General features: G+C 64.9%; 115 protein-coding genes, 5 pseudogenes and 1 riboswitch (2 of these 121 running past the window's edge). Of the genes and pseudogenes, 63 read left to right on the top strand and 57 right to left on the bottom strand.

Features of this window, described 5'->3' with window-relative positions:
* From GDA49_12410 to GDA49_12380, 7 genes are all read right to left on the bottom strand, one after another.
* On the bottom strand, nt 1–245 hold the 5' portion of the coding sequence (locus GDA49_12410) for an outer membrane lipoprotein carrier protein LolA (protein ID MBC6441182.1). Its footprint begins 370 nt before the window's first position; the window shows 245 of its 615 coding nt (coding positions 1–245); the start codon lies at nt 243–245; its stop codon lies off the left edge, out of view.
* Between the two features lie 79 nt (nt 246–324).
* Nucleotides 325–1,344: an iron ABC transporter permease gene (locus GDA49_12405; protein ID MBC6441181.1), complete on the bottom strand. Its 1,020-nt coding sequence runs from the start codon at nt 1,342–1,344 to the stop codon at nt 325–327.
* Nucleotides 1,345–1,349: 5 nt separating this feature from the next.
* The gene (locus GDA49_12400) at nt 1,350–2,297 is read right to left on the bottom strand and encodes an ABC transporter substrate-binding protein (protein ID MBC6441180.1); all 948 of its coding nucleotides are present in this window, start codon (nt 2,295–2,297) and stop codon (nt 1,350–1,352) included.
* Nucleotides 2,298–2,311: 14 nt separating this feature from the next.
* Entirely contained in the window at nt 2,312–3,133 is an 822-nt protein-coding gene (locus GDA49_12395; protein MBC6441179.1) for an ABC transporter ATP-binding protein, read from the bottom strand.
* 137 nt (nt 3,134–3,270) lie between these two features.
* A riboswitch (cobalamin riboswitch) is annotated at nt 3,271–3,499 on the bottom strand.
* 110 nt (nt 3,500–3,609) lie between these two features.
* A complete protein-coding gene (locus GDA49_12390; protein ID MBC6441178.1) occupies nt 3,610–4,239 on the bottom strand; it encodes a winged helix-turn-helix transcriptional regulator in 630 nt (209 codons plus the stop codon).
* 50 nt (nt 4,240–4,289) lie between these two features.
* Nucleotides 4,290–6,170, bottom strand: a complete 1,881-nt coding sequence (locus GDA49_12385; GenBank protein MBC6441177.1) for a polysaccharide biosynthesis protein — start codon at nt 6,168–6,170, stop codon at nt 4,290–4,292.
* Nucleotides 6,170–7,198, bottom strand: a complete 1,029-nt coding sequence (locus GDA49_12380) for a glycosyltransferase family 4 protein (GenBank protein ID MBC6441176.1) — start codon at nt 7,196–7,198, stop codon at nt 6,170–6,172. The genes GDA49_12385 and GDA49_12380 overlap by 1 nt, the downstream gene beginning before the upstream one ends.
* 151 nt (nt 7,199–7,349) lie before the next feature.
* On the opposite strand from GDA49_12380, the gene GDA49_12375 reads away from it, so the two are divergent.
* On the top strand, nt 7,350–8,648 hold the full coding sequence (locus GDA49_12375; GenBank protein MBC6441175.1) for an O-antigen ligase family protein: 1,299 nt from the start codon (nt 7,350–7,352) through the stop codon (nt 8,646–8,648).
* A complete protein-coding gene (locus GDA49_12370; protein MBC6441174.1) occupies nt 8,645–9,676 on the top strand; it encodes a KpsF/GutQ family sugar-phosphate isomerase in 1,032 nt (343 codons plus the stop codon). The genes GDA49_12375 and GDA49_12370 overlap by 4 nt, the downstream gene beginning before the upstream one ends.
* A 225-nt stretch (nt 9,677–9,901) precedes the next feature.
* Here the strand turns inward: GDA49_12370 and secB are convergent, their stop codons facing one another.
* Nucleotides 9,902–10,414: a protein-export chaperone SecB gene (gene secB, locus GDA49_12365; GenBank protein ID MBC6441173.1), complete on the bottom strand. Its 513-nt coding sequence runs from the start codon at nt 10,412–10,414 to the stop codon at nt 9,902–9,904.
* 124 nt (nt 10,415–10,538) lie between these two features.
* The gene (locus GDA49_12360; GenBank protein MBC6441172.1) at nt 10,539–11,009 is read right to left on the bottom strand and encodes an FxsA family protein; all 471 of its coding nucleotides are present in this window, start codon (nt 11,007–11,009) and stop codon (nt 10,539–10,541) included.
* A 167-nt stretch (nt 11,010–11,176) separates the two neighbouring features.
* Here GDA49_12360 and GDA49_12355 point away from each other — a divergent pair, with 167 nt between their 5' ends.
* The 11 genes from GDA49_12355 to GDA49_12305 all read left to right on the top strand — a co-directional run bounded on the left by GDA49_12355 (nt 11,177) and on the right by GDA49_12305 (nt 19,663).
* The gene (locus tag GDA49_12355; protein MBC6441171.1) at nt 11,177–11,833 is read left to right on the top strand and encodes a Tim44/TimA family putative adaptor protein; all 657 of its coding nucleotides are present in this window, start codon (nt 11,177–11,179) and stop codon (nt 11,831–11,833) included.
* Nucleotides 11,830–12,969 (top strand): MltA domain-containing protein, encoded by a 1,140-nt coding sequence (locus GDA49_12350; GenBank protein ID MBC6441170.1) that lies wholly within the window; start codon nt 11,830–11,832, stop codon nt 12,967–12,969. Before GDA49_12355 ends, GDA49_12350 begins: the two co-directional genes overlap by 4 nt.
* A 33-nt stretch (nt 12,970–13,002) precedes the next feature.
* Nucleotides 13,003–13,770 carry a (Fe-S)-binding protein gene (locus GDA49_12345; GenBank protein ID MBC6441169.1) on the top strand — a complete coding sequence of 256 codons (768 nt, stop codon included), beginning with the start codon at nt 13,003–13,005 and terminating at the stop codon, nt 13,768–13,770.
* Nucleotides 13,767–15,203: an iron-sulfur cluster-binding protein gene (locus GDA49_12340; protein ID MBC6441168.1), complete on the top strand. Its 1,437-nt coding sequence runs from the start codon at nt 13,767–13,769 to the stop codon at nt 15,201–15,203. The genes GDA49_12345 and GDA49_12340 overlap by 4 nt, the downstream gene beginning before the upstream one ends.
* Nucleotides 15,200–15,868: a lactate utilization protein gene (locus GDA49_12335; GenBank protein ID MBC6441167.1), complete on the top strand. Its 669-nt coding sequence runs from the start codon at nt 15,200–15,202 to the stop codon at nt 15,866–15,868. Before GDA49_12340 ends, GDA49_12335 begins: the two co-directional genes overlap by 4 nt.
* An 18-nt stretch (nt 15,869–15,886) precedes the next feature.
* Complete coding sequence (locus GDA49_12330) at nt 15,887–16,480, top strand: hypothetical protein (protein MBC6441166.1); 594 nt, start codon at nt 15,887–15,889, stop codon at nt 16,478–16,480.
* A gap of 81 nt (nt 16,481–16,561) precedes the next feature.
* Nucleotides 16,562–16,948, top strand: a complete 387-nt coding sequence (locus GDA49_12325) for a hypothetical protein (GenBank protein ID MBC6441165.1) — start codon at nt 16,562–16,564, stop codon at nt 16,946–16,948.
* 19 nt (nt 16,949–16,967) lie between these two features.
* The gene (locus GDA49_12320) at nt 16,968–17,309 is read left to right on the top strand and encodes a hypothetical protein (GenBank protein ID MBC6441164.1); all 342 of its coding nucleotides are present in this window, start codon (nt 16,968–16,970) and stop codon (nt 17,307–17,309) included.
* Nucleotides 17,310–17,312: 3 nt separating this feature from the next.
* Nucleotides 17,313–17,897: a Smr/MutS family protein gene (locus GDA49_12315; GenBank protein MBC6441163.1), complete on the top strand. Its 585-nt coding sequence runs from the start codon at nt 17,313–17,315 to the stop codon at nt 17,895–17,897.
* 197 nt (nt 17,898–18,094) lie between these two features.
* Nucleotides 18,095–19,048, top strand: coding sequence for an AEC family transporter (locus GDA49_12310; protein MBC6441162.1), 954 nt, complete (start codon nt 18,095–18,097; stop codon nt 19,046–19,048).
* A gap of 318 nt (nt 19,049–19,366) precedes the next feature.
* Nucleotides 19,367–19,663 carry a hypothetical protein gene (locus GDA49_12305; GenBank protein ID MBC6441161.1) on the top strand — a complete coding sequence of 99 codons (297 nt, stop codon included), beginning with the start codon at nt 19,367–19,369 and terminating at the stop codon, nt 19,661–19,663.
* A gap of 747 nt (nt 19,664–20,410) precedes the next feature.
* Here the strand turns inward: GDA49_12305 and GDA49_12300 are convergent.
* The 4 genes from GDA49_12300 to GDA49_12285 all read right to left on the bottom strand — a co-directional run bounded on the left by GDA49_12300 (nt 20,411) and on the right by GDA49_12285 (nt 23,409).
* Entirely contained in the window at nt 20,411–21,586 is a 1,176-nt protein-coding gene (locus GDA49_12300; GenBank protein ID MBC6441160.1) for an acetyl-CoA C-acetyltransferase, read from the bottom strand.
* Nucleotides 21,587–21,658: 72 nt separating this feature from the next.
* Nucleotides 21,659–22,063, bottom strand: coding sequence for a GNAT family N-acetyltransferase (locus GDA49_12295; protein ID MBC6441159.1), 405 nt, complete (start codon nt 22,061–22,063; stop codon nt 21,659–21,661).
* Nucleotides 22,056–23,210: an alpha/beta hydrolase gene (locus tag GDA49_12290; GenBank protein ID MBC6441158.1), complete on the bottom strand. Its 1,155-nt coding sequence runs from the start codon at nt 23,208–23,210 to the stop codon at nt 22,056–22,058. Before GDA49_12290 ends, GDA49_12295 begins: the two co-directional genes overlap by 8 nt.
* Nucleotides 23,137–23,409 (bottom strand): hypothetical protein, encoded by a 273-nt coding sequence (locus tag GDA49_12285; GenBank protein ID MBC6441157.1) that lies wholly within the window; start codon nt 23,407–23,409, stop codon nt 23,137–23,139. The genes GDA49_12290 and GDA49_12285 overlap by 74 nt, the downstream gene beginning before the upstream one ends.
* A gap of 141 nt (nt 23,410–23,550) precedes the next feature.
* Here GDA49_12285 and phaR point away from each other — a divergent pair, with 141 nt between their 5' ends.
* Nucleotides 23,551–24,171 (top strand): polyhydroxyalkanoate synthesis repressor PhaR, encoded by a 621-nt coding sequence (phaR, locus tag GDA49_12280; protein MBC6441156.1) that lies wholly within the window; start codon nt 23,551–23,553, stop codon nt 24,169–24,171.
* 188 nt (nt 24,172–24,359) lie between these two features.
* Here phaR and GDA49_12275 read toward each other — a convergent pair whose 3' ends face one another.
* The 6 genes and pseudogenes from GDA49_12275 to GDA49_12250 form a co-directional block, all read right to left on the bottom strand.
* The gene (locus tag GDA49_12275; GenBank protein ID MBC6441155.1) at nt 24,360–24,977 is read right to left on the bottom strand and encodes an efflux RND transporter permease subunit; all 618 of its coding nucleotides are present in this window, start codon (nt 24,975–24,977) and stop codon (nt 24,360–24,362) included.
* Complete coding sequence (locus GDA49_12270; GenBank protein ID MBC6441154.1) at nt 24,967–26,271, bottom strand: efflux RND transporter permease subunit; 1,305 nt, start codon at nt 26,269–26,271, stop codon at nt 24,967–24,969. The genes GDA49_12275 and GDA49_12270 overlap by 11 nt, the downstream gene beginning before the upstream one ends.
* A gap of 19 nt (nt 26,272–26,290) precedes the next feature.
* Nucleotides 26,291–26,581 (bottom strand): annotated as a pseudogene (locus GDA49_12265) (efflux RND transporter permease subunit).
* Nucleotides 26,500–26,868 (bottom strand): efflux RND transporter permease subunit, encoded by a 369-nt coding sequence (locus GDA49_12260; protein MBC6441153.1) that lies wholly within the window; start codon nt 26,866–26,868, stop codon nt 26,500–26,502. The pseudogene GDA49_12265 and the gene GDA49_12260 overlap by 82 nt, the downstream one beginning before the upstream one ends.
* A complete protein-coding gene (locus tag GDA49_12255) occupies nt 26,869–27,090 on the bottom strand; it encodes an efflux RND transporter permease subunit (protein ID MBC6441152.1) in 222 nt (73 codons plus the stop codon).
* A gap of 609 nt (nt 27,091–27,699) precedes the next feature.
* Nucleotides 27,700–28,797 (bottom strand): annotated as a pseudogene (locus GDA49_12250) (aminotransferase class III-fold pyridoxal phosphate-dependent enzyme).
* Between the two features lie 350 nt (nt 28,798–29,147).
* Between GDA49_12250 and GDA49_12245 the strand changes: the two are divergent.
* The 9 genes from GDA49_12245 (at nt 29,148) to GDA49_12205 (ending at nt 35,809) form a co-directional block, all read left to right on the top strand.
* Entirely contained in the window at nt 29,148–29,633 is a 486-nt protein-coding gene (locus GDA49_12245) for an invasion associated locus B family protein (GenBank protein MBC6441151.1), read from the top strand.
* Nucleotides 29,634–29,787: 154 nt separating this feature from the next.
* A complete protein-coding gene (locus GDA49_12240; protein MBC6441150.1) occupies nt 29,788–30,378 on the top strand; it encodes a sel1 repeat family protein in 591 nt (196 codons plus the stop codon).
* A 273-nt stretch (nt 30,379–30,651) separates the two neighbouring features.
* Nucleotides 30,652–30,951, top strand: coding sequence for an urea carboxylase-associated family protein (locus tag GDA49_12235; GenBank protein MBC6441149.1), 300 nt, complete (start codon nt 30,652–30,654; stop codon nt 30,949–30,951).
* A gap of 45 nt (nt 30,952–30,996) precedes the next feature.
* Nucleotides 30,997–31,248 carry a DUF1989 domain-containing protein gene (locus GDA49_12230; protein MBC6441148.1) on the top strand — a complete coding sequence of 84 codons (252 nt, stop codon included), beginning with the start codon at nt 30,997–30,999 and terminating at the stop codon, nt 31,246–31,248.
* Between the two features lie 59 nt (nt 31,249–31,307).
* Nucleotides 31,308–33,443, top strand: coding sequence for a methylmalonyl-CoA mutase (gene scpA / locus GDA49_12225; GenBank protein MBC6441147.1), 2,136 nt, complete (start codon nt 31,308–31,310; stop codon nt 33,441–33,443).
* 11 nt (nt 33,444–33,454) lie between these two features.
* Nucleotides 33,455–34,414, top strand: coding sequence for a methylmalonyl Co-A mutase-associated GTPase MeaB (gene meaB / locus GDA49_12220; protein MBC6441146.1), 960 nt, complete (start codon nt 33,455–33,457; stop codon nt 34,412–34,414).
* A complete protein-coding gene (locus GDA49_12215; protein ID MBC6441145.1) occupies nt 34,405–34,770 on the top strand; it encodes an MmcQ/YjbR family DNA-binding protein in 366 nt (121 codons plus the stop codon). Before meaB ends, GDA49_12215 begins: the two co-directional genes overlap by 10 nt.
* A gap of 92 nt (nt 34,771–34,862) precedes the next feature.
* Entirely contained in the window at nt 34,863–35,159 is a 297-nt protein-coding gene (gene rpmB / locus GDA49_12210; protein MBC6441144.1) for a 50S ribosomal protein L28, read from the top strand.
* A gap of 38 nt (nt 35,160–35,197) precedes the next feature.
* Nucleotides 35,198–35,809 (top strand): queuosine precursor transporter, encoded by a 612-nt coding sequence (locus GDA49_12205; protein MBC6441143.1) that lies wholly within the window; start codon nt 35,198–35,200, stop codon nt 35,807–35,809.
* A 15-nt stretch (nt 35,810–35,824) separates the two neighbouring features.
* Here the strand turns inward: GDA49_12205 and GDA49_12200 are convergent, their stop codons facing one another.
* Nucleotides 35,825–36,253 carry a DUF126 domain-containing protein gene (locus tag GDA49_12200; GenBank protein ID MBC6441142.1) on the bottom strand — a complete coding sequence of 143 codons (429 nt, stop codon included), beginning with the start codon at nt 36,251–36,253 and terminating at the stop codon, nt 35,825–35,827.
* 93 nt (nt 36,254–36,346) lie between these two features.
* Between GDA49_12200 and GDA49_12195 the strand changes: the two genes are divergently transcribed.
* Nucleotides 36,347–36,988 carry a hypothetical protein gene (locus GDA49_12195; protein ID MBC6441141.1) on the top strand — a complete coding sequence of 214 codons (642 nt, stop codon included), beginning with the start codon at nt 36,347–36,349 and terminating at the stop codon, nt 36,986–36,988.
* Nucleotides 36,922–37,443 carry a dienelactone hydrolase family protein gene (locus tag GDA49_12190; GenBank protein MBC6441140.1) on the top strand — a complete coding sequence of 174 codons (522 nt, stop codon included), beginning with the start codon at nt 36,922–36,924 and terminating at the stop codon, nt 37,441–37,443. The genes GDA49_12195 and GDA49_12190 overlap by 67 nt, the downstream gene beginning before the upstream one ends.
* Here GDA49_12190 and GDA49_12185 read toward each other — a convergent pair.
* Nucleotides 37,440–38,777: an FAD-dependent oxidoreductase gene (locus GDA49_12185; protein ID MBC6441139.1), complete on the bottom strand. Its 1,338-nt coding sequence runs from the start codon at nt 38,775–38,777 to the stop codon at nt 37,440–37,442. The genes GDA49_12190 and GDA49_12185 overlap by 4 nt on opposite strands.
* 78 nt (nt 38,778–38,855) lie before the next feature.
* On the opposite strand from GDA49_12185, the gene GDA49_12180 reads away from it, so the two are divergent.
* Nucleotides 38,856–39,509, top strand: a complete 654-nt coding sequence (locus tag GDA49_12180; GenBank protein MBC6441138.1) for a TetR/AcrR family transcriptional regulator C-terminal domain-containing protein — start codon at nt 38,856–38,858, stop codon at nt 39,507–39,509.
* Here the strand turns inward: GDA49_12180 and cobT are convergent.
* The 3 genes from cobT to GDA49_12165 all read right to left on the bottom strand — a co-directional run bounded on the left by cobT (nt 39,492) and on the right by GDA49_12165 (nt 43,172).
* Nucleotides 39,492–41,318, bottom strand: a complete 1,827-nt coding sequence (gene cobT, locus GDA49_12175) for a cobaltochelatase subunit CobT (GenBank protein MBC6441137.1) — start codon at nt 41,316–41,318, stop codon at nt 39,492–39,494. The two genes, GDA49_12180 and cobT, sit on opposite strands and share 18 nt — an antisense overlap.
* A gap of 87 nt (nt 41,319–41,405) precedes the next feature.
* Complete coding sequence (gene cobS / locus GDA49_12170; protein ID MBC6441136.1) at nt 41,406–42,407, bottom strand: cobaltochelatase subunit CobS; 1,002 nt, start codon at nt 42,405–42,407, stop codon at nt 41,406–41,408.
* 162 nt (nt 42,408–42,569) lie between these two features.
* Nucleotides 42,570–43,172, bottom strand: coding sequence for a J domain-containing protein (locus GDA49_12165; protein MBC6441135.1), 603 nt, complete (start codon nt 43,170–43,172; stop codon nt 42,570–42,572).
* An 85-nt stretch (nt 43,173–43,257) separates the two neighbouring features.
* On the opposite strand from GDA49_12165, the gene GDA49_12160 reads away from it, so the two are divergent.
* Nucleotides 43,258–43,527 (top strand): BolA family transcriptional regulator, encoded by a 270-nt coding sequence (locus GDA49_12160; GenBank protein MBC6441134.1) that lies wholly within the window; start codon nt 43,258–43,260, stop codon nt 43,525–43,527.
* Here the strand turns inward: GDA49_12160 and GDA49_12155 are convergent.
* From GDA49_12155 to GDA49_12145, 3 genes and pseudogenes are all read right to left on the bottom strand, one after another.
* A complete protein-coding gene (locus tag GDA49_12155; GenBank protein ID MBC6441133.1) occupies nt 43,518–44,306 on the bottom strand; it encodes an Asp/Glu racemase in 789 nt (262 codons plus the stop codon). The genes GDA49_12160 and GDA49_12155 overlap by 10 nt on opposite strands.
* A 22-nt stretch (nt 44,307–44,328) precedes the next feature.
* Complete coding sequence (locus GDA49_12150; protein MBC6441132.1) at nt 44,329–44,904, bottom strand: DUF2889 domain-containing protein; 576 nt, start codon at nt 44,902–44,904, stop codon at nt 44,329–44,331.
* 94 nt (nt 44,905–44,998) lie between these two features.
* A pseudogene (locus GDA49_12145) lies at nt 44,999–45,683 on the bottom strand (SDR family oxidoreductase).
* A 74-nt stretch (nt 45,684–45,757) separates the two neighbouring features.
* Between GDA49_12145 and GDA49_12140 the strand changes: the two are divergent.
* Nucleotides 45,758–46,297 carry a hypothetical protein gene (locus tag GDA49_12140; protein ID MBC6441131.1) on the top strand — a complete coding sequence of 180 codons (540 nt, stop codon included), beginning with the start codon at nt 45,758–45,760 and terminating at the stop codon, nt 46,295–46,297.
* A gap of 74 nt (nt 46,298–46,371) precedes the next feature.
* On the opposite strand, the gene GDA49_12135 is transcribed toward GDA49_12140, so the two are convergent.
* From GDA49_12135 to GDA49_12120, 4 genes are read right to left on the bottom strand one after another with little or no spacing between them, the layout of a single operon-like run.
* Nucleotides 46,372–47,268 carry an AEC family transporter gene (locus GDA49_12135; protein ID MBC6441130.1) on the bottom strand — a complete coding sequence of 299 codons (897 nt, stop codon included), beginning with the start codon at nt 47,266–47,268 and terminating at the stop codon, nt 46,372–46,374.
* Nucleotides 47,269–47,273: 5 nt separating this feature from the next.
* Nucleotides 47,274–48,554, bottom strand: a complete 1,281-nt coding sequence (locus tag GDA49_12130) for an HlyC/CorC family transporter (GenBank protein ID MBC6441129.1) — start codon at nt 48,552–48,554, stop codon at nt 47,274–47,276.
* A 35-nt stretch (nt 48,555–48,589) separates the two neighbouring features.
* On the bottom strand, nt 48,590–49,720 hold the full coding sequence (locus GDA49_12125; protein ID MBC6441128.1) for a 3-dehydroquinate synthase: 1,131 nt from the start codon (nt 49,718–49,720) through the stop codon (nt 48,590–48,592).
* Nucleotides 49,717–50,322 carry a shikimate kinase gene (locus GDA49_12120; protein ID MBC6441127.1) on the bottom strand — a complete coding sequence of 202 codons (606 nt, stop codon included), beginning with the start codon at nt 50,320–50,322 and terminating at the stop codon, nt 49,717–49,719. Before GDA49_12120 ends, GDA49_12125 begins: the two co-directional genes overlap by 4 nt.
* A 44-nt stretch (nt 50,323–50,366) precedes the next feature.
* Between GDA49_12120 and GDA49_12115 the strand changes: the two genes are divergently transcribed.
* The 4 genes from GDA49_12115 to GDA49_12100 all read left to right on the top strand — a co-directional run bounded on the left by GDA49_12115 (nt 50,367) and on the right by GDA49_12100 (nt 55,183).
* A complete protein-coding gene (locus GDA49_12115) occupies nt 50,367–50,507 on the top strand; it encodes a hypothetical protein (GenBank protein MBC6441126.1) in 141 nt (46 codons plus the stop codon).
* A 1,586-nt stretch (nt 50,508–52,093) separates the two neighbouring features.
* Nucleotides 52,094–53,137: a site-specific tyrosine recombinase XerD gene (locus GDA49_12110; GenBank protein ID MBC6441125.1), complete on the top strand. Its 1,044-nt coding sequence runs from the start codon at nt 52,094–52,096 to the stop codon at nt 53,135–53,137.
* 77 nt (nt 53,138–53,214) lie between these two features.
* Nucleotides 53,215–54,195 (top strand): CoA ester lyase, encoded by a 981-nt coding sequence (locus GDA49_12105; GenBank protein ID MBC6441124.1) that lies wholly within the window; start codon nt 53,215–53,217, stop codon nt 54,193–54,195.
* Nucleotides 54,196–54,226: 31 nt separating this feature from the next.
* Nucleotides 54,227–55,183, top strand: coding sequence for an acetyl-CoA carboxylase carboxyltransferase subunit alpha (locus GDA49_12100; GenBank protein MBC6441123.1), 957 nt, complete (start codon nt 54,227–54,229; stop codon nt 55,181–55,183).
* Here GDA49_12100 and secA read toward each other — a convergent pair.
* Nucleotides 55,180–57,951, bottom strand: a complete 2,772-nt coding sequence (gene secA, locus GDA49_12095) for a preprotein translocase subunit SecA (GenBank protein ID MBC6441122.1) — start codon at nt 57,949–57,951, stop codon at nt 55,180–55,182. The two genes, GDA49_12100 and secA, sit on opposite strands and share 4 nt — an antisense overlap.
* A gap of 185 nt (nt 57,952–58,136) precedes the next feature.
* On the opposite strand from secA, the gene GDA49_12090 reads away from it, so the two are divergent.
* Complete coding sequence (locus GDA49_12090; protein ID MBC6441121.1) at nt 58,137–58,952, top strand: peptidylprolyl isomerase; 816 nt, start codon at nt 58,137–58,139, stop codon at nt 58,950–58,952.
* An 11-nt stretch (nt 58,953–58,963) separates the two neighbouring features.
* The gene (argJ, locus tag GDA49_12085; GenBank protein ID MBC6441120.1) at nt 58,964–60,211 is read left to right on the top strand and encodes a bifunctional glutamate N-acetyltransferase/amino-acid acetyltransferase ArgJ; all 1,248 of its coding nucleotides are present in this window, start codon (nt 58,964–58,966) and stop codon (nt 60,209–60,211) included.
* On the opposite strand, the gene GDA49_12080 is transcribed toward argJ, so the two are convergent.
* Nucleotides 60,199–60,471, bottom strand: coding sequence for a hypothetical protein (locus GDA49_12080; GenBank protein MBC6441119.1), 273 nt, complete (start codon nt 60,469–60,471; stop codon nt 60,199–60,201). The two genes, argJ and GDA49_12080, sit on opposite strands and share 13 nt — an antisense overlap.
* A 151-nt stretch (nt 60,472–60,622) precedes the next feature.
* Here GDA49_12080 and GDA49_12075 point away from each other — a divergent pair, with 151 nt between their 5' ends.
* Together GDA49_12075 and GDA49_12070 are read left to right on the top strand one after the other, a co-directional pair.
* On the top strand, nt 60,623–61,174 hold the full coding sequence (locus GDA49_12075; protein ID MBC6441118.1) for a GNAT family N-acetyltransferase: 552 nt from the start codon (nt 60,623–60,625) through the stop codon (nt 61,172–61,174).
* Complete coding sequence (locus tag GDA49_12070; protein MBC6441117.1) at nt 61,171–61,569, top strand: (deoxy)nucleoside triphosphate pyrophosphohydrolase; 399 nt, start codon at nt 61,171–61,173, stop codon at nt 61,567–61,569. The genes GDA49_12075 and GDA49_12070 overlap by 4 nt, the downstream gene beginning before the upstream one ends.
* Nucleotides 61,570–61,628: 59 nt before the next feature.
* Here the strand turns inward: GDA49_12070 and GDA49_12065 are convergent, their stop codons facing one another.
* The 3 genes from GDA49_12065 to GDA49_12055 all read right to left on the bottom strand — a co-directional run bounded on the left by GDA49_12065 (nt 61,629) and on the right by GDA49_12055 (nt 63,120).
* Complete coding sequence (locus GDA49_12065; GenBank protein ID MBC6441116.1) at nt 61,629–61,793, bottom strand: hypothetical protein; 165 nt, start codon at nt 61,791–61,793, stop codon at nt 61,629–61,631.
* Nucleotides 61,794–61,906: 113 nt separating this feature from the next.
* Entirely contained in the window at nt 61,907–62,173 is a 267-nt protein-coding gene (locus tag GDA49_12060) for a metal-sensing transcriptional repressor (GenBank protein MBC6441115.1), read from the bottom strand.
* 65 nt (nt 62,174–62,238) lie between these two features.
* A complete protein-coding gene (locus GDA49_12055) occupies nt 62,239–63,120 on the bottom strand; it encodes a methyltransferase domain-containing protein (protein MBC6441114.1) in 882 nt (293 codons plus the stop codon).
* 76 nt (nt 63,121–63,196) lie between these two features.
* Between GDA49_12055 and GDA49_12050 the strand changes: the two genes are divergently transcribed.
* The 3 genes from GDA49_12050 (at nt 63,197) to GDA49_12040 (ending at nt 65,113) form a co-directional block, all read left to right on the top strand.
* On the top strand, nt 63,197–63,943 hold the full coding sequence (locus GDA49_12050) for a ComF family protein (protein ID MBC6441113.1): 747 nt from the start codon (nt 63,197–63,199) through the stop codon (nt 63,941–63,943).
* Nucleotides 63,944–64,004: 61 nt separating this feature from the next.
* Nucleotides 64,005–64,268, top strand: a complete 264-nt coding sequence (grxC, locus tag GDA49_12045; GenBank protein ID MBC6441112.1) for a glutaredoxin 3 — start codon at nt 64,005–64,007, stop codon at nt 64,266–64,268.
* A complete protein-coding gene (locus tag GDA49_12040; GenBank protein MBC6441111.1) occupies nt 64,265–65,113 on the top strand; it encodes a carbon-nitrogen hydrolase family protein in 849 nt (282 codons plus the stop codon). Before grxC ends, GDA49_12040 begins: the two co-directional genes overlap by 4 nt.
* 3 nt (nt 65,114–65,116) lie before the next feature.
* Here the strand turns inward: GDA49_12040 and GDA49_12035 are convergent, their stop codons facing one another.
* On the bottom strand, nt 65,117–65,659 hold the full coding sequence (locus GDA49_12035) for a methyltransferase domain-containing protein (protein ID MBC6441110.1): 543 nt from the start codon (nt 65,657–65,659) through the stop codon (nt 65,117–65,119).
* A gap of 92 nt (nt 65,660–65,751) precedes the next feature.
* On the opposite strand from GDA49_12035, the gene GDA49_12030 reads away from it, so the two are divergent.
* From GDA49_12030 to GDA49_12005, 6 genes and pseudogenes are all read left to right on the top strand, one after another.
* Nucleotides 65,752–66,225: a DUF1178 family protein gene (locus GDA49_12030; GenBank protein MBC6441109.1), complete on the top strand. Its 474-nt coding sequence runs from the start codon at nt 65,752–65,754 to the stop codon at nt 66,223–66,225.
* 133 nt (nt 66,226–66,358) lie between these two features.
* Nucleotides 66,359–66,547 (top strand): annotated as a pseudogene (locus GDA49_12025) (helix-turn-helix transcriptional regulator).
* A 173-nt stretch (nt 66,548–66,720) separates the two neighbouring features.
* Nucleotides 66,721–66,884: pseudogene (locus GDA49_12020) on the top strand (hypothetical protein).
* 103 nt (nt 66,885–66,987) lie between these two features.
* Complete coding sequence (locus tag GDA49_12015) at nt 66,988–67,701, top strand: hypothetical protein (GenBank protein MBC6441108.1); 714 nt, start codon at nt 66,988–66,990, stop codon at nt 67,699–67,701.
* Nucleotides 67,698–68,864, top strand: a complete 1,167-nt coding sequence (locus GDA49_12010) for a M48 family metalloprotease (protein ID MBC6441107.1) — start codon at nt 67,698–67,700, stop codon at nt 68,862–68,864. Before GDA49_12015 ends, GDA49_12010 begins: the two co-directional genes overlap by 4 nt.
* A 15-nt stretch (nt 68,865–68,879) precedes the next feature.
* Nucleotides 68,880–69,461: a hypothetical protein gene (locus tag GDA49_12005; GenBank protein MBC6441106.1), complete on the top strand. Its 582-nt coding sequence runs from the start codon at nt 68,880–68,882 to the stop codon at nt 69,459–69,461.
* 416 nt (nt 69,462–69,877) lie between these two features.
* On the opposite strand, the gene GDA49_12000 is transcribed toward GDA49_12005, so the two are convergent.
* The 3 genes from GDA49_12000 to GDA49_11990 form a co-directional block, all read right to left on the bottom strand.
* Complete coding sequence (locus GDA49_12000; GenBank protein ID MBC6441105.1) at nt 69,878–70,036, bottom strand: hypothetical protein; 159 nt, start codon at nt 70,034–70,036, stop codon at nt 69,878–69,880.
* Nucleotides 70,037–70,675: 639 nt separating this feature from the next.
* A complete protein-coding gene (locus GDA49_11995) occupies nt 70,676–71,824 on the bottom strand; it encodes an acetate/propionate family kinase (GenBank protein ID MBC6441104.1) in 1,149 nt (382 codons plus the stop codon).
* A gap of 6 nt (nt 71,825–71,830) precedes the next feature.
* On the bottom strand, nt 71,831–73,168 hold the full coding sequence (locus tag GDA49_11990; GenBank protein MBC6441103.1) for an aspartate aminotransferase family protein: 1,338 nt from the start codon (nt 73,166–73,168) through the stop codon (nt 71,831–71,833).
* 121 nt (nt 73,169–73,289) lie between these two features.
* On the opposite strand from GDA49_11990, the gene GDA49_11985 reads away from it, so the two are divergent.
* Nucleotides 73,290–74,774: a PLP-dependent aminotransferase family protein gene (locus tag GDA49_11985; protein ID MBC6441102.1), complete on the top strand. Its 1,485-nt coding sequence runs from the start codon at nt 73,290–73,292 to the stop codon at nt 74,772–74,774.
* 125 nt (nt 74,775–74,899) lie between these two features.
* Complete coding sequence (gene xsc / locus GDA49_11980; protein MBC6441101.1) at nt 74,900–76,678, top strand: sulfoacetaldehyde acetyltransferase; 1,779 nt, start codon at nt 74,900–74,902, stop codon at nt 76,676–76,678.
* A gap of 482 nt (nt 76,679–77,160) precedes the next feature.
* On the opposite strand, the gene GDA49_11975 is transcribed toward xsc, so the two are convergent.
* From GDA49_11975 to GDA49_11965, 3 genes are all read right to left on the bottom strand, one after another.
* The gene (locus GDA49_11975) at nt 77,161–77,313 is read right to left on the bottom strand and encodes a hypothetical protein (GenBank protein ID MBC6441100.1); all 153 of its coding nucleotides are present in this window, start codon (nt 77,311–77,313) and stop codon (nt 77,161–77,163) included.
* Between the two features lie 5 nt (nt 77,314–77,318).
* Nucleotides 77,319–78,272: an agmatinase gene (speB, locus tag GDA49_11970; GenBank protein MBC6441099.1), complete on the bottom strand. Its 954-nt coding sequence runs from the start codon at nt 78,270–78,272 to the stop codon at nt 77,319–77,321.
* A gap of 101 nt (nt 78,273–78,373) precedes the next feature.
* A complete protein-coding gene (locus GDA49_11965) occupies nt 78,374–78,622 on the bottom strand; it encodes a hypothetical protein (GenBank protein ID MBC6441098.1) in 249 nt (82 codons plus the stop codon).
* 510 nt (nt 78,623–79,132) lie between these two features.
* On the opposite strand from GDA49_11965, the gene GDA49_11960 reads away from it, so the two are divergent.
* The 9 genes from GDA49_11960 (at nt 79,133) to GDA49_11920 (ending at nt 90,575) form a co-directional block, all read left to right on the top strand.
* On the top strand, nt 79,133–80,641 hold the full coding sequence (locus tag GDA49_11960) for a UbiD family decarboxylase (protein ID MBC6441097.1): 1,509 nt from the start codon (nt 79,133–79,135) through the stop codon (nt 80,639–80,641).
* 87 nt (nt 80,642–80,728) lie between these two features.
* Nucleotides 80,729–80,938 carry a hypothetical protein gene (locus GDA49_11955; protein ID MBC6441096.1) on the top strand — a complete coding sequence of 70 codons (210 nt, stop codon included), beginning with the start codon at nt 80,729–80,731 and terminating at the stop codon, nt 80,936–80,938.
* Nucleotides 80,939–81,413: 475 nt separating this feature from the next.
* Nucleotides 81,414–83,123, top strand: coding sequence for a 2-isopropylmalate synthase (leuA, locus tag GDA49_11950; GenBank protein ID MBC6441095.1), 1,710 nt, complete (start codon nt 81,414–81,416; stop codon nt 83,121–83,123).
* A gap of 334 nt (nt 83,124–83,457) precedes the next feature.
* Nucleotides 83,458–84,801: a TldD/PmbA family protein gene (locus tag GDA49_11945; protein MBC6441094.1), complete on the top strand. Its 1,344-nt coding sequence runs from the start codon at nt 83,458–83,460 to the stop codon at nt 84,799–84,801.
* Nucleotides 84,798–85,589, top strand: coding sequence for a 3'(2'),5'-bisphosphate nucleotidase CysQ (locus tag GDA49_11940; protein ID MBC6441093.1), 792 nt, complete (start codon nt 84,798–84,800; stop codon nt 85,587–85,589). The genes GDA49_11945 and GDA49_11940 overlap by 4 nt, the downstream gene beginning before the upstream one ends.
* Nucleotides 85,590–85,662: 73 nt before the next feature.
* Nucleotides 85,663–87,450: an ABC transporter ATP-binding protein gene (locus GDA49_11935; GenBank protein ID MBC6441092.1), complete on the top strand. Its 1,788-nt coding sequence runs from the start codon at nt 85,663–85,665 to the stop codon at nt 87,448–87,450.
* A gap of 7 nt (nt 87,451–87,457) precedes the next feature.
* Entirely contained in the window at nt 87,458–88,723 is a 1,266-nt protein-coding gene (locus GDA49_11930) for a 3-deoxy-D-manno-octulosonic acid transferase (protein ID MBC6441091.1), read from the top strand.
* Entirely contained in the window at nt 88,723–89,706 is a 984-nt protein-coding gene (locus GDA49_11925) for a tetraacyldisaccharide 4'-kinase (protein MBC6441090.1), read from the top strand. Before GDA49_11930 ends, GDA49_11925 begins: the two co-directional genes overlap by 1 nt.
* Nucleotides 89,703–90,575 (top strand): lauroyl acyltransferase, encoded by an 873-nt coding sequence (locus GDA49_11920; protein MBC6441089.1) that lies wholly within the window; start codon nt 89,703–89,705, stop codon nt 90,573–90,575. Before GDA49_11925 ends, GDA49_11920 begins: the two co-directional genes overlap by 4 nt.
* Before the next feature lie 289 nt (nt 90,576–90,864).
* Here GDA49_11920 and GDA49_11915 read toward each other — a convergent pair whose 3' ends face one another.
* The gene (locus GDA49_11915) at nt 90,865–92,355 is read right to left on the bottom strand and encodes an exodeoxyribonuclease VII large subunit (protein MBC6441088.1); all 1,491 of its coding nucleotides are present in this window, start codon (nt 92,353–92,355) and stop codon (nt 90,865–90,867) included.
* Between the two features lie 50 nt (nt 92,356–92,405).
* On the opposite strand from GDA49_11915, the gene purD reads away from it, so the two are divergent.
* Nucleotides 92,406–93,686, top strand: coding sequence for a phosphoribosylamine--glycine ligase (gene purD / locus GDA49_11910; protein MBC6441087.1), 1,281 nt, complete (start codon nt 92,406–92,408; stop codon nt 93,684–93,686).
* On the opposite strand, the gene GDA49_11905 is transcribed toward purD, so the two are convergent.
* Entirely contained in the window at nt 93,683–94,600 is a 918-nt protein-coding gene (locus GDA49_11905) for an HNH endonuclease (GenBank protein MBC6441086.1), read from the bottom strand. The two genes, purD and GDA49_11905, sit on opposite strands and share 4 nt — an antisense overlap.
* Nucleotides 94,601–94,711: 111 nt before the next feature.
* Between GDA49_11905 and GDA49_11900 the strand changes: the two genes are divergently transcribed.
* Both GDA49_11900 and GDA49_11895 read left to right on the top strand, forming a co-directional pair.
* Complete coding sequence (locus GDA49_11900) at nt 94,712–95,206, top strand: GNAT family N-acetyltransferase (GenBank protein ID MBC6441085.1); 495 nt, start codon at nt 94,712–94,714, stop codon at nt 95,204–95,206.
* Complete coding sequence (locus tag GDA49_11895) at nt 95,203–95,670, top strand: isoprenylcysteine carboxylmethyltransferase family protein (GenBank protein MBC6441084.1); 468 nt, start codon at nt 95,203–95,205, stop codon at nt 95,668–95,670. Before GDA49_11900 ends, GDA49_11895 begins: the two co-directional genes overlap by 4 nt.
* A 201-nt stretch (nt 95,671–95,871) precedes the next feature.
* Here GDA49_11895 and GDA49_11890 read toward each other — a convergent pair whose 3' ends face one another.
* Nucleotides 95,872–96,300 carry a nucleoside deaminase gene (locus GDA49_11890; protein MBC6441083.1) on the bottom strand — a complete coding sequence of 143 codons (429 nt, stop codon included), beginning with the start codon at nt 96,298–96,300 and terminating at the stop codon, nt 95,872–95,874.
* A gap of 92 nt (nt 96,301–96,392) precedes the next feature.
* Between GDA49_11890 and GDA49_11885 the strand changes: the two genes are divergently transcribed.
* Genes GDA49_11885 through rsmD form a run of 3 tightly spaced genes read left to right on the top strand, consistent with a single transcriptional unit; the run spans nt 96,393 to nt 98,399 of the window.
* Nucleotides 96,393–97,118: a gamma-glutamyl-gamma-aminobutyrate hydrolase family protein gene (locus tag GDA49_11885; GenBank protein ID MBC6441082.1), complete on the top strand. Its 726-nt coding sequence runs from the start codon at nt 96,393–96,395 to the stop codon at nt 97,116–97,118.
* Complete coding sequence (locus GDA49_11880) at nt 97,118–97,870, top strand: rRNA pseudouridine synthase (GenBank protein MBC6441081.1); 753 nt, start codon at nt 97,118–97,120, stop codon at nt 97,868–97,870. Before GDA49_11885 ends, GDA49_11880 begins: the two co-directional genes overlap by 1 nt.
* A complete protein-coding gene (rsmD, locus tag GDA49_11875) occupies nt 97,845–98,399 on the top strand; it encodes a 16S rRNA (guanine(966)-N(2))-methyltransferase RsmD (GenBank protein MBC6441080.1) in 555 nt (184 codons plus the stop codon). The genes GDA49_11880 and rsmD overlap by 26 nt, the downstream gene beginning before the upstream one ends.
* A gap of 131 nt (nt 98,400–98,530) precedes the next feature.
* On the opposite strand, the gene mutL is transcribed toward rsmD, so the two are convergent.
* The 11 genes from mutL to bmt form a co-directional block, all read right to left on the bottom strand.
* Nucleotides 98,531–100,354 carry a DNA mismatch repair endonuclease MutL gene (gene mutL / locus GDA49_11870; protein ID MBC6441079.1) on the bottom strand — a complete coding sequence of 608 codons (1,824 nt, stop codon included), beginning with the start codon at nt 100,352–100,354 and terminating at the stop codon, nt 98,531–98,533.
* Nucleotides 100,351–101,574: a glucose-6-phosphate isomerase gene (locus tag GDA49_11865; protein MBC6441078.1), complete on the bottom strand. Its 1,224-nt coding sequence runs from the start codon at nt 101,572–101,574 to the stop codon at nt 100,351–100,353. Before GDA49_11865 ends, mutL begins: the two co-directional genes overlap by 4 nt.
* 43 nt (nt 101,575–101,617) lie before the next feature.
* Nucleotides 101,618–102,949, bottom strand: coding sequence for an insulinase family protein (locus GDA49_11860; protein MBC6441077.1), 1,332 nt, complete (start codon nt 102,947–102,949; stop codon nt 101,618–101,620).
* Nucleotides 102,939–104,456 (bottom strand): insulinase family protein, encoded by a 1,518-nt coding sequence (locus GDA49_11855; GenBank protein ID MBC6441076.1) that lies wholly within the window; start codon nt 104,454–104,456, stop codon nt 102,939–102,941. The genes GDA49_11860 and GDA49_11855 overlap by 11 nt, the downstream gene beginning before the upstream one ends.
* On the bottom strand, nt 104,386–104,841 hold the full coding sequence (locus GDA49_11850) for a DUF3035 domain-containing protein (GenBank protein ID MBC6441075.1): 456 nt from the start codon (nt 104,839–104,841) through the stop codon (nt 104,386–104,388). The genes GDA49_11855 and GDA49_11850 overlap by 71 nt, the downstream gene beginning before the upstream one ends.
* 3 nt (nt 104,842–104,844) lie before the next feature.
* A complete protein-coding gene (locus GDA49_11845; GenBank protein ID MBC6441074.1) occupies nt 104,845–105,459 on the bottom strand; it encodes a DUF3035 domain-containing protein in 615 nt (204 codons plus the stop codon).
* Nucleotides 105,456–106,061: a signal peptidase II gene (gene lspA / locus GDA49_11840; protein ID MBC6441073.1), complete on the bottom strand. Its 606-nt coding sequence runs from the start codon at nt 106,059–106,061 to the stop codon at nt 105,456–105,458. The genes GDA49_11845 and lspA overlap by 4 nt, the downstream gene beginning before the upstream one ends.
* Nucleotides 105,950–108,799 carry an isoleucine--tRNA ligase gene (locus GDA49_11835; GenBank protein ID MBC6441072.1) on the bottom strand — a complete coding sequence of 950 codons (2,850 nt, stop codon included), beginning with the start codon at nt 108,797–108,799 and terminating at the stop codon, nt 105,950–105,952. Before GDA49_11835 ends, lspA begins: the two co-directional genes overlap by 112 nt.
* Nucleotides 108,800–108,943: 144 nt before the next feature.
* A complete protein-coding gene (locus GDA49_11830; GenBank protein MBC6441071.1) occupies nt 108,944–109,963 on the bottom strand; it encodes a bifunctional riboflavin kinase/FAD synthetase in 1,020 nt (339 codons plus the stop codon).
* A gap of 119 nt (nt 109,964–110,082) precedes the next feature.
* On the bottom strand, nt 110,083–110,514 hold the full coding sequence (locus GDA49_11825) for a MaoC family dehydratase (GenBank protein MBC6441070.1): 432 nt from the start codon (nt 110,512–110,514) through the stop codon (nt 110,083–110,085).
* A gap of 93 nt (nt 110,515–110,607) precedes the next feature.
* Complete coding sequence (gene bmt, locus GDA49_11820; protein MBC6441069.1) at nt 110,608–111,624, bottom strand: betaine--homocysteine S-methyltransferase; 1,017 nt, start codon at nt 111,622–111,624, stop codon at nt 110,608–110,610.
* Between the two features lie 764 nt (nt 111,625–112,388).
* Between bmt and gcvA the strand changes: the two genes are divergently transcribed.
* On the top strand, nt 112,389–112,769 hold the beginning of the coding sequence (gene gcvA / locus GDA49_11815) for a transcriptional regulator GcvA (protein ID MBC6441068.1). The gene runs 531 nt beyond the window's last position; only the first 381 of its 912 coding nucleotides appear in the window; the start codon lies at nt 112,389–112,391; its stop codon lies off the right edge, out of view.

The following is a 112,769-nucleotide window of genomic DNA, read 5'->3' as shown; positions in this document are numbered from 1 at the left end:
ACCGTCTCGGGCTCGTCATAGGCAATGCGCGCAAAGTGCGGTCGCTTCATCTGGAAGGTGCCCGAAGAGCTGGTGCCATCGGGATTGAGCTGCACGAAATGCGAATCCATCGTCGTGATGCCGTTGAGGTAGTTCTCGACCTGAGCGATCACGACCGCCCGGTCCTCGATCAGCGCATGAGCCACGACCGGCAGCAGGGCTGCGGCAGCCGACGAGAGGCCGAAGGTGCGACGGGTGAGCGTCATTCGCTCTCTCCTCGATAACGTCGAAGAACATATGGTGCCGCACTGCGGCTATGGCGACATTCTCCGCGTTTCTGCACCATCATCCCGGCTTGCGGAAGAGCAGCGCGATGACGAAGAACGCGCCGCAGGAAGCGGTGATGATGCCGACAGGGAGTTCCTGGGGGGTGAGCAGGAGGCGGCTGGCGAGATCGCTGCCGAGCAGGAGACAGGCGCCGACGAGTGCGCTGGCAGCCATCAGGATGCCGTGGCGCACGCCAACGACCGCGCGCGCCATATGGGGCACCATGAGCCCGACAAAGCCGATCACACCGGCCAGCGCGACGAAGCTGGCGGTGGCGAAGGCTGCGACCAGGAAGATCTCACGGCGCATGCGCTCGGCGTCCACGCCCAGGCTGAAGGCGGTCTCCTCGCCGGCGAGCAGGGCATCGAGCTGGCGGTGGCGCAGCATGACGAAGAGAGCGAGCACGACGAGACCGCCGAGTGCGAAGGGCAGGTTCTCCCAGCTGGCGAGACCGAGGCCGCCGAGCGACCAGAAGAGGATCGTATGAGCGGCGCGCTGGTCGCCGGCGAAGACCATGGAGTTCGTCGCCGCCGCGAAAAGGAACGAGACGGCAAGTCCTGCCAGCACCAGCTTCTCCGGCCCCTGCCCCCCGTTGCGCGAGACCAGTATCAGCACCGTGACAGCGGAAATCAGACCGCCGCAGAATGCCGCGATCGGCAGGGTCCAGACGCCGAGCTGGTTGCCGAGCGTGGTAATCACCAGCACCGCACCCGCCGCGGCACCTGAGGAGAGGCCGAAGAGAAAGGGATCGGCGAGGTCGTTGCGCGTGGCGCTTTGCAGCAGCACACCGACCATGGCGAGCCCCGCACCGACCATGATGGCAAGCAGCGTGCGCGGCAGCCGCAGGTCGACCACAATCCAGTGCACCGGCGTGGCGACGGCATCCCCGTCCGGTGCGCCGAACACCGCCTGAAGAAGTGCGGTGCCGACCTGATCGATGGTGAGGACGGTCGCACCGTACGCGATCGAGGCGGCCGACAGCACCAGAACGAGAACCGTTCCGATGCCGCCGACCAGCCATCGACCCGTTGTCGACACCGCACCTAGAAGGCGTCAGGATACATCGCGCGGGCCAGCTTCTCGATCGCTTCGACGTTGGCCGGTCCGGGTGTCAGTTCGGCATAACGCAGCGGCACGAAGCGCTCGTTGATCACCGCCCGGGTCTGACTCATGGCCGGATGCTGCTTGAGGAAGTCGAGCCGGGCCAGATAGCCGGCGTCGTCCTCGTAATCCAGCAGGATCAGGAATTCGGGATCGCGCACGGCTACGGTCTCCCACGAGGTGCGGCCCCAGCTGGTGTCCATGTCGGCCATCACGTTCACGCCGCCGGCGGCCCCGATCATGGCGTTGGGAATGGCATAGCGGCCCGAGGTGAAGGGGCGTTCCTCGCCGGAGTCGTAGAGGAACACGCGAAGGGGCTCGCGGCCCGCCGTGGCCTCGGCAATCGCGTCGATGCGGCGGCGCCAGTCGGCGACCAGCGCTTCGGCCTCATCGCTGCGGTCGAAGATCAGGCCCAGCGCGATCATGTCGTCATAGAGCAGGTCCATCGATGCCACGGGCCGGTCGTCGTCGACGTGGATGCAACTCTCGGTGAGCACAAACGTCGTCACCCCGTAGGGTTCCAACGTGTCGGGTGTCACCTCGCCACCGGGCTCCATGCCGTAGTACCAGCCGCTCATGAAGAAATCGGGTTCGGCTGCCAGCAGGTTCTCGAGCGAGGGATACTTCGGCGCGAGCTCGGGAATGTCGCCCAGCTCGTCCATGAACTCCGGGCTCACCTTGTACCAGCCCGTGAGACCGGTGACGCCGACCATGCTGGGCTGCAGGCCGAGCGCGAAGGCCATCTCGGTCATGTTGAGATCGGCAATGACCGCACGCTCGGGCGGCGCGTCGAACACCAGCTCCCGGCCGCAGTTCTCGATGGTGACCGGCTCGGCCATGGCCTGGCAGCAGGCAAACACGGCAAGACACAAACAGGCAGGCAGACGCATGGAATGAAACTCCGTCAGATCATGGAGTGCCGGGATACCGCTGAGCTTTCGGGCACCCCGCTTTCGGGACGCTCGAAGACCAGCACGTCGCGCTTGTGCGTGGGGTGCACACAACGCACGACATCAAGCCGGAAGACATCGTGGATCACGGCAGGCGCGAGCGCTCTATCGGGCGTGCCAAAGGTCACGACGCGGCTCTGGTGCATGACGGCGACCCGGTCGGCGAAGGGCGCGACGAGGGGCAGGTCGTGCAGCACCGCAACCACCGTGGCACCGCACTCCCCGACGATGTCCAGAACATCGGCACGGGCACGAGGGTCGAGATGATTTGTCGGCTCGTCGAGCAGGAGCAGGCGGGGCTCCTGCGCGAGCGCACGGGCCACCGCGGCTCGCTGACGCTCGCCGCCCGAGAGCGATCCCAACGTACGGGACCCGAAACCGGTCAAGCCAACCGCATCGATGGCATCGGCAACGGCGTCAGCGTGCGCGTGGCGACCGACCCGGCCATGGTGGGGGATCCGGCCGAGCGCGACATACTGGGCAACGGCCAGCCGATGGTCGGGCAAGTCGGTCTGGGAAAGGACCGCCACCTCGCGCGCCAGATCCACCGGGGTCATGGAAGCGGTCGGTCGGCCGTCGAGAAGGACTCGTCCCTTGCACGGCCGGTGACGTCCGCCGATCAGCCGAAGCAGGGAGGACTTGCCGGCACCGTTGGGGCCGATGATCGCCAGCCGTGCGCCCGGTTCGAGTACCAGCGTTGCTTCCAGCACCAGATTGCCGGTGTCGCGCGGGCCCCAGCTTACGTCTTCGACATCGATGCGCAGCCCGTCCGTCATCGCCGGGCCCACAGGCCCGAGACCCTGCGGACAACAGGCCCGCCATGCGCATACCGATCCTGAACAACCGAGCGACTGGACACCGAGACTCCTAACCATGGCCAACCGGCCCACGGTCAACCGGAACACCCCGTCCGGTCGGGTGATGAAAGGATGGCAGGTCTCCTGGCTCGCAGGTCGTTGCCGGAACGCCTCGCCTTCCCGGTTTCCCAGTGGCGCAGATCGACGTTCGGCTCGCCGCTCACAGTTGCGGGGCGCAGCCAGGGCTCGGGATCCCCGTCAGGGTCGATCCGTTCCCTGTTCCCTCTTCAATCCCCGGGCTCTCCAGTCCAGCCCGTGCGGGGAACCATCGCGGCGAAGCTATGAGTCATGCGCCAGAACTGTCAAGAGGCGGTCGTGTCTCGGTTTGAATTTTCGGGATTGGCGCGCTTCTTGCGAGGAGCCACGCTTTTTCGGCGCGGGCGCACGGGTGCCGATCAGGCGCGCTGGTTCCCGCCGCGCAGCAGCGAGAGCCGCAGCACATCGGGCATGGCGATCTGTCGGTCGTCGACCACCTCGCGCAGGGCGTCGAGCGCCTCGCCGCCGTTCTTCAGCACGGCCAGGACCCAGCGATCCGCCTCCGGCAGGTTTGCGGGATCGGCGGCCGGGACACCGCGCACCTCGTGGCTTTCGCCCAGAGGATTGCAGACCGCAACGACCTCGATCCCGGTCGAGAGCGCACTGAGGATACCCATCTCAAGCATCTCGTCGTCGCCGCACAGAACGATGCGCCTGACCCCGTTCTCCTCGAGATCGGCATAAAGCCGGTCGAAGCTGGAGAGGCCCCGGCGCAGGGCGCCGAAGCTGTCACGCAGATACCGGGCCGTCAGCCGGCTCTTCTCGGCGAAACCCCGGGGTGTCAGGTAGTACTTGTAGCGTCGCCGGGGGGCCTGCTGGATCTTGATCAGGCCCGTGCGCACGCAGCGTTTCATGTAGGCATTGACCATGCCGAGCGCGCCGCCGAGTTCGTCGGCCAGGTCGCGCTGGCTGATCTCGTCGTCTTCCTCGATCCGGTCCAGAATCTGGCGAATCACCTGCTCTTCGGTGGCTTCGCGCCGGGTCGACACCGTATGTCTCCTGAGCGATGCGGTGTTTGTTCACATTTCGAACGCCGGTGTCAAGAGTCCGCCGCGGCGGCATCGGGTGCGCGGCAGGTCGGCACGATAGTGCGGATCATGTCGGGCGTCGCGGCGGCATCGCCGGCGCGGGCGTGCGCGACCAGCGCGGCGAGCTGTTCGACCAGATCGGGCGACGGCGCTTCGCGCCCGCGCGCCACCCGGATGCCATCGCGCGCCGTGGGCGTCAGGGCCTCGCCGCCGTAGACCAGTTCCTCGTGCATCTTCTCGCCCGGCCGGATGCCGGTGAAGACAACCTCGATCTCCTCATCGGGCACCTTGCCGGCGAGGCGGATCATCTGGCGCGCCAGGTCCTGGATGCGCACGGGTTCGCCCATGTCGAGCACGAAGAGATCACCGGATTCGCCGCCCAGCGCGCTTGCCTGCAGCACCAGCTCGACCGCCTCGCGCACGGTCATCATGAAGCGCGTCATGTCGGGATGGGTCACGGTCAGCGGCCCGCCCTCGGCGAGCTGCTTCTGGAAGAGCGGCACGACCGATCCGGTCGAACCCAGCACGTTGCCGAAGCGCACGGCCGCGAAGCGGGTACCGTTGCCGACCGTGCCAAGCGCCTGGATGTAGAGCTCGGCCAGGCGCTTGGTCGCGCCCATCACGCCGGAGGGGTGAACCGCCTTGTCGGTCGAGATCAGCACCATGGCCTCGACACTGGCGGCGCGGCAGGCGCCGGCCAGATTCATGGTGCCGCCGACATTGGTCAGGACACATTCGTTGGGGTTTGCCTCGGCCAGCGGCACATGCTTGAGCGCGGCGGCATGGAAGACGATGTCGGGCCGTTCCTGCTCGAACGCGCGGTCGAGCCGGTTGCGATCGCGGATGTCGCGCAGCATGGCGCGCCGCGAGACACCGGGAAAACGCCGCTGCATCTCCATGTCGATCTCGTAGAGCGCGACCTCGGAGAGTTCAACGAGCGTCAGGTGGGCCGGTTCCAACGCCGCGATCTGACGCACGAGCTCACCGCCGATCGTGCCACCCGCACCCGTCACCAGGATGCGCTGGCCCGCCACCAGCGCCGAGATGGAGTCCCGGTCCACGGACGCCTGGGCGCGCCCGAGCAAGTCCTCGACCGCGACGGGACGGACATCGCCGGCACCGGCGACACCGTCGCTGAAATCGGTCAGACGGCCTATACGCGAGAGCGTCATGCCGTGGTGTTCGACCGCCTTGAGTGCCTCGCGAACCCGGTCGGGCAGGGTGTTGTCGCTGGTCAGCACGAGGCGGTGGGGCCGGGGGCCGCTGCGGCGGATCGCATCGAGCGGGCGATCGAGACCGTCGGAGCCGTCATGAACCGGAACGCTGCGGATGTGCTGGCCGGTGCGGCGGCCCGTGGGATCGATCATGCCGACCACCGCATAGGGCGCATCGCGGTCGCGGATCATCGCGCGCGCGAACTGCTCGGCCTCGTCGTCGGCACCCAGGATTGCGACCGGAATGGCCTTGGGATTGGCGCGCTCCAGGACGTGCATGAGCCCGCCGTCCTTGACGATGCGGTAGAGCATCCGTGGGCCGCCGACGAGCGCCATCAGCGTGAACCAGTTGATGACCAGCGACGAGCGGGGATAGTCCTGAACGCGCGACCACAGGAAGATCACGGCCAGGAACACGAGCACCGTCAGCGCCGAGGCGCGTGCGAGCGCAAAGACATCGGGCAGCGACGCATAACGCCAGACGCCGCGATAGACGCCCGAGCGCAGGAACACCATGCCCGCAATCAGGGCGAAGATGACCGCACCTTCGAAGAGATAACCCGACGCCTGCGTCCAGACGCTGCTGCCCAGTCGCAGGTAAAGTGCCAGGACGAACGACAGCGCCGCCATGACGACGTCATGCAACGCGGTGAGGTGCGATCGCGACATCCGCGACATCAGGAAGAACCGTCCTGCCTGCCCAGCCCGGACCGAAGGTACCACAAGAGCAGCCCCGTCAGGACCGCACCGGCACCGAGCGCCAGCCAGACGGGGACAAGGTCCACCAGTGCCAGAAGGGCAAGAGCGACCAGCCCTGCGTTCACGGCCGCGATCACGCAAGAGACCGTGTCATGACGAGCGCCCGCCTGAACCGCGGCCTGGTAGGCATGGCTGCGATGGGCGCGCCAGATCCTGTCGCCCTTCGCGGTGCGCCACAGAAGCGTCGTGGTGGCGTCGGCCCAATACGTTAGCGGCAGCAGCAGCGCCAGCCACCACAGGCCCCGGACACAGGCCGTCCAGACCAGCAGCCAGCCGAGGAGATAGCCCAGCGGCACGCTGCCGACGTCACCCAGGAAGAGCCGCGCCGGATGCCAGTTCAGCACCAGGAACCCTGCTGCGGCCCCGGCCATGACGGCTGCCAGCGGTGCACGCGACCAGTCGCCGCCAGCGCCGGCGACAACGATCACGATGGCAACGGCCAGTCCGCCCGCGATGGTGATCGTCTCGACGCCTGTGATGCCGTCGATACCGTCCATGAAGTTGAAGAGATTGATGAACCATAGCCACGCGAGGCCGACAACGATCCTGTCGGCCCAGAGCGGGAGCATACCGTCGAACAGCAGGGCGTTGTCAGGCAGCAGCAAAAGGCCTAGGACAACCGCTGCGACATGGGCCGCGAACCGGGGCATCGCAGGGAGGTTGCGCAGATCGTCGACGAAGGACAGCACCGCCAGAACGGTGGCCGCCGCAATCACCGGCCAGACCTGGCCGAAGGTGTGGGTCAGCACGGCCAGGAAGAGCCAGCTCGGGATCACCATGCCCATCAGGGCGATGCCGCCGCCACGCGGCACCGGCCGGTCGTGGCTGGAGCGTTCGTTGGGCCGGTCCATGACATTACCCGAAACCAGCAGCTCCAGAACCATGCGCGAGAGCGCCCAGGTGGCGAAGCCCGTCAGGGGTGCGGCGACCAGCGTGACCATCAGCATGGCGCGCTTATAGAGCGGAATGGGCCATGGCGGCCACAACCCGGGGATTCCCGGCACCCCATGTCCGGCCCGGCACCGTGGACTCGCCGGGGGCAGAGCGGTTCCGGTGGAGCACGATATGGGTTAAGCCACGGCAATGGCGGGAACGATGATGGCAGGAAATGGACGGAACGATACGGCGCACGGACGCCACTGGCGCGGCAACGCCGCGGTCGCGGGTGCGGTCGCCCTCGGTGTGGCGGTCCCGCTGATCGTGGCCGGGCGGGCGACCCTGGCCGTCGTCGCCGTTCTGGCCCTTGCCGGCCTTGCCTTCGCCCTGCCTCGCGCCCGGCTGATCGGCGGCATCAACGGCGCCTTCAGGACCAGCCTGGGCCGTGCGGTGTGGCTGACCCTTGCCATCTGGCTCGTCGCGGTCTTCGCGTCACCCGACATCGCGGAATCGGCAAGGATCTGGCTGCGCATGGTCGCGCTTCTGATGCTGGCCACGGTCTTCGGCGTCATTCTGCGGGAACGACCCGATCTCAACCGGCTGGTCCATCGCGCTCTGGTGGCCGGGGGCTGTGTCTGCGTGGCGCTGGGCCTCGTCGCCGTCCTGGTCACGCCCGAGCTCTTTGCCTCCCTGCGCGGCTATGGCGACGACCTCCACGTGCACAACATTGCCGCAGGGGTTCTGAAGCATTACGGCACGGCGGTGGCCTGCATGATGCCGGTGGTGCTGTGGGCCGGCTGGCGCGAAGGCGTTCCCCGGGGTGGTCCCTGGCGTCTGGCCGCGATCGTCTTCCAGGTCCTTGCGGTCGCGCTGCTCTTCACGCTCAACAATCGCTCGGGCCTCGGTGCCGGCGGCCTGGGCCTCGGCGTCATGGGCGCCTGGCTTGCCTGGCGCCAGCTCGGGCTCAAGGGGCTCCTGGCAGTCGCCTGCATACCCGCGGTGCTGATTGTCGCGGTCATGCTCGACAGCGTCCGGAACAACCAGATCGAGCCCGTGCTCGGCCTGCCGCTCTGGCTGATCGACGCCCACCGCCAGGCGATCTGGGCCTTCGCGCTGTCGCAGTTCGGTGACAACCCGCTGTTCGGCCTCGGCATCAACATGCTGCCCACCGTCGACGGCGCGACACAGATCGTTGAAGGGTCCACCGCCGAGATCCTGCCGTCCCACCCCCACAATGCCGCGATCGAGGTTCTTGTCGAGACCGGCGCTGTCGGATTCGCGGCGATGGCGGCCACGCTTGTTCTGCTGCTGGCGGGCGGGCTGCGGGCGCTCCGACGCCAGGACGCAGCCGGTGCCGCGCTGCTGGGCCTTTCGGTCGCGTTCTGGTTTGCCTCCCTTTTGAGTTATTCCTTTTGGTCGCTGTGGTGGCAGGCGACCTATGTCCTGTTGCTGCCGCCAGTGATCGCGGCATTGCCGCCCGGACTCGTATCGTCGGTCCTGCGGGAGCCGAAGACATCATGAGCGCGATGCGCAAGGAACCGCTGGCCGCCGCACGCGAGGTTCTGCGCGACGGCGCGGACTGCCTGTCACGGGCGGCAGGCGGTCTGGGCGACGATTTTCTCGCAACCGCTGCAGCCCTCGCCGAGCCCGGAAGCCGCACGGTCGTGATCGGTGTCGGCAAGTCCGGACATATCGGCACCAAGTTTGTCGCGAGCCTGGTCTCGACCGGACACCGCGCCACCTTCATGCATCCGCAGGAAGCGCTTCACGGCGATCTCGGCCAGGCCCACGACGCCACGCTTGCGGTGTTGCTGTCACACTCGGGCAGCACCGACGAACTGCGCATTCTGGCACCCACCCTGCGCGATTTCGGGGCGAAGATCGTCACGATCACCGCATTCCGCGACTGTCTTCTTGCCGGTGCGAGCGACTGGGTGATCGAGACCCTGGTCGAAGCCGAGGCCGGCCTGCACCAGCTTGCGCCGACCTCATCGTCGACCACCACGCTCTCGATCTGCGATGCGCTGATGATCGCCAGCCTCAACATCCGTGGCTTCTCGCCGGAGGAGTTCCGCCTGTTCCACCCCAGCGGACTCCTGGGGCGCAAGCTGATGAAGGTGAGCGAGGTCATGACTCCGGCCGGCCGCCTGCCCTGGCTGAAACCGACCGATTCGATCTGGACGGTGATCGAGGCGATCACCGCCGGTGCCCGCGGCTTCGCGCTTGTGTCCGATGACGAACCCGGCCATGGCGTCGCGATCGACAGGGTCGGCGCGATCTCCGAAGGCGACATCCGACGCGCGCTTGCCGATCGCGAGGGTTTCGCGGATCAGACCGCCGGTCAGATGATGACGGCCCATCCGAAGGCCATCGCCGCCGATGCCCTGATGCTCGACGCCCTGCGCCTGATGGAAGCCAATCGCTTCACCTTCCTGCTGTGCAGCGACGACGCGGGCGGTTTCGCGGGCGCGGTTCACATGCACGAAATCCTCGCGCGCGATCTCGATGTCGCGGTGCGCAGCGACCGCCTGCCCGACGGGACCGCCTGAACCCGGTGCCATGAAACGCTGGTACGTCGTCCAGACCATATCCCGGGACGAGGCCCACGTCGCGATTCTGTTGTCCCTGATGGATCGCACCGTCCGTGTCCAGGTGGGCGCGGACCGTGTCGAAGCGCTCTAGTGCGTGAATCCGCTCCGCATCCAAAGACTCGGAGCATCGTCACCCGTTCAGATTGATTCAATCTGAACAGGATAGGCTGAACGGGATAGGTCCTAGGTCGCCGGTACGGCCTCGGCGCCACCCTCGGCCGGGGTGCGCCGGGCGTGGCTGCGGTAGAGCGTGACAAAGTCGACCGGCTCGAGCATGAGCGGCGGAAAACCGCCGTCACGCACGGTATCGGCGATGATGCGGCGGGCGAACGGGAAGATGTTGCGCGGACCTTCGATCAGCAGCACCTGCGAGAGAACCGTCTCATCGGCGCCGGTGAGCGAGAAGACGCCGCGATAGTCGAGTTCGACGAGGAAGCAGGCCTCGTTCTCATGCGTCGCGTTCGCCGTGATTTTGAGCGAAACCTCGTGGAGCGTCTCGCCCAGCTTGCGCGAGTCGACGTTCAGGTTGACCTGAACCTGGGGTTTGATATCGGCGCGCGAGAAGCTCTTGGCACCCTGCGGGTTCTCGAACGACAGGTCCTGAAGGAACTGGCTGTGCAGCATCAGCTTGGGCTGGACCGCTGCGCCGGCCGCAGGTGCTGCGGGAGCCGCTGCGTCCGGGATCTCGTCGGCCATGGTGTCTACTCCACGAAGGGCGGAAATTCCGACGTTGGCTAGCATGGGAGCGGGGCGGGAACAACCGCACCCAGGGACTTGCAATGGCGTATGATCGCCATGGCGTCGGCGTCGCCGATCGGGTTCACGCGCCCGGACCGCGCAGACGGGGATCGTTGCGGGGTTGGGCCGGGTCGTTCACGACCTCCCACTCGCCGTCCATCACCGGCCCGCCGGGACCGGCCCGCATCCTGACCTCGACAGTCTCGACATGGCGTGCCGCAAAGTGCCGCAACATGTGCCGAACCGGCGGCATCAGGAGCAGCAATCCGCCCGTATCCGTGAAGAAGCCGGGGGTCAGAAGCATCATGCCGGCGGCGAGAATGCAGATGCCGTCGAAGGCCTCGACCGCGGGCATGCGGCCCGCGCGCATGGCCTCCTGCGCGCTTATCGTCACGGCACGACCCTGATGGCGCACCAGTGCCGCACCGGTCACCGCGGTCGCGACGCACAACAGCACGGTCCAGAGCGCGCCGATGAGGCTGCCGAGCTCAATGAAGAGGTAGACCTCGATGAGGGGTACGCCGAGAAACAGCGAAAGAAGCAGAATGGGCATGGTTGATGGCACCGCAGAAGATGCCATCTCTATATTGGCACGGTACCGGCACCGTGCCAGCGATTCCCTCCGGACCGAAACTGCTCTAGGCTCATCCGGTAGCGGTTCGGGAACGTGGATCCAGAGCCTCTCCGGCCCAACTGAACGCAGGATTGAAAGCGGCCTCCGTGAGCATTGAAACCCTCTTCTTCGCCGTTCTTGCAGGCGTTATCTTCTTCAAGCTCTTCAATGTGCTGGGCCGTCGTACCGGCCATGAGCAGCCGCCTAGCTCTCCTCTGCCGGATTCCGGTGCCGACGCCGCCGATGATGAGAAGGTCGTGCCGCTGCGACCCGGCGACGAGTCGGAGGACCTTGTGGCTGGCCTCGACGCCCCGCTCAAGGCAGGCGTCACCCAGATTCAGCTGGCCGACCGCAATTTCGATCTCGAGCAGTTCCTCGCCGGTGCCCGCTCGGCCTTCGAGATGATCATCGACGCCTACCACAAGGGCGAACTCGAGAGGGTCAGGACCTACCTCGACAGTGGTGTCTATCGCAGCTTCACACGGGCCGTCGAAGAGCGCGACGTCGGCGACACCACGCGCATGATGGAGCTTGTCGCCATCAACAAGTGCGAACCGATCGAAGCCGAGATGAAGGGCCGCGAAGCGCATATCACGATACGCTTCGAGAGCGACCAGACCGACATCGTCAAGGACAGCGAAGAACGTATCGTCGCGGGCGATCCGACCCATCCGGTCGAGGTCGTTGATATCTGGACCTTCGCGCGCGACACCCATTCGCGCGATCCCAACTGGCAGCTTGTCGCCACACGCAGTCCGAACTGATCGTGGCCGGATGGGTGCGCCTTTCCGCAGCGCTTGCGCTGGCCGCGTTTCTTTCGGCCTGTACCGGCAGGGATACGCCACCCCCGGCGCGCGATATTGCTGAGCCGCCGCCACAATCGCCTGACCTGATTCTGCAGCAGGCCTCCTTCGAACGTATCCCCGACTGGCCGTTCGACGACCATGGCGCGGCGCTCGAAGCCTTCCTGATCTCGTGTGACGCGATCGAGAACCGCAATCCGACGGGACCGCTCTCGGGATCGCCCGGCATGGGTGCCGCCGGTGACTGGCAGGAGATCTGCCGTACCGCGCGCGGCGTCGACCCGCAGTTCGCGCGCTTCTTCTTCGAGGACTGGTTCCGGCCATGGCTCGCCACCGACAATGGCGAGGAGCGGGGCCTCTTCACCGGCTACTACGAACCGCTGCTGAACGGCTCGCGCACCCGCAGCGCGATCTATTTCTATCCGCTCTATGCCCCACCGGCGATGGCATCGAACCTGCCGGACCGGCAGGCGATCGACGAGGGCGCGCTCGAGGGCCTGGGGCTTGAGATCTTCTGGGTCGACGACCCGATCACCGCGTTTTTCCTGCACATCCAGGGCTCGGGACGCGTGAGCCTGCCCGACGGCAGCGAGGTGCGCGTCGGCTACGCCGGGCAGAACGGCCATGCCTACTACGCCATCGGTCGCGAGCTGATCGCACGCGAGGAGATCGCGCGCGAGGACATCTCGCTGCAGTCGATCCGCGACTGGCTCCGGGCCAATCCCGATCAGGCCAACGGGGTCATGTGGACCAACGCGAGCTACATCTTCTTCCACGAGCTCGACGGGCCCGGCCCGCTGGGCGCCCAGGGCGTGCCGCTGACACCGGGCCGCAGCCTGGCCGTGGACGACCGGTTCCTGGCCTATGGCGTCCCGGTCTGGCTCTCGACGACCCTGCCCGGCGGGCGCGCCTGGAACCGGTTGATGGTGGCCCAGGATACCGGTGGCGCGATCACCGGACCGGTGCGTGGCGACATCTTCTTCGGCCCCGGGGCCGAGGCCGAATGGCTCGCCGGCCACATGAAGGGCGAAGGGCAGTACTATGTCCTGCTGCCCAACCTGATCGGTAGCAATCTTGTGGCCTCGCTCGATCCGTAACAGTCTGCGGCTGCCTCGCCGTTGTCGGAACCCATGACCGAACCCGTTTCATCGCCCCGCGTGGCGCTTCTCGTGACCTGCCTGGTCGATCTCTTTCGGCCGACGGTCGGATTCGCCACGGTGAAGCTGCTCGAGGATGCCGGCTGCACGGTCGAGGTGCCGCTTCAGTCGTGCTGCGGCCAGCCGGCCTACAACTCCGGCGAACGGGACCACGCCATGGCGATCGCCCGCACCATGCTGGACGCCTTCGAGGGCTACGACCATGTGGTCGCCCCCTCGGGCTCGTGCGCCGGCATGGTGATCAGGCACTATCCTGAACTCTTCGCCGGCACCGAGGATGAAGCCCGCGCCGCCGATCTCGCCGGGCGCACCTGGGAGCTGACCCGCTATCTCGTGGAGGTCGCCGGCATGACCACGGTCGACGCGCGCTGCGACGCCACAGTGACAATCCACGACTCCTGCTCCTGTCTGCGAGAGACCGGCACGCGCGAGCAGCCGCGCGCTCTGCTCGCGTCGGTCGAGGGCCTGACGCTTGCCGAAGCAACCGACCGGGACATCTGTTGCGGCTTCGGCGGCACCTTCGCCGCCAAGTATCCCGACATCTCAGCGGCCATGGCGCGCGACAAGGCCGACCGCCTGGAGGAAACCGGCGCCGACCTCGCGCTCGCCGCCGACCTCGGCTGCCTGCTCAACATCGTGGGAACCCTCAAGCGCCGCGGCTCCAGGGTCGAGGTCCGGCACATCGCCGAGGTGCTGGCCGGCGACCTCGAAACACCGGCCATCGCAGAACCCGGCCGATGACCCTGCATCAGCTCACCAGCAGCCGGTTCAAGCAGCAAGCGGCGAAAGCGCTCGAAGACGAGGTGCTGCAGGACAATCTCGTCAAGCTGAAGGGCAACTTCCTGCAGCGGCGCGCCAATGCCCGGGAGTCGCTGCCCGAGTTCGACGACCTGCGCGACATCGCGGTCGGCATCAAGACTCACACGCTCGAACACCTCGACCTCTACCTCGAGGCCTTCGAGAACGCTGTCGAGGCTTCCGGCGGTCACGTCCACTGGGCACGCGACGATGCCGAGGCGCGCAATCTGGTGCTGGCGATCTGCAGGGCCGAAAACGCGAAGACCGTGACCAAGGGCAAGACCATGGTGGGCGAGGAGATCGGCCTCAACGCCTATCTCGAAGCCAACGGCATCACACCGGTCGAGACCGATCTCGGCGAATACATCATCCAGCTTGCCGGCGAGCCGCCCAGCCACATCATCGCGCCCGCAATCCACAAGAACCGCCAGCAGGTCGCGGAACTCTTCAACGATCACCACCCCGATCTGGCCGACCGCGGGCCTGACGACGTCGATGGCCTGCTGGCCGATGCCCGTGCCGTGCTGCGCCAGCGCTTCCTCAAGGCCGATGTCGGCATCACTGGCGCCAACTTCCTGATCGCCGAGACCGGCCAGACCGTGATTGTGACGAACGAGGGCAACGGCGATCTCACCCAGCTCCTGCCCCGGGTCCATCTCGTCGTGGCGGGGATCGAGAAGGTCGTGCCCTCGCTCGAGGACGCGACCTCGATCATGCGCATCCTGGCGCGCTCGGGCACTGGCCAGGAGATGTCGTCCTACACGTCGTTTTCGGCAGGGACCCGGCGGCCCGGCGACATCGACGGACCCGAGGCCTTCCATGTCGTGCTGGTCGACAACGGGCGTTCGGCGCTGCTGGGTTCGCCGACCGAGGAGATCCTGCGCTGTATCCGCTGCGGCTGCTGTCTCAACGCCTGCCCTGTCTACGGCAAGGTCGGCGGTCACGCCTACGGCTCGACCTACTCCGGCCCCGTCGGCGCGGTCCTGACGCCCGCGCTCGCGGGCCTGGCCGAGACCAACCACCTGCCCAACGCGTCGTCGCTCTGCGGCCGCTGCGAGGCGGTCTGCCCCATGCGCATCCCGATCCCGAAGATGCTGCGCCACCTGCGCGAGGAGGAGGCCCGGTCGGGTCGGGCACCGGCGGCAGCGCGCAACGGCCTCTCGCTCTGGGCGGCCTTTGCCAAACGTCCCGGCCTCTATCGCTGGGCGACGAATCTCGCGATGTGCGTTCTGGCCGGGCGCGCCGGGAAGCGGGGGCGGTTCGCCAGCCTGCCGGGCGCCGGCGCCTGGACCCGGGACCGCGATCTCGCGGCACCCCAGGGCACCAGCTTCCAGACACGCTGGAAGAAGGGTGAGCGGCCCGGAACATGGGCATGAGCGCACGCGACGCCATCCTCGGCCGCATCCGCCACGGCATTGCGCGATCCGAGGGCACCGAAACGCAGGCGCGCGCCACGGTCACAGCGCGGCTCAAGGGCCGGAGCCGCCATCTCCAGCCCGCCCGCATCGACCTCGACCGGGCCGCTCTGATCGACCTCTTCGTCGAGAAGGCACAGCAGGTCGATGCCACCGTCAGCTTCGTGGCGATCGCCGAGGATGTGCCCGAAGCCGTGGCCGACTACCTCAGGGGCCGCAACCTGCCCGCCGAAGCCGCCATCGCGCCGCACCCCGATCTCGATGCGATGGACTGGGCCGCGGGCACCATGACCGTCCACAAGCGCGCGCCGCGGGACGCCGACCGCATCGGCATCAACCGCGCCTTCGGCGCCGTCGCCGAGACCGGCACACTGGTCATGGCATCCGGCGGCGACAGCCCCGCCACCATGAACTTCCTGCCCGAGATCCACATCGCCATCGTGCGGGAATCCGAGATCACCGGGTCCTGCGAGGACGTCTGGGACCGCATCCGCGCTCGCGGCCCCGTGCCCCGCACCGTCAACATGGTCACCGGCATCAGCCGCACGGGCGACATCGAACTGACCGTGCAGACCGGCGTCCACGGCCCCCGCTACCTCCACATCGTGGTGGTGCGGGATGATTGATCAACGCTCGAAGTCGGATTGATCCTGATCCCCTTTCCGATTGTCGCGCTTGCGCCTGGTTTCCCGATTTGCTCGCAATCGGAGGGCCAGTTCGAAGCCCAGCCCTGGCTGGATCGGTTTTTGTTCCGGTCGGCGGTCTTCGCCTGGCTGGTGGCGTTTCTGGCGAAGCCCCTCTGGGAACTGGCCCTGTGCCTTGCCGTTTCAGCCTTGGCGTTCTGGCTTCCGATTGCCGCCAGCAGCATCTTCGGAATCCCCGGCCTTGTCGTGCCTCTTGTCACAACGCCGCTGGCCTACAGGCTGGCCCTTGTTCGCGGTTGGCGGCAGGCTCTGGACGACGGATTGCTGCTTGCCTGGCCGATCTGGCCTAGCCTATCTGGCCTGGTCGATCTGGATTGCCTCGGCGCGTTTCTTCGGCGCGGACTTGGCGTGTCTCGGTCAGTCTTGAGAGGGATCACAGCGATGTCCTGGCCCGATCATCTCTGCGGACCCGAGGTTCGCGCGGCGAAACGTATGTGGCAGAACGAACCTGCCGGTGAACGCCTGCGGCTCCGCTGGTGCCTGCTGCTGATTCCCGGACTGGTCGCCGGCGGCGGACTCGCAATCCTGGCGTAAGGGTCGATAACGACTTCCCCCGACGGCACTCTTGATTTAATTGCTGGTTCTCATCCTCGTCCCGACTGCAGAAAACGACGCATGTCAGACCTCGATCATCTGCTCGCCGATCTCGGGCGAACCGTCGCCTTGCCGTTCGAGCAGGCAACGACGCTGCCGTCCGGTGTCTACAACGGCGCCGCCTTCACGGCCCGCGAGATCAAGCATCTCTTCAAGTCCGACCGGGTCTGCGTCGGTCGCACCGACGAGGTCTGGGACTGCAACTGGAAGTCCCTCGCCGAGAACTTCACCGAGAGCTATCACCTGTTCTCGAGCCACAAACACACGCTGCAGCCGTTCACCCCGACCCAGGGGTCTGGTGCGAACCGGGCGAGGCAGGCTGGAACATCCACTGGATGGACACCAGCCGCCTGCAGGAGAAGATCTGGACCGACACCGACGACGACACACGCGCCCGCTTCCCGTTGATGCCGCCGACCCGAGCCACGTGGTCTCGGCCTCGCTCAACCGCGGCTTCTGGATGTCGCTCCAGCCCGACGGACCGGACCGCGTGCGCGTGCGCGTGCTCTGGGGCGGCACCATCGCCGCGCCATTGTGGCCCGAAGAGGGTCAGGAGCGCGCCGCCATGCGGGTGGAGATCAAGGAGACTTTCGACCGGGTCAACATGGAAGACCGCACGATCCTCGAATCGATCGCCCGCTCCCTGAAGTCCGACCACGTCGTCTCCGGCCGGCTGGGCGAGAAGGAACGCACCATCTGGGAGTTCCAGCGGCTCCTCGCCTGCGCGCTCGGCGTACCGGTTCCCGCAGCGCCGATCCCGGCGGAGTAAGGCGTGTCCCAGGGCAAGGACCAGTCGCCGCTCGACGACGAGGACGCCAGGCTCTGGCAGCGCGTGACCCAGTCGGTCGATCCCTTGCCCGGACGCGAGCGGCCCGAACGGCCGGCGCCATCCGACGTGCTCGACGCCGAGGGCGACACGCCCTCCCTGCTCGACGACAAGCCGCACCACGGCACCACACCGTCGGCACCGCACCGCCCGCGCACGGCGAACGTCCGCGGCGAGATCGTACTCGGCGAGGTGCACAACGTCGACAAACGCCAGGCGCAGCGCTTCCGCCGCGGCCAGATGACGATCGACGCCCGCATTGACTTCCACGGCATGCGCCAGCAGGAGGCCCATGCCGCGCTCGACGACTTCATTGCCCGAGCCCACGGCCGGGGCTGCCGCTGCGTCTTGGTGATCACCGGCAAGGGCCAGAAGGCCCCGCTCGAGGAGTGCACCGGCGTGCTGCGCGCCCAGCTGCCGCGCTGGCTAAACGCGCCGTCCAACCGTAGCCGCGTGCTCGCCGTCTCGCCCGCCCAGCCTTGGCACGGCGGCGAAGGCGCGTTCTACGTCCTGCTCAAGAAATCGCGATGACAGCCGATCGGCGATCCCTCTTTCCTGTGGCTAGAGGGCAGCGAAGGCTTGGCGAGAAGCAGCCGAACCATAGCCGCAGCCGGGTGAGGGTTGCCGCCCTGAGTTGGACCCGCTGGCACCGCGATGTACGCTGATCGACCCTCACCTCTGCCCTCTCCCGATCCCGGGAGAGAGAATCCTCGAACGCCCCTATCGCCTTGCACGTCCTGACCGTCATTGCACCGGCCTTTGCGGTGATCCTGACCGGGTTCTTCGCCGTGCGGACGGGCGTGGTGTCGCGGGCGATGGCCGAACACCTGATCCGCTTCGCCTACTTCATCTGCGTGCCCTCGCTGATGTTTTCCATTGTGGCGCGCCATCCGATCGAAGGACTGCTGGGCGGCGACTTCTGGCTCGCCTTCGGGGTGGGTTCGGTGATCGCGCTCCTCGCCCTGCGCTGGATGCCGTGCCACCTGCTGGGCTGCGACGGGCGCAGCCGCGCCGTCTCGGCCATGGCGGCCGTGGTCGCGAACACGGGCTTCGTCTCGCTGCCGATCCTCTATGCCGTGTTCGGTTCCGAAGGCGTGCCGCCGGCCGCCATCGCCAACATCGTGATCGCCGGCCTGATGGTACCGCTCTGTATCGTCCTGCTGGAGGGCACGGCAGGCGAGGGTACCGCAGCCCCGTCGATTCCGAAGCAGGCGCTCCAGCTGCTGCGCAGTCCGATGATCTGGCCGGCGCTGCTCGGATTCGGGTTTGCCCTGCTGCGTCTGCCGGTGCCCGATGTCGCGGAGGGTTATCTTGATCTCCTGGGCCAGGGGCTGACGCCCTGCGCGCTCTTTGCGATCGGTGCCGCGATCCGGCTGGAGGACGTGCGCGCCGAGGCCTCCCGCATTCTCGCGGTCTCGACCCTGAAGCTGGTGATCGTGCCGGCGTTCGTGCTCGCCTCCGGCCTGCTGCTGGGGCTCGACCCCTTCCTGCTCGCCGCCGCCGTCGTCTGCGCGGCAAGCCCGACGGCCAACACCGCTTACGTGCTTGCCGTGCAGTACCGAAGCCAAGAGCAATCGGTCGCCGCCGCCGTCTCGGCCACCGCGCTTGCCTGCGTCGTCACCCTTCCGCTCTGGATAATGCTGCTGGCCGCGATCTGGCCTAGCCTGTTCGCCAACATCTGACGAGGAGACACGCCGTCCCCACGCTCGAAGGGTTCTGCTATTGCCAGGCCGCGCCCGCCTCACCGTCGAGCGCGACGGCCGTCACCCCTACATGAAGTGTTACTGCTTGATCTGCCGCAAGACCGCCGGCAGCTCAGAGTGTTTCGGCGAGTGTTTCGCACAGCATGTGGAAGGCGTCTTCCTTGTTCTCCTACCACCAGCCGTTCCATGCGGCGGTCTGGACCACGATCAGGTCGGCAGCGCTGATCATGCTCTCGGCCTGCGACAAGGTCCAACGCACGGGACAGTACAACGGCGACGTCAGAACCAAGTGTACCGATGAAGCAGTTTGACGAACGTGTCACCCATTTCGTCGATCCGGTGCTCGACGATCTCGTCGTCACCTTCAACCGCAGCGTTCTCGAAGAGCTCATCCAGGATTGGGGTGGCACCCTCCATCGACGTGACGACTCGCTCTTCCTTCATCGTACGCCCGAGGATTACCGGCGGGGCATCGATGTCTTTTCCAGCGTCAATCTTATAACGATGGCGGGCCGCAGGCTCGCCATCCACCACGCCGGCCACGGGCGCTGGTCCGATCTCGATCCGCCTTGGCTCTTCTGCTCCGAGAGATGAAACTCTTCAGCCTCGTGCCCCGCGCGAGCCCAGGCAACAAGCTTGAGGTCGGACGCTTCATTCCCGAAGCGATGCCCGACCCTGACGGTCTGATGGCGCTCCTGTTTGGAGAACAGCCGTGATGGACGCGCCAACCCTGTTTTCGATCATGCAGGGCGGCATCGTTCTGGGCGCGCTTTATGCGTTGATGGCGACGGGGTTGTCGCTGGTTTGGACGACTCTGGGCATCTTCAACTTCGCGCATGGAACGTTCATTGCGCTTGGGGCATACATCGCCTGGCAGTTTTCAGGTGCGGAGGCCTGGGGGCTGCCACTGTTTCCGGCCATCGTGTTGACCTCTGCCGTGATGTTTGCGGTGGGGGTCTTGATGCACTTCCTGCTGGTCAAACCCTTCGAGCGACGCGCGGATGTGGTTCTGATCTCGGTCATCACCACGCTGGCGGCCTCCGCCATTCTGGAAAACGGCTTGCTCCTGATCTGGGGGCCAAGGTCAAAACAAATCCCGCCCCTGGGCGAGGGCGAGATCGCCCTGGGTCAAATCAGCCTTGCCACCAGCGAGGGCATTCTTCTGGTGCTGGTTCTGGCGATCCTGTTGGGCATCGGGCTCTTCCTGCGCTATGCGCGCCCGGGGCGGATCATGCGCGCCGTGGCGCAAAACCGCGAAGCAGCCGAACTCCTAGGGCTGAACGTGCCGCTCTATTTCGCCATTGCATTTGGTCTGTCGCAATCTGACGTTCCTTTACAGGCTCAGCGCTCCACGCACATGGCGACACCCATTCCACCGCCGATGCAGAGCGTGGCAATGCCGCGCTTGGCTTCGCGCTTCTGCATCTCGAACAACAGGGTGTTGAGCACACGCGCACCCGAGGCGCCGATCGGGTGACCGATGGCGATGGCGCCGCCGTTCACGTTGACCTTCTCCGGGTCGAGGCCGAGGTCCTTGTTGACCGCGCAGGCCTGCGCGGCGAAGGCCTCGTTGGCTTCGATCAGGTCGAGATCGCCGACTGTCCAGCCGGCCTTCTCGAGCGCCTTGCGGGACGCGGGGATCGGGCCCGTGCCCATGATCGAGGGATCGACGCCGGCATGCGCCCAAGAGACGATCCGGGCCATCGGCGTGATGCCGCGCTTGGCGGCTTCCTCAGCGGTCATCAGCACGGTCGCCGCGGCGCCGTCGTTGATGCCCGAGGCGTTGCCGGCGGTCACCGTGCCGTTCTCGCGGTCGAAGGCCGGGCGCAGCTTGGCGAGGCTTTCGAGATCCGCACCATAGCGGATGTATTCGTCGTCCTCGACGACGGTGTTGCCCTTGCGGCCCTTGATTGTGACCGGAACGATCTCGTCCTTGAACTTGCCGGCCTTCTGGGCGGCCTCGGCGCGGTTCTGACTGGTGACCGCGAAGATATCCTGCTCGTCGCGGGTGATCTGCCACTGCTTGGCGACGTTTTCGGCGGTGTTGCCCATGTGGTAACCGTTGAAGGCGTCCCACAGGCCGTCGACGATCATGGTGTCGATCATCGGGGCCGGGCCCATCTTGGTGCCGTTGCGCATATGCACACAGTGCGGCGCCTGGCTCATGCTCTCTTGGCCGCCGGCGATGACGATGTTTGCATCGCCCTGCATGATCTGCTGGTAACCCACGGCGACGGCGCGAAGACCCGAACCGCAGAGCTGGTTGAGCGACCAGGCCGGGCTCTCGACAGGGATACCAGCGCCGATCGAGGCTTGGCGGGCCGGGTTCTGGCCTTCCCCCGCCTGCAGGATCTGGCCCATGACGACCTCGTCGACCTCGCTCGGATCGACCCCGGCGCGCTCCATGGCGCCCGTGATGGCGACTTCGCCCAGCTTGTGGGCCGCAAGGCTCGAAAGACCACCGTTGAAGGATCCCACGGGGGTACGCGCCGCACTGGCGATCACAATCTCGGTCATGGTGATGTCTCCGAATCAGGGATGAATGGATCGACTTATAGGGCAAACCGATTCATTTCGCAGGTGCAAAATTCATTGTGCGAGTGCGAAGGACGGTGGTGTGTTGGACTCGTAGAACCGCCATGGCCGGTCGTCCATCCCGCCTTTGTGGGTGAAGGTCATGCCGATCTTTTTCAGCACGCGCTGTCTGGATATGTTGTCTGGGTGGGAGAAGGCGACGAGGCGGGCGATCGGGAAATGGGCGAAGGTCCAGGCGGCGATGGCGGATGCAATTTCGGTGGCGAAGCCCCGACCCTGAAACTCCGGGTGGATCGTGAAGCCGAGCTCGACAGCGTCCAGTTCCTCCTCATCGAACACACCGGCGCGGCCGGCGAGCCGGCCGTCCTTGGTGAGGATCTTCCACTTGCCGTAGCCCCGGGTTTCGTGTTGCGCGATCCAGAGCTCCAGACGGTCGGTTGCAAGGGTCCGTTCAGACATCGTTGAGCCAGGCGCCCAAAGGCTCCCACAGCGCACCTTCGGCGTGGCGCCCGACCATCATGCCGATATGTCCGGCACGCGGTTCGATCACTTCGACATGGGGGATGGCTTTGGCCAAGGCTGAGGCAGAGGCCGGCGGCACGATCCGGTCCCGGGTCGGCAGGGCGATGAACGCTGGGCACGCCAGCCGGGCGGGATCGACGGTTTCACCCCCGACGCGCCAGCGGCCCTCGGCGGGGTCGTTATCGCGATACCAGCCTACCAGGCAGTCGCGCGCGGTCGGTGCGGCAAGCGCAACGCCGTCGTTGAGCCAGTCCTCCAAGGCGACGAACGCTTCGGCTTCTGCGCTCTCCGGGTCCATCAATGCGAAACGGCGGAACTTGGCTTCGATCAGCATGGGCTGGAGCGAGGCAAACAGCGTCTGGATGATGTCGACCGGCAGTGGCGGCGTGCCGGGCGCATGGGGGAGCGCGGCGACCGTTGCGAGGATGCCAGTCTGTCCCGCGCGATCGGCATGGAAGTCCCATGGTGTCGCGAGCAACGCCAGGCTTGCCACCATCTCGGGCGCGGCAAGCGCGCCGGCGAGCGCGAGCAGCCCGCCCATGCAGTAGCCCAGCACGGGTACGGGCGCTTCCGCCACCGCGGCCGCAGCCGCAAGTGCCGGTGCGAGGCGGGCTGATATGTAGGCCTCGAGATCGAAGGGATGTTCATCCGCACCGGGATCGCCCCAATCCAGCAGGAGGGGGCGCAGATCGTTGTCCCTGAGCCAGGCACAGAAACTGGCGCCCGGCCTGAGGTCGAGGATATAGGCGCGGTTGATGAGCGAGGGCACAAGCAGCACGGGGCGTCCAGTGCCGCCATAATCAAGCAGGTGGCTCGACCCGCTGGCCCAGATCGTCGACGTCTCGGAGGGCCGACGTTGGTAGCCATGCGCGCGATAGGCGCGGATACCGGTGACGAACGCGGAGAGCCGCCCGGTCGCTTCCGCAACAACAGCGCGGCAGAGCGCGTCAGTATCGTCCACAGCATTCGCGATCCGGATCAGGTCCACGGCGGCCGCCGGGCTCTTTGGGTCAGGGTTTCCTGAACTTGGCCTCCAGGACATCAAGCCGCTGCTCGCAGCGGGCAAGGCGAGCGGCGAACTCATCAAGGCGGTGGCCGAACTCGTCAGATGAAACGCCAGCGGGCGCGGACCCTGTCTCACCGGCCATGCCTCTGCCCAGCCCCTTCAGCCAAACCTCGGCCCACTGCGCTAGGGCCGGATCGGACGCCTGCTGCGCCAGATGTTCCCGCCACAGATCGACGAAGTCGCTGGCCAGCTTCCTGAGATCGTCCTGATCGCTCATGGGCGTGAGGGTAGCAGGCTTTTGTGGGCAGGCGACCAGTTTCCCTGCGACCCGACGTTTCGCCGCAGTGCAACAAAGTCTGTTCGCAATGCAGCATTGGCGTCATAATGAGTTCCGGGACATTTGCGGGTGACCGTAACCATGGCGCACAACGACGACAAACATACCGACGACACCGTCGTCATCAAGAAGTATGCGAACCGTCGCCTCTACAACACGGCGACGAGTAGCTACGTCACACTCGATCATCTCGCGCAGATGGTTAAGGACGGCGTCGAATTCGCCGTGTTCGACGCCAAGTCGGGCGAGGACATCACACGTTCGGTGCTGACCCAGATCATCGTCGAGGAAGAGGCGAAGGGCGCGAACCTGCTGCCCATCAGCTTCCTGCGTCAGCTCATCGGGTTCTACGGCGACAGCTTGCAGACCTTCGTGCCGCGCTACCTCGAGATGAGCATGGAGAACCTGGCGAAGAACCAGGAGCAGGTGCGCGACATGATGTCCCAGACCTTTGGCCAGATATTTCCGTTTTCCAACAGGGATGCCGGTGACGCGGTCGAGGACATGGTCAAGAACAACATGGCGATGTTCCAGCGCACCATGGGTATGTTCTATCCTGGCGTGACGACCAACGGGTCGGGCAATGGCAGCGCTCCGGATGCGAACTCGCCAAGCGGTGCGAGCCGGGACGATCTCGACGCCCTGAAGAATCAGATCGACAGCCTGCAGAAACAGCTTGACGATCTCGCCAAGCGCGGCTGACCGACCTGCCCGTGCCGCCCGCACCGCCCGCACGTTAGGCCCCGGTGTCCTTCTTCCTCTCCAATCTGCTCGCCAAGCCGCTGATCATCACGCTGGCCGGATGGCTATCGCGTCGCTGGGGTACGGCGGCCGGTGGCTGATGGCCGGACTGCCCGTCATGACCTGCCCGATTTTAGTCTTTCTCTACCTTAAGTACGGCGCTGGGGCCGCTCTGCGCCATGCCTGCGATCGCGGCGACGGAAGCAGGCTACGCCTTCGCCGTTCGTCGGTGATGGAGATGGATGGCAAACCAGGTGCTCGCGCAGGCCTGGTGCTGGCCGCCGCCAGCCACCGGGAACACGGCGGTCCCGGCGGCATGGCCGGCAGTTTCTCCATCGCTTCGATCTGCGCGACAGAACGCGACCCCACTCGGCGTTCGGACTCCGGCTGTGGAAGAAGCCCCGCTCCCACAACGACAGTCCGAGCTCGTCGAGCATCTTGCCCCGCCTGTTGTTGACCCGGCCCGGCCGGCGGATGCCGTCGAGCACCTGCTCGACCTCGCCGGCCTCCTCAAGGCGCACGCCCGCCGCGCAGAGAATCACGACAAACGGCAGGCTCCAGCTCTCGTACTGCGCGACGAGGAAGAGGTAGACCATGATGATCGCAAGCGCGAAAACGACGGTGGCCGCGCCGGCTGACTTCAGCTCCTCGAGGATTTGGCCCGACCACTCATAGGCGAATCCCTCCGGCAGGAGGTCTTGGGAGATCCGCTCCATTGCCTCGATGGCCTGGCCCGAACTCTTGCCGGGCGCCGGGCTACCGTTCACCGTAGCCGAACAGAAGGTTGTTGTAACGGTTGAGCGTCTCGGGACCGAGGATCGTCTCGACCGCCACGAGCGAACTCAGCAGCACCATCTCGCCGCCGCGCGTGCGCACGTTGAGTGCGCGGATGTCATCCGGCGTGGTGTGGAAGCCCTCTTCGGCCTGCACGATGACCTGGAAGATGCGGCCTAGATAGTTGAAGTTGTTGACGTAGCATGAGCCCAGGTTAGCCTGCAGTGTCGTGAAGATGTCGACCAGCGGGATGCACAGCGCCTCGATCTTGTCACGGTCGATGTTCATAAAGAGCTGCGGCACGTTCGACCGGTACGTGTTGAAGACGGCCTGCAGGTCAGGATCTTGGTTGGCGTTGATCGCCAGCGCACCGAGTGCCTGTAACAACTGCTGCGGTGTTCTGCCACGGACATCCTGCAGCTTGAAGTCGAAACCGCCCGTGGCGCCTAGGCCCGGAATGGGCGGGGGCGAAAAGGCAAAGGCGTTGGCGGCGGCGAGTGCCGAGAGTTGGCCCTGAATCTGCGCCATGATGGTATCCTGCGCGAGCGACGGATCGTCCCTCTTGTCCCACAGATCGAGCACGACGACCGCATGGCCGGCGTTCGACGCGCTCGAACCGCCGAGCAGGCCGCAGCCCGGCACGGTGATGATGCTCTCGAACCCTGGCACACCGCTGATGAACTCCTCACTCTGGTTCACCATCTCCTCGGTCCGTGAGAACGATGCAGCATCGGGCAATTGGATATCGATGAAGAATGCGCCGCGATCTTCCTCCGGAAGGAAGCCAGTCGGCGGGTTGGTGAACAGCAGGAAGGAGCTGGCATGGACGCCGCCGAGGATGACCCGGCTGACCGCAGCCATGCGGGCCATCTTGCGGACCGTCGCGACATAGCCGATTCGTGTGGTGTCGAAGGCCTTATTGAACCAGCCGAGCGGTCCGCGTGTGGCGAGATTCTCCGAACGCATCAGCGGCGAACAGAGTGCAGGACTAAACGTCAGGGCGTTGAAGGACAAGATCACCACTGCGACCGAGATCGTGACGATCACCGCGACCGAGATCTGGGTTATCGCCTTCTTGGTCGCTTTACGGGAGTCCAAGACCTCTTCGGCCACCAAACGTTGAACATTCTCGACTACGACGATTGCGAGAATCAGCACGAAGAACGAGATGATGTTGGCTGAATAGCCCATCATCAGCAACACGCCGAAGGTGCCGATCAGCGAGAACGGGATGGCAGGCGCCGGGATGATCGTCGCGCGCCAGTCCTGCAGGAAGATGTAGGTCACGCAGACGACCAGCAGGAAAGGCTGTTACGAGTGTAATGATCACTTCGTCGATCCTGGTCCGCACAAAGAGCGTGGTGTCGTAGACCACCTCGTAGGCGACATCGTCGGGGAACCGCACCGACAACCGGTCGCGCTCCGCACGTACGGCTTCAGCGAACGCAAGAGCGTTGGTGCCGGGCGCCCGATAGATGGCCCGCGCGAGGCAGCCAGCGCGCCGCTGAGTTGACCCTAGGAGCTGTAAGTGTCGGCGCCGAGTTCGATACGCGCGATATCGCGCAGCTTGAGATCGGCGCCCGTGCGATCGGAACAGATGACGATCTCGCCGAACTCATCGGGCGAGGTCAGGCTACCTTGCGCAACGATGGAGTACTGGAACTGCAGCTCCTGCTCGATCAGCGGCGCACCGATCTGACCAGCCGTCGTTTGGATGTTCTGCGGCTGGATCGCGATGCCCTGGCGACGGACCTCCTCGGATAGCTTGTTTGTGGCGATCACCACCCGGTTCTGGACGTTGATCGCCGTGATGTCGGCATCGGTGCCGATCCCGAACGAGATCAACAGGCTGTAGCTGCCGAACCCGGAACTCGTCGAGCTCATTTAGGTCATATCGTTGACGCCGTTGGTCTCGGTCTCAATCGGGACGGCAACGGTCGATTCCACGACATCCACGTTGGCGCCGGGATAGAAGGCTCTGGCGCTGACCTGAGGCGGAGAGATCTCCGGGAACTCGGAGACCGGCAGCACACTGAGCGCGATCGTGATCAGGATCAATATGACAAACGCGAACTCCGGTCGATCGATGAAGAAGTGCGAGAACATCGGCTACTGGGCAGCCGCTTCGGCCTGCACCGGGTTGACCGGCCCGCACTTTCAGGACGCCCTGCGTGATCACGGTGTCGCCGGGGTTGAGCCCGGTTTCGACGATGTCGTCCGTGCCGTTCTCGCCGTCGACGACCAGCATGAAGGCACCATCCTTGTCCTGCTGCACGGGGACCTGAGACACGGTCACCGCCATCGTCGGCTTCGAGTCCTCAATCACGACAGTGATAAACTGACCCGGCAACAGGATTTCGTTCGGATTGGGAAACACAGCGCAGATGCCGGTCGTGCCGGTCTGCGTGTCGACGGTAGCGCTGACGAAGTCGATCTCGCTGTAGTAGCCTCCCTTTCAGCAGCAGAATGCGCGGCACGACGAAGGTCTCCAGACCCGCTGCCGCATCGAAGGTGCATCGAGCCCATTTCGCCCCGGCGCTGCTTGACCTCCGGCATGGTCGTCTCGCTGACGGCGAAGGTGATGTAGATCGGGTCACGATTGATAATCTGGGCGAGTGAACCGCTCGACGTGTCGACCAGGGCACCGACGCTGTAGGTACTCTCCGAGATGCGGCTGGAGATGGGCGGGAGCACGAAGGTGTAGCTCAACTGAACCTAGGCCTGGTTGAACTGAGCCTCCGTCGCGAGCAGTTCGGCGGCGGCATGGCGCGCTGCGGATTGATCCTCGTCGAGCCGTGCCTTGGTCACATCGCCCTGGTCGTAGAGAGTCTGGGTCCACTCGAACTGGTTGGAGGTCGATTCGACGGCCGCCGACGCCTTGGCGACATTGGCTTCTGCGAGCTGAACGTCGGCCTCGAAGGATGCGGGGTCGATCAGGAAGAGCAAATCGCCTTCCTGTACGTTCTGGGCGTCGCCGAAAAGCTCAATGCCGGCCTTCGTGTTCTCCATGAAGGCGTCGCAGATCTTCATTCTGGGTGAAGTCCGCGCCATGGGTACGGCGGCGTTCGTCAGGCCCTTGGCGGTGGTCACGATGTCGGCCTCGACGTTGAAGTGTTCGACCACGAAGCTCGTGCCCAGGCGGCCGAAGCCGGTGATGACCTCATCGAAGATCAGCAGGATGTCGTGCTTGTCGCAGATCTCACGCAGGCGCTGCAGATAGCCCTTGGGCGGGATCAGGACGCCCGTCGAGCCGGCGACGGGTTCGACGAGCACCGCGGCGATGGTCGAGGCGTCGTGCAACTGCACCAGACGCTCCAGATCGTCGGCCAGGTGCGCACGCCACTCGGACTGACCCTTCGAGAAGGCGTTGTGCTTGATGTCGAGGGTGTGGCGGATGTGGTCGACGCCCGAGATCGGGCCGCCATAGAACTGCCTGTTCTTGACGATGCCGCCGCCGGAGGTGCCGCCGAAGTTGGTGCCGTGATAGCCGCGCTCGCGGCCGATGAGGTGCATCTTCGAGCCGTTGCCGCGCACGTAGTGATAGCCAAGCGCGATCTTCAGCGCCGTATCGGCGGACTCGGAGCCGGAGCTGGTGAGAAAGACGTGATCAAGGTTGCCGGGCATCAGCTCGACCAAGCGATTGGGAGCTAGAAGGCGGCGGGGTGTCTCATGTTGAAGGTGGGCGCGAAGTCCATGCGGTCAGCCTGGACCTTGATCGCTTCGGCAATCTTCTCCCGCCTGTGGCCGACATTGCAGCGCCACAGCCCCCGTGCCATCCAGGATCTGGCGCCCGTCCGGGGGTTGGTAGTGCATGTCCTTGGCGCTGGCGAGCTGCCGCGGGGTCTGCTTGAAACCCTTGTTGGTCGTGAAGGGCAGCCAGCGATTCGAAATCGTTAGGCCGATCCGGGTAGTTGAAACTGGTGTCGTCCATCTCGAGAATACTTGGTTTGACGTCGCTGGGGCGGGGCGCGAACTTAGCCCGGTGTCGACCGAGGGCTTCCACGCTTCGCGGCGCTGGTTGGTCCCTGGCGGGATGCTTCGCGGTGTCGTGTTTGCCCCGGGGATTGCATCGGAACACCGGTCTCGCTAGAGCGTGGCCCACTTGGGCCGGGCCCGGTCTCTGTGGTGCGATCGGATCATTCGGCTTCCGAGAGGAACAGCTCATGCGTTTGGCCCTGGCCTTGTGTCTCGTTGTCTCGTTTGCCGGTTCGGCGATCGCACAGGAGAGGCAGCCCACGCTTCAGGCGACGCACGGATCCTGGGAGTTCTACTGCAACCTCAACGCCGTCGGCCAGCAGGACTGTTTCCTGTTCCAGGCGGCCTCGAATCCTGGCGAAACCGAGCGGGTTATGACGGCGTTTGTCGCCAAGCCGGCCGGCGAGGAGCCTCTTCTGCGGCTGACCGTACCCTTGGGCGTCTTTCTGCCCGCGGGCCTGAACATGCAGGTCGACGGGTTCGATCTGGGAACCGTCAGTTACGTGGCGTGCTTCTCCAATGGCTGCATGACGCAGATCAACCTCGATCATGACCTTGCCGATCGCATGAAAGCAGGCATCCAGGCCACGGTCACTATCGGGGATCCCTTTGGGCAGATTGCACAGATCCCGCTCTCTCTCAGCGGCTTCACGGCCGGCTGGAACAGCTTCTAGGCAAACCTCCGCCTTGCATCGCGACGGTGGGGCCGCCACCCTTGCCCGGCGCGATCCGGGTGGAGGCGTCACCATGGGGTTGTGATTGTTCTGGGCAGTGACGGTGTTGGCCGCCGTTTCGACCACGTTTGCCCGGGTTGATTACGACATCGGCATGAAGGCGTTGGAAGATGGCAACCACACGATTGCTGTCAACATGCTGGAGTCGGCAAGGATCAACGGCGATATGCGGGCGGCAATGGTCTTGGCGCGCCTCTACGAAGAGGGCGAAGACGTCAACAGGGACCCGACCAAGGCGTGCGATCGTTACATCAAGGCCGGCGAAGCGGGCAACGTCGACGCGCAGTACGCCATCGTGAACTGCTACGATAGCGGCCACGCGATCAGCACGGGCACCGACCAACTGAAATGGCTCGAAGGGGACGCTGGCAACGGCCATGTTGCGACCTATTGCGAGGCCGAACTGTTCTATGCCTACGGCAACGTAGTCGAACAGGACCGGCGCAAGGCGCTGGAACTCTGCCTGCAGGATGCGCTGGCCGGTGACGTGCCTGCCATGGACCGAGGCGCGGGATGGTTCTGGCGCGGTGACGGCACGAAGTGCAACATCGAACAGGCGGTGAGACTTGGTGCGTCCGCGCGGTCGACGGCGACAGCGTCGAGGCCGCCAAGGATCTGGGGCTGCACTACAAGCTCGGGCGCGACGACTTCCCGACTGATACCGGCAAGGCCAACACCCTGCTGAGAATCGCGTTCAATGACGGCGACCTGCGGTCGGCGTTTATCATCGCCGACATGCTGGCACCGCTCGCTGAGGGTGAGGACGGTGCGCTCAACCGGTGGCTTACCCTAGTCGCCATGAACTGGGCGGGCATCTCGGCGCGGATCGACGAAGCGCCGGACATCCGCGAACAGGCCCAGCAGGTCTACAACGGACTGGCCGTGTCACAACCCCGGCCATGGCTAGGGCGGTGGGGTCCGTCATTTCGCACCTGCACAACAGACCATAGGACGGACGATGGCGGCACGGATGACCCTTCCGGCCCGTGAGGGTCTTGCGGTTCCCCTCAAGAGGGGACGCAGGCTTCGGGTGGTCAACATGCACGATACCCAGGTGGTCGACACTTGGGCCTTCCCTGACAACGAAACGGGCGAGATGCTCTCAATGGAGCACTGCCGTGAGGTGTTGCAACGCGTCGTGTTCGAGCCCGGCGACGAGCTGATCACCAACCGTTACCGGCCCATTCTGAAGATCGCGGCCGACATCTCACCCGGGGAGCACGACACCCTGATTGCAGCCTGCAGCAGGGCGATGTAAGCTCGCAACGAGGGCGGCGAAGGCCACGTCAACTGCGCGGACAACCTGGTCACCGCGCTTGCGCAGCACGGTCATTCGTTCCCGATCACATCCGCACCCTGGAACCTCTTCATGCTGGCGCCGATGGTTGACGGCTGCACGATCGACTACGTCCGGCCAACCTCGAAACCGGGTGCCTATGTCGAAGTCGAGGCCTTGATGGGCTGCCTAATGGCCTTCTCCGCCCGTCCCGACGACGTCTATCCGATCAATAGTGGGGACGGCACGCCGGGTGACGTCGCGATCATGCTGGATTGACGGGCCACAGGCCGCCGTCGATACTCATCTCGCAAGTGCGAAATGAAAGGTTCTGGACGATGACGGCGTTGCCCCCTGACTGGTGCGAGCGCGCGGAAAAGGAACTGAGGGGCGGGTCGGCCGACGATCTGGTCTGGCAGACACCCGAAGGCATCGCCGTGAAGCCGCTTTACACGGCGGCTGACCTCGAAGCATTGCAGGACATCGACACCCTGCCGGGCTTTTCGCCCTATCCGCGCGGCGTGCGCGCGACGATGTACACCAACCGGTCCTGGACGATCCGCCAGTACGCCGGATTCTCGACCGCCGAGGAATCAAACGCGTTCTACCGTCAGGCTCTTGCCGGCGGCCAGAAGGGCCTGTCGGTCGCATTTGATCTCGCCACCCACCGCGGCTACGACAGCGATCATCCGCGCGTCGTGGGCGACGTCGGCAAGGCCGGCGTGGCGATCGACAGCGTCGAGGACATGAAGATCCTGTTCGACGGCATCCCGCTCGACCAGATGTCGGTCTCGATGACCATGAACGGTGCGGTGCTGCCGGTGCTCGCCATGTTCGTGGTGGCCGGCGAGGAGCAGGGGACCGGCCAGGAACAGCTCTCGGGGACCATACAGAACGACATCCTCAAGGAGTTCATGGTCCGCAACACCTACATCTATCCGCCCGAGCCGAGCATGCGGATCGTCGCCGATATCATCGCGCACACGGCCGGCAATATGCCGCGCTTCAACTCGATCTCGATCAGTGGCTATCACATGCAGGAAGCCGGAGCGACGGCGGTGCAGGAGCTCGCCTTTACGCTGGCCGATGGTGTCGATTACGTGCGTGCGGCGCTCTCGCGCGGCCTCGACATCGACGCTTTCGCGCCGCGTCTGAGCTTCTTCTTCGCCATCGGCATGAACTTCTTCATGGAGGTCGCCAAGCTGCGCGCCGCGCGCCTGTTGTGGGCACGCCTGATGGAACCCTTCGGTCCGCAGAAGCCGCAGTCCTCCATGCTGCGCACCCATTGCCAAACCTCCGGCGTGTCGCTGACCGAGCAGGACCCCTACAACAATATCGTGCGCACCGCTTACGAGGCCATGGCAGCCGTCCTCGGTGGGACCCAGAGCCTGCACACGAACAGTTTCGACGAGGCGCTGGCGCTGCCCAGCGATTTCGCGGCGCGGATCGCGCGCAACACCCAGTTGATCTTGAGCGAGGAGACCGGCGTCACCCATGTCGTCGATCCGCTCGGCGGCAGCTATTACGTCGAGGCGCTGACAGCCTCGCTCGTCAACAAGGCCCAGGGCCTGATCGACGAGGTCGAAGCCATGGGCGGTATGACCAAGGCGATTGAGGCCGGCATGCCCAAGCTCAGGATCGAGGAGAGTGCGGCGCGGCAGCAGGCCCGTGTCGACCGCGGCGAGGAGACCATTGTCGGCGTCAACAAGTACCAAGCCGACGAGCCGCACGAGGTCGACGTGCGCGACATCGATAACACTGCCGTGCGCGAGGCCCAGGTCGCCCGCCTGCAGCAGGTCCGCGCCAGCCGAGATGAGGCCGCTTGCCAGGTCGCGCTGAAGGCCGTGGAGGAGGGCGCCCGTGGCGACGACAACCTGCTCGCGCTGTCCATCGAAGCAGCACGGGCCCGTGCCACTGTGGGCGAGATTTCGGACGCCATGGAAGTCGTGTTCACCCGCCATCGTGCCGTGACCCGGTCGATCTCCGGCGTCTACGGTGCGGCCTGGGAGGGTGACGGGGAATTCCAGACAATCCGTGGTCGGGTCGAGGCCTTCGCCAACGAGAACGGTCGCCGCCCGCGTATGCTGGTGGTCAAGCTCGGCCAGGATGGCCATGACCGGGGTGCTAAGGTGATCGCAACGGCGTTTGCCGACATAGGTTTCGATGTTGACGTCGGGCCGCTCTTCCAGACGCCCGAGGAGGCCGCCCACCAGGCGATCGAGAACGACGTCCACATCATCGGCGTGTCGACCCAGGCGGCCGGTCACAAGACGCTGGTACCGCAGCTCATCGCCGCGCTCTCGGATCAGGGTGCCTCCGACATCCGGGTCATCGTGGGTGGTGTCGTGCCGCCGCAGGACTACGCGATGCTCGAGGAAGCTGGCGTCGCCGCGGTCTACGGTCCCGGCACCAACATCCCGAAAGCCGCCGCCGAGATCCTCGACATCGTCGGCGATGAGCGCCAGGCGGCCTGACCGCCGACGCCATGTCCGTCATTGAGGCCATTCGGAACGGCGACCGTCGGGCGCTGGCGCGCGCCATCACGCTGGTGGAATCGTCACGCGCCGACGACGAGGAGCAGGCGGCGACGATGCTGGAGGCGCTCGATCCCTCGACAACGGAAAGCTGGCGCGTAGGCATCTCGGGCGCACCGGGTGTGGGAAAATCGACCTTTGTCGAGGTCTTCGGCTTGCACGCCTTGGAGCAGGGCCGGCGGGTTGCCGTGCTGGCGGTCGACCCGTCCTCGACGCTTGGCGGCGGTTCGATCCTGGGCGACAAGACACGCATGGAGAGGCTGGCGCGGGATGCACGCGCCTTCATCCGGCCATCGCCGTCGGGCGGCGAACTCGGTGGCGTGGCGCGGCGCACGCGCGACGTGATCAGACTGGTCGAGGCCGCGGGCTACGATCTCGTCATCGTGGAGACGGTCGGTGTCGGGCAATCCGAAACGGCCGTGGCGGCGATGACCGACGTCTTTCTGCTGCTCTTGGCGCCCGGCGCGGGCGACAGTCTGCAGGGCGTGAAGCGTGGCGTGATGGAGCTGGCCGACCTTATCCTGGTCAACAAGGCCGATGGTTCTCTGGTCGATGCAGCGCGTCATGTCGTCTCCGACCATCGTGCCGCCATGGCTCTAATGCGGCCCCATGAGACCTTCTGGACGCCCAGGGTCAAGTCCTGCTCTGCCCTGACCGGCGCGGGCATGGACGCTGTCTGGACGTCCGTGTCGGACTACTTCGTGGCCGCCAGCGAACATCTGGCCGGCAAACGTGGCACTCAGGCGCAGGCGGCGTTGAGGGACGAGGTGGTGCGGCTCGCGACGGCACGGCTCAATACCGATCCCCGCAAACGGGAGCTTCTGGACAATCTGGAGGGCGAGGTCGCCGCGGGTCGGCTGTCGTTGCGCCGCGCCGCCCAGGCCCTGCTGGGCGAGGAGGCTTGGCCCTGAGCGCTGAAGACCGCCTGCGTGCTGTCTGCCTCGCTCTGCCCGAGGCTGAGGAGCGGGAAACCTGGGAACGCGCCACATTTCGCGTGCGCGACAAGATCTTCGTTATCATGGCCGATCGGGAGGGCCGCCCGGCGATCTCGTTCAAGGCGCCCAAGGGTAGCCAGACCATTCTGGTCGGTGCTGATTCCGAAAGGTTCTTCGTGCCCCCCTACGTCGGCCCGAAGGGATGGGTTGGCATGTATCTGGACGAGAACCCCGGCTGGGACGAGGTGACACTGCTCGTGGAACGGAGCTACCGGATGACGGCACCGAAGACACTCGCTGAACAGGTGCCCGAGAGCGCCGCTCGAGGTTGACCGGCCCAGACTCCTTGCGTATAGAGCGTGTCCGAAATTCGGACGGTGCGCTGGGCTGGCAGCGCTGCCATTTATCTTTAAGGAGCAATGTCATGTCGCGCACCTGTGATCTCACGGGCAAGTCGGTCATGGTCGGCAACAACCGCAGCCACGCGGAAAACAAGTCCAAGCGGACCTTCCGCCCGAATCTGGTCAATGTCAGCATCTTTTCCGAGGCTCTCGGCCAGCAGGTTCGCCTGCGTGTGTCGGCCAATGCTCTGCGCACGGTCGAGAAGCGGGGCGGTATCGATTCCTTCCTTCTGGGGGAGCGGGACGCAAAACTCCCCGATTCGGCCCTGCGCCTGAAGCGTCGCGTCGAAAAGGCGATGGTCAAGAAGCCCGCCGCCTGAACCAAGCCTGAGACAATCCGCACGGGAGCACGCGGGCTATGACAGCCGGTCGTCTGACGCTTGCCTGGCCCATCGCCGCGATGGTCCTGGTCGTCGTCGCCTCGAACATTCTGGTCAAGTACCCGATCAACGACTGGCTCACCTGGAGCGCGTTCACCTTTCCGTTCGCGTTCCTGGTGACCGACCTTTCGAACCGTGCCTTCGGACCGGTCAAGGCTGCCAAGGTCGTGGTCGTCGGCTTTGTCGTCGGCGTCCTGATGTCGGCTTTCCTGGCCGACTGGATACCCTTCCAGGGTGCACCCAACGTGCTGTCGGAAATCGCCGTCAACACGGCCATCGCCTCAGGGACGGCCTTCCTGTGCGGCCAGCTGCTTGACATCGTGATCTTCCAGCGCCTTCGCAAGGGCACTTGGTGGCGCGCGCCGCTGGTCTCTTCGGTGGTCGCCTCGGCGGTCGACACGCTGATCTTCTTCTATCTCTTCTTCGTCGTGTTCTTCCCGATCTTCGTTCCCGAGAACTCAAGCTGGATTCAGCTTGCCACGGGTGACTACGCGATCAAGGCTGCGATGGCCTTGGGCCTTCTCATTCCGTATCGCGCCCTGATGGATGTCTTCGCGCCGCAGCTCCTGAGCGGACCGAAGAGCGCCTGACAGCGGGCGGCTTCGTCAGCCGCTACGCCGAACCGTGACGCACCCTTCAGATGGAACGAGCGTGCACCGATCGGCCTTCCTGATGGTCGCGCAGGGATCCTGCGCGAGTTCGTGAACAATCGACAGCCTGGCGAAGATGGCACCCTGCACGAAGACCGGGCTGGCCCTGCGGAAGATGATGGCGCAGGGCGCGATACCACGTTCCGCAAGGCTGGCCAGGGACCATGATGCGGCCACCCCGCCCTTCGGATTCGCGAACACCAGGATGCGCCCCGCCATCGCTTCGCCGTAGAGGTCGTGCTGGCGGTTCGAGATCAGACACGTTTCCGGGTCTAGGTCATAGCGGACGCCGGAGTTCTGTTGCGACACTAGGGTATCGCCCACCACGTTGTGACCACAGACCGAGCGGCCCTGAAGCACGATCTCCTGCGGTTCTCTGTTCATGATGTCACGCGCTCCGTGGTCGCCATCACCAGGCAAGCGTCGAGACGACGGGGGCCGCAGTCAAAGCCCGAGGGCCGCAACGTGTTGACCAGTTTGACCGATGTCGGCGATGCAGTGTCGAGCGTCGACCTCGCGGACGAGCGGGATCAAGTTACTGTCGATCCCCTTCCTGCTATGGGAAGGCCGCACGGAAATCGACTCGATCCAGATCATCGGGCGGTCGATCAGATAGACACCCGTGGGATCAAGGCTCGACATCTCGCAGTGTACGGCGCTGACGGCCTCGTCATCCAGCCATGCGATGACGATCTCCTTGTGCAGCTGCCTGACGGCATCGGCGAAGTGCGCGCGAAAGGTGTTGTTCAGAACGGTAGGCTAAAGGAGGTCCGGACGCTCCGCGACGTGAAGATCCTGGACCTCTCGGACGAGCGTGAAATAGGCATCCAGATCGCCGGCTGCGGCGGTGCCCGTGGCCGCCAGAAGCCTGATTGCGGTTCTGGCCGATCCGGCAGCGGCACTCGCTGCAGCATCCTCTCTCGAAACGGTGACGATTACCACCGGATCGGGGCTGGAGGTTTCGGCCGCCTAGGGGGCACCACAAATGGCGCCGGCACCCAGCGTGCCGCTGATCCACGAATGGTGGGGATCTCAACAATAGCATCAAGGCGGTGGCGGCGGGGTTCGTCAACCAAGGCTACGGCACCTTGGCAGTCGATCTCTACGCAGGCAAAGTGACCGACAATCCGGATGATGCCAAGAGCTACATGAATCAGGTGGTCGAGAGCGAAGCGACCGAAACCCTGGAGGCCTGGATCGACTGGCTGCGCGGTCGTGACAATGCCACTGGTGCCATCGGTACGGTCGGCTGGTATTTCGGCGGCGGCTGGTCGCTCAACGCCTTGATGGCGCGCCCCGTAGAGGCGACGATCGTCTACTACGGCAATGTCGATCGCACGGCCGAGCAGCTTTCAGCGCTGCAGGACCCGGTGCTCGATCACTTCCCGACGCACGGCCAGTGGATCAACGCGCCGATGGTCGACAAGTTCACGGCTGCGATGGATGAGGCCGGCGTCTACTGGTACGAAGCCGACCATGCCTTCGCCAGCCCCTCGAGCAGCCGCTGCGACAAGGCCGATGCGGCGCTGTCGTGGGAGCGGACCGTGGCGTTCTTCGACGAGAACCTGGGCTAGCCGACCTCGCGCGCGACGTCGTTGGCTACGTCCTGACCGGACTTGAGCGCACCGGCGACCGTCGCCCATTGGGTCCGGTGGCAGGCTTCGCCGGCGAAAAAGATGCGATCGTCGACCGAGTTGCGCAGCACCCGGCGCATTGAATAGGCGCCGGGGGTTGCTGAGGCGTAGGAACCCATCGTCCATGGGTTCTTGCCCCACGATGTGGCGTCGCCCTTCACGAAACTGCTGTCGATGCTGCTGCCGAGCAGGCCGCGCAGGGTGGAGAGTGCGTAATCGACACGTTCGGCGATGGGACATCCCTGGAGTTCCTGCGCCCACGAACCGCCCACGTCGCAATAGGCCAGGCCGTGGCCGCCGGCGTTGGTCAGCGTGCCGAAGCCCTTGCCGTCATCGCCGACCTGAAATAGCACGTAGCCGTCTTCGCCCAACTCGAACACATCGCTGCTGAACTGCAGGGTGATGTGATCGTAGTAGCCCATGGAAATGTCGTGGAAGGACTGCATCTTCTCGGCCGGGAGCGCGGGCGCGAAGGCGATGCCGTCATTGGCCAGAACGCCGGTCGACACCGTGACGATCACGGCCTTGGCTTCGATCATTCCCTGGTCGGTCTCGACCTTCACGCCCGGGCCGCTCCAGTCGATCGTCATCGCCTTGGTGTTGAGCGAGACCGGAATCGCAGCGCCGTAGTGCGCCACCAGCGTGCCGAAGCCCTCCTTGCAGAAGTAGTCGGAGCCGTCGAGGCCTTTCCACCAGTCGATCACCGAGAAGTCGGCAAGATCCTTGGCCATGCTCCAGGGACCAATCCCCATGGCAGCCGTCGCGGTCCACTCATCGCGCACGCTTTCGGCAGCCTTGGCGGCAGAGACATCAAGCCCGCGATCGGCCTTGTCGCCGATGGCGCTGTAAATCAAATCCCAAGTCCGCCACATGGCCGACTGTTCGGAGTCCGAGACCGCGCGACCGTCGGCGAAGACCCGGTAGTTGTCGGGCGCGCGGTAGATCGTGAAGCCGTTGTCCTTGCCATACTGGTTGAAAGGGTTGCGGCTGTCGTGGTGGAGCCAGTGCGCGCCGACATCATAGGGCACGCCGAAGGTCGAGGTTTCGGTGACCGCGCGACCGCCGATATGGTCGGAGCCTTCGATCAGCGCGACCGAGATGCCGCGATCGATCAGAGTCTTGGTCGCGCCAAGGCCTGCGGCACCGGCGCCGATGACCACGACATCGGGATTGGTCGGCACTTGGACGTGAAGCGCCGTCGGAAGAGCCAGGGTGGCGCCGAGACCGGTGAGAAAGCTGCGCCGGCTGATCGGAGAAAACTGATGACGGTCCATGGGGGGCGCTCTGTCTTCTACGTTGTAGAAAAATTTCTACAGTGTAGAATGCGGTGCGTCAAGAACAAAGAGTTGCCCTTGGCCGGACGTCCTCATCTTTCCCGAGACCGCATCGTCGAAGCGGCCCTTCATCTGCTTGATGCGAAGCCGGGTTCCGATCTCACCATGCGTACGCTGGCGGGCGACCTCGGCGTCGATCCCATGGCGATCTACCACTACATGCCCAACAAGGAGGCACTGCTGCATGCCGTGGTCGGCCGCTTCCTGGACGACTTCGAACTGCCCGAGCCCGAGGGTGGCTGGAAGGACCAGGTCGAGGCGCTGTGCCGCGCCTTTCGTGCTCTCGGGCATCGTCACCGCGGCGGATTCCTTGTCTATGTGCTCAACGAGAAATGGGCCGAGAACGAGGTCCATATCAACGAAGCGTTCTACAGCGTGCTGCGCGCGGCAGGGTTCGCGAAGACCGAGACCGTCTTCAGCGCGCAACTCTTGATGTCCTACACGGAGACCTTCACATGGGGCGAGCTGACCGATTGGCACGGCTCCTATTCGCCTGAGGAACGGCGCGATCTCGAAGGGGCACTCTCGGACGACCGCTATCCGGTCACGGCGAGCCTGGCCGGCGCGATGTACAACGTCACGATCGAGGAGGAATTCGACTTCGGCCTGAAGACCGTGATTGCCGGGCTCGACGCTCAGCGCAACGGGAACGGATCAGGCGGCGCGCCGTGAGCAGCGTGCGGCGAGCGCACACATGGCCGGGGTCTCTTCGTCGAACAACGATGTGAGCTCGCCCAGCACGGTGCCGCCCAGCTGCTCGACATCGACCAGGGTGACGGCGCGGCGGTAGTAGCGCGTGACGTCATGGCCGATACCGATGGCGATCAGTTCGACCGGGGACATGCCCTCGATCCAGCCGATCACATCGCGCAGATGGCGTTCCAGGTAGTTGCCCGAGTTGACCGACAGCGTGGAATCGTCGACCGGGGCACCGTCGGAGATCACCATCAGGATCTTGCGCTGCTCCGGGCGGCCGATCAGGCGCTCATGGGCCCAGAGCAGGGCCTCACCGTCGATGTTCTCCTTGAGCAGGCCCTCGCGCAGCATCAGGCCAAGGCTCTTGCGCGCCCGGCGCCAGGGCGCGTCGGCGGCCTTGTAGACGATATGGCGCAGGTCATTGAGCCGGCCCGGCGAGATCGGCTTGCTGTCCGACAGCCACTTCTCACGGCTGCGTCCGCCCTTCCAGGTGCGCGTCGTGAAGCCGAGGATTTCCACCTTCACGCCGCAGCGCTCCAGCGTCTGGGCCAGAATGTCGGCGCTCATCGCGGCGATGCCGATGGGACGACCGCGCATGGAACCGGAGTTGTCGATCAGCAACGAGACCACGGTGTCGCGGAACTCGGTCTCGTGCTCGATCTTGAAGCTGAGCGGCACCAGCGGGGCGACGACAATGCGCGACAATCGTGCCGAATCCAGAAGGCCTTCCTCCAGATCAAACTCCCAGGCCCGATTCTGCTGGGCCATCAGCTTGCGCTGCAGGCGGTTGGCAAGCTTGGAGGTGACACCGCGCAGATGCGCGATCTGCTGGTCGAGCTGGGTCCGAAGCCGGGTCAGTTCTTCTGGGTCGCAGAGATCCTGGGCATCGACGATTTCATCAAACTCCTGCGTGAATGCCTTGTAGGTCGGCTCGCGGCGATTACCGTACATGTCCTCGGGCCAGCGCATCTGCCCCGAGGGTTCGGTATCGTCTGCACCAGACGGGACCATCTGGTCATTGTCGGAGTCCTCGGCTTCGGCGGCCATGGCGTCGTCTTCGGCAGCCTGCTCATCCATGCTGTCGGCATCGCTCTGATCGTCGCTTCCGCTCTCGCCGGTTTCGCCCTCGGCCTCACCTTCGGCCTGGTCGGGATCGCTCTGATCGTCGGCGGCATCTGGATCGGTCTGCTCGGCGGTCTGGTCGGTCTCCTCGTCGGGCAGATCGAGATGCGTGATCAGCTTGCGCATCAGCTGCGCAAAGGCATCCTGGTGGCGCATCACGTCGCCGAGATTGTCGATGTCGTCGCCGATCTTGTCGTCGAGCCAGCTGCGCATCATGTCGACGGCCTTCTTGGCCGAAGGCGGCGGCGCCATGCCGGTCAGCTTCTCTCGCACCAGAAGGCCGATGATGTCGGCCAGCGGCGCTTCGTCCTGATCGACGATCCGGTGGAGGCCCTTGTTGCGGCAACGCTCCTCGAGCACCACCGAGACGTTCCCGGCCACACCCTTCATGCGATTGATGCCGAGGCACTCGCAACGCGCATCCTCGACCGCGTCGTAGATCGTGCGGCCAATCTCGCCCATCGGGCGGCGGCGGGCGTGGGTCTTGGCGTCATGATGGCGCATCTTGAGTGCCAACTGATCGGCCTCGCCGCGAGTCATGGCCACGGTATGGACATCAAGATCGCGCGTCGGCTGGGTCAGCTGGGCACTGTGACCCGAAACCAACGGCTCCTGGACACCGAAGTTGACCTCAAGCTCGGCGTCGCGCGACATCGCACGCATCGTACCCGCAACGGCGCGCTTGAACGTCTCGACCCTGTTTTCGTCACAGCTCAACGGTCAGGACTCCACGGCGGGGCCAGCGCCCCGTTACTGCGCCGCGTTCTGGAGAACCGCCGACTCCGGTAGCTCCTGGCCGAAGCAGCGCTGATAGAACTCCGCTATTTGCGGGCGCTCGGTCTCGTCGCACTTGTTGAGGAAGGTGAGCCGGAAGGCGAAGCCCAGGTCGCCGAAGATCTCGGCGTTCTCGGCCCAGGTGATGACCGTACGGGGCGACATGACGGTCGAGATGTCGCCGGTCATGAAGGCGCCGCGGGTGAGATCGGCGACGGCGACCATCTGCTTGATCGTCTCCTTTCCCTTCTTGTTGTCGAAGCCCGACATCTTGGAAAGGATGATCTTCTCTTCTTCCTGGTGCTCCAGGTAGTTGAGCGTCGAGACAATCGACCAGCGGTCCATCTGGCCCTGGTTGATCTGCTGGGTGCCGTGATAGAGGCCAGTCGTGTCGCCGAGGCCGACCGTGTTGGCGGTCGAGAACAGGCGGAACGACTTGTGCGGGTGGATCACCTTGTTCTGGTCGAGCAGCGTCATCTTGCCCTGTACCTCCAGCACGCGCTGGATCACGAACATCACGTCCGGCCGGCCGGCGTCATACTCGTCGAAGACGAGCGCGATCGGATGCTGGATTGCCCAAGGCAGGATACCCTCGCGGTACTCGGTGACCTGCTTGCCGTCGCGCAGAACGATCGCGTCCTTGCCGATCAGGTCAATGCGGCTGATGTGGCTGTCGAGGTTGACGCGGATGCACGGCCAGTTGAGGCGCGCGGCAACCTGCTCGATATGGGTCGATTTGCCGGTGCCGTGATAGCCTTGGATCAGGACGCGGCGGTTGTGGGCGAAGCCTGCAAGGATCGCGAGCGTCGTCTGCGGGTCGAAGACATAGGCATTGTCGACGTCCGGCACATGCTCGGTTCGCTTGGAGTACGCTGGCACTTCCATCGTCGTGTCGATGCCAAAAGTCTTGGGGACCTTCACGGTCGTGTCGGGCTGGCCTTCGGGAAGCAGGCCGATATCGCAGGGTTCTGTCACCATCTCTATACGTCGTCTTTGAGGTACTTGGATATGGGCCGGAACGTTTGGCCCTTGCCGCCGGGACCGCACATCCCAAACGTCTGAGCCGGCAGCCGGACCGGTTCAAACGCGGGTTACATTGGCACGGCCCGATAGCCGCTTACAAGCCGACGAACGCGGATTTCAACGAGTCTCGGTGCGTGCCTCGTCGGTCAGGCGGCGGTAGGCCCAGATGACGTCGCGCAAGCGGTCCTCAGCCTCCTTGTCGCCGCCGTTGAGATCGGGGTGGCAGGCCTTCACCTCTTCCTTGAAACGGCGTTTGATGGACGCTTTGTCGGTGCCAGGCTTGAGCTTGAGAATCGAGAAGGCTCGCCGCCCCTCCTCAAGCGTGCCGTCGTCTTTGGCGCGCGCGTTCCCGCCGTTGCGCTGCCGGCCTTCGTCTTGGTCCATGAAGCCGAAGGGGTTGCGGAAATCGTCGTTCAGGAAGGCTTCGCGGAAGGCCTTGCTGCGGATCAGGCGCTCGTCGGGCCGCCATGTCGGGCGATGCCATGTCAGATCTTCCCGCTGATAAGCCTCGATCTCGTCACGGTTCCAGCCCTCGAAGAAGTTCCACTGGATGTTGAATTCACGCACGTGGTCGAGGCAGAGGTACTGGAACTCGCCGATCTGATTGTGCGACATGGGCGCACGGTGCTCTCCGGCCTTGCCGCAGCCGGGCCAGTTGCAGAGGCGCTCGGGGATGGCTCCCATCTCGTCGAGCGCACGCTGAGAGCGTGATCGTGCCATCTTGGGAGTATGGGAACCAGCCTTGGGTCTTGCAAGAAACCCTTGGCCTTGACATCTGTGTCAGCAGACATGCAGGAGATCGACGATGCGTGTGGCAACGGCAATCCGGACCAAGCTCGAAACGGCGCTGGACCCGACGGAGCTCGAGGTGATCGATGAATCACACCTCCATGCCGGCCACGTCGGCACCCGGCCGGAGGGCGAAAGCCATTTCCGCATACGTGTCGTTTCAGGCGCCTTCGAGAGCATCAACCGCGTCGCCCGACAGCGCCTGATCTACAAGGCGCTGGCCGAGGAGATGCAGACCGACATCCACGCCTTGACGATCGATGCCAAGGCGCCCGGTCAAGGTTGACGCGCACCGCTGAGCACCGGAGTTCCGGTCTCGCCCAGACGGCCCATCACACGATTGTTGAGGCCGAGCCGCTTGTTGGCGACATGAAACAGGGCCTGGTTGCTGGTGACAACCGGTTTGCCAGTACGCGACTCGAGTGCGGTGATCACCTCAACCGCGCGCATGTCGGTGCACGACATGACGATCGCATCGGCCTGGGGGTGGTCGGCACGCAGGCCAAGGTCGAACACGACCGGGGGCGTCAGCGCGTTCTGGCCGTCGCTGTCGAGGTCCTCGCCGACATAGGCCGATTGGATGACCTGCCGGCCGCTGGCGCCGAGGAAGGCTGCGGACTCGCGGTTGAGCTCCTCGGTGTAGGGCGAGCAGAAACCGATCGTGCGGGCGTCGAGGTCGTTGAGCGCCTCGACCAGGGCACCGGCAGCCGTCACGGCGGGGACGCCGGACTTGTCCTCGATCATCGCGCAGAAGTTGCGGTCGTAGTCCGGTCCCATCGAGAGCGTTGCCGAGGTACAGCCGTAGAGGACGATGTCGGGCTTGGCAGGCAGCAGCATGGCGAGCACGTCATCGAGACCGGCGAGCGCGAACTTCCGCATCTGCTCGGAATCGGGCACTGCATCAAGGTCGTAACCGCCAGCCCGCATGACATGGCAGGAGACGCCGTCGGGCCGCAGAAGGGCGATGTCGGCTTCGAGATTGGTGTTCGTGAACGGCGTGATGATGCCGATACGGGCGCGACCGCGGGAACGGCTGTCGGCAATCTCGGGTACGTCAGCCTGCATCGCCGTGCCTCCGGAGCGGTTTCTATTCGGCGGCGTTTTCGCCCAGTGGACCAGTATACCAGTCGGGAAACTCGCGCGCGACCACGGAGCTGTCGCTGGCCCAGGTGTGGCAGCCGTCGATCACCCAGGGCTTCTTTCCGGGTTCGTCGTCGATCTCCTCGCCGTCGCGGCGCTTGCGGCCATAGAGCGCCTGCATGGCCACGGTCGCCATGCGGCCCAGCATCTCGCGCAGGTGGGTGCAGCCGTGGGTGCTGCCGAGATGCTCACGGACCTTCCTGTTCCAGCCGGGCCCGATACGGACGCCGATGAGCTTCCTGTGGTCGGGCTCAATGCGCGTGCAGAAGTGGTAAGGCGTGTGATCCATCTTGGCCACGACATCCTGTACGATGAAGTTCTCGTCGATCGTCAGCCGGATCCACATAGCGTGGAGTGGCTCGCCCGCCTCAATGTAGCCCCGGTCCTTGTTCGGAAAGCCGTAGGTCTTCACGTCGGCCAGATAGGCATCGAGGTCGAACAGACCGTCCTCGCGTTCATAGGCGCGGGTGACGATCTCACGGGTATGGATCAACTCGCGGCGGGCCGGTTCGGGCAGGGGCATTGGGGGGCGATCCAAGATCTGATTGTGCGGTGCAGCATAAAGCCGCTTCCGCACGGCCTTCAAGACATGAAACCCGATGCTCGTGTAGAGCGTGTCAGACCGGCAGACCGACGCGCTGGCGTATGGCGGGGTCGCAAAGCGAGATGTCGTCGCCGAAGAGGTCGCCGGCGTCGTCGGTGCAGAGCCATGCCCTGGCCACCCGTTCGGACGGAATGTGGACGGCGGGGTCACGTTGGCTGACCGGATTGATGCCCGGGGCCTTGATCTGGACCTGCATCTCGGTCGCCACGGTGTCCGGGCTCAGCCCGACGACCCTGATGCCGCTTTCACCGACCTCCTTGTGGGCGCGGCGGGTCAGCAACAGGGCGGCAGCCTTGCTCGAACAATGATGACTCCAACCTTCCAGCGCGCCGGTCGCCGCGCCCGGGATGATGTTGACCATGACGCCCGAGCCCGGCGCCTCCATGATCAGCAGCGCCGCACGCAGGTCGAAGTAAACGCCCTTGTAGTTTGATGTCGGCCGCCTGCGCCCAGGCTTCGGGATCGCTCTCGGTCAGCCGCACTACAGGGTCGATGACACCGGCGTTGTTGACCAGGATGTGGCAAGGGCCGATCCACTGCTGGCAACGATCTCGTTGGCCAGGGCCTCGATCAGTTCGGCCGAACGGGCCGTCAGCATCACCTTCGCGCCGCGGGCGGTCGGTTTCCGTCGCGGTTGCGGCACCGATGCCGCGGCCGGCGCCCGTCACCAGCGCCACGGTGCCATCAAGATTGGTCATCGCGTTGCCCACGCCTGCGACGAAACCAGACTCGATTCGATCGGTCCCCGCGGCCCCTCAGACTCAGCGCGTCGGTGACGTTCGGCGAGACCTGTGTCGTGCCGCACCTGACCGAACTGCGACAACACTGCCCTGATCTCGCGGTCGAGCTAGTACTCACCGACGCCAATCTCGATCTGGTACGTGACGGCATCGACCTTGCCATCCGGCTCGGCGAGCGAGTCGAAGGTGACGTCATCGCAAGCAAGCTTCTGGTCACGTGTTATTTCGTGTGCGCCAGCCCAGCCTACGTATCAGATAACGGGCATACCGACCGCCCGGTAGACTTGTTCGAGCATGACTGCCTCGTGTTCACGTTGCCAGGATATCGGTCACACTGGATGTTTCGTGATGAAGACGGGATCGAAGAGGCGGTTCCCGTCCGCTCCGGCATTGCGATCTCCAATGCGCAGGCGCTCCGGACCGCTGCGCGCGCCGGCCTCGGTTCTTGTCTGCTGGCCGACTGGCTTGTCGGCGAGGATCTGACAACCGGGCGCTTGGTCGACCTGTTCCCGCGCCACGATGTCAGCGCCACCAGCTTCGAAACAGCGGCCCGGTTCGTCTATCCCAGTTGATCCTACGTGCCGGAGAAGGTGCGTGTGGCCATTGAGGTCCTGCGTCAGACGATCGGGATCGTCGCGGTGATGGGTCACATGCCCGCCATCCACCAGGCGACCGGAACGATCACGGGCGTCAGGACCAGGATAACGACGGTCGAGAGCACGATGTAGCTCGCGACCTCGCCGGGCGAATTATCGAACTTTACAGAGGCCAGATAGTTGAAAACTGCGCCCGGCATGCAGCAGGCGATGGTCACGACGCCACGGGCGACCCCCTCGAGGCTGAGGACCTCGCACAGCAGATAGGCGACGACGAAGCCGAGGATCACGCGCAGCACAACGACGCTGAAAGGCCGGACGAAGGACACGACCTTCATGCGCATGAGCGAGCCCCCGAGCATGATCAGCATCAGCGGTATCGTCAGGCCGCCGATCAGGTCGGTCGTGTTGGTCAGCCAGAGCGGCGGATGGGTGTCGGTCAGCGTGAAGGCGAGGGCCACCGAGATCGCATAGATGTGCGGCGTTTTCAGCATCTCGAGGGGCGATGGCGAGCCGGATATCAGCCAGAAGTGGATGGTGAAGAACAGCACCGACTGCACGGCGAACATGATGAGGCCGAGCTCAAGGCCGGCGTCGCCGAAGGCGAAGAGGTTCAAGGGCAGACCAAGATTGCCGAGGTTGCCGAACACGACTGGCGGCAGATAGACGCCCGACGGCAGGCGCACGACCTTCAACAGCAACCAGCCCGAACCCAGAAACATGAGCAGCATCATGACCGCAGCCAGCGCCATGACGCCCAGTTCCAGCGCGGGCACCGACAGCGTCGAAATCGTCGAGAAGACCAGGCATGGCGTGCCGACATTCAGGATTATCTGGGTCAGGCTCGCTGGATCGGCCAGTTTGCCCCAGCGCGCCCAGGCGATACCAGCCAGTATGGCAACGGCGATCGGCGTCAGGACCGGAACGAGAGCTGCAATGAGCTGCATGCGGACTAGTCCTCGCCGCCCCGGGAGTCCTGAAGCGGTATGACCCGCAGCTGCGTAATCTGGTTGCGCTGCTTGCCGGTGATCTCATAGCGGAAGCCGTGGAAGACAAAGACCTGGCCGATGTCGGGGATCTGCTGGGCTTCGTGAATGACGAGGCCGGCGATGGTCGTCGCCTCCTCGTCGGGCAGGTTCCAGTCGAACTCGCGATTCACGTCACGGATTGTCGCAGCACCCTCGACTGTGATCGAACCGTCCGCATCGACCGCCGCTTCGGACGTCACGATGTCGTGCTCGTCTTCGATCTCGCCGACGATCTCCTCAAGGATGTCCTCCAACGTCACCAGGCCCATCAGCGTGCCGTATTCGTCGACCACCAGCGCGAAGTGGGCGTGGCGTTCGCGGAAGGCCGAGAGCTGCTCGCTCAGGGTGGTGGTATCGGGCACGAACCAGGGCTCGCTCGCGATCGTCAGGACGTCCAAGCCCTCGCTTGATCCTCCGCGTCGATGCAGTTCGCGCAGCAGGTTCTTGGCGTGCAAAACGCCGACGATGTTGTCGGTGTCGTCACGCCAGAGCGGGACACGCGTGTGCGGGCTTCGAAGGGCCGCGGCGATGATCTCGTGCGAGGCGTCATCGGCGTTGATCGTCTCCATCGAGCGACGATGGGTCATGATCTCGCCGACCTCGACCTCGCTCAGATCGAGCACGCCATCGAGCATGGCGTGTTCGTCTTTCACCAGTCCACCCTCGTGCTTGTAGAGCGCAAGCGTACCGCGGATCTCTTCATCCGACGGGGTGAGATCCTCCACGTCCGGGGCACCGACCATCCGCAACATCAGGCTGACCAGGACGTGCAGCGCCCAAGTGATAGGCCGCGAGACCCAAACCACGACGCGCATGATGGGCGCGACCGCCAGTGCGAAGCGCTCGGAGTGGCGGATCGCATAGGTCTTCGGCAGGACCTCGGCGAACACGACGACCAGAATGGTCATGGCGGTCGTGGCGTAGATCACGCCAGCCTCGCCGACCAGTTCGGTGAAGGCGTAGGTCGCCATCGACGCCGCGGCGATGTTGAACAGGTTGTTGCCGACCAAGATCGCACCAATCAGGCGCTCGCGATCCTGAATCAGGGCCGTCACCTTGGCCGCACGCCGGTTTCCGCCGAGTTCCAGGTTGTGGATCTTGGACCGGTTGGCCGCAGTCAGCGCCGTTTCGGAGCCTGAGAAGACGGCCGAGCAGACGATGAAAATGGCGATGAGAACGATGAAGAGTTCGAGCACTCCGAACATGACATGTCACCGGGATCGTGAAGGGTGGTGCGGCATCAGGCCGCGGAGGAAGGGCGCGCCAGCATCTCGGCAAGGAAGTCGCGCACGGTTTCGGGCACGATCTCGCGGGTGATGAAGGCATTGCCGATGCCGCGCAGGAGAATGAAGGCGATCTGGCCGTCCTGGACCTTCTTGTCTTTTGACATGTGCGCCACAAGCGCCGAGGCGTCCTGCGCGGGAAGGCCGAGATCGTCGGGATGCACGGGTAGGCCGATGGCACGCATGTGACGCACCGCGCGTTCGGCGTCCTGCCCCGGGCACAGGCCCTGCTGATGGGACAAACCGAAGGCCATCGCCATGCCGATGGCGACCGCCTCGCCATGAATCAGATTGCCATCGAAGCCGCAGGACACCTCAAGGGCATGGCCGAAGGTGTGTCCGAGATTGAAGAGGGCGCGCAGGTTGCCCTCCTTCTCGTCGGCCACGACGATGCTCGACTTGTTGGCGCAACTGGTCAGTACCGCATGGCGCTGCGCGTCAGTGTCGCCGCCGATCACCCGTGCGCCGTTCTCTTCAAGCCACTCGAAGAAGGGGCGGTCGCCGAGAAAGCCGTACTTCACGACTTCGGCGTAGCCGGCCATCAGTTCGCGGGGCGGCAGGGTGGCCAGCATGCCGGTGTCGGCCAGCACCAGGCGCGGCTGGTGGAAGGCGCCCACCAGGTTCTTGCCGTGATGCGTGTCGATGCCCGTCTTGCCGCCGATCGAACTGTCGACCTGGGCCAGCAGGGTCGTGGGGAGCTGGACGAAGTCGACACCGCGCAACAGCACGCTCGCCGCAAAGCCAGTGAGATCGCCGATCACGCCACCGCCAAGTGCGACCAGCGAATCCCGGCGCTCCAGGCCGAGGTCGAGGAGGCGGTTCATCAGGACCTCAAAATGCGCGAAGTCCTTGGTCTGCTCGCCAGGTGGCAGGATGATCGTGTCATGACGGATGCCGCCGCGGTCGAGCGCGGCCGTCAGCCTTGCGAGATGCAGCTTGGCAAGGATTTCGTCCGTCACGACCACGACACGCCGCCGCTTCAAGACGGGTGCCATGAACTCCGCCGCGCGATCGATCAGGCCGTCACCGACAAGGATGTCGTAAGCACGCTCACCAAGCGGAACCGTCAGCGTTTCCAATGTGCTCATGCCGCCTCGTGCTGCTGCAAGGCCTCGACGATGCGTTTGACGATGGCATCGTGCGGGTCCTCGTTGCTGTCGATCACGATGTCGGCCTCGGCATAGACGGGGTAACGCTCGGCGATCAGCCGTTCCATGGTCTTGCGCGGATCGCCCTTTTTGAGCAGAGGGCGGTTGTCCCTGCGACTTACCCGCGACATCAGCAGGTTCAGATCTGCGCGCAGCCAGATCGAAATCGCCCGTGCCTTGATCCGCTTGCGCGTCTCGTCGTTCATGAAGGCACCGCCGCCGGTGGCGAGCACCTTGGGCCAGCCGCCCAGCAGCCGCGCGATGACGCGCCGCTCGCCGTCGCGGAACTCCTGCTCCCCGTGACGTTCGAAGATCTCCGGAATCGTGCAATCGGCCGCGGTCTCGATCTCGTTGTCGGCGTCCACGAAGGGAATCTCGAGGCGCGCCGCCAGCCGACGACCGATGGTCGACTTGCCGGCGCCCATCAGCCCGACCAGGGCGATCGTCCGATCCGGTCTGGGGAGGTCGTTGTCGCTCACGTGTGTTCTTGTGTTGATAGGTTGAACCGCAGCGATTGCCACATCCGCGCCATAATGCGACATAACATAGATTCTTCCGAACTTCCCATGGACGTACAGGCGGGGTCATGCGCTTTCTCGTTCGATTGGTCGTGCTCTTGCTGATTGCCGTCGTTGTCGGAGGAGTCGCCTTCCTCGCGACATGGGACATTCCGCCGCCGACCCACCGTGTTGAAGAGACGATCCCGAATGACCGTTTCGATCCGTAGCGTTGTCGCTACGGCGTTTGTCCTGTCTCTCGGTGTTGCCGCGGGACCGGCCGGCGCGCAGGAAGACAACGAGCCGCTTGTCATCATTCCGCTCGGCGAACCCGACAATGCCAGATCCGGATCCGTGACGGCCGAGTCGGGTTCGGAGCTTGAGGTCGAGGTTCTTGAATCGGTCAACGCTGGCGCGGCCGGTACGCTCAATGCTGACGATGGCCTGGGTGCCGATCTTTGGCGCGGCAGCAATGCCCGGGCCGTCGCCCTGCTGGTGCCTCGGATCGAGAGCGGCACGGGCTCCCAGGTCATGACCGATCTGGCCCGTCGCCTGTTGCTGACGTCGGGGGCCTTGCCTCTGGGCGACATCGGCGACTTTCTCGGCGCCAGAACCGATCGGCTGATCGCGATCGGCCGCCAGGACGATGTCGCCGGTCTGGTCGACAGCGCGGGCCAGCGGGCCATGACACCGGCCGCCTATCAGAGCGAGGTAGAGCTGCTCCTGCTGCGCGGGGACAACGATGCCGCATGCCAGGTCGCGCAGAACGCGCTTGCGACCGGCACTGACGACGGCACTGCCATGACCCTTGTCTTCTGCCAGCGCCTGGCCGGTCAGAATGCCGCCGCCGACCTCGGTCTGGCGGTGCTTGAGGACACGGGGGCTCAGCTCGACGACCGCTTTATGGCGCTCGACCACGGCCTCGCAAGCGGCCAGGCCGTCTCCCTCGATTCGCTCGCGGGCGCCGACCCCCTGCTGTTTGCCATGACGCTTGCGACTGGTACCACGCTCGACCCCGCGCTGCTTGATGACGCGCCGGCGCCAATCATGCGCGCGGCGGCAATGCTCGACGCGCTCCCGTTTGAAACCCGTCTGGTCGCCGCCGAACGCGCCGTCGCGGCGGGCACCATGGACGGTGCCACGCTGGGCCGGCTCTACAGTGCCGCCTCGTTCAACGAGGAGCAGATCGTCAATGCCCTGAGCCGCGCGGACCAGACGACGGGACCGCTGGGGCGGGCTCTGCTGTTCCAGGCCGCGCAGCGCCAGACGCTGCCCGCAGCCAAGGCCGAGGCGCTCTCCAGCCTTCTTCGCCATGCCGCACGAGACGATGGGCAACTGGGCTTCCTCGCGGCATCGCGCGGCATCGCGCCGGACGTGATCGGAATCGTGGCGGGATCGGAGGTCGCCTGGTTCTCTGGCGATGCAAGCATGGCGCTGCTCGCGGCTGGCGAGCCTGAGGCTGCGGCCCGCTGGTGGCCGCTGCTGGAAGATCGCGCGCGCAACGATCAGGTTGCCGCCGCGCAGGCGGCTGCCCTCTGGCCGATCTTCCGCCTGGCCTTCGGCGAACAGCTGGCCGACGACGGCTCCAGAATGGCGACGTGGCGCGATGCCAGGGCACGGATCGCACCAGAACGGCTTCCCGAGCAGACTGAGCTTTTCCTGGCCCTCATGGCCGCGCTCGACGACAGGGCCGCCGAATCGTTGACTGTCGATGCCCTGGCGGCGCCCGCGACAACGCAAGCGACGGCACAACAGACAAGCAACGCCGGAGAGCGTGTGGCGCTGGCCGCTGCCGCCCGCGACGGCCGCGTTGGCGATGCCGTTCTGCTGTCGCTCGTACTTCTGGGCTCGGACGGGCCGGCCGGTGCCGACCCGATTGTCTTGGGCGAGGTCATCGAAGTGCTGCGCGCGATCGATCTGGGGCGAGAAGCCCGGCTTCTTGCCATGGAAGCGGCCTTCGCCAACGCGATCTGAGCCCATCGTGGACGCATGGCTCGTCGAAACCTTCCTGGAGATGATGGTCGCCGAGCGTGGTGCCGCCGCCAATACAGTGGCGGCCTACAGACGCGATCTCAAAGACATGGAGGGTTTTCTCGAGAAGCGCCGCGTCAGCGCGAGCAACGCTGGGAGTGACGATCTCCGTGCCTATCTCACTGCGCTGCAGAGACGGGGTGCGAGCAAACGCACGGCGGCCCGCCGGCTGTCGGCCCTGCGCCAGTTCTACCGTTTTCTCTACGCCGAGGGCGAACGCGACGACGATCCGACCACGACGCTTGAAGCGCCACGGGCCGACCGCCCGCTGCCGAAAGTCCTAAGCGAGGACGAGACCGATACTCTGCTCCGGGCGGCGCGCGCCGATTCCTCTGTCGCAGGGCTGCGGCGGGCCGCATTGATCGAACTGCTCTATGCTACGGGTTTGCGTGTCAGCGAGCTCGTAAGCCTTCCCAGCCGTGCGTTGCGGGCCGATGCGCCGTTCATCATCGTGACCGGCAAGGGTGGACGCGAACGGCTGGTTCCAGTAGGTGAGGAGGCGGCTCAAGCTGTCCGGGCATGGCTCGCCGCGCAGAATTGCCCATCGCCCTGGCTGTTTCCGTCCCATGGAGCCTCCGGGCACCTGACCCGTCAGGTCGTCGGCAAGATGCTGAAGCAACTCGCCATAGCTTCGGGGATCGCGCCGGAACGGGTTTCGCCGCACATCCTGCGCCATGCCTTTGCCAGCCATCTGCTCGCTCATGGTGCCGATCTGCGTTCGGTTCAGACCATGCTGGGCCATGCCGATATCTCAACAACCCAGATCTACACCCATGTTCTGGAAGAGCGGTTGAAATCCACGGTGTTCGGGTATCATCCGCTCGCTTGACACGGCAACGCGCGCCGTGCATTGACGCGCCGCCGGCAGGACGGCCCGGACCCATTCCGACATAAGGACCGCATCCCATGAGCTTCACCATTGTCGAGCCCGCGCCCGCACGCCTGAATCGCAGTGAACTGGCTGTTCCGGGCAGCCGCACGGAACTCTTCGAAAAGGCCGCTGCGGGCGGCGCCGACGTGATCTTTCTTGATCTCGAGGATGCGGTCGCGCCCGACGACAAGCCGCAGGCGCGCAAGAACGTGATCGAGGCGATCAACGACATCGACTGGGGCGAGAAGACCCTGTCGGTCCGTATCAACGGTCTCGACACCCATTACATGTATCGCGATGTCGTCGACATTATCGAGCAGACCGACGGCCGGCTCGACCTCATCATGATCCCCAAAGTCGGTACTCCGTCGGATGTCTATGCGGTCGATATGCTGGTGACCCAGGTCGAGGACGCCATGGGCCGCGAAAAGCGCATCGGCTTCGAGCTGATCATCGAGACCGCGCTCGGCATGGCCAATGTCGAGGCCAACGCGAACGCCAGCAAGCGCAATGAGAGCCTGCACTTCGGCGTCGCTGACTATGCCGCCTCGACCAAGGCGCGCATGACCACGATCGGCGGTCCGAACCCGCTCTATGGCGTCCTGACCGACATCGACGGCGACAACCCGCGCGACTTCCACTGGGGCGACATGTGGCACTTCGCCATCTCGCGCATGGTGGTGGCCGCCCGAGCAGCGGGCCTGCGCCCGATCGACGGCCCGTTCGGCGACTTCAAGGATGGCGACGGCTACAAGGCCCAAGCCAACCGTGCGGCGGCGCTCGGCTGCGAGGGCAAGTGGGCGATCCACCCCAGCCAGATCACACTCGCCAACGAGCTGAACAGCCCGTCGGAGAAGGAGGTGACACAGGCCAAGCGTATCCTCGAGGCCATGGAAGAGGCGCAGAAGAGCGGCCAGGGTGCGGTGTCGCTCGACGGCCGCCTGATCGATATCGCCTCAATCAAGCAGGCCGAGGTGATGGTGCGCAAGGCCAACCAGATCGCCGCGACGGGATAAGGTATAGTTCCGAAGGCAGCAGTGCAGGCCGATGCAGCATTACCTCGATTTCGAACGGCCTCTTGCGGAGCTTGAGAGCAAGATCAAGGAGCTTCGCCGGCTGTCCGACAACGATACTGTCAACATCGTTGAAGAGGTGTCACGGCTTGAGAGCAAGCTCGACCGGCTGCTCGTTCAGACCTACACCAAGCTGACGCCGTGGCAGAAGACCCAGGTGGCGCGCCATCCGGAGCGGCCGCATACCAGCCACTACATCGAGCAGCTGTTGGAGAACTTTGTCCCGCTCGCGGGCGATCGTCTCTATGGCGAGGACCACGCGCTGGTCGCAGGGCTGGGCACGCTCCACGGTCGCTCGTTGCTGCTGATGGGCCACGAGAAGGGCAGCGACACCGAAAGCCGCGTTAGGCACAACTTCGGCATGGCCCGGCCCGAAGGGTACCGCAAGGCGGTACGCCTGATGAATCTGGCCAACCGCTTCAGCCTGCCGGTGATTTCACTGGTCGATACCTCAGGCGCTTACCCTGGAATCGGCGCCGAGGAGCGCGGCCAGGCTGAAGCGATCGCGCGCTCGATCGAAACCTGCCTCGAGATCAAGGTCCCGTTCGTCTCGGTCGTGATCGGCGAGGGCGGGTCTGGAGGCGCGATTGCGATTGCCGTGGCAGACCGCGTTCTGATGCTGGAACACGCCGTCTATTCGGTGATCTCACCGGAGGGCTGCGCCTCGATCCTGTGGCGCAGCGGCGATCAGGCCGAAACCGCCGCCGAGGCGATGAAACTCACCGCCAACGATCTCATTCATCTCAAGGTCATCGACGAGGTCATCAAGGAGCCGCTGGGCGGCGCCCACCGGGATCCGGCGGCAACCGTGGCCGACGTCGGCCGCGCCATCGGGCGCGCTCTGTCGGAGCTTGAAAACGCCGAGCCCGGAACGCTGCTCCAGGCTCGCCGCGAAAAGTTCATGGACATGGGACGCCAGGGCGTCAGCTAGTCGACCCGTTCCACAGCCATACCGACCTGATTCAGCCGGCCGTGGCACTGCTTGTACTTCTTGCCGGAACCGCACGGGCAGGGTTCGTTGCGGCCCACCTTCCCCCAAGTCGAAGGATCCTTGGGATCGCGCTCGCTGGGGTCGGCCTTACGCATGATCGTCGCCGACTGCTCCCAGTTGCCGACCTGCTGTTGCTGCTGCTGCGGAGCAGCGGCAGGTGCGGGGTCCGTTCGGGTCGCCTGCATGCGCCGTTCTGTCTCCTGCTGGCGCCGCGTGAGCAGGTCTGCGGCATCGACTCGAATCTCGACATGCATGAGAATCTGGGTCACCGACTCGCGTACCCCGCCCAGCAGACCGTCGAAGAGGTCGAAGGCCTCGCGCTGATACTCGCGCAGCGGATCCTTCTGGGCGTAGGCGCGCAAGCCCACGGCCTGACGCAAGTGATCGAGCGAGAGCAGGTGATCGCGCCACTTCTGGTCGAGAATCTGCAGCAGCAGGCTCTTCTCCGCGACGCGCATAACGGGCGGGGTGTAGCTCTCTTTCTTCCGGGCGAACTTGTCGTCGGCCTCCTGCAGAATGCGCTCCAGCACCTCCTCGTCTGCGATGCCTTCCTCGGCGGCCCAGTCGGCAACGGGCAGGTTGAGACCGAGCACGCGATGGACCTCCTCGGCCAGTGAGTCGACCTCCCACTGTTCGGGGTAAGCGTCCGCCGGTATGCAGCGGACCACCATGTCCTCAACGACTTCCTGGCGCATTTCGGCAATCGTGTCGGAGACGTCCTCGGCCGACATCAGGTCGCGGCGCTGCTCGTAGATAACCTTTCGCTGATCGTTCATGACGTTGTCGAAGCGGAGCAGCGTCTTGCGGATGTCGAAATTGCGCGCCTCGACCTTGCCTTGGGCGCGTTCGATGGCCTTGTTGACCCAGGAATGGACGATCGCCTCGCCTTCCTCTAGGCCGAGTTTCTGCAGCATGCTGTCGAGGCGCTCTGAGCCGAAGATGCGCATCAGATCGTCTTCGAGCGACAGAAGGAAGGTTGACGCACCGGGATCGCCCTGGCGGCCTGAGCGGCCGCGCAGCTGATTGTCGATACGCCGACTTTCGTGGCGCTCTGTGCCGAGAATGTAGAGACCGCCGGCCTCAAGGACCTTTTCCCGCTCAGCCGTGACCTCGCTCTGGATGCGTTCGATCTCGCGTGCGCGTTTGCCATCGTCTGTGACCTTGGCGAGCTCCTGCTCAATGCGCATGTCGGCGTTGCCGCCGAGCTGAATGTCGGTGCCGCGGCCCGCCATGTTAGTCGCGATGGTGACCGCGCCGAGACGGCCCGCCTGGGCGACGATGGTCGCCTCCTGTTCGTGGTAACGCGCGTTGAGAACGCTGTGCTTAATCTCGCGTTTCTTCAGGAGTGCAGCGATCAGCTCGGACTTTTCGATCGAGACCGTGCCGACGAGCACGGGCTGGCCCCGTTCGTGGCAGTTGACGATCAACTCGACAATCGCCTCGTACTTCTCCTTGGCCGTGCGGTAGACCTCGTCGTCCCGGTCCTTGCGGATCATCGCGCGGTGGGTCGGGATTTCGACAACGTCGAGGTTGTAGATTTCGGCGAACTCACCGGCCTCGGTCATAGCCGTGCCGGTCATGCCAGCGAGTTTGCCATAGAGTCGGAAGTAGTTCTGAAAGGTGATCGAGGCAAGTGTCTGGTTCTCGGTCTGAATTTCGACCTTTTCCTTGGCTTCCAGCGCCTGATGCAGACCCTCGGAATAGCGTCGGCCCTCCATCATGCGGCCGGTGAACTCGTCGATGATGACGACCTTGCCGCCCTTGACGATGTAGTCGACATCGCGCGTGAAGAGCTTGTGGGCGCGGAGACCCTGGTTGACGTGGTGGACCAGACTGACGTTCTGAATGTCGTAGAGCTTGCCGTCCTCCATCATCCCGGCTTCGATGAGGATCTGCTCCATCTTCTCGCTGCCGTCGTCGGTCAGCGAAACCGCCCGCTGCTTCTCGTCCTTCTCGTAGTCTTCGTCATCAAGCTTCGGGATGAGCGCATCGACCTTGCGGTACATCTCCGAGGAGTCCTCGGTCGGTCCCGAGATCACGAGCGGAGTCCGCGCCTCGTCGACCAGGATGCTGTCGACCTCGTCGACGATGGCGAAATTCTGGCCGCGCTGCACCATGGTCTCGAGCGAGAACTTCATATTGTCGCGCAGATAGTCGAAGCCGAACTCGTTGTTGGTGCCGTAGGTTACGTCGCAAGCGTAGGCTGCCTTGCGTTCCGAATCATCAAGGCCCGGAACGATCACGCCCACGGTCATGTCGAGAAAACGGTAGATCTGGCCCATCCACTCGGCGTCGCGGTGGGCTAGGTAGTCGTTAACCGTGATAACATGCACACCGTTGCCTGTCAGCGCATTCAGGTAGACCGGCAGCGTGGCGACGAGCGTCTTGCCTTCACCGGTCTTCATCTCGGCGATGTTGCCGCCGTGCAGCACCATGCCGCCCAGCAACTGAACATCGAAATGGCGCTGGCCGAGAGTGCGCTTGGCTGCCTCGCGCACCACGGCGAAGGCCTCGATCAGGAGATCGTCGAGTTCCGCGCCGTCCGCAAGACGCCGGCGAAACTCGTCGGTCTTCGCGGTCAGCTCGGAATCGCTCAGATTCTCGAGCGAAGGCTCCAAGCTGTTGATCCGGTCGACCGTCTTGCCCAGTTTCTTAACATGCCGTTGGTTTGCCGATCCTAAGATACGGCTCGCGAAAGCGCCGAGCATCAGATGATCATCCGTGTTTCGCCCGGATTCCGGGCGCCGCTGTCCCCGGACAGATAGGGGCCAGCCGTTTGACTGTCAACGATTGGACAATCGCCGGATCGTGATCGTCACCGGCTTGTGCACGAGCGCACGATATGGTCTCTAGCGCCGCTGAAGCCCCTGGAGTAACCTTGATGAAACGAGCCATGACCGCCCTTTTGGCGACCGCAACGATCGCCTGTGCGCCGATCGTTCATGCCCAGGAGGACGAGAGCCTCGACAACAACTATGTGGTCGCCCGCGTCAACGGCATCGAAATAACGCGTGACGATGTTGCCGCCTACATCATCCAGCTACCCGCCGAGTACCAGCAGGGGCCGATCGAGGAGCTCTTCGGACCCGTGCTGGAGCGGCTGATCAACCAGGAGCTGATCGTGTCGGCCGCCAGGGCCGACGGTGTCGACCGGGACGAGTTCTATCAGACCGAGCTTGCGGTGCTCGAGGGTGACCTGCTTAGCGAGTACTACATGCAGCAGAAGGTCGAGGCGGCGCTTACAGATGAGGCCATTCAGGCGGCTTACGACCAGATGATCGCCGAGTGGGGGTCCAGTGGCATGTCCGATGAGGTCCGTGCCCGTCACATTCTCGTTGGTACCGAAGCCGAAGCACAGGAGATCTCCGACCGCGCCAAGGCGGGCGAGGAATTCGCCGAGCTGGCCAAGGAGCTTTCGATCGGACCGTCGGGCGCCGAGGGCGGCGATCTTGGTTGGTTCCGTCAGGGCGACATGGTGCCTGAGTTCGAGGCCGCCGCGTATGCTCTTCAGGCCGGTGAGGTTTCCGGGCCCGTGCAGTCGCCGTTTGGCTGGCATGTCATCAAGATGGAGGAGCGCCGCGTTCTGCCGATGCCGACCCGCGAGGAAATAACTGAGATGCTGGCGCGCGATGCGGTGATCGACGAGTTGGAGCGCTTGAATGCCGACGCCGATGTGGAGATTGTGATCCCGGACCTCTTGACCGAATAGGGCCTAACGCCATGGCCAAGGCCCCCGCTACCGCGGTCTCGCCGCTGGCGCCGGAACGTTTCCCGGTGATGCATCCGGTCGCGGGCGTCAGCTTGGGGACCGGTCGTTGCGGTATCAAGGCATCAAGCACCAAGCTCGACCTGATGTTGGCAACGTTCGAGAAGCCGGCGACGGTGGCGGGCGTGTTCACCAAGTCGAGGACGGCCGGTGCGCCGGTACGCTGGTGCCGTAAGAACCTGCCGAAGGGCCGTGCAAGGGGGCTGGTGGTCAACTCGGGCAACGCCAACGTCTACACGGGCAAGGCGGGCGATGACGCGGTCAAAGCTGCTGCCCAGGGGGTTGCCGATCTCATCGGTGCGCGTGCCGGTGATGTTTATGTCGCTTCGACCGGCGTGATCGGCGAAACCCTGCCGATCGCCAAGATCGTCAAGGAACTGCCGGAGCTTCATAAACGTCTGAAGCCGGGTGCCTGGCACGATGCCGCCGTGGCCATCATGACCACCGACACCTTCCCCAAGGGGGCGTCGGTTGTGACAGAGATCGGTGGCAGGCCGGTGACGATCACCGGCATCGCCAAAGGCTCGGGTATGATCGCCCCCGACATGGCGACCATGCTGGCCTATGTCTTCACCGATGCGAAGCTTCCCGCTGCTGTGCTCCAGGCGCTGCTGCAGACGGCGGCCGACCAGTCCTTCAACAGCATTACCGTCGACAGCGATACCTCAACCAGCGACACGCTGCAGCTCTTTGCCACCGGCCACGCCAAACATCCGTCCGTGACCAAGGTCTGCGATCCTGCCCTGCGCGCCTTCCGCAAGGCCATGGATGCGGTCTGCCTTGATCTTGCACACCAGGTCGTTCGGGATGGCGAGGGCGCTCAGAAGTTCATTGAAGTCGCTGTATCCGGAGCGAAATCAGCCCGCGCGGCCCGCCGGATCGGGCTTGCCATCGCCAACTCGCCGCTTGTCAAGACGGCGATCGCGGGCGGCGATGCGAACTGGGGTCGCATCGTGATGGCGGTCGGCAAGTCGGGCGAGGATATCGCCGAGACCAGCCTGGATATTCACGTCGGTGGCCATGCCGTCGCGATCAAAGGCGCGCCGCCGTTCGACTACGATGAGGCGCTGATCGCGGCGCACATGGCCGGCCAGGACATCGTGATCCATATCGACGTCGGGGTCGGGCGCGGCAAAGCCACCGTCTGGACCTGCGATCTGACCCACGGCTACATTGAGATCAACGCCGACTACCGCACCTGAGTGCGGGTCAAACGTTCGAAGCGCAGTGCCATCAGCACGCTGGCCAAGAAGGTTCCGCCGGCTAGTGCATACCAAAGACCGGCTGCACCAAGTTCCAGGCTGCAAGCCAGCAGTGGACCGCCCGCGAGACCGCCGCCCCACAGGCTGGCGGCCATGAGCCACATCGGCACCAGCGAGTCCTTCAGGCCGCGGAGTGCGTGTTTGGCGACAACCTGCAGGCTCGACAGGAAGAGATAGGCCGCCCTGATCCACGACAGCATTTAGGTCTAGTGGTAGGCCTCGGCATAGCCGGCTCGGACGAGGGCATAGGGTGCAAAAACCGTTGTGGACCGGGCCGCCTAACACGGCCGCCAGACGTGGCGCACGCGGGAAGAATGGGGTAGGGGCGATCTGCAGATTCAGGGGACGCGCGTGCCAGTCAACGCACCGCAGACCATCACGACAGAACGTCTAGTGCTGGAGCCGCTGGTTCCGGCGCATGCGCTTGCGCTCAACCGTTTTGCACGGCTCTGGGAGGTCGCGCGCTACACGGCGAACATCCCGCATCCCTATCCGCCGGGCTGTGCCGAGGCCTTTACCAAGCAGGCTGTCGCGCAACGGCGCGAGGGTGGCGGCTGGGTCTTTGCCGTGATCCCCCATGAAAGCGAGGATATGATCGGCGTGGCCGACATCACGCTGTCGGACGACCGCATGACGGGCGAGCTCGGTTATGCCTACGCCCCCTGGGCCTGGGGCAACGGCTATGCGACAGAAGCAGCACGGTCGCTGATCCGCTTTGGCTTCGGCTATCTCCGGCTCGATCTGATCGAAGCCTATGCCATGATCGAGAATACCGCCTCGTGCCGGGTCTTGGCCAAGGCCGGCCTCCGGCGGTTTGGCGAGCACGTCCTGCCTGCTCCGGCCCGCGGACGCGGCATTCTGTGCGAAGCCTACCGGTTGTTCTGGTCCGAGGAACTGCAATGAAGAGCGTTCTGGTTGTGGCCTGCGCCTTGGTCGACGCCGATGACCGGGTTCTGATCGCGAAGCGACCCGAAGGCAAGGCCATGGCGGGTTTGTGGGAGTTCCCTGGCGGCAAGGTCGGTGACGGCGAGACGCCGGAAGCGGCCCTTATCCGCGAACTCAGGGAAGAGCTCGCGATCGACGTCACCGAGTCGTGCCTCGCACCCTTCACCTTCGCGAGCCACGCCTACGACGACTTCCATCTGCTGATGCCGCTCTACGTCTGCCGGAAATGGGACGGACAGGTGCAGGCCCTGGAACACACGGAGCTGAAGTGGGTATGTCCGGTTCGCATGCGTACCTATCCCATGCCCCCGGCCGACGAGCCCCTGGTCGCCATGTTGCGGGACCTGCTCTAGCTTTTCGATCTCGATCGAATTCATGCGAAGAGTGGGGAACCGTCCCCGGTTCCGCTTCGTCACAATCCGATCGAGGCGCTGTGGCTCCAGCCTGAGTAGATCATCAGCAGGCCGAGAATCGCCAGGACCCAGACGATGACACTGTGGGAGATTTCCTTTGATATGCCGAGAAGCACTGCCTGAAGGGCCCGGCCGCAAACGGCAATAATGTACGCTGCCATCATGGTTTTGCTGTGGCCGGGCTCTAGACCGTGGAGAGCGCCGAGCAGCAACGCCATGGCGAAGAGTGTGACGGTTCCAGTGTCCCTTGGGCAATGAGCGCGGTGATATCCATGACCTAGAGGTAGCGAGTGATCTCCTTCAACTCGGCGACCAAGGAACGGGCAGTCTTGCCCGATCGCGAGACACCGGCGTCGAGGCAGTGGTCGACGTGATCGTGCACGTAGATTCGCTTGGCTTGCTCGACCGCCTTGCAGACGGCGTGAAGCTGCGGCGCCACATCGATGCAGGCGCGTTCGTCTCCGATCATCTGGATGACCTTGCGGAGGTGCCCGTCGGCGCGCTTCAGTCGCTTGATCACGTCGTCATGCGTCACGTGTTTCATATGATTATCCTATCCCCCAGGAAGGGATAAAGTCAAACAAGCGATGTTCTTCAGTGCAACTCGTTTCAGTCCTCATCGCCAAGGATATTGGTGAGGCGGGTCTGGCCGCTGCCGGTACGCAGAGGCTGCTGTTGCGATTCGTGCGGCGACCAGCCCGTCAGGTAGATGACGTCGAAGGTCGCCGGGACGCGTCCGCTCGCGTTGCCGAACCTCTCGGCGTAGAGCGTTATGGCCGGCAGCAGGACATCGCGCCTCGCGAGACCACGAGGGCGTTCACTCACGACGTTGGTCTCGCCCATGGCACGCAGGTCGCGCATCAGGGCGAGTGCATCGGGATAGTCGACGTCGAGCCGGTCGATGTCGACGACCGGCAGCGCGAACCCCGCACGCTGAAGGAGGGCGCCGGCATCCCGTACATCGACCATCGGCGAGAGACGCGGCGAGAGACCGCCAGTGATGGCGATTTCGGCCTCCGCCAAGACGGTCCGCAACTCATGGAGCGTTTCGCCGCCGAGAATGGCAGCCAGCAAGAGGCCGTCAGGTTTCAGCGCGCAGCGGATCTGCGAGAGGCAGCCGGGCAGGTCGTTGACCCAGTGGAGCGAGAGGTTGCTGACCACGAGATCGGCCGAAGACTCCGCCAAGGGCGGCAGGTCATCATCGCAGACGAGACGGGGCCCGCGACCCATGCGGCCGAAGCCGGATGACCGGTCGGTCTGAAGAAGCCAGGTGATGCCGTTGCGCTGTTCGAGACCGGATCGCAGGGTGCCGTCGCGCGCACCGAGCTCGACGGCAACGGGGAACATCCGCTTGACGTCATCGAGCCGGTCGAGCAAGCGCAGCCCGACTTGGTGGAACAGGAACTCCGTGCTGTCGGTCGCGTTGCCGGCAGCCCGGTCGCGATGGAGCCGGAGAGCACGTGTGTCGAACGGGGCCTGGGCGTCGTTCATGCAGTCTTGTGCACGCTCACGGAGCGCGGGGCAATCGGTGGTTGACGGCGTGTGTGCGCCGGCGTGGAATCACACCATGTCGCAGACCACTGCCTTGGGCCGTGCCGCACGACGGGCCCTCGATACCGTCCTGCCGCAACGATGCTTGGCCTGTGGCATCATCGTCGATGGAGTCAGTGCGTTATGCCCGTCCTGCTGGCTTGAGCTTGACATGATCGCATCGCCCTATTGCGCGAGCTGTGGTCTGCCGTTCGGTCACGACGAAGGGCCGGATGCAATCTGCGGTGGGTGCCTAGCGCATCCCCCGGCCTTCGACGAGGCGCGTTCGGCCTTGCGCTACAACGATCTCGCGGCGCGCCTGATCGTCGGGTTCAAGCGCAGCGACAAGCTTCACCACCTGAAAGCCTTCACGGCATGGCTCGACGGCGCGGGAAGCGCGTTGCTCAGCGAAGCCGACCTGATCTGTCCTGTTCCGCTTCATCGCACACGTCTTTGGCGGCGGCGCTACAACCAGTCGGCACTGCTCGCAAACGCGCTGGCGAAGAAGCGAGGCCTGCGCCCGACACCGGATCTCCTGGTCAGGCGACGCGCGACGCCGTCACAGGGCGGTCTCAATCGTCGCCAGCGGATAGAGAACCTGCGCGGTGCGATTGCCATACGGACGCGGTACAAGGGAATCATCGTGAGTGCCAGCGTCGTCGTTGTCGACGACGTTATGACCACGGGCGCGACGGTCGACGCCTGCGCCAAGGCGTTGAAGCGTGCGGGTGCCGGTCACGTGGGTGTCATCACCCTTGCACGCGTGGTGCGCGAAACCACTTGAGCCTGATCGTTTCGCGCCTGCGGAAAGCATTATAAGGTCCAGCCTCCCGGAGGAGCCCGTCATGGTCGATGTCGTTATGTACACCACCATGTTCTGCCCCTTCTGCGTGCGCGCCAAGCAAATGCTGAAGGCCAAGGGCGTTGCGTTCGACGAGATCGACGTGACGATGAGCCAGGTCAAGCGCGCCGAGATGACCGAGCGTTCCGGGGGCGGCCGCACTGTGCCGCAGATCTTTATCGGCGACGAGCTGATCGGCGGCTGCGACGAGCTCTACGCTCTCGAACACGCCGGGGAGCTCGACGGGAAACTGGGACTGGCCGCATGACCAAACTCAAGATCGCCTGCGTTCAGGTGAATGCGCAGCTCGACATGACCGAGAATGTCGCTGCCGCGTGCGACCTCGTGCGTAAGGTGGCGGCCGCCGGTGCCGATCTGGTCGGCCTTCCCGAGAACGTGGCGCTGATGGCGGCGAGCGAGGAGGACCGGCTCGAGAACGCCTACCGGCCAGCCGATCATCCGGCACTGAAGGCCTTTGCAGCGGTTGCGAAGGAGACCGGTGTCTGGCTGCAGGCAGGTTCCGTGGCCGCGCTGCGGGCGGACGGCTCGCTCGCGAATCACGGATTCCTGTTTGATTCCGAGGGCTGCACCGTGGCCGACTACGAGAAGATCCACATGTTCGACGTCGATCTTCCCGATGGCTCCCGCTACCGCGAGTCCGTGATGTTCAACCCCGGTGACAAGGCTGTGCTGGCCGAGACGCCTTGGGGCGGGCTGGGCATGACGATCTGCTATGACCTGCGCTTCCCGGAACTCTATCGCAATCTCTCGCGGGCCGGTGCCGTGATGCTCACCGTGCCAGCGGCCTTCACCAAGGTTACGGGCGATGCCCACTGGGAGGTTCTTCTGCGGGCGCGCGCCATCGAGTGCGGTGCCTTCGTCTTCGCCCCGTGCCAGACCGGCAATCACCCCGGCGCTCGCCGCACCTGCGGCCATTCACTGATCATCGGGCCTTGGGGTAATGTGCTGGCCGATGCCGGCACCGATGTCGGCTATTGCATCGCCGAGGCCGACCTTGCCGAGGTTGCCAAGGTACGCGCCACGATCCCGGCGCTCGATCACGACCGTCCCTACACCGGACCGCACACGGCAGAACGCCAGGCGGCGGAGTAGGCCTCAGGCCTCGCGCTGCGCGCAGATGCGCTGCACAGCGGCCGGAGCCGGCGTGTCGACGATCAGATCTTCGTAAGCCAGAACGCGCAGGTGACCGGCGACAGCGTCGAGCAACTCGCCGGGCTTGAGCAGGAAGTCCGGATTGCGCGGGCGGCCGAAACGTTCGTTGCCGAGCGCGAAGGTCTCGTAGAGCAGGATGCCGCCTGATGCGACGGCAGCAACGATGTCCGGGAGAATGGGACGATAGAGGTAGTTGGTGACCACCACACCGTCGAAGATACGCTCCGGCAGAGGCAAGGGGCTGCCATCCTCCAGATCATGCTCCAGGACCTCGGCCCGATCCGCGTTCAGAAGGTCGTGAAGCCCCTCAATGGTGCGGTCGACAGCGGTAAGGCTATGGCCGCGTTCCAGGAAGTGGCGGCTGTGTCGTCCGCCACCCGCGGCAAGGTCAAGCACCGCCCCGTCCGGCGGCACCAGCGGTGCAAACCGGGTGATCCAGTCGCTAGGAGCCTGCGAAGCATCATGGTGATGCGACGGTTCTGTCATCGTGTTGTCACCTTGTTCAGTGGGGTCAAGGCCCTATATAGTTTCCGTTGAGCCAGACCTAACGATTTGATTTTGCAGGAGTCTTCCACGTCATGATCGTGTTTGACGTGAAATGCGGCAACGGCCACGTCTTCGAAGGCTGGTTTGCCGGTACGGCAACCTTTGAGGCTCAGGCCAAGGCGGGCGAGATCGCGTGCCCGATCTGCAGTGACACGCACATCGAGAAAGCCCTGATGGCACCGAATGTGGCGACGACCAAGGCCTCGGCCAAGGGCATGAATCCGCCATCTGAGGCTTCGACGCCGACATCCGATCAGGTCACGCTTGCCCAGCAGAAGGAGAAGGCGGGTCAGATGATGGCCATGGTGCGGGCGGTAAAGGAGCACGTGGAGCAGAACTTCGACAATGTCGGCGCAAAGTTCGCCGAGGAAGCCAAGAAGATTCATTACGGCGAGGCCGACAAGCGGAACATCTACGGCCAGGCGACCAAGGAGCAGGCCGAAGAGTTGCGCGACGAGGGCATTGAGTTCGGCGAGCTGCCGCATCTTCCCAAGCTGAACGGTTAGAATGCGCCTGCCGTTTCAGGCGTTTGCTGCGTCGCGTTGGAAATTGATGTCAAAGACCCTTCACATGGCTTGGTCCAACGACAAACACGACGATGATCGCTCCGGGTAGCGACGCAAGTACCATCACGGCAACCTGCGCGAGGCGCTGATCGAGGCCGCACTGAACCTGATCGGTGCGAAGGGTACGGGTGGCTTCACCTTCGCCGAGGCGGCGCGCTCGGCCGGTGTCAGCGCCGCCGCACCCTATCGCCACTTTCGGGATCGCGACGACCTCTTAGCCGGCGTTGCGCAGCAGGGGTTCGAATGTTTTGAGCAGTTCCTGCAGAACGCCTGCTAGGCAGGGGCGTTGCCTGACAGCGCGGAAGCCGCAGGCGTTACGGACCACGTTTCGTTGATAGGCCCGGACAGTGTCCGAAGACTCGACCAGCGGTACCCTCGCCGGGACCGCCGCGATCCGCGAGGCGCCGACGACCTGCAAGATGGGGCCTGACCCCCATGACCGTTGTCGACGAGCGGCTGCGCATGCAGGGCATCGACAATCTGCGCGTCGCCGATTGCTCGACCTCATGCCGACTGTCGTGTCGGGCAACACCAATGCTCCTGCCATCATGATCGGTGAGAAGTATGCCGCGATGGTCGCCGAGGACGCCCGCGCCTGATGCAGACAGGGCTTCAGTCGTCTGTTTGTCGGAAAACGCTTCAAATCCGCCATCGAGTGTTGTTACCCTCAGCTGCGGTTCTCGTTGGATGGGGGATGTCACCATGTCTCGACCGTTGCTGCGCTGCGGCCTTGTCGCGGCCTTGGGCGTCATGCTTTCGGCCTGTGCGGCCCAGCAGGCATCTCATCCCACCGCGCCTCCCGAGTTCTCGCCGACCGATCAGGCGATCCTGCTGATGCCGCTCGACATCCAGATCTACGAACTGACCGCCGGCGGCCTAGAAGAGCCGCGTGCCGACTGGACCGCTGCGGCTCGCGAAAATGTTGCCGCCGCAATCAATGCCGAGAGCGCCGAGCGCGGTGTCGAGCCCATTCCCTTCGCCTTTGAGGACGTTCCGGCCGACAAGCAGGACGAGATGCACCAGATCATGAAGCTGCACGAGGTCGTCGGCCGTGCCATGCTGCAATATCGCTATGTCCCCGGACTGCGGCTGCCGAACAAATCGTCTGAGTTCGACTGGACCATGGGCAAGGCGGTTGCGCTTCTGCGCCAGCACAGCCGGGCCGACTACGCGCTCTTCGTCTTCATGAAGGACAGCCACTCGTCGGACGGACGGGTCCTGATGAACATCGCAACGGCCGTTCTCTTCGGCTACGCCCAAGGCGGCACCCAGATGGGATACGCCACGCTGGTCGACCTGGATACCGGCGAGGTGGCGTGGTTCGGATCGCTGGTGCGTGAAAGCGGCGACCTGCGCAATCCCAAAGATGCCGGCGCGGCGGTCGACGATCTCATGAGCGGTCTGCCGAGCACATGATGCTGAACCGGCGTGCGTTACTGGGCGGTCTGTGCACCTGCACGATGCCGCTTATCACGTCCTGTCAGACGCTCGACACCGGACGTTTGCAGAGTGATCATCAGCCTGCCGCCCACACCGACGAGGCCGGGCTCTGGCAACTCTTCGATGACTTCGAGACGCAGCTCGAACGTTCGCCGGCGCGCATCGACGAAGGCAATGCCGAGGCTTATCTGACCGACGTCGCCTGCCGTCTGGCGGGATCGCACTGCACGAACCTCCGAGTCTATCTCGTCAACACGCCCTACTTCAACGCGTCGATGGCTCCCAACGGCATGATGGAGGTCTGGTCCGGCCTGCTGCTACGCGTCGAAAACGAGGCCCAGCTTGCCACCATCATCGGCCATGAGATCGGCCACTTCATCGAACGCCACAGCCTGGAGCGCTGGCGCACGATTCGCGCGTCGGTGACTACCGCCCAGCTCTTCGGCATGGGGATCGCCGTTGCCGGCGGCGGCACGCTCGCGAATCTTCCCACTCTCGTCGCCCTTGCGGAAATCTACGCCTACAACCGTGACCAGGAGCGCGAGGCCGACGCGATCGGACTCGACCTCATGACCGGCGCCGGGTACGCCGCCGATCAGGCCCCGCTGGTCTGGCAGAACCTGATCGAGGAGTCGGCGGCCGATCCGCACACCAGGCAGACCGACATCTTCTTTGCCACCCACCCCCAGCCCGAAGAGCGCCGCGACACCCTGCGCGCAGCCGCGACTCGTTACGACAGCTCGGTCGCCGAGATCGGCAAGACGCCCTATCTGGAGGAGGTTCGCTACCTGCGCGGGCAGATGCTCGAAGACGAGGTCGGCCTGCGCCAGCCGGAACGTTCAATCGTCGTGATCGAGCGGCTGCAGCGGCAGGAGCCGGGCGACGGCCAGCTGACCTACTATCTGGGCGAGGTCTATCGCCTGCGCGGCCGGAGCGGCGATCTCGACCGCGCCCTGGGCCTCTTCGACGACGCGGCCGGCATGGAAGGCTCGCCTGGGGAGACATGGCGTGCGATCGGGCTGATCCATCAGCGCCAGGGCCGCGACGATCTCGCCGCAGACGCCTTCAGCGAATACCTGCGCCGCGCACCGGATGCGCCCGACGCCGAACTCATCCGTTCCTACCTGCCGTCAACCTGACCGGGAGCCTCGACCATGACGACCCGACTGATCGCTGCCATCCTGATCCTCGCCGCCGCCGCCTGCGCGCCCTACAAGAAAATCGACACCGGGCGTATCCAAGTCGGCGACCTGAGCCTTCAGACGGGCCAGTCGTGGTCGCAGATCGGCGAGAGCTATCTTCCGCAGCAGGGGCCGACCGCGGTCTGGACGGCCGATGGTCTGCCGCTCAATCAGATCCTGATCTACGCAGCCCTCGACGATGGCAATCCGATGTTCGTGGCCAAGGGCGACGAGCGGCCGTTCGCCGTCTATCGCGCCGACATGTCAGCGTCCGACATCCAGGAACTCGTCGAGGACTCGATCTCACGGTTCTATTCGACCGGCCCGATCACGACGCAGTACGTCCGGCCGCATACATTTGCCGGCGCCGAGGGTGTGCAGTTCGAGTTTTCGTTCGCGACCAAGAGCAACGATCTCGAGTATCGCACCCTCGCCACGGCCGCGATCATGAACGGACGCCTGCACCTGATCATCTTCACGGCACCGCGCCTGCACTATTTCGACCACCTCAAGCCGGAGGTCGACGGGATCATTTCGACCGCACAGACGATCTAGGACGGGGCGGAACGTTCTGCCTCGGATCACCTGCCGACCGTTGTGGTCGAACGCTGCTCCTCGATCAGCACGAACTCCTGCCGTTGACCGCTCTCGATCTCCGAACAGCAGGGCGACGCAGTCCCGATTGTCCGGGTTCTTGCGGCATAGCCCGCTCGCTTGGGCCGCCGACAGCACCTCGCCAGCGCGATACTGGGTATCGGCCTCCAGAACGTCGAAGAAGGCATCGCGTTCGTCAGCTGAGTTGAAGCTGGCCGGCGGCAGCATCACCGGGATCTCATCGGGGTACTCGTTGACTGCGCCGGACGAGGAGGCGTCGACGACGATGCCGACCAGCGCACCGGACACGATGCTGCTGGCCGCAAAGCCCTCGAAATCCGAGATCACACGACGCGGTTGGCGTCGAGATGATAGGCCTAGCTGCAACCGAGTCTGATCGGTGTCCGAGCGCACTCGATCTCGACGGTGGCGGGCGTCGATTCGATCGTCGCGATAACGTCGCCATCCCGCTCGAGCACGCAGACCGCACCGTCGGGCTGGGTCGTGATGACGATATCCTGGGTCGTGCCAGTCACCACCGTGGCACAGGCGGCTAGCAGTGCGGCAACGGAGAGGGCGATCAGGGCGGGAACTCGTGGCCTCGGCTTGTATCCGGTTTCGAATCACCGGGTGACCGTAGAGCCTCGGCCGTCGAGCACAAGCCAGAATACCGGCTGCCCTATTCGATAAGAGCCTCGCTTGTTTTCCGACGCAAGACCAAGGAAACGGAGTTCGGATACTTGTTGCTGGCACCCGATACCGCGTCAACGACTACACCAACCAGGCCGCCGAAAATAATGTTGCCCGCAGTCATTGCGGCAAAATCCGGGTCCAAATGTTTACTGGCATTCTGGTATCCATCCTTTTCACAGGACACGAGGATCGAACTCGACTCCTTCGCGACCGTGATGGAACCCGGTGTCGGCACAATCGTCCCGAGATAGGCATCACCTTGGTGGATGTCGCACGACGCGCCTGGCGGTTCGGTTGCAACACCTATTTCCTGAGAAGTGCCCTCGACAATCGTGGAACATGCTCCCATGGAGAGAGAGAGAGAGCACCGAACAACAGAACAATAACAGAACGTGGCATGACATCCTCCAGCACATAATCCAAAGCCGCACTATAGGGAGTTGGGGTTGTGAGACAACCCATTCAGCCACATTTTCGGGTAATCATGACAGATTCATTACAGCCAATGCGATTATATGCTCCTCGTCGGTCGCGACGACATGCACCGACGGATCCGACATCGGCGTGCTGATGGTGCTGCGCTGCAGTCTGTTGGCATCGCGATCGATCCGGACTCCCATCCAGGCTAGGGCCTCGGTGGTGCGTTCTCGGATCGGCGCGGCATTCTCGCCGATGCCGCCGGTGAAGATCAGCGCGTCGAGACCACCGATCGCCGCGGCGGCGCCGCCGATCTCCTGGACGAGGCAATCGACGAACATCGTTACCGCAAGTTCAGCCCTGTCGTCGTCAGTGACCATCAGCGTTCGCATATCTGGCGAGAGGCCAGAGACCCCAGCCAGGCCAGCCTCGCGGTTGAGCAGTTCGTCGACCACGCCGACATCACCGCCGTGATGGTTCACCAGCCACAACACGGCGCCGGGATCGAGGCGGCCGGGCCGGCGGCCCATCATGAGTCCGTCCAGAGGTGTGAAGCCCATTGAGGTGTAAGCCGATTTGCCGTCAACGACGCCGGCCAGGCTGCAACCGTTGCCCAGATGGCAGATCACGATGCGGCCCGAAGCGCGGGCGCCGAGAAGATCGGGCAGGCGCGTGCAGATGCTCTGATAGGAGAGCCCGTGAAAGCCGAAGCGTCGCAGACCGGCATCGGCGAAACGCCGGGGCAGCGGCATGAGTTGGCGGTGCTCGGGAATGGTGCGGTGGAACGCCGTGTCGAAACAGGCAACCTGCGGCACCTTGGGCATCGTGCGGCCAACCGCGGCGATGCCGGCCAGATTGTGCGGCTGGTGCGCCGGTGCAAAAGGCGCAAGGGCGGTGATCGCCTCAAGCGTCGTCGGCTCGATGCGCACCGGTGCATCGAAACCGGTGCCGCCGTGAACGACACGATGCCCGACACCGACGATCCGCCCGGCACGCGGCGGAACGACGTCGACCAGAAGATGGCCAAGGACATCGACGTGATCCGAGAGATCGTTGGGCAGATCGTCGCCGCCAGCAGATGTCTTGAGCCGCGGCGTCAGTCCGTCGCCGATGTTCTCCACCTGGCCGTCGAACAGGCGCTCGAGCGCGCGGTCGAAGAGGGCGAACTTGACCGACGAGGAACCGCAGTTGAGTACGAGCAACGCGGCGGTCACGAGGCGTCAGATCTCCTCGAGCGTCTTCCTGATGCAGTCGACAATCTCGTCGATGTGCTGGCGCTCGGCAATCAGAGGGGGGGCCACGATGGCGCTGTCGCCCGTCCACTTGACGTGGCAGCCGTTCCAGAAAAGCGTCTTCTGCAGGGCGTTGCCGCGTGCGCCAGGCTTACCCTCCTCCGGAAACACCTCAACGCCAGCCATCAGACCGTAGCCCCTGAGGTCGCGCACGACGGGGATCTCCTTGAGCGACCAGATCGCATCCAGGAAGTAATCCGACAGCGCGGCTGCGCGCTCGAAGAGACCTTCGTCCTCGTAGATCTTGAGCGTCGCCAGGCCGGCCGCGCAGGCCGCCGGATGCGCCGAATAGGTGTAACCGTGGAAGAACTCGATGGCGTTCTCCGGCGCGGCATTGGTGACGGTCTCATAGACCGAGTCGCGCACAGCGACCGCACCCATGGGAATGGCACCGTTGGTCAGGGCCTTGGCCATGGTTATGATATCGGGCGTGACATCGAAGCTGTGCGACGCAAACGGCGCACCAAGCCGGCCGAAGCCGGTGATGACCTCATCAAACACAAGCAGGATGCCGTGCTCGTCGCACAGCTGACGCAGGCGCTGCAGGTAACCCTTGGGCGGCACCAGCGTGCCGGTCGAACCGGCTACGGGCTCCACGAAGACTGCAGCGATGGTTGCACCGCCGTAGGTCTCGCAATGGCGCTGCAGGTCGTCGGCGAACTCCGCCCCGCGCTTGGCCTGGCCGCGCGTGAAGCAGTTCTCCGGATCCCAAGTGTGACGGATCGTCACGACGTTGGGCATCGTGACAGGGAAGGTCTCACGGTTCTTCACCATGCCCGAGAGCGAGACGCCACCCATGTTGACGCCGTGGTAGGCGCGCTCACGCGAGACGAATCGCAGGCGCTGCGACTGCCCATTGGCGCGGTGGTAGGCCATGGCGATCTTGAGCGCCGTATCGATCGATTCGGAACCGGAGTTCGTGAAGAACACGTGGTTGAAGGGTTCCGGCAGGATCTGGCTGAGCTTGGCCGCAAGCGCGAACGAGGTTGGCTGGCCGAGCTGGAAGGGTGCGGTGTAGTCGTTCTGCAGCATCTGGGCGTAGACCGCGTCGGCGATCTCGCGCCGGCCGTGACCCGCCGCCACGTTGAACAGGCCCGACGAGCCGTCGATCAGACGGTTGCCGTCCTGGTTCCAGAGGTACATGCCCTCGCTCCTGGTCACCAGACGGGGGGCAGACTTGAAGTCGTCGTTGGCAGTGAACGGCATCCAGTGCTGTTCCAGCGAATTGCTGACGAACTGCTCGAGCGGCTTGGCAACCATGTTCATGGCAAGGGACTCCACAGACTCTTGGATTCGGATTATCGGGCTGATACTGCGGGAGTGTTCTGGCCTTCTTGTAGGTCCAGATTGACGGAGTGATGGGGCCACGCCGCTGGAGGTATCGCCGATGCGTGACAGCATGATCCACATCGAACGGCTCGAGACGTCGACGCTGCAGAACCAGATTCGCGAGCGTCTGGTCGAAGCCATGCTGACCGGACAGCTGCCAGCCGGAGCGCCCATTCCGTCCACGCGTGCGATGGCACAGCGGCTCAACGTCTCGCGCAACACGGTGATGCTGGCCTATCAGGCGCTCGCCGCCGACGGTTATCTCGAGGCGCGCGAACGTTCCGGCTTCTACGTTACCGATCAGATTCGCGACGGCATGGTCGAGCCGCCGGACTGCGGGACCGTCTCCGCGCGGGAGACCGGGCCGCCGGTCGACTGGGCTTCACGCCTGCGACGCCGGCCCAGCGCCCAGACCAACATCGCCAAGCCAAGGAACTGGCACGACTGCCCCTACCCCTTCATCTACGGCCAGGCCGACGACGCGCTGTTTCCGATCGCCGACTGGCGCGACTGCATGCGCCAGGCGATGAGCCGCAAGTGGCTCGACGCTTGGACCGACGATCGTTTCACCGAAGACGATCCCATGCTGGTGGAGCAACTGCGGCAGCGCGTCTTGACCCGGCGCGGCATTATCGCATCGGATGACGAGATCCTCGTCACCATGGGCGCCCAGAATGCGCTCTATATGATATCGAGCCTGCTGGTGAAGCTAGACACGCCGGTCGCCATTGAGGATCCTGGCTACCCCGACGTGCGCAACATTTTTGGCCTGATGTCGGCCGATGTCCGCCCCGTGCCGGTTGACCGTGGCGGCATCCGCACGGACCGGCTCGACGATGCCGCCATGGTCTATGTCACGCCGAGCCATCAATCGCCGACCAGCGTGACCATGTCGCTCGAACGGCGCTACGCGCTTCTGGAATGGGCCGGCCAGCATGATTCGCTTGTCATTGAGGACGACTACGAGTTCGAGACCAACTACAGCGGCGCGCCGACTCCGGCCCTGAAGTCGCTCGGCGGCTCGGAACGGGTGCTTTATGTCGGCAGCCTCTCGAAGTCGCTCATGCCCGGCCTGCGCATGGGGTTCCTCGTCGGACCGCGCAAACTGATCGACGAGGTCCGCGCCCTGCGGCGTCTGATGCTGCGCCACCCGCCGGGCAACAACCAGCGGGTCGTCGCGCTCTTCCTAGCCCTCGGTCACCACGACGCACTGGTCGCGCGCCTGCATCGCACGTACTCAAGCCGATGGAAGGCCCTGGGGGCGGCGCTCGAACGGCACTTCCCCGGCTGGTCGCGCGCACCCGCCTTCGGCGGCACGTCCTATTGGCTCGAAGGGCCGAAGACGCTCGACACCTGTCGGCTGGCCGGTCTGGCGCTCGAGGACGGCATCGTCATCGAACCTGGCGACATCTACTTCGCCGATCCGCGCGACGGCCGGCACCACATGCGGCTCGGTTTTTCCTCGATCCCCGAAGAGCGCATTGAGCCCGGCATCGAACGGCTCGCGACGATCGCCGAAGAGCTGCTGGCCGGGCGGGTCTGAGCCGACTCTGGCTCGAAGTCTTGAGATCAACTGGCACTAAGCTGGTGTCACAGCGCAGCCGTAGGATCACGCCACGATGGTCGGGGGACGTCCGCCCGCAACAGACCGACAGGGAAACGACGACCATGAAGATGACGACCGAAGAAGCTTTCGTGAAGGTTCTGCAGAAGCACGGCATCGAACACTGCTTCGGCATCATCGGCTCGGCCTTCATGCCGATCTCCAATCTCTTCCCCAAGGCGGGCATCACCTTCTGGGATGTCGCGCACGAAGGCAACGCCGGCTTCATGTGCGACGGCCTGACCCGCGCCACCGGCCAGATCGGCATGGTGATCGGCCAGAACGGGCCGGGCATCACCAACGTCGTAACCCCGGTCAAAACCGCCTACTGGAACCACACGCCCATGCTGCTGGTCACCCCGCAGGCGGCCAACAAGACGATCGGCCAGGGCGGCTTCCAGGAGGTCGAGCAGATGGCGCTGTTCAAGGACATGGTCTGCTACCAGGAGGAGGTGCGTGACGCCACGCGCATCGCCGAGGTGTTGAACCGCGTGATCGAACAGGCCCAGCGCCGCTCGGCACCCGCCCAGATCAACATCCCGCGCGACATCTGGACCCAGCAGGTCGATATCGAGTTGCCGCAGTCGATCGGCCTGGAACGCCAAGGCGGCGGCGAGGACGCGATCGCCCAAGCCGCCGCGCTCCTGTCCGGTGCCAGGTTCCCGGTCATCCTGTCGGGCGCGGGCGTCGTGATCGGCGGCGCGATCCCCGATTGCCAAACGCTGGCCGAGCGACTCGATGCGCCGGTCTGCTCGGGCTATCAGCATAACGACAGCTTCCCCGGCTCTCATCCGCTGGCCGCCGGGCCGCTGGGCTACAACGGCTCGAAGGCGGCGATGGAGCTGATCGCCAAAGCCGATGTCGTGCTCGCGCTCGGCACGCGCCTCAACCCGTTCTCCACGCTTCCGGGCTACGGCATCGACTACTGGCCGAAGGAAGCGGCAATCATCCAGGTCGACATGAACCCAGACCGTATCGGTCTGACCAAGAAGGTCACGGTCGGCATCTGCGGCGACGCCGGCAAGGTGGCGCGACAGATCCTGTCCCAGCTTTCGGCAACGGCCGGCGACACCGGGCGCGAGGAACGCAGGGCGACGATCCACCAGACCAAGTCGGCCTGGCTGCAGGAGCTCTCCAGCATGGACCACGAGGACGACGATCCCGGCACCTCGTGGAACGCCGACGTGCGGTCGCGCGAGCCCGAGCACATGTCCGCCCGCATGGCCTGGCGCGCGATTCAGGCCGGTCTGCCGGGCGATGCGATCATCTCCAGCGACATCGGGAACAACTGTGCGATCGGCAACGCCTACCCGACCTTCGAGGAAGGCAGGAAGTATCTGGCGCCGGGCCTGTTCGGTCCCTGTGGCTATGGCTTCCCCTCGATCCTGGGTGCCAAGATCGGCTGCCCGGACGTGCCCGTGGTCGGTTTCGCCGGCGACGGCGCCTTCGGCATCTCGATGAACGAGATGACCGCCTGCGGCCGCGAGGGCTGGCCTGCCATCACCATGGTGATCTTCCGCAACTACCAGTGGGGCGCAGAGAAGCGCAACACGACGCTGTGGTACGACAACAACTTCGTCGGCACCGAGCTTAATCCGAACCTCTCCTACGCCAAGGTGGCGGAGGGCTGCGGTCTCAAGGGCGTGCAGGCGACGACACAGGACGAACTCACCGCGGCGCTGAAGGAAAGCTGCGAGGCCCAGAAGCAGGGCGTCACCACCTTCATCGAGGTCGTGCTCAACCAGGAACTCGGCGAGCCCTTCCGCCGCGATGCCATGAAGAAGCCCGTCGTCGTCGCCGGCATCGACGAAGACGACATGGTCCGGCAGCTGGCAGCGGGCTGAACGGCCAAAACAAACCCTGTCATACCCCGACTTGACCGGGGCATCCATCGTCCAAAGTAGCCGCACGCTCGAACGGCGGACGGTGGATTGCCCCATCGAGTGGGACCATGACGCGGTGGGGTTGGAAGAGGACTGGTCGGGTGCGGCAGCTCACCGCAGGTTAGAGCGCTGTAGCACCTGCAGTGTCATCCCGGACAAGGTCCGCAGCGCCGCCGATTCGGGATCCCGGCTCTCCCGCCGGTCGCTCGGGATGGCAGTGTGGAGAGGCGGTAGCCCTACTCCTTCGAGAGCGTTCCGGTGCTGGCATTGTTGTCGTGTTCGCTTATAAAGGTGACCTGATCGCCGTCGAGCAGGATGGCCCAGCAGCCGACGAGATTGGGATCGTCACCATCGACGGTGCAGAGCAACTTCGCCCGAGACTTTCCAGGTGCCCGAGAACGTCTCCCCCCTGATAGGTGCTCTCAAAGCGCCTATCCGGGTGATTAGGTCTCCGTCCGGCTCTTGCCGTACTCCTTCACATCGGAAATCGTGCCCCTGATGACCTGGTCATGACTCTCGTCTTTGGTGAGATAGCCCTGCGCTGACGCAGGCAGTGCTGCCACCGCGAGAGCCAGAACGAACACGAAGGGACGCATTGGCGTCACCCCTTGCGCCATGGCGCCTTCGCGAAGAGGCAGAGGAAGTCGAGGGCCAGGGTAGCGCCGGCCAGCGCCGTGATCTCCGCATGATCGAAGGGCGGTGAGACCTCGACGAGGTCAGCACCAATGATGTTGAGGCCCGAAAGCCCCTTGAGGATCTCGCGCGCCTGGTGGCTCGTGAGCCCGCCGCAGACCGGTGTCCCGGTGCCCGGCGCATAACTGGGGTCGAGGCAATCGATGTCGAAGCTGAGGTAGGCCTTGTTGTCGCCGACGATGTGACGAACCTCCTCGACCACCGCGTCGGTGCCGTGCCTGTGGACCCAGGGGGCGTCGAAGACGTTGAAGCCCATGAGGTCCTGATTGACGGTCCTGAGACCGATCTGGGCCGAGCGGGTGGGTTCGAGATAACCCTGCTTGGTGGCGTGCCAGAACATCGTGCCGTGGTTGACGCCCTCGTCGTGTTCGTCCGCCCAGGTGTCGGAGTGCGCATCGAAGTGGATCAGCGAGAGCGGCTTGCCGTGCTTGTTGGCATGCGCCTTGATCAGCGGCCAGGAGATGAAGTGGTCACCGCCCAGCGTGAGCACCATGACGTCCTGCTCGAGCATCCAGATAACGTACTTCTCGATCTGGTCGGGCACGCCCGCAGGCAGCGAGAACTCGAAGGGTACGTCGCCATGGTCGACGATCTTCATATCCTTGACTGGATGGAAATCCCAACCGTAGACGAGCTGCTCGAAGGCCAGATCGACCGAGGCCGCGCGGATGCCGCGCGGACCAAAGCGGGTGCCGGGCCGGTTGGTCGTCGCCGTATCGAACGGCACGCCCACCACGGCAACCTCGGCCTCGCTGAGGTCCTTGCGGTAGGGCCGGCGCAGGAAGCTCGGCACGCCCGCATAGGTGAGCTCCATCGGGAAGGCGTGCAGATCGTCGGCGGTGATCGCGTGATCGCCCCACATCTCGGGCTTGTCGGCCATAGTTCTCTCCGGTGTCTCTCGGCGGGGCGCATTCTCACGCGCCGCGAGGACCGGTCAAGCCTTGGCCGAGAACACGGCCGGGATCAGCTCTCCGAACCGCCCTGGGCCGGATTCTCCTCGACCAGGTCGAGCGCTTCGGGCGGTGGCTGGTTCTCGTCCCCCGGCAGCGGGGGCGGCACGACGATCGGCGCGGCATTCTGCGCGTTCAGAATCTCCTGCGGGGTAACGTCGCTCTGCATGCTCGGCGAGAACGCGTTGGCGGCAGCGTTGTGCACATCCGTTCGGGCGGGCGCGGGGTCGTCACCGGAAATCACGGACACCGCCTGGGACATGCACCGGATCGCCGCCTTCACCGCCTACTGCACGGCTGCGCCCAACTGCTGTTGCGTCAGGTTGCCCGTGGCATGGAGTGCGCGGGTCGTCGCGTTGAGCGCCGCACCGGCGATCGACGGGTTACGCGACGCTCTGCATGGCGACGGCAAGCGCATCGGGATCGTTCTGGTGAATCTGGGGTCAGCCCGGCAGCGACACCGTCGACATCGCTCGCGTCGACCAACGCCCGGGTCCCGGCGTCAAGCTGCGCCGAGGCCGCCCCGGCTATGGCAAAACCGAGGACAACAAACACCGTGACGATGTGCCTTGACATCATCGATCTTCCGTCACTGAGCCGCGCGCCGGATCATGTAGCAAATCCATGACCGGCCTCAATCATGGATAACGGCATAGAATGACAAAATGATCACAACTGTGTTGTCGCACAGGCCGTCCGGCAGGCCGCTTTGCCCCGACAAACACGACGAGCGTCCTTGACCCCCGAACGGGCTTGCCCCACGAAGGCGGCCATGGCCTATCGATCGCTGCGTGACTTCATCGCCAAGCTGGAGGTGGCCGACGAACTGAAACGTGTCGCCGCGCCGGTCTCGTCGGTACTGGAGATGACGGAGATTCAGACCCGTCTTCTGGCCGAGGAAGGTCCTGCAGTGATCTTCGAGAACGTCACCCGAGCCGATGGCGCTGCGTCGGAAATGCCGGTGCTGGTGAACCTTTTCGGGACGGTGAACCGCGTCGCCATGGGGATGGAGCGCACACCTCAAGAACTGCGCGAGATCGGCGAGACCCTGGCTTTCCTGCGCCAGCCCGAACCGCCCGGCGGCTGGCGCGAGGCCGTCGCCATGTTCCCGCTGCTGAAGACCATGATGGCGATGAAGCCGAAGACGGTCTTGTCGGCTGCCTGCCAGGAGATTGTGCTCGAGGGCGATGAGATCGATCTCACCCGCCTGCCGGTCCAGACCTGCTGGCCTGGCGAACCCGCGCCGCTGATCACCTGGCCGCTGGTCGTGACGGAAGGGCCGGGCGGCGACAAGCGCGATACACCCAACCTCGGCATCTACCGCATGCAGGTGACGGGCCGGAACACCACGCTGATGCGCTGGCTGAAACACCGCGGCGGAGCCCAGCACCACGCCCGCTGGAAGGACAGCAAGCCCGAACCGCTGCCCGCCGCCGTCGTGCTCGGCGCCGATCCCGGGATCATCCTGGCGGCCGTCACGCCAGTGCCCGATACGCTCAGCGAGTATCAGTTCGCGGGTCTCTTGCGTGGGACGAAGAGCGAGCTGGTCGACTGCAAGACTGTGCCGCTCAAGGTGCCCGCCGAGGCCGAGATCGTGCTCGAGGGCCATGTCTCGCTCAGCGACTGTGGCAACGAAGGCCCCTATGGCGACCACACGGGCTATTACAACGCGGTCGAGCCCTTCCCCGTCTTCAGCGTCAGCGCAGTCACCATGCGCCGCGACCCGATCTATCTCTCAACCTTCACCGGCCGTCCGCCCGACGAACCGAGCGTGCTGGGCGAGGCGCTCAACGAGGTCTTCATCCCGCTCCTGCAACAGCAGTTCCCGGAGATCGTCGATTTCTGGCTGCCGCCCGAGGGATGCAGCTACCGCATCGCCGTGGTCTCGATGAAGAAGGCCTACGCGGGCCACGCCAAGCGCGTGATGATGGCCGTTTGGTCCTACCTCCGGCAGTTCATGTACACGAAGTTCGTCATCGTCGTGGACGCCGATATCAACGCACGCGACTGGAAGGACGTGATGTGGGCGATCTCCACCCGCATGGATCCCGCCCGCGACATCACCGTCATCAAGAACACGCCGATCGACTACCTCGATTTCGCGAGCCCCATCTCGGGCCTCGGCGGCAAGCTCGGCATCGACGCCACCAACAAACTCTCCGGCGAGACCGACCGCGAATGGGGCACAAAAATCCGCATGACCGACGAGGTCATCAAAAAGGTGGATTCCATCTGGTCCGACCTCGGTCTTCCGGGCAGTGGCAAGGCCATCTGGAAGTGAACACGCCCGATACGAAGTGAAGGGTTTCGCAACCGCCCGACGGTCCCTGTGGTCCGCTTCCCGACATCAATGGGAGCGAGATATGCCATGGTGAAACCTAAACGATGTGTGGACCTCCGGCCGTGGACGGGCCTGGTCCTGCTGGCGCTCACACTGTCGGCCTGTACCAGCAACAAGGCGCGCGGCATGCAGGTCGACGCCACCCAGTTCAGCGCCGCCTCAAGCCACGCCATCGACGGATTCGCCGAGCTCGACTTCCAGGTAACTCGAAAGGGTCGGCAAGTAACCGCAACATAATGTTGATTAGGGTCGTCTTACCCAATCCTTTCACGCCTGCAGTTATTGAAATGCCAGACTGGAACTTGAAGTGGAGTCCTCGTCTTTTGGAGTCAAGTCGCAGCGTTCTGGTCGTAATGCTTGTAACTTGACTCCCTGACCCATCCCGCCTATTTCCTCGTCCATGATCAAGATGCATACCTTGGCTCTAGGCCTACTGCTTATCTGATCGGCGCACGCGAGGCGCCGGTCCCATTGCCGTTTGCCTTGTCACCAGCCAGCCAGTCCCGATGTCTTCGATCTTCCAGCCCTTCACCGATGTGTTTGCCGTGAGCGCGTTTTCTCGCTGCGAGCCCTTCCGCTGTGGCCTGCGACTATCTCCCTTCGCGTACGGCGAGGGACGCGAGCTGCCGGAGACGAGCCTTGCGTCCGTGAACAAGTGAATTTGGAAGACCGCAGCGCCGAGAGCGCCGGTCGCAGTTAAGGAAGAGATGAGATGACCCGACCCGATCCTGTTATGCCGAAGACCATGCCGTTCAATCGCTACCGCCCGTTCGAGCCGGTAGCCTTGCCAGACCGCACCTGGCCGGGGGCCGTCATCACCGAAGCACCCATGTGGTGCAGCGTGGACCTGCGCGACGGCAACCAGTCGCTGATCGAGCCGATGGGCCCCGAGCGCAAGCGACGCATGTTCAAGACGCTGGTCGACATGGGCTTCAAGGAGATCGAGATCGGTTTCCCGGCCGCGTCGCAGACCGATTTCGACTTCGCCCGCGAGCTCATCGAAAGCGAGATGATCCCCGAAGACGTCACGGTCCAGGTGCTGACCCAGGCGCGCGAGCCTTTGATCCGCCGCACCTTCGAGGCGCTCGAGGGCGCGGACCGGGTGATCGTGCATCTCTACAACTCCACCTCCACGCTGCAGCGCCGGGTGGTGTTCGGCAGCGGCCGCGAGGGCATCAAGCAGATCGCGGTCGATGGCGCGAAACTCGTGCGCGAGTGTGCCGAGGCCATGCCCGGCCCGCGCTGGCGCTTCCAGTACAGCCCTGAGAGCTTCACCGGCACCGAGCTCGACTACGCTGTCGAGGTCTGCGAGGCGGTAATGGACGTGTGGGAGCCGACGCCTGGGAACCGGGCGATCTTCAACCTGCCCGCCACGGTCGAGATGGCGACGCCGAACGTCTATGCCGACCAGATCGAGTGGTTCCTGCGTACCATCAAGAACCGGGAGTCGGTGATCCTCTCGCTCCACCCGCACAACGACCGGGGCACTGGCGTGGCCGCGGCAGAACTCGCCTGCATGGCCGGTGCCGACCGCATCGAGGGCACGCTTTTCGGCAACGGCGAGCGCACGGGCAATGTCGATATCATCACCCTGGGTCTCAACATGATGACCCAGGGCATCGACCCCACGCTCGACTTCTCCGATATCAACAACCTCATCAACGTGGCCGAGCACTGCAACCGCCTGCCCGTGCATCCGCGCCATCCTTATGCCGGCGATCTCGTGTTCACGGCGTTCTCGGGATCGCACCAGGATGCAATCAACAAGGGGATGAAGGCGATGAAGCAGTCGAACTCCGACGTCTGGGAAGTGCCCTATCTGCCGATGGACCCCAAGGACGTGGGCCGGAGTTACGAGGCGATCATTCGCGTCAACAGCCAGTCCGGCAAGGGCGGGGTGGCCTGGATCATGGAGCAGGACCACGGCTTGGTCCTGCCGCGCCGCCTGCAGATCGACTTCAGCCAGGTCGTGCAGAAACAGACCGACGACACGGAGTCCGAACTGTCGAGCGAAGAGATCCGTGACGCCTTCGTGAGCGCCTATGTCGAACCCGCCGGTCGCATCGGCTTCATCACCTACCGCACCGTGCCCGACAGCCACGCGTCGGAGATGCGGCGGATGACGGCGACGGTGACGATCGACGGCGCGGAGAAGGACATCCACGGCCTCGGCAACGGCCCGATCGATTCCTACATCCATGCGCTCAAAGACGAGCTTGGCATCGAGTTGACCTTGGTCGACTACCACGAACACGCCATCAGCCAGGGCAGCGACGCTGGTGCCGCCGCCTACGTCGAAGCCCGCAACGGCTCGGGCCAGACCGTCTTCGGCGTCGGCGTCCACAAAAACATCGTCCAGGCCAGCTTGCTGGCGGTCACCGCTGCGGCGAACCGGTTAGCGGGGGAACGAACGAACAATTGATCTCACACAGAAACACAGAGGTTGTGAGCGGTTTCGCCAGGATGTCTGCGCATTCATCGTGTTGATCGGCGCGCCCTGCACGCCAAACAACCAGCATCTGTAGTGAAGGCTCCCCGAACGCGACACGCTTCCGGACCACTCTTTGGCTCTGTGCCTCCGTGTGAATCACTTTGTTTGTTTACGGCTCGCGTGACTTCAGAACCGATGATTGGCGACCCGTTGGATCCTTTCAATTGAAGAACATGGCAAGATCAAATAGCCGACGCGATGCACGCTTTTGTGCCCCGGGGCCCAGCGCATTGACCCGGTGCGGGAATGGTCTATGTCACCGGTCATGACAGACACACCCTCCCCCCTCGATCTCGCGGGCCAGCTCGTCGAACGTGCACTGGCCGCAGGCGCGGATAGCGCCGATGCCACTGCCTTCCGCGACACCTCGCTCTCCGTGAACCTGCGGCTCGGTGAGCTGGAGGAGTTGGAACGCTCCGAATCCAACGACATGGGCCTGCGCGTCTTCGTCGGCCAGCGCCAGGCCGCGGTCTCCACGACCGATGCCTCCGAGGAGACGATCAACGAGTTGGTCAGCCGCGCGGTCGCCATGGCGTGGATCGCGCCCGAGGACGAGTTCGCCGGCCTGGCGGATGCCGACCTCCTGACCGCCGACAACCCCGACCTTGATCTTGATGCCAACGACGAACCCGCGCCCGAGTGCATGATCGCCATGGCGGCCGAGGCCGAGGATGCTGCCCGCGCTGTCGAGGGCGTCACCAACTCGGAAGGTGCCTCGGTCGGCTGGCACCGCATGGTGCAGGCCATGGCTGCCAGCAACGGGTTCCAGGGTTCGTTCGTGGGCACCTCGTCGAGCGTCGGCGCTTCGGTGATCGCCGGCGAAGGCCTCGGCATGGAGCGCGACGGCGACTATCGTCTCGCCCGCCACATGGCCGACCTGCCGACCCCGGCCGAGATCGGGGCCGAGGCCGCCCGCCGCGCGGTGCGCAAGCTCAACCCGCAGAAGCTCCCAACCAGGACGATGCCAGTCGTGTTCGAGGACCGCCAGGCGCGCAGCCTGATCGGCCACTTCATCGACGCCATCTCGGGCCCCGCCATCGCCCGCGGTACGAGTTTCCTGAAGGATTGCATGGGCGAGCAGGTTTTCGCGCCCGGTGTCAACCTGCGGGAGGATCCCCACCGTGTACGCGGCTTGCGCTCGCGGCCGTTCGACGGCGAGGGTCTGGCGACATCGGCGCGCGATCTTGTCGCCGACGGCAAGCTGACGACCTGGCTGCTGGATTGCCGTTCGGCACGCCAGCTCGGCCTGCAGCCGACCGGACACGCCACCCGCGGTACGTCGGGCCAGCCGTCGCCAAGACCCTCCAATCTCTGGCTCGAGGCCGGCACGGCGACGCCTGAGGAGCTGATGGCCGATATCGAGGACGGCCTCTACTGCACCGATCTCATCGGCTTCGGCGTCAACGGGGTGACCGGCGATTACAGCCGTGGCGCGGGCGGCTTCCGTATCGAGAACGGCGAGATCACCCATCCGGTCAACGAGATCACGATCGCGAGCAACCTGAGGGACATGTACGCCAACCTGGTGCCCGCGAATGACCTCAAGTTCCTGTTCGGCACCGATACGCCACACGTTCGGATCGACGGCATGACGGTCGCAGGTCGTTGAGCAACGTGGAGTTCGACAACGAACACGCGCTGCTGAAGGAGGTGACGCGCGAGGCCGGTGCGCTGGCGCTGTCGTACTTTCGGTGCAAGCCCAAGCAATGGACCAAGGGCAGGGGCGATCCTGTCAGCGAGGCCGACCTCGCCGTCGACAGCCTGCTGCGCGACCGGCTGCTCGGCGCCTTCCCGTCCTACGGCTGGCTTTCGGAAGAGACCGAGGACGACAAGACGCGTCTGGGCGAGAAGCTGGTGTGGATCGTCGATCCCATCGACGGAACCCGTGCTTTTCTGGAGGAAAGGCCCGAATTCGCGGTCGCTGCAGCGCTGGTGGCAGGCCGACGCCCGGTCTGCGGCTGTGTCTTCAATCCGGCGACCGACGAGTTTTTCGATGCCTCGCTCGGCAGCGGGGCCCGGCTCAACGGCGCGGCGATCCACGTCTCGGGCCATGACGGCTTCGACGGTGCGCGCCTGCTGGCTAGCGCCCGCATAATCAAGAGCACGATCGAAGCCATGAACGTCACGCCCGCGACCTACGATGCGGTCAATTCGGTCGCCTACCGCATGGCGCTGGTCGCCTGTGGCATCTACGACGCCACGCTGTCACTGGGACCGAAGAGCGACTGGGACCTCGCCGCGGCCGATCTGATCGTCGCCGAGGCCGGGGGCTTGTCGACCGACCGTGAAGGCGCCATCTACCACTACAATGAGCAGACGGCGCGCCAGCCCTCGCTGATTGCGGCCAATCCCGCGCTGCACAAGGCGCTCGTCGACGTCGTCGCCCGGATCGATTGATCCCCCGCCCGCGATTTCGGTTCGGCCCCGGATGCGGTAAAACCCCAGAACTCCAAGGTTACCCGGCAGGCCAATGAGCGAATCCGAAACGGCCCATCTGCCGACGCAGACAATCGTTGGGCGGCTGCTGCGCGAACATATCAAGCGCTACATCCCGCAGATGCTGCTGGCCGTGGTGTTCATGGGGCTCGTGGCCGCCACCACGGCGGCCTATGCCTGGCTGGTCCAGCCGATCCTCGATGAGGTCTTCATCGAAAAGGACCACAGTCGGCTCTGGACCATCACCATCGCCGTGCTGGCCGTCTTCGCCATCAAGGGCATGGCCGATTACGCCCAGACCGTGATCATGGCGCGGGTCTCGATGCGGATCGTCGCCGACATCCGCCAGCGGGTCTACGAAAGCCTGATCCGCGCCGACCTCGCGTTCTTCCACGGCGCTTCGACAGGTGGGCTGATCGCAGGCTGCATGAACAACGTCGACCTGATGCGCGACACAGTGGCGAACACGCTGACTGCGATGGCCAAGGATATCCTGACGCTGACCTTCCTGGTCGCGCTGATGTTCTACCAGGACTGGGCGCTGGCGCTCGTCGCCTTCTTCGTCTTCCCGCTGGCGCTCGTGCCGGTGACCCGCATCGGACGCAAGGTCAGGAAGCGTGCAAGCCTGGCCTGGGCAGAGCTCGAGACCGTGACCGGATTCATGTCGGAGACCTTCCGCAGCATTCGCCACATCAAGGCCTACGGCCAGGAGGGCTACGAGGTCAAACGCGCGCGCGAGCGCATCGACACACTCTTCATCCGCATCTTCAAGACAATGCGGGCCAAGGCCGCGATATCACCGATCATGGAAATGCTGGCCGGTATCGCGATCGCCACCATCATTGTCTATGGCGGCGGTCAGGTCATCACGAGCGAGACGACCCCGGGCGCCTTCTTCAGCTTCGTCACCGCGCTGCTGCTGGCCTACCAGCCGCTCAAGAACCTCGCCAAGCTGAACAATCATCTTCAGGAGGGGCTGGCCGCAGCCCAGCGCGTCTTCGCCCTGATTGATGTCGAGCCGCAGATCCGTGATCGCGACGACGCACGCACTCTCGCGGTCTCCGGTGGCGCGGTGCGTTTCGAGAACGTCAGCTTCGCTTACGGCGAGGTTCCCGCCCTGAAGGACGTCACGCTGGAGGTGCCGGCTGGCAGGACGGCGGCGCTGGTCGGCCCCTCGGGTGCCGGCAAGTCCACGGTACTGAACCTGATCCCGCGCTTTTATGACGCTGGGTCCGGCGCGGTAACCGTCGACGGCCAGGACGTCCGTGCCGTCACACTCGCCAGCCTGCGCGACAACATCGCGCTGGTCAGCCAGGAGGTCGCACTGTTCAACGACACCGTGGGTGGGAACATCGCCTACGGACGGCCGGACGCCAGCCAAGCCGAGATCGAGGCCGCTGCGTGCGACGCCGCAGCCCACGACTTCATCGTGGACCTTCCCGAGGGTTACGACACCATCGTCGGCGAAAGCGGCGTGAAGCTCTCCGGCGGTCAGCGCCAACGGCTATCGATCGCGCGCGCTATCCTGCGCGACGCGCCGATCCTGTTGCTCGATGAAGCGACCAGCGCGCTCGACTCCGAAGCCGAACGCCAGGTCCAAGCCGCGTTGTCGCGCCTTGCCAAGGGGAGGACCACGCTGGTCGTCGCCCACCGGCTGTCGACCGTTGCGGATGCCGACGTTATCTACGTCATGAACGAAGGCCGCGTGGCCGAACAGGGCAGCCATGTCGAACTCCTGGCGCGCGGTGGCCTATACGCCCGGCTGCGCAGCCTGCAGGTCACTGATGAGCCTTCCGCGTTGAAGGCTGCCGCCGACGGCTGACCGGCCCGTGATCGGGACGCTCTATCGCCTGGCGACCTCGGCCGCCGAACCGCTCGCGCCGCTTCTGCTGCGTGTGCGCCTGTGGCGCAGCAAAGCGGACGAGGCCAGGCTCGACGAGAAGCTGGGCCGCGGGCGCGGTGTCCGTCCCGAGGGCCGCCTGATCTGGTTGCACGGTGCCAGCGTCGGCGAATCGCTCTCTGTCCTGCCGCTGGTCGAACGCATCGCCGCCGGCGGCAACCATGTGATGGTCACGACCGGCACCAAGACCTCGGCCGCCGTCCTCGGCCGCCGCCTGCCCGAGGGCTGCTTTCATCAGTATGTCCCGCTCGACGGGCCCCGCGCTGTCGCCCGATTCCTCAATCGCTGGGCGCCCGATGCGGCGCTCTGGGTCGAATCCGAACTCTGGCCCAACCTGCTGGCGGAAACGCGTCGGCGCGGGATTCCAACTGCGCTGGTGAACGGCCGCATGTCGCCGCGCTCCTTCGCCCGCTGGCGCCGCATGCCGTCGCTCGCCAGCACCATGGTCGGCAGGTTTTCGGTGGTGCTCGCCCAGAGCGAGGCCGACGGCGCACGACTGACAGCACTCGGTGCCCGCAACGTGACATTCGCGGGCGATCTCAAGGCCGCCGCCATGCCGCTCGAGGCCGACGCGGAGGCGCTTGCGCGGGTCCGTGATGCGATCGGTGAACGGCCGACCTGGCTTGCCGTCAGCACGCACGACGGCGAGGAGCGGCTGGTCGCCGAGGTTCATCGCCAGATCGCAAACGCCATGCCAGACCTCCTGACCGTGATCGTCCCGCGTCACGTCGACCGGGGCGATGCCATCGAGACCGAGCTGACCGATCGCGGCTTCCGCGTCGTGCGCCGCTCACGCAACGAGCTTCCCGGGCCGTCGACGCAGGTCTTCCTGGGCGACAGCATGGGCGAGATGGGTCTCTATCTCAGACTCGGCAACCCTGTGCTGGTCGGTAAGTCGCTGCTCCACGAAGGCGGCCACAATCCGCGCGAGCCGGCTCTTCTGGGCCGGGCCGTGCTGTTCGGACCGCATATGGAGAACTTCCAGACCGCCACCGAGGCGCTGCTCGCGGCCGGCGGCGCAGTTCAGATCGCCGATCACGATACCCTCGGCCTGATCGTCGGCCGCCTGCTCGGCGATCCTGAAGCTGCACGGCAGATCGGCGATCGCGCCCGGGCGCGGGCCGAAGCGGACGCAGCCGGCATTCTGGATGCCACCTTCGAGGCGCTCGCGCCCGTCTTGCAGGGCACCGTGTGATGAAGCGTCCATCCTTCTGGGAGCACGACGGGCTCGCCGCACATCTGCTTTCGCCGCTCTCGGTGCTCTGGACGCTCGGTACCCGCTGGCGCCAGGCGAGCACAAAACCTGCATATATCCAAACGCCCGTCGTCTGCATCGGCAACGTCACGGCCGGTGGCGCGAGCAAGACCCCGGTGACCGCCGCCCTGGCCGAACGTCTCTCGGCGCAGGGCTGGCGGCCCCATATCCTGTCGCGCGGCTATGGTGGACGGCTCAGGGGGCCGGTCCGGGTTGATCCCGACCGCCACAGTGCACGCGATGTCGGCGACGAACCACTGCTTCTGGCTCGCCACGCCCATGTCTGGGTCGGGGCCGATCGGGTGCGTAGCGCAGCGCGCGCCATGGCCGACGATGCCGAGATCCTGCTGATGGACGACGGCCTGCAGAACCCTCAGCTCACCAAGGATCTGTCCCTGCTGGTGATCGACGGCCCATGGGGCCTGGGCAACGGCCGGGTGATGCCAGCCGGCCCCCTGCGCGAGCCGCTTGCCGATGCGACCGCAAGGTGCCGGGTGGCCGTGATCGTGGGCGAAGACCGACAGGGTTTTGCGTGCCCGCTTGCCGCAGCCGGTCTTGTCGTCCTCCATGCCCAGATCGAACCCGTCGCCGAAGCGCTGGCGTTCCAGGGCGAGCCGGTCTACGCCTTCGCCGGTATCGCGCGGCCGGGCAAGTTCTTCGCTACGCTTGAATCCATCGGTGCCGATGTGCGCCACACACGTTCGTTTCCTGACCATCATGTGTTTCATCCCATGCTGGTCACCAGGATGTTAGAGGATGCCCATGCCATGGGCGCACGGCTCGTGACCACCGAGAAGGACTGGCTCCGGCTCGACGCCGAGACCCGCCCGCTGGCCGAGCCGGTGCGGGTTTCTCTGGTGTTCCGCGAGCCAGAAAAGCTCGACGACCTCCTGCTCCCGCTGCGCTCGCATTCCGGCCTATGAAGACGTTGCGCCATCTTCTGGAGGCCGCCCTTCTTTGGCTCCTGCTCCGGCTCTTCCGGATTCTCGGGATTCAGCGCGCCTCGGCACTGGGCGGTTTCCTCGCTCGCCTTGTGGGCCGCTTCATGACCTCGAAGAACCGCATCGCACGGCGCAATATCCAGGCGGCCATGCCCGAGAAGACCGACACCGAGATCGAGACGATCATACGGGGCATGTGGGACAACCTGGGCCGCTTCCTGGGCGAGATCCCGTTCGTCCACGGGCTCGACGCGCTCGACGGCGACCGCATCCAGGTGACGTCCGATCCCGAGATCGACGATCCCTACGCCCACGTCCTGCCGGCGATCTACTTCAACGCCCATTTCGGCAACTTCGAAGTCTCCACGCTGCTCGCGCTTCAGCGCGGCTTCGAGCTCACCCTGGTCTACCGAAGAGCCAACAACCCCTATTCGGAAGCCATCATCCAGCACTGGCGCGAGAAACGCGGCGGCTACTGGGCGCCCAAGGGGCGTGAGGGCGCGCGCGCGCTGCTCGCGGCGATCCGGCGCAAGGGCGCGATCGCCATCCTGGCCGACCAGAAGTTCAACGAAGGCCTGCCGATCCCCTTCTTCGGGCGTGACGCCATGACCGCTCCAGCGATCGCCGAGCTCGCCCTGAAGTACGACGTGCCCCTCTTTCCGGTGCGCGTTCTGCGCAAGCCACGCGCCCATTTCCACGTCCACGTCTTCAATCCGATCAGGATCGAGAAGACCGGCGACAAGGACGCCGACGTGCGCGCCATCCTGGTGAAGATCAACCAGACCTTCGAGGTTTGGATCCGCGAGAACCCCGACCACTGGCTCTGGATTCATCGCCGCTGGCCGGATTGATGGAAGACGTCATGTTTCCGGTCTAGCCTCGCCCCATCCAGCAGCCACCGGAGAGACGCCATGTCCTTCGGCCGGTCAGAGGCAGACCTGCTGATCGGCACCATGAACAAGGTCATGGGCGACCTCATGGGGGTCGTTGCGCAGACCCTCAAACCACTCCCGGCATCGCCCCGCTTGACCTAGCGTTCCATCGCGATACCCAACGGGTTGCAACGTGAGCAACCGAGAGATCGGACGATGGATAGTCCCATCACGTGGGCCATGACGACGAGAGGATCGCGCGTGCGCCCTAGAACAGGTCTCTCTGTTCGCCCGTGGCGGTTTTCTTGCGTTTCGGCGCGGCGGCTTTCGGAACCGGCGGTGAATCGCCCACCGTTACGTTGACCGTGCTGTCGGCGAACTCTATGGCCAGCGCCGCGCCGTCAGCGACACCCGCTGCGCGCGTGACCGGCGCTCCGTCGCTGCGGACGACAGCATAGCCGCGCTGCAGAACGCTGCGGTAACTCAGGCTCTCCAGCAACTTGCCGAGCTGGGTCAGCTGACGTTGCGACGCGTCGAGCCGACCTGTGGTGTTGCGCGCAAGGTCGCGGCCCAGGCGGCCGATGTGCTCGCGGGACTGGTTGATCCGGTCGCTCAGGCGCGCCAGGCGAAGGCCCGCAGCGACTTCGGTCAGGACGACCCGCTTGGTCGCAATGATCTCCTCGGGGCGGCGCAAGGCCAGGCTGCGCAGGTGGTCGCGCCGCTCGCTCAGGCCCAGCGCCATGACCCGCCGCAAACTCTCGGCGGCATTGTCGAGGTCCTGGCTCTTCTGTTCGACCAGCCTCTGAGGACATGGCAGGCCGCGCGCCAGCCCCCGCAGGTCACCGCGCAGGCGTTCCATCATACGCCCCGCGCTACCGACCAGCCGCCCCTCGGCATCAAGCACACGCGCCTCCAGTTCGGCGCGCACGGGCACGGCCATCTCGGCGGCAGCGGTCGGCGTCGGCGCCCGACGGTCCGAGACGAAGTCGATCAGGGTGGTGTCGGTCTCGTGACCCACGGCCGAGATCAGCGGGATCGTGCTCTCGGCCACAGCGCGGACCACAACCTCCTCGTTGAAGGCCCAGAGGTCCTCCACGCTGCCGCCGCCCCGCGCGACGATGATCAGGTCGGGACACGGTACGTCACCACCCGGCTCCAGGGCGTTGAAGCCGCGGATCGCCGTGGCGACCTGCTCGGCTGCGGCATCGCCCTGCACGGCCACGGGCCAGAGCAGGACATGGCGCGGGAAGCGATCACGCAGGCGGTGCATGATGTCGCGGATCACGGCACCCGTCGGCGAGGTCACGACGCCGATCACGGCGGGCAGGAAGGGCAGCAGCTTCTTGCGTTCCTCGGCGAAGAGCCCTTCGGCGGCGAGCTCCTTGCGCCGTTGTTCCAGCAGAGCCATGAGCGCGCCGATCCCTGCGGGTTCGATGGACTCGATCACAAGCTGGTAGCTCGACCGGCCGGGGTAGGTCGTCAATCGTCCGGTCGCGACCATCTCCAGGCCCTGTTCGGGCATGTGCGTCAAGCAGTTCACCGTGTTGCGCCAGCAGACACAATCGAGCACGGCGTTCTCTTCCTTCATGGAAAGGTACATATGGCCCGATCCCGCCACGGTGACACGGCCGATTTCCCCCCGGATGCGCACACGGTCGAAGGCCTGCTCGACCGTGCGTTTCACCGCACGGGAGAGCTCGGAAACACTGAGTTCGGGCAAGTTGTCCGCAGGCTGCGCGGCGCTGTGGGCTGTCGGCATGGCGGGTGCATGATACAAGGCAGCCGGGCAGACACAATGCGGTGGCGGGGATGCGTATTCTGGTGACCGGCGGTGGCGGGCGCGAACACGCGCTGTGTTGGGCCATCGCGAACTCCCCGCTGGTGACAAAACTCTATTGTGCACCCGGCAACGATGGCATCGCGACTGATGCCGAACCGGTTGCGATCGGCGCAGAAGACGTCGAGGCCCTCGTCGCCTGGGCGGGCAAAAACGGTATCGACCTCGTCGTGCCGGGGCCGGAGGCACCGCTGGTCGCAGGAATCGTCGATGCCATGGAGGATGCCGGCATCCCATGTTTCGGTCCCGATGCAGACGCTGCGCAGCTTGAGGGCTCCAAGACCTTCATGAAGGAGGTCGCCGACGCTGCGGGCGTGCCGACCGCCGCTTGGCAGCGTTTCACCGACGCAGACACCGCCAGGGCCTGGGCGAGCGAGCGCGGCGCGCCGATCGTCGTGAAGGCCGACGGGCTCGCCGCCGGCAAGGGCGCCACCGTCGCCATGACCATGGGCGAGGCCCATGCCGCGATCGACGATGCGCTGGTCACGGGCGTCTTCGGCACCGCAGGCATCAGCGTCGTGATCGAGGAGTTCCTCGACGGCGAGGAAGCGAGCTTCCACGTCCTGACCGATGGCGAACACGTCCTGCCGCTCGCGACGGCTCAGGATCACAAACGGGTCGGCGACGGCGACACCGGGCCGAACACCGGCGGCATGGGCTGCTATTCGCCCACCCCGGTCGTCACGCCCGAGATGGAGGAGCAGATCCTCGAGACCATCATCCGCCCCAGCGTCGCCGAGATGGCCCGCCGCGGTACGCCGTTCCGGGGCGTGCTCTTCGCCGGTCTTATGATCTCGGCCGCCGGGCCGAAGCTTCTGGAGTTCAACGTCCGCTTCGGCGATCCGGAGTGCCAGGTGATGATGGCGCGCCTGAAGTCGGACCTCGTCCCCGCCCTGCTTGCCACCCGCTCGGGCGAGCTCCACCATATGAATCTGCGCTGGCACGCAGAGGCCGCGCTCTGCGTCGTCATGGCGACCGAGGGCTATCCCGGTAGCTACCCCAAGGAAACGCCGATCGCCGGCCTCGACGCCACCGGCGGCCTGGATGACGTCACGGTCTTCCACGCCGGCACCCGCCGCGACGGCGACCAATGGCTTTCCACCGGCGGCCGCGTTCTGGGCGTCACGGCACTCGGCTCCACCATTGCCGAAGCCCAGTGTAACGCCTACGCCGCCACTGACACGATCGACTGGCCCCAGGGCTTCTGCCGCCGCGACATCGGCTGGCGTGCGATCGAGCGCGGGCAGGTTTAGTTCAGCTTGGAGAAACGTCCGTAGCAGTCCTCAAACATGTCACGGTGATAGCGAAGGTTGACCGGACTGGGCCATTCCGATCTTCGTTCTGGCATTCTGATAAGTCCGTCATCTCGGAACAGTGGCTTGAGTTTGTCTGGCAGCCGTCCTGGCGACTCAAGAATCTCGAAGTCGTCGCTAACAGCGATGATCCCGCGATCGAACAGCCAGTGAACTGTCTTTGACAGCGCCAGGCCATTTCGAATGCTGTCGCTGCCCCGATGGTTATCACCGACCGGTCGAATGTGCGCCGCGTCAACTTCAACGCGCTGGCGGCCATTCACGACCTTGAGGTCGGTAAACGCGCAATGTGAGTCATAGGCTCTGAGCACAGCATGACGAAACGCGACGTCACGGAAAGGTCTGGATCCTGTGCTGGAAACCATTGGACGATCATATGGTGCCTGATCTTCGGCCAAACCATCTGCAACCTCTTCGCTTCGCAAGTCGTCGAGGTACTTGTGGGCCGAACGAAGCCCAGCGGCGCGAATTGACAAGTAGTCGGCATCACTGATCCGGCGAACTGCACGCTGGATCCGTCCCCGGTTTGTTGAGCCATCCGGCTGCTGGAGGTCACTCTCATAGTGGTCGCCATTCGGGTCATGAAGAGGGACCAGGTCCGAGAAATCCAGATAGTCGGCCACGGTTGCATATGAGTGGTCGTCACGTTCGGGGTCCGGCTCCACGCTGACCACCCTCGCGATCGCGAAGTAGGACCGCCGACCTCCCCCCGCGCCCGGCTCGTGGTAGACGATCCAGTCACCAACTGCTTCCCGCAACGCCGAAAGATAGGAGCGGTTCGGAAAGTGATAACGTTGATCTGGCAGATCGTCGTAGATCGAGTCTTGTTTGTGCAACAGGACCAGTCTGGTCAAGTTCGGCACCTCCTGGAGTCAGACTGCCAGTGAATTGCACAACCTTAAAGCGTGCTGAGTCGTAGTTGTCCGTCGAACCGAAGCGAGGATCCAAACGCGAGTTCAGATTCAATGAAGCTCCTCCGCCCGATCGCACCCGAGGACATCCTGGCGGTGCGCCGCCTGCACGCCACCGCGTTCCGGGCTCTCGCCGGGACCCACAACACAGCTGCACAGATCGCGGCGCACGTCGCCGAGATCGAGAGTGACGGCTACGCTGATGTGCTGATGCGCAATCACCTGCAGCTCGCGGTGGCCGATGGTGGCACCATCATGGCCACGGCCGGCTGGTGCGCGGTCGAGGACCGCCCGGATGTTACACGCATCCGCAAGGTGTTTGTCGATCCAGCCTTGGCGGGCACGGGTCTTGGGCGGCGTATGGTCGAAGCGGCCGAAGCGGACACGCGCGGACAGGGCTATGTCGCCTTCATCGTCCGTTCCAATGCGAATGCCGAAGCGTTCTATGCGCATCTGGGCTACAGGACCTACGAACGTGGCAGCATGCCGACGGTGGCCGGTGTCGACCTTCCGGTCGCGTTCATGGAGAAGGTGAAACAAGGGGCATGAGCGAGGAACGCAAGACAGCCAGCGTCATCGCGCCGCCGCCGATCATCGTGCTGCTTCTCCTGCTGGCGGGCCTCGAGCTCGACCGCATCTGGCCGGCACCCTTCCTGGACGACACCGTGCAGTACGTCCTCGGTGCCGTGTTCATCGTCCCCGCCATCGGGCTCGCACTCTGGGCGGTCCGCTGCTTCGGCCACAAGAAGACGGCCGTCGAACCCTGGCATCCCTCAACCGCACTGGTCACCGAAGGCCCCTACAAACACACGCGCAATCCGATGTACCTCGCCATGGTGACGCTGTTTCTGGGACTCGGCTTCGCCCTCGACACACTCTGGCTCTTGGCCGTCTGGCAGGTGCTGGTGGCGACCCTGCACTGGGGCGTCATCCGGCGCGAGGAACGGTATCTCGAAGGTCTCTTCGGCGAGGACTACCGGGCGTTCTGCCGGCAGGTGCGGCGCTGGCTCTGAGGCATCGAACGAAGGATGCTGGTGGCCTGTTTCATCTGCAAGTGCACCCCCTTCACCCGACCCCATCCAGGCTCGTTCCTCGCCAAGTCTGCGCTGCCCTCTCCCCGATGGGCGAGGGCAGCTTCAGGCAAGCCGATATTACATCCCCTCTACCGGGACCGGGAGAGGGTCGGGGTGAGAGTCGAAAAGGGCAACAGCCGCTCAACGCAGCGCGGCAAAGAACTCCTTCAGCAAGGCCGCGCAGCGGGTCTCGTCGATGCCGCCGTAGATCTCCGGGCGGTGGTAGCAGGTCGGCTGGCTGAAGAGGTGCGGGCCGTGATCGACCGCGCCACCCTTCGGATCGGCAGCACCGTAGTAGAGCCGGGCGATGTGGGCCGCGGCGATGGTGCCGGCGCACATGGCGCATGGCTCCAGGGTGACGTGGAGGTCGGCGCCGTCGAGGCGGGGGCGGCTGACATGTTCGCAGGCGGCGCGGATCGCCAGCACTTCGGCATGCGCCGTGGGGTCGTTGGCTTCACGCACGCGGTTGCCCGCCGCGCCAAGCACCACGCCGCCGCATACGACGACGGCGCCCACCGGCGTTTCACCGCGGTCGCCTGCCTGGCGCGCCTCGGCGAGCGCGAGTTCCATAAAGGTCGGTTGCTGCCCCATGAGCGCCAATCTTGCATGCCCCCCTGCCTGCCGCCACATTGCGCACAGCATCAAGCACACGGATTCCCTCCATGCCCAGCAACCGCAGCCGCCCTCTGATCGGCGTCACGCTCGATTCCGAGGAGCCCGGCGGCTATTCGAGCCTGCCTTGGTACGCGGTTCGCCAGAACTACATGTCGTCGGTCGCCGAGGCCGGTGGCCTGCCCGTTGCGATCGGTCATGAGGTGGACCTGGCCGAGGTCTATCTGGAGGAGCTCGACGGTCTGATCGTCACCGGTGGCGCGTTCGACGTCGATCCCGCCCTGTTCGGTGCGGAATCGCACCATGACACCGTCACGACGAAGGACCGGCGCACGCGCTTCGAATGGGACGCGACCGAAGGCGCGCTCAGACGCGACAAGCCGGTGTTCGGCATCTGCGGCGGCCAGCAGCTGCTGAACGTGGTGCTGGGCGGCACGCTGATCCAGCACATCCCGGACGCAGTGTCGGGCTGTCTCGAACACGAGCAGAAGAACCCGCGAACCGAACCCGGACACGACATCGCCGTCGCCAAGGACACGCTGCTCTATCACATCGTGGGAACCAACGAGCTTCCGGTGAACAGCGCCCATCATCAGGCGGTCGACGACATCGGCGACCAGGTCGTGGTCAATGCCATCGCGCCCGACGGCGTGATCGAAGGCATCGAGCACCCCGACTACCGCTTCTGCCTCGGCGTCCAGTGGCACCCGGAGTACCACATCTCCGAAGGCGACACGCGGCTGTTCAGCGCCTTCCTCAAGGCCTGCAAGGCCTGATGCCTGAGCGTATAGCCAAGAGACTGGCGCACGCGGGTGTGGCGTCGCGACGCGAGGCGGAGCGGCTGATCGAACAGGGCCGGGTGGCGGTCAACGGCACGGCGCTCGAATCGCCCGCCTTCACTGTGGAACCCGACGATGTCGTGACGGTCGACGGCGAGCGCATCGGCGCCCAGCCTGGCCTGCGTATGTGGCGGCTCTACAAGACCGAAGGCACGGTCGTGACCCGGAGCGACGAGCGTGACCGGCCGACCGTGTTCGATCTGCTGCCCGAGAACCGGGGCCATATCGTCGCTGTCGGCCGCCTCGACATGAACACTGAGGGGCTCCTGTTGCTGACCAACGACGGTGAGCTCGCCCGCTGGCTCGAGCTGCCAGAGACCGGATGGGCCCGGCGCTACCGGGTACGGGTCTACGGCCGCCCCGACGACACCATGCTCAAGAAGCTGAGAGCGGGCATGACCGTCGACGGCATCCGCTACGGCCCGATCGATACCACGATCGACAGCCAGTCAGGCGCCAACGCCTGGCTGACCATGACCCTGCGCGAGGGCAAGAACCGCGAGATCCGGAAGGTGCTTGGCGCGCTCGATCTCAACGTGAACCGCTTGCTGCGCACGGCCTACGGACCCTTCCAGTTGGGTGCGCTCAAGCGCGGCAAGCACGAAGAGGTCAACGGCAAGATCCTGAAGGAACAGCTCGGCCAGCGCTGGGCGGACCGGATTGATGCGCATCGTCGCCGGCCGGCATAGGGCGCGCCGGCTCCAGGCACCAGGCGGCCACGATATCCGACCGACCAGCGACCGGGTCCGCGAGGCGCTGTTCAACCTGCTGGCTCACAGCATCGACTGGAACGGTCTGGAGGATGTCCATGTCGCCGACATCTTCTGCGGAACCGGGGCCGTGGCGCTCGAGGCGCTCTCCCGCGGTGCCGCCTTTGCGACCCTGGTCGACAATGGCGTCGAGGCGCACAGGGCCGCGCGGGGCAACATCGAACACCTTGGCGAGGAAAAGCGCACGGCTCTGCTGCGCAACGATGCGACGAAATCCATGCCCCGCCCGGCGCGCCCGGTCGACTTGGCCTATCTCGACCCGCCCTACCGTCTTGAGGCCACCGCCGACGTGCTCAGCGCCATGCGTGCCGGCGGCTGGTTTGCCGCCGCCGCCATCGCCTGCGTCGAAATCCATCGCAGAGCCGCCTTCGAAGCTCCAGAGGGTTTCGAAATCATCGACGACCGCACCTACGGCGACACCCAGCTCGTGTTCCTCCGGGTTGTGTGACGATCCGCCACCCCTGTCATCCCGGACAAGGGAGCGAAGCAAAGGCTGATCCGGGACCTCGACAGGCTGGCGATGGCCTCTCGAGGTTCCGCCTCTCCGCTGTGCCGCGGCCAGAATGACACTCCGGAGGGTCAGCGCCGGCCGAAGAGGCGTTCGATGTCGACGAGCTTCAGTTCGACGTAGGTCGGGCGGCCGTGGTTGCACTGGCCGGAGTTCGGCGTGACCTCCATCTCGCGCAGCAGCGCGTTCATCTCGGTCGGGTTGAGGCGGCGGCCGGCACGCACGCTGCCGTGGCAGGCCATGGTGCCACAGACATGCTCCAGCCGGTCGCGAAGGCTCAAGGCCTGGTCGAACTCGGCAAGCTCGTCGGCCAGATCGGCGACGAGACCCTTGATGTCGGTCTCGCCCAGGAGCGCCGGTGTCTCGCGCACGACCACAGCGCCCGGACCGAAGCGCTCGAGGGCAAGCCCTAGCTCACCGAGCTCCGCCGCGCGCGCGACGAGGCGATCGACGGCGTCTTCGCTCAACTCCACGACCTCGGGCAACAACAGGAGCTGGCGGCCCACGCCCTCTTCGGCGATCTGCGCCTTCATGCGCTCATAGACAAGACGTTCGTGCGCGGCGTGCTGGTCGACGATGACGATGCCGTCGGACGTCTGGGCGACGACATAGGTCTCGTGCAACTGGCCGCGCGCCGTGCCCAGCGGATAGGTCATGGGGTCGATCGGCACCGAGGATTCATCGACGGGAACAAAACCCGTCTCGGCGGTATCGACGCGTTCCTGAAGCGCGTAGTCGGCCTGCAGTGGCGTGTTGTAGGCCGCCGCGGCCTCGGCCATGCCGCCACGGAAGCGCGGCCGGTGCCCGGCGAAGAGATGGGGTGCGGCTTGTGGCGCAACACCGGGCCGCAGCTTCGCCAGCGTGTCCTCGGCCACCGTCGTCGAGGCGTGATGGCCTGCCCTTTCGAGGGCGGACCGCAGCGCCGAGACAAGCAGCCCGCGCACCAGCTGGTTGTCGCGGAAACGCACCTCGGCCTTGGCGGGATGCACGTTGACGTCGACCTTGCGCGGCGGCAGCTCAAGGAACAGCGCCACCATCGGATGGCGGTTCGAGGCCAACACGTCCTGGTAGGCACCCTTCACGGCACCCAGCAGCAGACGGTCCTTCACGGGCCGGCCGTTGACGAAGAGGAACTGGCCCTGGGCGGTCGGCCTGTTGAGCGTCGGCAGACCGGCGTACCCGGTCACCCGGACGTCCTCGCGCAGGGCGTCGACCGCGACGGCATTGTCCTGGAAGGCGCGACCCATCACCGCCCCCAGCCGGTTCAGTCTGGTATCGAGCAAGTCACCGGCCTCCGCACCGTAGCCGAGGCTCTTGCGCCCGTCGTTGGACACCGTGAACGCGACCTCGGGATGGGACATCGCGAGTCGTTTGACGACATCGGAAACCGCACCGCTCTCGGCCCGCTCGGACTTCATGAACTTCAAACGCGCCGGCGTGGCGAAAAAGAGATCGGCGACCTCGACCGTGGTGCCGGGACCGCGCGGCGCGGGCTCGACCGCACCGACCTTGCCGCCGTCGACCCGGATCTCCCAGCCGCTGTCCGACCGGTGCTGGCGCGTCACGATTCGCAAGCGCGCCACCGCGCCGATCGAGGGCAGCGCTTCGCCGCGGAATCCGAGTGTCGCGATGTCGGTGAGATCATCATCGGACAGTTTCGAGGTGGCATGCCGCTCAACCGCGAGCGCCAGATCATCAGCTTCCATGCCGACGCCGTCGTCGGAGACCCCGATGAAGGTCCGCCCGCCGCCATTGATCGTGATGTCGATCCTGGTCGACCCGGCATCAATGGCGTTCTCGACCAGCTCCTTCACGACCGAGGCCGGCCGCTCGATCACCTCGCCCGCAGCAATGCGGTTGACAGTTGTTTCCGACAGGCGGCGGATGACCTTCATGGTGCCATCGCCCGCAGCTTGTCGCGCGCCCTCACCTTGCTGTCCTCGACGGCGGGCTGGCCGAAAGCATCGACGCCGATCATGGGCGCCATCAGTATTGTCTCGGCCATGAGGTGCGCGAAGAGGGCACCGAGTGCCGCTTCGTCAGCGCGGGCGACCAGGAACTTCCGGACCGGGACACCGGCCACGGCAAGCGATTCGCAGGTCGCCTCGCGTTCGGCCTCGAACAGGTCGCCCAGCGTGCGACCATTGAGATAGGCGAGATCGGGATGTCCGGCAGCCATGGCAGGCGTATCGGCCCCGCCCTCAAGACCGAGCACGGTCACCATGTGGCGCTTGGGCCCGTCACGCCAGAGCTGAAGCTGGCTGTGCTGGTCGGTCGCACCTTTTGCCGCGACCGGCGACGAGCCCTTGCCGTCCTTGCCCAGGCTTTCACCCCAGAGCTGCACCCACCAAGGCGCCACAGGGGCGAGTCGGTCGCTGTAGGTCAGGAAGACCTGGACCGTCGCGCCGCGTATCTCCGATCCCACGAGCCCGGCGACCCCGCGCACCGGTGCGCTCGCAACGCCGTTGGAACGTATGTCGTCGAGCACGGACGCCGCCCCCCGTCGGACCGCAGCAGCATCCAGTCCGCCCAGCATGGCCGGCAGCATGCCGACCGGGCTGAGGGCCGAGAAACGACCGCCGATCGTGGTCGGATAATCGATCGCAGGTGCCTTGGCGACGTCGGCCAGATCGCGCAACGGACGCGGCCCCGGTTCGGTGATCACCGTCAGCCGTTCGCCCGTCGAGCATCCGGCCTCATCGAGCCAGCGCATCGCCAGAAGCAATTGCGCCAGGGTCTCGGCAGTGCGGCCCGATTTCGAGACCGCGAGAACATGGCTACGCGCGGGATCGAGCCGCGCGAGGAGCGCGTTCCAGGTTTCGGGATCGATGTTGTCGATCGTGTGGAGCCGCACCCGGTGGCGCGCGTCATCCGACAGCGCAAGCAGTGTCTGGGCGGCAAGGCTCGACCCGCCGATGCCAAGCACCAGAACGTCGTCGGACGTCTCGACGATGCGTGCGGCATGCGTTTCAAGCGCCGCGAGATCGTCGTGTGCCTCAGCAATTGTCAGGCAATCGAGACGGTCGGTCCCGAGATCGGCGTGAAAGCGCTCGAACGCGGCGGCCAACTGCGTGTCTGCGTCGTGATGGTCGTCTTGCGAAAGCGTGTAGGTCATGGGCGTGTCCGATCACCGTGCCAAATTACCAGTCGACAGGACCTCAATCGATGGAAACGCTGGGCGTTATCCCCACAGGCTGGCCAGCGACCACAACCAGCAGGTTGTCGGCATCCAGGATGCGTCGGGCGACACGCTGAATGTCCTCGGCGGTCACCGCCTCGATGTAGTCGTTGCGACGTTCGATGTAGTCGACACCGAGATCGTTGAGCTGGATCGCGAGCAGCATGTTCGCGATCGACTGATTGCTATCGAGCCGCAGCGGGAACGAACCCGTCATGTAGGCCTTGGCATCGTCGACTTCCTCATCGGTCACGCCATTCTCGGCAACGTCATTCAGAACGTCGCGGATGACCTGGAGCGTTTCGCCGGCTCGCGCGTTCTGGGTGCCGGCGGAACCGACCCAGAGACCCGCGTGGTCGTAGGCAAAGAGAGAACTGCCGGTGGCATAGGCCAGGCCACGCTTCTTGCGGACCTCCTCAAAGAGCCGGGTGCTGAGGCCGCCGCCACCCACCACCTTGTTGAGCACGGCACCGGCATAATAGTCGGGATCGCCGCGCATCAGGCCCGCCAGCCCGAACACGATGGCGCTTTGCGGCACATCCATCGCGATCACGTTGACACCGCCCGCGCCCACAGCGGTATCGACGGTCGTCAGCGCAACGCCTTGAAACGGAAGATCGGCAAAGACAGTGTCGACCAGTGCGGTCGCCCGCTCCGGAGTTATGGCACCGACGATCGACACAAAGAGCCGGTCACGGGTGAAGTTCCCGTCAACGTAACCGCGCAGATCGTCAGCTGTGATGGTGCTGACGCTGTCCGGTGTTCCATCGACCGGACGGCCGTATGGGTGACCGGGGAACGCGGCCTCGCTCCAGGCCCGCCACGCGCGTGATGAGGGGTCCTCCTGATCGCGCAACAGGCCCACCGTGATCTGGCCACGGATCCGCTCGACCGGCTCCTCATCGAAGCGCGGGTTGTTGAGCGCCATGGCGAAGAGTGCCTCGGCCTCGTCCAGATTGGCGGCAAGCGTCGTCAGCGAACCGTAGAACGCGTCGCGTCCCACATTGAAGCTCATGCGGATCGACAGCGCATCGAGCTTGTCCTGAAAGGCGTAGCTGTCGAGATCGCCCGCCCCCTCGTCGAGCAGGCCGGTCACCATGTTGGCGAGACCTTCCCGGCCATCGGGATCGAGCGAGGCGCCACCGGCGAAAGCCACCTCTATGCTGACGATCGGGATCGAGGGCTCCTGCTTGAGCCAGACCTCAATGCCGGCGGGCGTCGTGAGGATCTCAATGTCACTGGCCATCGCCGGCTGCAGGACGGCAACAGCAAGGATCAGGGCGACGGGAAGAGAGAACAGCCTAGAGCGCATCGGTCGGAGCCTCCAGCAGAAGGATACCCGTCACTTCCGTCTCGGGTACAAGCACCGCACGCGCTGCGGCATTGACTTCGTCGACGGTGACCTCGTCGATCCGCGAGGCCCAGTTCTCGACCTCCTCGACGCTCATGCCGACGGCGAGCCAGGAACCGTACCAGCGCGCGATCGCGGCGACGTTGTCGCGGGCGTAGATCAGGTCCGCTTCCATGCGTGTCTTGACGCGGGCGACCTCGTCCCCGGTCACACCGTCCTCAAGCAACGCGGCGATCTCGGCGCGCAGGGCGGCCTCGGCGGCCTCGATCGTCACCCCGATGGCGGGGACGATCCAGAAGCCGAAGCGGGACTGGTCCAGGCCATCGCCGCTGTACCAGGCACCCGCCGAGACCGCGAGCTGCTGCTCGACCACGAGACGGCGATGGAGCCGGCTGGTCGTGGAGCCCGACAACACCTCGGCCAGAACCTCAAGGCCATAGGCCGTCTCCTCGGGCCCGGTCGCATAGGTCGGCGCGAGATACATCATCTGCAGGCTGGGCTGCGCGACGCGCGAGTCGACGTAAAGGAGGCGCCGCGCGGCACGTTGCGGTGGCTCTTGGGCGCGCGTGCGTTCGTCGATCTCCACCGCCGGGATCGCGCCATAGATGCGCTCCGCCATGGGCTTCAGTTCCTCGGCCGTCACGTCGCCGGCGACCACGAGGATCGCGTTGTTCGGGACATAGTGCTGCCGGTAGAACACCATGATATCCTCAAGGCCGAGCGCCTTGATGTCGTGCTCCCAGCCAATCACGGGCCATCCGTAGGGGTGAGCGAAGAACTGCGTGGCGCGGAGCTGTTCGGCGAAGATGCCGGAGGGTTCGTTCTCGACCCGCATGTTGCGTTCCTCGAGCACGACCTGCCGTTCGGTCGCGACCTGCCCGTCGGTGATCAGCAGGTCGGTCATGCGCTCGGCTTCGAGCTCCATCATCAACTCGAGCCGGTCGCGTGCGATGTTCTGGAAGTAACCCGTGTAGTCGTAGCTGGTAAAGGCGTTACCCGAGCCGCCGTTGCGCGCGACGATGTAGGAGAACTCGCCGTCAGGCGTCTGCTCTGTTCCCTTGAACATCAGATGTTCCAGCAGATGGGCAATGCCCGTTTGGCCAGGCTCCTCGTCGGCCGATCCGACCCGGTACCACACCATGTGGGTGACGATCGGGGCGCGGTGGTCGGGGATCACCACGACCTCCATACCGTTCGACAGGGTGAAGCTCTCAGCGCCGAACAGGCTCTCGCCGTCGGCACGGGCGGATGCGAGCGTGACAAGCAGGAGAATCGAAGGCAGGACAAGGCGGGATAGGAACACAGGCAGCTTCCGTCTGGCTGAACTACGCTGTGGAGCTAGGGTGCAAGTGCGTCCAACACAAGGCGGATGACAGGACTGTGAGCCCGCTAGGCCCTCATTCGCCGAGCGAATCCCAGACCTCGTCGAACCAGTCGGACTCGTCCTCGGGCTGCACGATGACGACATCCGGCGTGACCTCGTCGGCCGAGGGATAGCTGCCGAACAGAAGCGCTTCGACAAGCGCCGGATCGTCGGTCAGAAGCGCGTTTTCGCGGCTCAGGGTCTGGCGGATCGTGGGGTCGGCATCAAGCACACCCGCCCGGGTGAGCAGGACCTGTTCACCCACGGTCATGTCGAGCGGAAGCGTCTGGACGACCGTCTCCTCGCGCTCGTCGACGATGTTGCTCGAGACGCCGGTCGGTCGCACGCCGTAATCGGGCGGCACGGTCAGCGGAATGGTGCGCATCGCCGTCACCTCACTGGGCGGCAAGTAGCCCTGACCCTGAAGCGTCTCAGCGCCACCGCATGCCGAAAGCAGGCCCACCGCAAGAACCATCGCCCAGCGTCGCATAGCCTAGAAGAGGTCCTCGAGCAGCGCCTTTTCCTCTTCGACAACGATGTAGGCCTCGAACTGGCCCTCGTTGATCGGCGCGCCCCGCGCCGCCTGGGCCTGGATACGCTCGCGCTCGCGCTGCACGTCGATCAGGACCTCTGTCGGATCGCCGTACTCGGTCACGGGATTGATATCCTCGAGCCAAGTCGAATCGTTGAGAATGTGCTCGTGCTCTTCGTCGACCGTGGTGCGAATGGCCGGGCTGATCGCTGTCGGCAGATCCGATTCAAGGCTGTACTCGGAGACGACGGCACCGGAGGGTTCGAGCGCATTGGTCTCCGCGGAGGCGATCAGGTACTCCTGACCGTTGCTGAAGCTGCCGCCGCCGACCAGACGGCCGAACAACGCATACTGCGCCTGGGCGCTCGGCTGGACCTCCTGCGGCCGCGGCGCACCGGGCTCGGGTTCAGGCAGCGATCCGAGCGTCGCGGGCATGGCAAGCGGTGCCCGGGAGACAACGTTGAACTCGTCAGGTGCCTTTGTATCCAGTCCCAGGGAGTCGCGGACACTGCTGCAGCCGCCCAGCAGGATCAGACCCGCAGCGCACAACGGCAAAACGAGAGCATATCGTATCATGGCACCACCTTACGACTGCTTCTTGACGTCAACAAGGCGTCGATCACGAGGATCACGACACCGACCGTGATCGCGGAATCGGCGATGTTGAAGGCGGGCCAACTCCAGCCAGAAACGTGGACGTCGAAGAAGTCGGCAACGGCGCCGTACACCACCCGGTCGATGGCATTGCCCAGCGCCCCGCCCGCAACCAGTCCGATGGCGATCACCTGCCGCCGCAACTCCTGTCGGCGCATCCAGACCACAAGTGCGCAGGCCACGACGACGGCGAAGATAGTCAGAAGCCATCGCGTGGTCTCCTCGCCGCCGCCGAGCATCCCGAAACTCACACCCCGGTTCCACACCATCACGAGGTTGAAGAAACCGGTGATCTCGATCGGACGGAAGGCGTTCGCCTCCATGACGTCAATCAGGATGAGCTTCGAGACCTGGTCAGCCACCAGCGTGACCGCCAGCACGGCAAGACCGAGGACGAAGAGGCGGCGGCCTGTCAGGACCTGACCTCCGATACGTCGGCAATCTCGGCGACCGCGCCGACGCAGCGAAGGCAGAGATCGTTCATGATCGGATCCGAGCCGACCTCCTCGAGCACCATCCAGCATCGTTCGCAGCGCGCCCCGTCGGCATACTCCGCAACGACTGAGATGCCGGCGACATCGTCGAGCCGGAAGGCGTCGGCCGGCCCCTCGCCCTCGATCAGCGTCGCCTGCGACGCGATCACGATCTCGGCGAGATCGACGCCCTCCATCGCGGCGATATCGGACGCCGTGGCGTAAACATGGGGATGGGCCTGGAGGCTGGCACCGATGCGCTTCGCGCGGCGTTCGACCTCAAGCGCGCCGGTCACCACACGGCGCAGGCGGCGCACGGTCTGCCACTTCGCGGCCAGCGCGTCGTCGCGCCAGTCCTCGGGCACGTCGGGGAAGGTACGGCGATGCACGCTGTCGGTCTCATCCGGGAAGCGCTGCAGCCAGGCCTCCTCGGCGGTGAAGCAGATGATCGGCGCAAGCCAGGACGTCAGGCACGAGAACAGCGTGTCGAGCACCGTACGGCAGGCGCGGCGGCGCGGCGCATTCGCGGGATCGCAGTAGAGAGCATCCTTGCGAATGTCGAAGTAGAAGGCCGACAGATCCGTGGCGCAGAAGTTGTGCAGCGCCACGAACATGGCGTGGAAATCGAAGTCGTCGCAGTTCTGCCGGATCTGGCGATCGAGCTCCACGAGCCGGTGCAGCATCCAGCGCTCCAGCTCCGGCATGTCCACGGCATCAAGCCGCTCCTCCTCGGAGAAATTGGCAAGGTTGCCCAGCAGGAAGCGCAGCGTGTTGCGCAGCCGGCGATAACTGTCGGCCTGGTGCTTCACGATCTCCTGACTGATCCGGAGATCCTCGCTGTAGTCGGCTGAGACCACCCATACGCGCAGGATGTCGGCACCGTACTGCTCGATCACCTCCTGGGGGGCGACCACGTTGCCGAGCGACTTCGACATCTTGCGACCTTCGCCGTCCATGACGAAGCCATGGGTCAGCACCGCGTCATAGGGCGCGCGACCACGCGTGCCGCAGCTTTCCAGCAGCGACGAATGGAACCAGCCGCGATGCTGGTCGGACCCCTCGAGATAAAGCGAGGCCGGCCACTGCAGGTTCTCGCGCTGATCCAAGCAGAAGGCGTGGGTCGAACCGGAGTCGAACCAGACATCAAGGATGTCGTGAACCTGCTCGTAGTCGTCGGCCTCGTACTCGTTGCCCAGGAACCGCTGGGGGTCGTCAGCGAACCAGACATCGGCGCCCTCCTCTTCCACGGCGTCGGCGATGCGGTCGATCACCGCCTGGTCGCGCAGCACCTCACCTGTCTTCTTGTGGACGAAGACGGCGATCGGCACGCCCCATGCCCTTTGACGGGACAGGACCCAGTCGGGCCGGGTCTCGATCATGCCCCGGATGCGGGCGTGGCCAGAGCGCGGTACCCAGCGGGTGTCGTCGATTGCCTTCAGCGCCGTCTCCCGCAGACCCTTCTCCTCCATCGAGACGAACCACTGGCTCGTGTTGCGGAAGATCAGCGGGGCTTTCGAACGCCAGGAATGCGGATAGCTGTGGCGCAGGCTGCCCTTGCCGAGCAGGCAGCCCGACTCGATCAGCGCCTTGATGACCCGCCCGTTGGCGTCACCGTCCTTGCCCTCCGGCGTCAGGACACGCGCGCCGGCAAAGAGCGACACATCCTCGAAATAGCTGCCGTCCTCGCCCACGGTGTGCGGCACCTCGATGCCGTTCGCCATGCCGAGCACCCAGTCATCCGCACCGTGGCCCGGCGCGATATGGACGAAGCCCGTGCCCTGTTCGGTGGTGACGTGGCCGCCTTCGAGCAACGGCACATCGAAATCGTAACCCTGGCCCCGGAACGGATGGCGTGTCACCGTGCCGGCGAGCTGGTCGCTGGTGATGCGTCCGAGTTCCGTGTGACCGGTGATCTGGCAGCGTGCCAGGGCGTCCGCCATCAGTTCGGCCACCAGAACGATCTTCTGGCCGACCGCCGCACCCGACTTCTCGCCGACCTCGGTCACCTCGATCAGACGGTAATCGAACCCCTTGCCATAGGCGATCGCGCGGTTGCCGGGGATGGTCCAGGGCGTCGTCGTCCAGATCACGACATGCGCGCGCTCGAGCGCCGGGGTGGGCGTCGACACAACCGGGAAGGCGACGTCGATCGTGGGAGACTTGTGTTCGTGATACTCGACCTCGGCCTCGGCCAGCGCGGTCTTCTCGATGCAGGACCACATGACGGGCTTGGAGCCACGATAGAGCTCGCCCGACATCAGGAACTTGCCCAACTCGCGCACGATCTGCGCCTCGGCCGGATAAGCCATGGTGAGATAAGGGTCATCCCAGTCGCCGATCACGCCCAGCCGCTTGAACTCCTCGCGCTGCACGTCGATCCAGTGGTCGGCGAACTCGCGGCACTCGCGGCGGAACTTGACGATGTCGATCTCGTCCTTGTCCTTGCCGATCGCACGATACTGCTCCTCGATCTTCCACTCGATCGGCAGGCCGTGGCAGTCCCAGCCGGGCACGTAGTTCGCGTCCTTGCCCAGCATCTGCTGGGAGCGGTTGATGACGTCTTTGAGGATCTTGTTGAGCGCGTGGCCGATGTGGAGATGGCCGTTCGCGTAAGGAGGGCCGTCGTGAAGGATGAACTTCTTGCGCCCCTTCGAGTCCTCGCGCAGCTGGCGATAGAGATCGTTCTTCGCCCAGCGCGCCAGGATCTCGGGCTCGAGCTCGGGAAGGCACGCGCGCATGGGGAAGTCGGTTTCGGGCAGAAACAGGGTCGACTTGTAGTCGGCAGTCATTGGGCGTGTTATCCGGCGGGAGTGTTATCCGGCAGTCGGGAAGCAAAAGAGGGACACGTCGCAGCGCCCGGCCCTCAGTCGCGGTTCGGGTCGATGATTCGCGGGGCCATCCCTATGCTTCGCTGGGCTTGCACGGCGCGATGTCTAGCACCGGGGCGAGGGGATGTCGAGGTGGAGCGAGGCGCCAGCATCCGCCATACGCCCGCAGGATTCAGCGCTCCGGTCCCTGAGCCCCGCCAGCACGTCCCGTGCCTTGGCGCAGTCTTCCCCCATTTGCGTGGCAAGAGCCTCCATGCCGCGGAAGGTCATGTCCTTGCGCACGCGTTCGAACATCGCGACGCGCAGGCGTTTGCCGTAAAGGTTGCCGGAGAAGTCGAAGAGGTTGGTTTCGAGCAGCACGGTTTCGCCCTGGAAGGTGGGGCGGGTGCCGATGTAGGCAGCGCCGTCGTGCCAGGTGGTCGTCATGCCCTCCACGATGCCGGCGCGCACGGCGTAGATGCCGGGGCCGGGGTGGAGCGTGCCATCGAGCGCCTGGTTGGCGGTGGGGAAGCCCATTTCGCGGCCGCGCTGGTGGCCGGACTGGACACGGGCCTCGTACTCCCAAGGATGACCCATCAGCCGGGCCGCCGCGCCGACCTGGCCGCGACGCAGCAACACGCGCACCTCGGTCGAGGACACCTTCTTGTCATCGTGATGGAAGATCGGAGACTCAGTGTAGCCGAAGCCCTCGCGCTCAGCCATGCGGGCAAGCACCTGGCCGTTGCCGCGTCGGCCCTTGCCGAAGACGAAGCCGGGACCGGTGACGACATGGCGCACGCCAAGCCCGTCGAGCAGATCCTCGGAGACGAACTCCTGAGCCAGCCGGCCTGCAATCATGGGGCCGAAGGTGAGGTTCACCATGAGGTCGAGGCCCAGGCCCGCGAGCAGGCGGGCCTTCTGGCGGAAGGGCGTCAGACGAAAGGGCGAGGTGTCACCGCCGAAGAAGCTGCGCGGATGCGGCTCGAAGGTGACGACGCCGGACAGTGTACCCTCGGCCTTCGCGATCGCCTGGGCCAGCGCAATGACACTCTGGTGCCCGCGGTGCACGCCGTCGAAGTTGCCGAGTGCCATGACAGCACCACGAAGATCGGCCGGGGTCGAAGCAGGATGCCGGAGGATACGCATGGCTGGTGTCGTAGCTTCTCAGACGCCGGGCAGCATCATTTTTGTTTGTTTGGCCTCACGCGCCGGCCCTCGCTCCACTCGGCGACCAAGGCTAGACCAACAAACAAAGACACCGTCGGCTACGCCGACGGCTTCGGCAGCATCACCATGGCTTCGCCGTCAATCACGACGGCCTCGCCGACGGTGCAGACGGTGTCGAGCGTCAGGCGGCGCTTCTCGGTGTTGATCTCGCGCACGGTGACGGTCGCCGTCACGGTGTCGCCGATGCGGACCGGCGCCTTGAACTTGAGATTCTGGCTCATGTAGATTGAACCCGGACCGGGCAGGCGGGTGCCGATGACGGTTGAGATGTAACCCGCCGAGAGCATGCCGTGGGCGATGCGGCCCTTGAACATGGTCTGGGCCGCCCAGGGCTCGTTGAGGTGGACCGGGTTGTCGTCGCCTGAGACGCCGGCGAACAGCACGATGTCGGCTTCGGTGACGGTACGGGTGTAGCTGTCGGACCGACCGACGGTGAGGGCATCAAGCGGATCAGACACGGTGCGCTCCAGGGTTCGCGGATTGTGCGGCGCACCATAGCGATCCGCTCGCCCGCCGCAACTATGGGGTCACAAAGGATCTGGAGAAATGTTGCGCTGCAGCAGTCAGGTCCGGCGGCGTGATCGGCGCTTGCGTCCTTCGGCGTCGGGCGGCGGCGCCACGCGGTTGAGGCCGAGGACGGACTCGATCACCGCAAGATCCGGGCGTTCGCCTGGCACATAGCCCCGCAGCTCGTCGGCCATGGCCGCGACGTGTTCGGGTGTGGAGCCGCAGCAACCGCCGATGATGCGGGCACCGGCATCGCGCGCGAGCCGGGCATAGGTCCGCATGATCTCGGGCGTGCCCGAGTAGCGGATCTCCCCATCGACATACTCCGGCAGTCCGCAGTTGGCCTTGGCGATCAGCACACGATCGGCCTCGCAGGCCGCGCCGATGCCCGCAACGGCGGCGACCAGTTCGCCGAAGCCGTTGCCGCAGTTGGCACCGCAGGCGGCAAGCCTGGGCTGGCTCGCGCCGAAGAAGTTCGCGGCGCCCTCAGGCGTCACACCCATCATGGTGCGGCCATTGGTGTCGAAGGTCATGGTGCAAACGATCGGCAAACCCGACGATTCCGACCCTTCGATCGCGGCACGCGCTTCCTCCTCGGAGCTCATGGTCTCGATCCAAATCATGTCGGCGCCGCCCTCGGCGAGCGCCGCGGCCTGTTCGCCGAAGGCCGCCGTGGCCTCCTCGTGCGTCAGCTCGCCGACCGGCACCATGATCTCGCCCGTGGGTCCCATCGATCCCGAGACCAGAACGGGATGATCGGCAGCATCGGCAATCTGGCGAGCCAGCCGGGCCGCCGCCAAATTGAGCTCAGTCACCCTGTCGTGTGCCTGATGCAGCTTGAGCCGGTTGCGTGTGCCGCCGAAGCTGTTGGTCAGGATGATGTCGGCTTCGGCCTCGACCATGCACCGGTGGTGGTCGAGCACCCGGTCGGGATGGTCGACGTTCCAGAGCTCCGGCGCATCACCGGTCTCCAGGCCGCGGGCGAAGAGATTGGTGCCTGTCGCCCCATCAGCGATCAGTACGTCACGCTCGGCCAGGAGGTGACCGAGGCGGGCATCGTGGGGAAGAGACAAAAAGATCACGTCAGGGTCCTGCGCAAAAACGGCGTCAGGCGGCGAAACATTCTTATTGTGACATGGTCGAATCGGAGCAGCAAGAAGCGGCTGTCGCTGTTCAGTCGCCGCTCTCGATCGCCTGCTGAACGGCCTCGCTCAAGATCGTGAACATGGTTTCGACGTCGTCGCCGAGGAGCACGGCGATGGCCACGGAGGCAAGCGCGCCCGACGATGCGATGTCGGACCTGGTGATTGGTGTTGGGGGTCTTCGCGGCGTTTGAACAGGAACTTCACGGCTGGTCTCCTCGATGATCTGGCCGCGGACCGGGCGGGGGCACCCTGCATCCATCGGTGTTTGTCACGGCCGAGAGATGTGGTCATGCTGCGGTGCAACCGGTGACACCAGACACAGGAAAGGCGGAGACCCTTGCGGGTCTCTGCCTTTCCCAAGTCCATTCCTCCCGGCGTCCGCCCCACGTTGACCGGCAGGTTTGGATCCGGGGGGCATCAGTCGATCAGCGGCTTCAGCGCGTTGAGCGGGGCGCCGAAGGGGGACACGGTCTCGCGCCGGCTTTCGACCCGGCGGCGAATCTCGCGGCTGTTATTCGTGGTGTTGTCACGCTTGAAAAGGAACTTCATGGGACTTCTCCTTAGGTTTGTTGCGGTGGACCGGCTCGTTCTGGCCGGTTCCATCTGCATTTCGATGAAGAGGAAATAGAGATTCACGGCAGAATCGACCAACGACATCTTGTAACCTCAGCCATAAGCTTTGTTAATGGCTCATGAGCGGTCGCAAACTCCCTCCCCTGAATGCGCTGCGCGCCTTCGAGGCCGCCGCGCGGCACCTGTCGTTCACCCGCGCTGCCAAAGAGCTCAATGTCACGCAGGCGGCCGTGAGCCATCAGGTCAAGGCGCTCGAGGAACGTCTCGCCGTGCGCCTGTTCGAGCGCCACGGACGGGGCCTCTGGCTTACCGAAGAAGGCGAGATCTACCTGCCGTTTCTGCGCCAGGCTTTCGACCTGATCGCCGACGGCACCGATCTCATCGTCAGCCACGACGCTCACGGACCGCTGTCGGTCACCATGCTGCCGACCTTCGCCGTGCGCTGGTTCATCCCGCGCCTGCGCGACTTCCAGATCAAGCATCCCGACATCGAGGTGCGC

This window comes from Rhodospirillales bacterium, assembly GCA_014323865.1.
In the GTDB taxonomy this organism is placed as follows: Bacteria; Pseudomonadota; Alphaproteobacteria; order SP197; family SP197; genus SP197.
Note: the sequence above shows the minus strand (reverse complement) of the source record. Positions and strands in the feature narration are given on the sequence as shown.

Bases quoted from the DNA above. Each gene is read 5' to 3' on its own strand.
- GDA49_12400 (MBC6441180.1), bottom strand. From the start codon at position 2,297: ATGCGTCTGCCTGCCTGTTTGTGTCTTGCCGTGTTTGCCTGCTGCCAG.
- GDA49_12395 (MBC6441179.1), bottom strand. From the start codon at position 3,133: ATGACGGACGGGCTGCGCATCGATGTCGAAGACGTAAGCTGGGGCCCG.
- GDA49_12385 (MBC6441177.1), bottom strand. From the start codon at position 6,170: ATGTCGCGGATGTCGCGATCGCACCTCACCGCGTTGCATGACGTCGTC.
- GDA49_12380 (MBC6441176.1), bottom strand. From the start codon at position 7,198: ATGCTGATGGTCACGCTGGTCGCCGCACCCCTGACGGGCTTCGCCACC.
- GDA49_12375 (MBC6441175.1), top strand. From the start codon at position 7,350: ATGGCAGGAAATGGACGGAACGATACGGCGCACGGACGCCACTGGCGC.
- GDA49_12370 (MBC6441174.1), top strand. From the start codon at position 8,645: ATGAGCGCGATGCGCAAGGAACCGCTGGCCGCCGCACGCGAGGTTCTG.
- secB (MBC6441173.1), bottom strand. From the start codon at position 10,414: ATGGCCGACGAGATCCCGGACGCAGCGGCTCCCGCAGCACCTGCGGCC.
- GDA49_12360 (MBC6441172.1), bottom strand. From the start codon at position 11,009: ATGCCCATTCTGCTTCTTTCGCTGTTTCTCGGCGTACCCCTCATCGAG.
- GDA49_12345 (MBC6441169.1), top strand. From the start codon at position 13,003: ATGACCGAACCCGTTTCATCGCCCCGCGTGGCGCTTCTCGTGACCTGC.
- GDA49_12340 (MBC6441168.1), top strand. From the start codon at position 13,767: ATGACCCTGCATCAGCTCACCAGCAGCCGGTTCAAGCAGCAAGCGGCG.
- GDA49_12335 (MBC6441167.1), top strand. From the start codon at position 15,200: ATGAGCGCACGCGACGCCATCCTCGGCCGCATCCGCCACGGCATTGCG.
- GDA49_12325 (MBC6441165.1), top strand. From the start codon at position 16,562: ATGTCAGACCTCGATCATCTGCTCGCCGATCTCGGGCGAACCGTCGCC.
- GDA49_12305 (MBC6441161.1), top strand. From the start codon at position 19,367: ATGAAGCAGTTTGACGAACGTGTCACCCATTTCGTCGATCCGGTGCTC.
- GDA49_12300 (MBC6441160.1), bottom strand. From the start codon at position 21,586: ATGACCGAGATTGTGATCGCCAGTGCGGCGCGTACCCCCGTGGGATCC.
- GDA49_12295 (MBC6441159.1), bottom strand. From the start codon at position 22,063: ATGTCTGAACGGACCCTTGCAACCGACCGTCTGGAGCTCTGGATCGCG.
- GDA49_12290 (MBC6441158.1), bottom strand. From the start codon at position 23,210: ATGAGTTCGCCGCTCGCCTTGCCCGCTGCGAGCAGCGGCTTGATGTCC.
- GDA49_12285 (MBC6441157.1), bottom strand. From the start codon at position 23,409: ATGAGCGATCAGGACGATCTCAGGAAGCTGGCCAGCGACTTCGTCGAT.
- phaR (MBC6441156.1), top strand. From the start codon at position 23,551: ATGGCGCACAACGACGACAAACATACCGACGACACCGTCGTCATCAAG.
- GDA49_12260 (MBC6441153.1), bottom strand. From the start codon at position 26,868: ATGAGCTCGACGAGTTCCGGGTTCGGCAGCTACAGCCTGTTGATCTCG.
- GDA49_12255 (MBC6441152.1), bottom strand. From the start codon at position 27,090: ATGTTCTCGCACTTCTTCATCGATCGACCGGAGTTCGCGTTTGTCATA.
- GDA49_12245 (MBC6441151.1), top strand. From the start codon at position 29,148: ATGCGTTTGGCCCTGGCCTTGTGTCTCGTTGTCTCGTTTGCCGGTTCG.
- GDA49_12240 (MBC6441150.1), top strand. From the start codon at position 29,788: ATGAAGGCGTTGGAAGATGGCAACCACACGATTGCTGTCAACATGCTG.
- GDA49_12235 (MBC6441149.1), top strand. From the start codon at position 30,652: ATGGCGGCACGGATGACCCTTCCGGCCCGTGAGGGTCTTGCGGTTCCC.
- scpA (MBC6441147.1), top strand. From the start codon at position 31,308: ATGACGGCGTTGCCCCCTGACTGGTGCGAGCGCGCGGAAAAGGAACTG.
- meaB (MBC6441146.1), top strand. From the start codon at position 33,455: ATGTCCGTCATTGAGGCCATTCGGAACGGCGACCGTCGGGCGCTGGCG.
- rpmB (MBC6441144.1), top strand. From the start codon at position 34,863: ATGTCGCGCACCTGTGATCTCACGGGCAAGTCGGTCATGGTCGGCAAC.
- GDA49_12205 (MBC6441143.1), top strand. From the start codon at position 35,198: ATGACAGCCGGTCGTCTGACGCTTGCCTGGCCCATCGCCGCGATGGTC.
- GDA49_12200 (MBC6441142.1), bottom strand. From the start codon at position 36,253: ATGAACAGAGAACCGCAGGAGATCGTGCTTCAGGGCCGCTCGGTCTGT.
- GDA49_12185 (MBC6441139.1), bottom strand. From the start codon at position 38,777: ATGGACCGTCATCAGTTTTCTCCGATCAGCCGGCGCAGCTTTCTCACC.
- cobT (MBC6441137.1), bottom strand. From the start codon at position 41,318: ATGCGTGCGATGTCGCGCGACGCCGAGCTTGAGGTCAACTTCGGTGTC.
- cobS (MBC6441136.1), bottom strand. From the start codon at position 42,407: ATGGTGACAGAACCCTGCGATATCGGCCTGCTTCCCGAAGGCCAGCCC.
- GDA49_12165 (MBC6441135.1), bottom strand. From the start codon at position 43,172: ATGGCACGATCACGCTCTCAGCGTGCGCTCGACGAGATGGGAGCCATC.
- GDA49_12160 (MBC6441134.1), top strand. From the start codon at position 43,258: ATGCGTGTGGCAACGGCAATCCGGACCAAGCTCGAAACGGCGCTGGAC.
- GDA49_12155 (MBC6441133.1), bottom strand. From the start codon at position 44,306: ATGCAGGCTGACGTACCCGAGATTGCCGACAGCCGTTCCCGCGGTCGC.
- GDA49_12150 (MBC6441132.1), bottom strand. From the start codon at position 44,904: ATGCCCCTGCCCGAACCGGCCCGCCGCGAGTTGATCCATACCCGTGAG.
- GDA49_12135 (MBC6441130.1), bottom strand. From the start codon at position 47,268: ATGCAGCTCATTGCAGCTCTCGTTCCGGTCCTGACGCCGATCGCCGTT.
- GDA49_12130 (MBC6441129.1), bottom strand. From the start codon at position 48,554: ATGTTCGGAGTGCTCGAACTCTTCATCGTTCTCATCGCCATTTTCATC.
- GDA49_12125 (MBC6441128.1), bottom strand. From the start codon at position 49,720: ATGAGCACATTGGAAACGCTGACGGTTCCGCTTGGTGAGCGTGCTTAC.
- GDA49_12120 (MBC6441127.1), bottom strand. From the start codon at position 50,322: ATGTCGCATTATGGCGCGGATGTGGCAATCGCTGCGGTTCAACCTATC.
- GDA49_12115 (MBC6441126.1), top strand. From the start codon at position 50,367: ATGCGCTTTCTCGTTCGATTGGTCGTGCTCTTGCTGATTGCCGTCGTT.
- GDA49_12110 (MBC6441125.1), top strand. From the start codon at position 52,094: ATGCCGTTCTGCTGTCGCTCGTACTTCTGGGCTCGGACGGGCCGGCCG.
- GDA49_12105 (MBC6441124.1), top strand. From the start codon at position 53,215: ATGAGCTTCACCATTGTCGAGCCCGCGCCCGCACGCCTGAATCGCAGT.
- GDA49_12100 (MBC6441123.1), top strand. From the start codon at position 54,227: ATGCAGCATTACCTCGATTTCGAACGGCCTCTTGCGGAGCTTGAGAGC.
- secA (MBC6441122.1), bottom strand. From the start codon at position 57,951: ATGCTCGGCGCTTTCGCGAGCCGTATCTTAGGATCGGCAAACCAACGG.
- GDA49_12090 (MBC6441121.1), top strand. From the start codon at position 58,137: ATGACCGCCCTTTTGGCGACCGCAACGATCGCCTGTGCGCCGATCGTT.
- argJ (MBC6441120.1), top strand. From the start codon at position 58,964: ATGGCCAAGGCCCCCGCTACCGCGGTCTCGCCGCTGGCGCCGGAACGT.
- GDA49_12080 (MBC6441119.1), bottom strand. From the start codon at position 60,471: ATGCTGTCGTGGATCAGGGCGGCCTATCTCTTCCTGTCGAGCCTGCAG.
- GDA49_12070 (MBC6441117.1), top strand. From the start codon at position 61,171: ATGAAGAGCGTTCTGGTTGTGGCCTGCGCCTTGGTCGACGCCGATGAC.
- GDA49_12065 (MBC6441116.1), bottom strand. From the start codon at position 61,793: ATGATGGCAGCGTACATTATTGCCGTTTGCGGCCGGGCCCTTCAGGCA.
- GDA49_12060 (MBC6441115.1), bottom strand. From the start codon at position 62,173: ATGAAACACGTGACGCATGACGACGTGATCAAGCGACTGAAGCGCGCC.
- GDA49_12055 (MBC6441114.1), bottom strand. From the start codon at position 63,120: ATGAACGACGCCCAGGCCCCGTTCGACACACGTGCTCTCCGGCTCCAT.
- GDA49_12050 (MBC6441113.1), top strand. From the start codon at position 63,197: ATGTCGCAGACCACTGCCTTGGGCCGTGCCGCACGACGGGCCCTCGAT.
- grxC (MBC6441112.1), top strand. From the start codon at position 64,005: ATGGTCGATGTCGTTATGTACACCACCATGTTCTGCCCCTTCTGCGTG.
- GDA49_12040 (MBC6441111.1), top strand. From the start codon at position 64,265: ATGACCAAACTCAAGATCGCCTGCGTTCAGGTGAATGCGCAGCTCGAC.
- GDA49_12035 (MBC6441110.1), bottom strand. From the start codon at position 65,659: ATGACAGAACCGTCGCATCACCATGATGCTTCGCAGGCTCCTAGCGAC.
- GDA49_12030 (MBC6441109.1), top strand. From the start codon at position 65,752: ATGATCGTGTTTGACGTGAAATGCGGCAACGGCCACGTCTTCGAAGGC.
- GDA49_12015 (MBC6441108.1), top strand. From the start codon at position 66,988: ATGTCTCGACCGTTGCTGCGCTGCGGCCTTGTCGCGGCCTTGGGCGTC.
- GDA49_12010 (MBC6441107.1), top strand. From the start codon at position 67,698: ATGATGCTGAACCGGCGTGCGTTACTGGGCGGTCTGTGCACCTGCACG.
- GDA49_12005 (MBC6441106.1), top strand. From the start codon at position 68,880: ATGACGACCCGACTGATCGCTGCCATCCTGATCCTCGCCGCCGCCGCC.
- GDA49_11990 (MBC6441103.1), bottom strand. From the start codon at position 73,168: ATGAACATGGTTGCCAAGCCGCTCGAGCAGTTCGTCAGCAATTCGCTG.
- GDA49_11985 (MBC6441102.1), top strand. From the start codon at position 73,290: ATGCGTGACAGCATGATCCACATCGAACGGCTCGAGACGTCGACGCTG.
- xsc (MBC6441101.1), top strand. From the start codon at position 74,900: ATGAAGATGACGACCGAAGAAGCTTTCGTGAAGGTTCTGCAGAAGCAC.
- GDA49_11975 (MBC6441100.1), bottom strand. From the start codon at position 77,313: ATGCGTCCCTTCGTGTTCGTTCTGGCTCTCGCGGTGGCAGCACTGCCT.
- speB (MBC6441099.1), bottom strand. From the start codon at position 78,272: ATGTGGGGCGATCACGCGATCACCGCCGACGATCTGCACGCCTTCCCG.
- GDA49_11965 (MBC6441098.1), bottom strand. From the start codon at position 78,622: ATGTCCCAGGCGGTGTCCGTGATTTCCGGTGACGACCCCGCGCCCGCC.
- GDA49_11960 (MBC6441097.1), top strand. From the start codon at position 79,133: ATGGCCTATCGATCGCTGCGTGACTTCATCGCCAAGCTGGAGGTGGCC.
- GDA49_11955 (MBC6441096.1), top strand. From the start codon at position 80,729: ATGGTGAAACCTAAACGATGTGTGGACCTCCGGCCGTGGACGGGCCTG.
- leuA (MBC6441095.1), top strand. From the start codon at position 81,414: ATGACCCGACCCGATCCTGTTATGCCGAAGACCATGCCGTTCAATCGC.
- GDA49_11945 (MBC6441094.1), top strand. From the start codon at position 83,458: ATGACAGACACACCCTCCCCCCTCGATCTCGCGGGCCAGCTCGTCGAA.
- GDA49_11935 (MBC6441092.1), top strand. From the start codon at position 85,663: ATGAGCGAATCCGAAACGGCCCATCTGCCGACGCAGACAATCGTTGGG.
- GDA49_11925 (MBC6441090.1), top strand. From the start codon at position 88,723: ATGAAGCGTCCATCCTTCTGGGAGCACGACGGGCTCGCCGCACATCTG.
- GDA49_11920 (MBC6441089.1), top strand. From the start codon at position 89,703: ATGAAGACGTTGCGCCATCTTCTGGAGGCCGCCCTTCTTTGGCTCCTG.
- GDA49_11915 (MBC6441088.1), bottom strand. From the start codon at position 92,355: ATGCCGACAGCCCACAGCGCCGCGCAGCCTGCGGACAACTTGCCCGAA.
- purD (MBC6441087.1), top strand. From the start codon at position 92,406: ATGCGTATTCTGGTGACCGGCGGTGGCGGGCGCGAACACGCGCTGTGT.
- GDA49_11900 (MBC6441085.1), top strand. From the start codon at position 94,712: ATGAAGCTCCTCCGCCCGATCGCACCCGAGGACATCCTGGCGGTGCGC.
- GDA49_11895 (MBC6441084.1), top strand. From the start codon at position 95,203: ATGAGCGAGGAACGCAAGACAGCCAGCGTCATCGCGCCGCCGCCGATC.
- GDA49_11890 (MBC6441083.1), bottom strand. From the start codon at position 96,300: ATGGAACTCGCGCTCGCCGAGGCGCGCCAGGCAGGCGACCGCGGTGAA.
- GDA49_11885 (MBC6441082.1), top strand. From the start codon at position 96,393: ATGCCCAGCAACCGCAGCCGCCCTCTGATCGGCGTCACGCTCGATTCC.
- GDA49_11880 (MBC6441081.1), top strand. From the start codon at position 97,118: ATGCCTGAGCGTATAGCCAAGAGACTGGCGCACGCGGGTGTGGCGTCG.
- rsmD (MBC6441080.1), top strand. From the start codon at position 97,845: ATGCGCATCGTCGCCGGCCGGCATAGGGCGCGCCGGCTCCAGGCACCA.
- mutL (MBC6441079.1), bottom strand. From the start codon at position 100,354: ATGAAGGTCATCCGCCGCCTGTCGGAAACAACTGTCAACCGCATTGCT.
- GDA49_11865 (MBC6441078.1), bottom strand. From the start codon at position 101,574: ATGACCTACACGCTTTCGCAAGACGACCATCACGACGCAGACACGCAG.
- GDA49_11860 (MBC6441077.1), bottom strand. From the start codon at position 102,949: ATGCGCTCTAGGCTGTTCTCTCTTCCCGTCGCCCTGATCCTTGCTGTT.
- GDA49_11855 (MBC6441076.1), bottom strand. From the start codon at position 104,456: ATGTCGTCATCGTGCAGCCCGAGGACGAGTCCGACTGGTTCGACGAGG.
- GDA49_11850 (MBC6441075.1), bottom strand. From the start codon at position 104,841: ATGCGACGCTGGGCGATGGTTCTTGCGGTGGGCCTGCTTTCGGCATGC.
- GDA49_11845 (MBC6441074.1), bottom strand. From the start codon at position 105,459: ATGATACGATATGCTCTCGTTTTGCCGTTGTGCGCTGCGGGTCTGATC.
- lspA (MBC6441073.1), bottom strand. From the start codon at position 106,061: ATGCTGGATGGTGCTCGAGGAGGTCGGCTCGGATCCGATCATGAACGA.
- GDA49_11835 (MBC6441072.1), bottom strand. From the start codon at position 108,799: ATGACTGCCGACTACAAGTCGACCCTGTTTCTGCCCGAAACCGACTTC.
- GDA49_11830 (MBC6441071.1), bottom strand. From the start codon at position 109,963: ATGCGTATCCTCCGGCATCCTGCTTCGACCCCGGCCGATCTTCGTGGT.